The organism is Streptomyces sp. NPDC001108, from assembly GCF_053598535.1.
In genome coordinates this window covers 56,420-170,224 of the sequence record NZ_JBSFKL010000005.1, presented here as the reverse complement: position 1 = coordinate 170,224, position 113,805 = coordinate 56,420, and the positions used below count along the sequence as shown (strand labels likewise).

General features: G+C 72.8%; 106 protein-coding genes and 2 riboswitches (2 of these 108 only partly in view). Of the genes, 35 read left to right on the top strand and 71 right to left on the bottom strand.

Annotated elements, in window-relative coordinates:
• The 4 genes from ACWC97_RS14185 to hisI all read right to left on the bottom strand — a co-directional run.
• Positions 1-2,561: the 5' portion of a helix-turn-helix transcriptional regulator gene (locus ACWC97_RS14185; protein WP_352275799.1), read on the bottom strand. The gene continues 163 nt to the left of window position 1, outside the view; 2,561 of the gene's 2,724 nt are visible here — the first part of the coding sequence; its start codon is at positions 2,559-2,561; its stop codon lies beyond the left edge, outside the window.
• A 252-nt stretch (positions 2,562-2,813) separates the two neighbouring features.
• Positions 2,814-3,464, bottom strand: coding sequence for a TIGR02234 family membrane protein (locus ACWC97_RS14180; protein WP_352274941.1), 651 nt, complete (start codon positions 3,462-3,464; stop codon positions 2,814-2,816).
• A 14-nt stretch (positions 3,465-3,478) separates the two neighbouring features.
• A complete protein-coding gene (locus ACWC97_RS14175; protein WP_352274940.1) occupies positions 3,479-4,972 on the bottom strand; it encodes an anthranilate synthase component I in 1,494 nt (497 codons plus the stop codon).
• A gap of 11 nt (positions 4,973-4,983) precedes the next feature.
• A complete protein-coding gene (hisI, locus tag ACWC97_RS14170) occupies positions 4,984-5,367 on the bottom strand; it encodes a phosphoribosyl-AMP cyclohydrolase (protein ID WP_352274939.1) in 384 nt (127 codons plus the stop codon).
• 84 nt (positions 5,368-5,451) lie between these two features.
• Between hisI and ACWC97_RS14165 the strand changes: the two genes are divergently transcribed.
• On the top strand, positions 5,452-6,084 hold the full coding sequence (locus tag ACWC97_RS14165; protein ID WP_450649387.1) for a TIGR03085 family metal-binding protein: 633 nt from the start codon (positions 5,452-5,454) through the stop codon (positions 6,082-6,084).
• A gap of 7 nt (positions 6,085-6,091) precedes the next feature.
• Here the strand turns inward: ACWC97_RS14165 and ACWC97_RS14160 are convergent, their stop codons facing one another.
• The 10 genes from ACWC97_RS14160 to hisD form a co-directional block, all read right to left on the bottom strand.
• Positions 6,092-7,345: an MFS transporter gene (locus ACWC97_RS14160; protein ID WP_450649386.1), complete on the bottom strand. Its 1,254-nt coding sequence runs from the start codon at positions 7,343-7,345 to the stop codon at positions 6,092-6,094.
• 25 nt (positions 7,346-7,370) lie between these two features.
• Positions 7,371-7,958 carry an ArsR/SmtB family transcription factor gene (locus ACWC97_RS14155; protein WP_450649384.1) on the bottom strand — a complete coding sequence of 196 codons (588 nt, stop codon included), beginning with the start codon at positions 7,956-7,958 and terminating at the stop codon, positions 7,371-7,373.
• Between the two features lie 152 nt (positions 7,959-8,110).
• Complete coding sequence (gene hisF / locus ACWC97_RS14150; RefSeq protein WP_352274935.1) at positions 8,111-8,866, bottom strand: imidazole glycerol phosphate synthase subunit HisF; 756 nt, start codon at positions 8,864-8,866, stop codon at positions 8,111-8,113.
• Positions 8,863-9,261, bottom strand: coding sequence for a RidA family protein (locus tag ACWC97_RS14145; protein WP_352274934.1), 399 nt, complete (start codon positions 9,259-9,261; stop codon positions 8,863-8,865). Before ACWC97_RS14145 ends, hisF begins: the two co-directional genes overlap by 4 nt.
• A complete protein-coding gene (gene priA / locus ACWC97_RS14140; protein ID WP_352274933.1) occupies positions 9,258-9,983 on the bottom strand; it encodes a bifunctional 1-(5-phosphoribosyl)-5-((5-phosphoribosylamino)methylideneamino)imidazole-4-carboxamide isomerase/phosphoribosylanthranilate isomerase PriA in 726 nt (241 codons plus the stop codon). Before priA ends, ACWC97_RS14145 begins: the two co-directional genes overlap by 4 nt.
• The gene (hisH, locus tag ACWC97_RS14135; protein WP_352274932.1) at positions 9,983-10,624 is read right to left on the bottom strand and encodes an imidazole glycerol phosphate synthase subunit HisH; all 642 of its coding nucleotides are present in this window, start codon (positions 10,622-10,624) and stop codon (positions 9,983-9,985) included. Before hisH ends, priA begins: the two co-directional genes overlap by 1 nt.
• Positions 10,625-10,634: 10 nt before the next feature.
• Positions 10,635-10,802: a hypothetical protein gene (locus ACWC97_RS14130; RefSeq protein WP_352274931.1), complete on the bottom strand. Its 168-nt coding sequence runs from the start codon at positions 10,800-10,802 to the stop codon at positions 10,635-10,637.
• On the bottom strand, positions 10,799-11,392 hold the full coding sequence (gene hisB, locus ACWC97_RS14125; protein ID WP_352274930.1) for an imidazoleglycerol-phosphate dehydratase HisB: 594 nt from the start codon (positions 11,390-11,392) through the stop codon (positions 10,799-10,801). Before hisB ends, ACWC97_RS14130 begins: the two co-directional genes overlap by 4 nt.
• Positions 11,389-12,510, bottom strand: coding sequence for a histidinol-phosphate transaminase (locus ACWC97_RS14120; RefSeq protein ID WP_352274929.1), 1,122 nt, complete (start codon positions 12,508-12,510; stop codon positions 11,389-11,391). Before ACWC97_RS14120 ends, hisB begins: the two co-directional genes overlap by 4 nt.
• Complete coding sequence (gene hisD, locus ACWC97_RS14115; RefSeq protein ID WP_352274928.1) at positions 12,507-13,829, bottom strand: histidinol dehydrogenase; 1,323 nt, start codon at positions 13,827-13,829, stop codon at positions 12,507-12,509. Before hisD ends, ACWC97_RS14120 begins: the two co-directional genes overlap by 4 nt.
• 138 nt (positions 13,830-13,967) lie before the next feature.
• Here hisD and ACWC97_RS14110 point away from each other — a divergent pair, with 138 nt between their 5' ends.
• The 4 genes from ACWC97_RS14110 to ybaK all read left to right on the top strand — a co-directional run bounded on the left by ACWC97_RS14110 (position 13,968) and on the right by ybaK (position 18,117).
• Positions 13,968-15,569 (top strand): oxidoreductase, encoded by a 1,602-nt coding sequence (locus ACWC97_RS14110; RefSeq protein WP_352274927.1) that lies wholly within the window; start codon positions 13,968-13,970, stop codon positions 15,567-15,569.
• A 233-nt stretch (positions 15,570-15,802) separates the two neighbouring features.
• Positions 15,803-16,843, top strand: a complete 1,041-nt coding sequence (locus tag ACWC97_RS14105; protein WP_352274926.1) for a hypothetical protein — start codon at positions 15,803-15,805, stop codon at positions 16,841-16,843.
• A gap of 5 nt (positions 16,844-16,848) precedes the next feature.
• A complete protein-coding gene (locus ACWC97_RS14100) occupies positions 16,849-17,592 on the top strand; it encodes an LON peptidase substrate-binding domain-containing protein (protein ID WP_352274925.1) in 744 nt (247 codons plus the stop codon).
• Positions 17,593-17,610: 18 nt separating this feature from the next.
• Positions 17,611-18,117, top strand: coding sequence for a Cys-tRNA(Pro) deacylase (gene ybaK / locus ACWC97_RS14095; protein ID WP_352274924.1), 507 nt, complete (start codon positions 17,611-17,613; stop codon positions 18,115-18,117).
• Between the two features lie 183 nt (positions 18,118-18,300).
• Here the strand turns inward: ybaK and ACWC97_RS14090 are convergent, their stop codons facing one another.
• The 4 genes from ACWC97_RS14090 to ACWC97_RS14075 form a co-directional block, all read right to left on the bottom strand.
• Complete coding sequence (locus tag ACWC97_RS14090; protein ID WP_352274923.1) at positions 18,301-19,035, bottom strand: ABC transporter permease; 735 nt, start codon at positions 19,033-19,035, stop codon at positions 18,301-18,303.
• 34 nt (positions 19,036-19,069) lie between these two features.
• Positions 19,070-19,906 carry an ABC transporter permease gene (locus ACWC97_RS14085; protein WP_450649378.1) on the bottom strand — a complete coding sequence of 279 codons (837 nt, stop codon included), beginning with the start codon at positions 19,904-19,906 and terminating at the stop codon, positions 19,070-19,072.
• Positions 19,907-19,967: 61 nt separating this feature from the next.
• Complete coding sequence (locus ACWC97_RS14080; protein ID WP_352275100.1) at positions 19,968-20,942, bottom strand: ABC transporter ATP-binding protein; 975 nt, start codon at positions 20,940-20,942, stop codon at positions 19,968-19,970.
• Between the two features lie 141 nt (positions 20,943-21,083).
• A complete protein-coding gene (locus ACWC97_RS14075; RefSeq protein ID WP_450649376.1) occupies positions 21,084-22,370 on the bottom strand; it encodes an NYN domain-containing protein in 1,287 nt (428 codons plus the stop codon).
• A gap of 224 nt (positions 22,371-22,594) precedes the next feature.
• Between ACWC97_RS14075 and ACWC97_RS14070 the strand changes: the two genes are divergently transcribed.
• Positions 22,595-22,774: a hypothetical protein gene (locus tag ACWC97_RS14070; protein ID WP_385211302.1), complete on the top strand. Its 180-nt coding sequence runs from the start codon at positions 22,595-22,597 to the stop codon at positions 22,772-22,774.
• A gap of 90 nt (positions 22,775-22,864) precedes the next feature.
• Here ACWC97_RS14070 and dnaE read toward each other — a convergent pair whose 3' ends face one another.
• Positions 22,865-26,404: a DNA polymerase III subunit alpha gene (dnaE, locus tag ACWC97_RS14065; protein WP_352274920.1), complete on the bottom strand. Its 3,540-nt coding sequence runs from the start codon at positions 26,402-26,404 to the stop codon at positions 22,865-22,867.
• 284 nt (positions 26,405-26,688) lie between these two features.
• On the opposite strand from dnaE, the gene ACWC97_RS14060 reads away from it, so the two are divergent.
• From ACWC97_RS14060 to ACWC97_RS14040, 5 genes are all read left to right on the top strand, one after another.
• A complete protein-coding gene (locus ACWC97_RS14060) occupies positions 26,689-27,042 on the top strand; it encodes a hypothetical protein (protein ID WP_352274919.1) in 354 nt (117 codons plus the stop codon).
• A gap of 246 nt (positions 27,043-27,288) precedes the next feature.
• Entirely contained in the window at positions 27,289-27,948 is a 660-nt protein-coding gene (locus tag ACWC97_RS14055) for a hypothetical protein (RefSeq protein WP_450649373.1), read from the top strand.
• A gap of 55 nt (positions 27,949-28,003) precedes the next feature.
• Complete coding sequence (locus ACWC97_RS14050) at positions 28,004-28,822, top strand: thioredoxin domain-containing protein (protein WP_352274917.1); 819 nt, start codon at positions 28,004-28,006, stop codon at positions 28,820-28,822.
• Between the two features lie 98 nt (positions 28,823-28,920).
• On the top strand, positions 28,921-30,594 hold the full coding sequence (locus ACWC97_RS14045; protein ID WP_450649371.1) for an alkaline phosphatase D family protein: 1,674 nt from the start codon (positions 28,921-28,923) through the stop codon (positions 30,592-30,594).
• A 325-nt stretch (positions 30,595-30,919) separates the two neighbouring features.
• Positions 30,920-31,882, top strand: coding sequence for a zinc metalloprotease (locus tag ACWC97_RS14040; RefSeq protein ID WP_352275099.1), 963 nt, complete (start codon positions 30,920-30,922; stop codon positions 31,880-31,882).
• A gap of 60 nt (positions 31,883-31,942) precedes the next feature.
• Here ACWC97_RS14040 and ACWC97_RS14035 read toward each other — a convergent pair whose 3' ends face one another.
• The 6 genes from ACWC97_RS14035 to ACWC97_RS14010 all read right to left on the bottom strand — a co-directional run bounded on the left by ACWC97_RS14035 (position 31,943) and on the right by ACWC97_RS14010 (position 37,120).
• Positions 31,943-32,521, bottom strand: a complete 579-nt coding sequence (locus tag ACWC97_RS14035) for a dienelactone hydrolase family protein (RefSeq protein WP_352274915.1) — start codon at positions 32,519-32,521, stop codon at positions 31,943-31,945.
• Between the two features lie 17 nt (positions 32,522-32,538).
• On the bottom strand, positions 32,539-34,125 hold the full coding sequence (locus ACWC97_RS14030; protein WP_352274914.1) for a Na+/H+ antiporter: 1,587 nt from the start codon (positions 34,123-34,125) through the stop codon (positions 32,539-32,541).
• A gap of 179 nt (positions 34,126-34,304) precedes the next feature.
• Positions 34,305-34,787, bottom strand: a complete 483-nt coding sequence (locus ACWC97_RS14025) for a GNAT family N-acetyltransferase (protein ID WP_352274913.1) — start codon at positions 34,785-34,787, stop codon at positions 34,305-34,307.
• On the bottom strand, positions 34,784-35,725 hold the full coding sequence (locus tag ACWC97_RS14020; RefSeq protein WP_352274912.1) for an RluA family pseudouridine synthase: 942 nt from the start codon (positions 35,723-35,725) through the stop codon (positions 34,784-34,786). The genes ACWC97_RS14025 and ACWC97_RS14020 overlap by 4 nt, the downstream gene beginning before the upstream one ends.
• A gap of 23 nt (positions 35,726-35,748) precedes the next feature.
• The gene (gene lspA, locus ACWC97_RS14015) at positions 35,749-36,351 is read right to left on the bottom strand and encodes a signal peptidase II (RefSeq protein WP_450649368.1); all 603 of its coding nucleotides are present in this window, start codon (positions 36,349-36,351) and stop codon (positions 35,749-35,751) included.
• A 58-nt stretch (positions 36,352-36,409) separates the two neighbouring features.
• Complete coding sequence (locus ACWC97_RS14010) at positions 36,410-37,120, bottom strand: TraR/DksA family transcriptional regulator (RefSeq protein ID WP_352274910.1); 711 nt, start codon at positions 37,118-37,120, stop codon at positions 36,410-36,412.
• A 528-nt stretch (positions 37,121-37,648) separates the two neighbouring features.
• Here ACWC97_RS14010 and ileS point away from each other — a divergent pair.
• Positions 37,649-40,798, top strand: a complete 3,150-nt coding sequence (gene ileS / locus ACWC97_RS14005) for an isoleucine--tRNA ligase (protein WP_450649365.1) — start codon at positions 37,649-37,651, stop codon at positions 40,796-40,798.
• Between the two features lie 175 nt (positions 40,799-40,973).
• Here ileS and ACWC97_RS14000 read toward each other — a convergent pair whose 3' ends face one another.
• The 16 genes from ACWC97_RS14000 to rsmH all read right to left on the bottom strand — a co-directional run bounded on the left by ACWC97_RS14000 (position 40,974) and on the right by rsmH (position 58,887).
• Positions 40,974-42,104, bottom strand: a complete 1,131-nt coding sequence (locus ACWC97_RS14000; RefSeq protein ID WP_352274908.1) for a DivIVA domain-containing protein — start codon at positions 42,102-42,104, stop codon at positions 40,974-40,976.
• Between the two features lie 49 nt (positions 42,105-42,153).
• Positions 42,154-42,438 carry a YggT family protein gene (locus tag ACWC97_RS13995; RefSeq protein ID WP_352274907.1) on the bottom strand — a complete coding sequence of 95 codons (285 nt, stop codon included), beginning with the start codon at positions 42,436-42,438 and terminating at the stop codon, positions 42,154-42,156.
• Positions 42,439-42,509: 71 nt separating this feature from the next.
• A complete protein-coding gene (locus ACWC97_RS13990; protein WP_352274906.1) occupies positions 42,510-43,115 on the bottom strand; it encodes a cell division protein SepF in 606 nt (201 codons plus the stop codon).
• A gap of 126 nt (positions 43,116-43,241) precedes the next feature.
• Complete coding sequence (locus ACWC97_RS13985) at positions 43,242-43,961, bottom strand: YggS family pyridoxal phosphate-dependent enzyme (RefSeq protein ID WP_352274905.1); 720 nt, start codon at positions 43,959-43,961, stop codon at positions 43,242-43,244.
• Positions 43,962-43,964: 3 nt separating this feature from the next.
• Complete coding sequence (gene pgeF, locus ACWC97_RS13980) at positions 43,965-44,708, bottom strand: peptidoglycan editing factor PgeF (RefSeq protein WP_450649362.1); 744 nt, start codon at positions 44,706-44,708, stop codon at positions 43,965-43,967.
• Positions 44,705-45,922 carry a cell division protein FtsZ gene (ftsZ, locus tag ACWC97_RS13975; protein ID WP_392278775.1) on the bottom strand — a complete coding sequence of 406 codons (1,218 nt, stop codon included), beginning with the start codon at positions 45,920-45,922 and terminating at the stop codon, positions 44,705-44,707. The genes pgeF and ftsZ overlap by 4 nt, the downstream gene beginning before the upstream one ends.
• Before the next feature lie 277 nt (positions 45,923-46,199).
• Positions 46,200-46,991, bottom strand: coding sequence for a cell division protein FtsQ/DivIB (locus ACWC97_RS13970; RefSeq protein ID WP_450649360.1), 792 nt, complete (start codon positions 46,989-46,991; stop codon positions 46,200-46,202).
• Between the two features lie 59 nt (positions 46,992-47,050).
• Positions 47,051-48,136 (bottom strand): undecaprenyldiphospho-muramoylpentapeptide beta-N-acetylglucosaminyltransferase, encoded by a 1,086-nt coding sequence (murG, locus tag ACWC97_RS13965; protein ID WP_352274901.1) that lies wholly within the window; start codon positions 48,134-48,136, stop codon positions 47,051-47,053.
• Between the two features lie 6 nt (positions 48,137-48,142).
• Positions 48,143-49,606 (bottom strand): putative lipid II flippase FtsW, encoded by a 1,464-nt coding sequence (gene ftsW, locus ACWC97_RS13960; protein WP_450649358.1) that lies wholly within the window; start codon positions 49,604-49,606, stop codon positions 48,143-48,145.
• 83 nt (positions 49,607-49,689) lie between these two features.
• Complete coding sequence (gene murD / locus ACWC97_RS13955; RefSeq protein ID WP_392278863.1) at positions 49,690-51,108, bottom strand: UDP-N-acetylmuramoyl-L-alanine--D-glutamate ligase; 1,419 nt, start codon at positions 51,106-51,108, stop codon at positions 49,690-49,692.
• Positions 51,105-52,175, bottom strand: coding sequence for a phospho-N-acetylmuramoyl-pentapeptide-transferase (mraY, locus tag ACWC97_RS13950; RefSeq protein ID WP_352274899.1), 1,071 nt, complete (start codon positions 52,173-52,175; stop codon positions 51,105-51,107). Before mraY ends, murD begins: the two co-directional genes overlap by 4 nt.
• On the bottom strand, positions 52,172-53,578 hold the full coding sequence (locus ACWC97_RS13945; protein ID WP_450649355.1) for a UDP-N-acetylmuramoyl-tripeptide--D-alanyl-D-alanine ligase: 1,407 nt from the start codon (positions 53,576-53,578) through the stop codon (positions 52,172-52,174). Before ACWC97_RS13945 ends, mraY begins: the two co-directional genes overlap by 4 nt.
• Positions 53,579-53,582: 4 nt before the next feature.
• Positions 53,583-55,163, bottom strand: coding sequence for a UDP-N-acetylmuramoyl-L-alanyl-D-glutamate--2,6-diaminopimelate ligase (locus ACWC97_RS13940; RefSeq protein WP_352274897.1), 1,581 nt, complete (start codon positions 55,161-55,163; stop codon positions 53,583-53,585).
• A 164-nt stretch (positions 55,164-55,327) separates the two neighbouring features.
• Positions 55,328-57,307, bottom strand: coding sequence for a penicillin-binding transpeptidase domain-containing protein (locus ACWC97_RS13935; RefSeq protein ID WP_450649354.1), 1,980 nt, complete (start codon positions 57,305-57,307; stop codon positions 55,328-55,330).
• 4 nt (positions 57,308-57,311) lie between these two features.
• Positions 57,312-57,887: a septum formation initiator family protein gene (locus ACWC97_RS13930; RefSeq protein ID WP_450649352.1), complete on the bottom strand. Its 576-nt coding sequence runs from the start codon at positions 57,885-57,887 to the stop codon at positions 57,312-57,314.
• A 34-nt stretch (positions 57,888-57,921) separates the two neighbouring features.
• The gene (gene rsmH, locus ACWC97_RS13925) at positions 57,922-58,887 is read right to left on the bottom strand and encodes a 16S rRNA (cytosine(1402)-N(4))-methyltransferase RsmH (protein ID WP_352274894.1); all 966 of its coding nucleotides are present in this window, start codon (positions 58,885-58,887) and stop codon (positions 57,922-57,924) included.
• Between the two features lie 381 nt (positions 58,888-59,268).
• Between rsmH and ACWC97_RS13920 the strand changes: the two genes are divergently transcribed.
• The 4 genes from ACWC97_RS13920 to ACWC97_RS13905 all read left to right on the top strand — a co-directional run bounded on the left by ACWC97_RS13920 (position 59,269) and on the right by ACWC97_RS13905 (position 64,963).
• Positions 59,269-59,808, top strand: a complete 540-nt coding sequence (locus tag ACWC97_RS13920; RefSeq protein WP_352274893.1) for a beta-class carbonic anhydrase — start codon at positions 59,269-59,271, stop codon at positions 59,806-59,808.
• A gap of 240 nt (positions 59,809-60,048) precedes the next feature.
• On the top strand, positions 60,049-61,098 hold the full coding sequence (locus ACWC97_RS13915) for an AAA family ATPase (RefSeq protein WP_352274892.1): 1,050 nt from the start codon (positions 60,049-60,051) through the stop codon (positions 61,096-61,098).
• Positions 61,098-62,474: a DUF58 domain-containing protein gene (locus ACWC97_RS13910; RefSeq protein ID WP_450649349.1), complete on the top strand. Its 1,377-nt coding sequence runs from the start codon at positions 61,098-61,100 to the stop codon at positions 62,472-62,474. The genes ACWC97_RS13915 and ACWC97_RS13910 overlap by 1 nt, the downstream gene beginning before the upstream one ends.
• Complete coding sequence (locus ACWC97_RS13905; RefSeq protein WP_352274890.1) at positions 62,471-64,963, top strand: transglutaminase TgpA family protein; 2,493 nt, start codon at positions 62,471-62,473, stop codon at positions 64,961-64,963. Before ACWC97_RS13910 ends, ACWC97_RS13905 begins: the two co-directional genes overlap by 4 nt.
• A 158-nt stretch (positions 64,964-65,121) precedes the next feature.
• Here the strand turns inward: ACWC97_RS13905 and ACWC97_RS13900 are convergent, their stop codons facing one another.
• The 3 genes from ACWC97_RS13900 to ACWC97_RS13890 form a co-directional block, all read right to left on the bottom strand.
• Positions 65,122-65,511 (bottom strand): DUF3040 domain-containing protein, encoded by a 390-nt coding sequence (locus tag ACWC97_RS13900; protein ID WP_352274889.1) that lies wholly within the window; start codon positions 65,509-65,511, stop codon positions 65,122-65,124.
• 291 nt (positions 65,512-65,802) lie between these two features.
• Entirely contained in the window at positions 65,803-66,561 is a 759-nt protein-coding gene (locus ACWC97_RS13895) for a class I SAM-dependent methyltransferase (protein WP_352274888.1), read from the bottom strand.
• 101 nt (positions 66,562-66,662) lie between these two features.
• Entirely contained in the window at positions 66,663-67,190 is a 528-nt protein-coding gene (locus ACWC97_RS13890; RefSeq protein WP_450649346.1) for an SAV_6107 family HEPN domain-containing protein, read from the bottom strand.
• A 167-nt stretch (positions 67,191-67,357) separates the two neighbouring features.
• Between ACWC97_RS13890 and ACWC97_RS13885 the strand changes: the two genes are divergently transcribed.
• The 5 genes from ACWC97_RS13885 (at position 67,358) to ACWC97_RS13865 (ending at position 73,419) form a co-directional block, all read left to right on the top strand.
• A complete protein-coding gene (locus tag ACWC97_RS13885; protein ID WP_450649344.1) occupies positions 67,358-68,185 on the top strand; it encodes an ATP-binding cassette domain-containing protein in 828 nt (275 codons plus the stop codon).
• On the top strand, positions 68,157-70,244 hold the full coding sequence (locus tag ACWC97_RS13880) for a YhgE/Pip family protein (protein WP_450649343.1): 2,088 nt from the start codon (positions 68,157-68,159) through the stop codon (positions 70,242-70,244). Before ACWC97_RS13885 ends, ACWC97_RS13880 begins: the two co-directional genes overlap by 29 nt.
• Before the next feature lie 29 nt (positions 70,245-70,273).
• On the top strand, positions 70,274-70,885 hold the full coding sequence (locus ACWC97_RS13875; protein WP_352274884.1) for a TetR/AcrR family transcriptional regulator: 612 nt from the start codon (positions 70,274-70,276) through the stop codon (positions 70,883-70,885).
• A 365-nt stretch (positions 70,886-71,250) separates the two neighbouring features.
• Positions 71,251-71,871, top strand: coding sequence for a DUF4126 domain-containing protein (locus ACWC97_RS13870; RefSeq protein WP_352274883.1), 621 nt, complete (start codon positions 71,251-71,253; stop codon positions 71,869-71,871).
• A 30-nt stretch (positions 71,872-71,901) separates the two neighbouring features.
• Positions 71,902-73,419: a phytoene desaturase family protein gene (locus ACWC97_RS13865; protein WP_450649340.1), complete on the top strand. Its 1,518-nt coding sequence runs from the start codon at positions 71,902-71,904 to the stop codon at positions 73,417-73,419.
• 13 nt (positions 73,420-73,432) lie between these two features.
• On the opposite strand, the gene ACWC97_RS13860 is transcribed toward ACWC97_RS13865, so the two are convergent.
• From ACWC97_RS13860 to ACWC97_RS13840, 5 genes are all read right to left on the bottom strand, one after another.
• Positions 73,433-74,344: a hypothetical protein gene (locus tag ACWC97_RS13860; protein WP_450649338.1), complete on the bottom strand. Its 912-nt coding sequence runs from the start codon at positions 74,342-74,344 to the stop codon at positions 73,433-73,435.
• 50 nt (positions 74,345-74,394) lie between these two features.
• Positions 74,395-75,312: a methylenetetrahydrofolate reductase [NAD(P)H] gene (metF, locus tag ACWC97_RS13855; protein WP_352274880.1), complete on the bottom strand. Its 918-nt coding sequence runs from the start codon at positions 75,310-75,312 to the stop codon at positions 74,395-74,397.
• Between the two features lie 100 nt (positions 75,313-75,412).
• The gene (gene thiE, locus ACWC97_RS13850) at positions 75,413-76,066 is read right to left on the bottom strand and encodes a thiamine phosphate synthase (protein ID WP_352274879.1); all 654 of its coding nucleotides are present in this window, start codon (positions 76,064-76,066) and stop codon (positions 75,413-75,415) included.
• Between the two features lie 104 nt (positions 76,067-76,170).
• Positions 76,171-76,536: an Rv2175c family DNA-binding protein gene (locus ACWC97_RS13845; RefSeq protein WP_352274878.1), complete on the bottom strand. Its 366-nt coding sequence runs from the start codon at positions 76,534-76,536 to the stop codon at positions 76,171-76,173.
• A 62-nt stretch (positions 76,537-76,598) separates the two neighbouring features.
• Entirely contained in the window at positions 76,599-77,867 is a 1,269-nt protein-coding gene (locus ACWC97_RS13840) for an NAD(P)/FAD-dependent oxidoreductase (RefSeq protein WP_450649335.1), read from the bottom strand.
• 83 nt (positions 77,868-77,950) lie between these two features.
• Positions 77,951-78,063: riboswitch (TPP riboswitch) on the top strand.
• Here ACWC97_RS13840 and thiO point away from each other — a divergent pair.
• The 5 genes from thiO (at position 78,061) to ACWC97_RS13815 (ending at position 83,190) form a co-directional block, all read left to right on the top strand.
• On the top strand, positions 78,061-79,275 hold the full coding sequence (gene thiO / locus ACWC97_RS13835; protein WP_450649333.1) for a glycine oxidase ThiO: 1,215 nt from the start codon (positions 78,061-78,063) through the stop codon (positions 79,273-79,275). It overlaps the preceding riboswitch by 3 nt.
• Entirely contained in the window at positions 79,272-79,502 is a 231-nt protein-coding gene (gene thiS / locus ACWC97_RS13830; protein ID WP_352274876.1) for a sulfur carrier protein ThiS, read from the top strand. Before thiO ends, thiS begins: the two co-directional genes overlap by 4 nt.
• A 2-nt stretch (positions 79,503-79,504) precedes the next feature.
• Positions 79,505-80,299 carry a thiazole synthase gene (locus ACWC97_RS13825; protein WP_352274875.1) on the top strand — a complete coding sequence of 265 codons (795 nt, stop codon included), beginning with the start codon at positions 79,505-79,507 and terminating at the stop codon, positions 80,297-80,299.
• 107 nt (positions 80,300-80,406) lie between these two features.
• Positions 80,407-82,323: a Stk1 family PASTA domain-containing Ser/Thr kinase gene (gene pknB, locus ACWC97_RS13820; protein WP_450649331.1), complete on the top strand. Its 1,917-nt coding sequence runs from the start codon at positions 80,407-80,409 to the stop codon at positions 82,321-82,323.
• A gap of 6 nt (positions 82,324-82,329) precedes the next feature.
• A complete protein-coding gene (locus ACWC97_RS13815; RefSeq protein WP_450649329.1) occupies positions 82,330-83,190 on the top strand; it encodes a deoxyribonuclease IV in 861 nt (286 codons plus the stop codon).
• 28 nt (positions 83,191-83,218) lie between these two features.
• Here ACWC97_RS13815 and ACWC97_RS13810 read toward each other — a convergent pair whose 3' ends face one another.
• On the bottom strand, positions 83,219-83,851 hold the full coding sequence (locus ACWC97_RS13810; RefSeq protein ID WP_352274872.1) for a sulfite oxidase-like oxidoreductase: 633 nt from the start codon (positions 83,849-83,851) through the stop codon (positions 83,219-83,221).
• 154 nt (positions 83,852-84,005) lie between these two features.
• Here ACWC97_RS13810 and bfr point away from each other — a divergent pair, with 154 nt between their 5' ends.
• The gene (bfr, locus tag ACWC97_RS13805; RefSeq protein WP_352274871.1) at positions 84,006-84,485 is read left to right on the top strand and encodes a bacterioferritin; all 480 of its coding nucleotides are present in this window, start codon (positions 84,006-84,008) and stop codon (positions 84,483-84,485) included.
• A 22-nt stretch (positions 84,486-84,507) separates the two neighbouring features.
• Here bfr and ACWC97_RS13800 read toward each other — a convergent pair whose 3' ends face one another.
• Both ACWC97_RS13800 and ACWC97_RS13795 read right to left on the bottom strand, forming a co-directional pair.
• Positions 84,508-84,729, bottom strand: a complete 222-nt coding sequence (locus ACWC97_RS13800) for a (2Fe-2S)-binding protein (protein WP_385211185.1) — start codon at positions 84,727-84,729, stop codon at positions 84,508-84,510.
• Positions 84,730-84,895: 166 nt separating this feature from the next.
• A complete protein-coding gene (locus ACWC97_RS13795; RefSeq protein ID WP_352274869.1) occupies positions 84,896-86,248 on the bottom strand; it encodes a class II 3-deoxy-7-phosphoheptulonate synthase in 1,353 nt (450 codons plus the stop codon).
• Positions 86,249-86,346: 98 nt separating this feature from the next.
• On the opposite strand from ACWC97_RS13795, the gene ACWC97_RS13790 reads away from it, so the two are divergent.
• Both ACWC97_RS13790 and ACWC97_RS13785 read left to right on the top strand, forming a co-directional pair.
• Positions 86,347-86,403 carry a trp operon leader peptide gene (locus ACWC97_RS13790; protein WP_078513512.1) on the top strand — a complete coding sequence of 19 codons (57 nt, stop codon included), beginning with the start codon at positions 86,347-86,349 and terminating at the stop codon, positions 86,401-86,403.
• 93 nt (positions 86,404-86,496) lie between these two features.
• Entirely contained in the window at positions 86,497-88,401 is a 1,905-nt protein-coding gene (locus ACWC97_RS13785) for an anthranilate synthase family protein (protein ID WP_450649326.1), read from the top strand.
• A 20-nt stretch (positions 88,402-88,421) separates the two neighbouring features.
• Here ACWC97_RS13785 and ACWC97_RS13780 read toward each other — a convergent pair whose 3' ends face one another.
• The 4 genes from ACWC97_RS13780 to ACWC97_RS13765 all read right to left on the bottom strand — a co-directional run bounded on the left by ACWC97_RS13780 (position 88,422) and on the right by ACWC97_RS13765 (position 92,280).
• Positions 88,422-89,426 (bottom strand): 2-hydroxyacid dehydrogenase, encoded by a 1,005-nt coding sequence (locus tag ACWC97_RS13780; RefSeq protein WP_352274867.1) that lies wholly within the window; start codon positions 89,424-89,426, stop codon positions 88,422-88,424.
• A gap of 145 nt (positions 89,427-89,571) precedes the next feature.
• A complete protein-coding gene (locus ACWC97_RS13775) occupies positions 89,572-90,264 on the bottom strand; it encodes a response regulator transcription factor (RefSeq protein WP_352274866.1) in 693 nt (230 codons plus the stop codon).
• Entirely contained in the window at positions 90,261-91,484 is a 1,224-nt protein-coding gene (gene macS, locus ACWC97_RS13770; protein ID WP_352274865.1) for a MacS family sensor histidine kinase, read from the bottom strand. The genes ACWC97_RS13775 and macS overlap by 4 nt, the downstream gene beginning before the upstream one ends.
• A 52-nt stretch (positions 91,485-91,536) precedes the next feature.
• Complete coding sequence (locus ACWC97_RS13765; protein ID WP_352274864.1) at positions 91,537-92,280, bottom strand: lysophospholipid acyltransferase family protein; 744 nt, start codon at positions 92,278-92,280, stop codon at positions 91,537-91,539.
• 213 nt (positions 92,281-92,493) lie between these two features.
• Between ACWC97_RS13765 and ACWC97_RS13760 the strand changes: the two genes are divergently transcribed.
• Positions 92,494-93,273 (top strand): alpha/beta hydrolase, encoded by a 780-nt coding sequence (locus ACWC97_RS13760; protein ID WP_385211168.1) that lies wholly within the window; start codon positions 92,494-92,496, stop codon positions 93,271-93,273.
• Positions 93,266-93,946, top strand: coding sequence for a hypothetical protein (locus ACWC97_RS13755; protein WP_450649322.1), 681 nt, complete (start codon positions 93,266-93,268; stop codon positions 93,944-93,946). Before ACWC97_RS13760 ends, ACWC97_RS13755 begins: the two co-directional genes overlap by 8 nt.
• Positions 93,947-93,959: 13 nt before the next feature.
• On the opposite strand, the gene ACWC97_RS13750 is transcribed toward ACWC97_RS13755, so the two are convergent.
• The 6 genes from ACWC97_RS13750 to ACWC97_RS13725 form a co-directional block, all read right to left on the bottom strand.
• A complete protein-coding gene (locus ACWC97_RS13750; protein ID WP_352274861.1) occupies positions 93,960-94,718 on the bottom strand; it encodes an endonuclease/exonuclease/phosphatase family protein in 759 nt (252 codons plus the stop codon).
• An 80-nt stretch (positions 94,719-94,798) separates the two neighbouring features.
• Positions 94,799-95,740 (bottom strand): ROK family glucokinase, encoded by a 942-nt coding sequence (locus ACWC97_RS13745; protein ID WP_352274860.1) that lies wholly within the window; start codon positions 95,738-95,740, stop codon positions 94,799-94,801.
• 72 nt (positions 95,741-95,812) lie between these two features.
• Entirely contained in the window at positions 95,813-96,298 is a 486-nt protein-coding gene (locus tag ACWC97_RS13740; RefSeq protein WP_352274859.1) for a DUF5304 domain-containing protein, read from the bottom strand.
• Between the two features lie 82 nt (positions 96,299-96,380).
• Positions 96,381-97,649, bottom strand: coding sequence for an ArsA family ATPase (locus ACWC97_RS13735; protein WP_450649320.1), 1,269 nt, complete (start codon positions 97,647-97,649; stop codon positions 96,381-96,383).
• A gap of 5 nt (positions 97,650-97,654) precedes the next feature.
• Positions 97,655-98,101, bottom strand: a complete 447-nt coding sequence (locus ACWC97_RS13730; RefSeq protein ID WP_352274857.1) for an SRPBCC family protein — start codon at positions 98,099-98,101, stop codon at positions 97,655-97,657.
• Between the two features lie 109 nt (positions 98,102-98,210).
• Positions 98,211-99,014 carry a metallophosphoesterase family protein gene (locus tag ACWC97_RS13725; protein ID WP_352274856.1) on the bottom strand — a complete coding sequence of 268 codons (804 nt, stop codon included), beginning with the start codon at positions 99,012-99,014 and terminating at the stop codon, positions 98,211-98,213.
• A 458-nt stretch (positions 99,015-99,472) separates the two neighbouring features.
• Between ACWC97_RS13725 and ACWC97_RS13720 the strand changes: the two genes are divergently transcribed.
• Positions 99,473-101,269, top strand: coding sequence for an AMP-dependent synthetase/ligase (locus ACWC97_RS13720; protein ID WP_385211154.1), 1,797 nt, complete (start codon positions 99,473-99,475; stop codon positions 101,267-101,269).
• A gap of 62 nt (positions 101,270-101,331) precedes the next feature.
• Here ACWC97_RS13720 and ACWC97_RS13715 read toward each other — a convergent pair whose 3' ends face one another.
• The gene (locus ACWC97_RS13715; protein ID WP_450649317.1) at positions 101,332-102,474 is read right to left on the bottom strand and encodes a glycosyltransferase family 4 protein; all 1,143 of its coding nucleotides are present in this window, start codon (positions 102,472-102,474) and stop codon (positions 101,332-101,334) included.
• Between the two features lie 109 nt (positions 102,475-102,583).
• Between ACWC97_RS13715 and ACWC97_RS13710 the strand changes: the two genes are divergently transcribed.
• Positions 102,584-103,816 carry a glycosyltransferase 87 family protein gene (locus ACWC97_RS13710; RefSeq protein WP_352274853.1) on the top strand — a complete coding sequence of 411 codons (1,233 nt, stop codon included), beginning with the start codon at positions 102,584-102,586 and terminating at the stop codon, positions 103,814-103,816.
• 7 nt (positions 103,817-103,823) lie between these two features.
• On the opposite strand, the gene ACWC97_RS13705 is transcribed toward ACWC97_RS13710, so the two are convergent.
• The 5 genes from ACWC97_RS13705 to ACWC97_RS13685 all read right to left on the bottom strand — a co-directional run bounded on the left by ACWC97_RS13705 (position 103,824) and on the right by ACWC97_RS13685 (position 109,362).
• Complete coding sequence (locus tag ACWC97_RS13705; RefSeq protein ID WP_450649315.1) at positions 103,824-105,071, bottom strand: hypothetical protein; 1,248 nt, start codon at positions 105,069-105,071, stop codon at positions 103,824-103,826.
• A 52-nt stretch (positions 105,072-105,123) separates the two neighbouring features.
• Entirely contained in the window at positions 105,124-106,155 is a 1,032-nt protein-coding gene (locus ACWC97_RS13700) for an NlpC/P60 family protein (RefSeq protein ID WP_450649313.1), read from the bottom strand.
• 239 nt (positions 106,156-106,394) lie between these two features.
• Positions 106,395-107,423, bottom strand: a complete 1,029-nt coding sequence (locus tag ACWC97_RS13695) for a C40 family peptidase (RefSeq protein ID WP_352274850.1) — start codon at positions 107,421-107,423, stop codon at positions 106,395-106,397.
• 294 nt (positions 107,424-107,717) lie between these two features.
• Entirely contained in the window at positions 107,718-109,082 is a 1,365-nt protein-coding gene (locus ACWC97_RS13690; protein WP_352275096.1) for an NYN domain-containing protein, read from the bottom strand.
• A gap of 37 nt (positions 109,083-109,119) precedes the next feature.
• On the bottom strand, positions 109,120-109,362 hold the full coding sequence (locus ACWC97_RS13685) for a hypothetical protein (protein WP_030933560.1): 243 nt from the start codon (positions 109,360-109,362) through the stop codon (positions 109,120-109,122).
• A gap of 162 nt (positions 109,363-109,524) precedes the next feature.
• Here ACWC97_RS13685 and ACWC97_RS13680 point away from each other — a divergent pair, with 162 nt between their 5' ends.
• On the top strand, positions 109,525-110,277 hold the full coding sequence (locus ACWC97_RS13680) for a rhomboid family intramembrane serine protease (protein WP_352274849.1): 753 nt from the start codon (positions 109,525-109,527) through the stop codon (positions 110,275-110,277).
• A complete protein-coding gene (locus ACWC97_RS13675; RefSeq protein ID WP_352274848.1) occupies positions 110,274-110,555 on the top strand; it encodes an Lrp/AsnC family transcriptional regulator in 282 nt (93 codons plus the stop codon). Before ACWC97_RS13680 ends, ACWC97_RS13675 begins: the two co-directional genes overlap by 4 nt.
• Positions 110,556-110,621: 66 nt before the next feature.
• Here ACWC97_RS13675 and ACWC97_RS13670 read toward each other — a convergent pair whose 3' ends face one another.
• From ACWC97_RS13670 to qcrB, 3 genes are all read right to left on the bottom strand, one after another.
• Positions 110,622-111,998 carry an aminotransferase class V-fold PLP-dependent enzyme gene (locus ACWC97_RS13670; RefSeq protein ID WP_450649310.1) on the bottom strand — a complete coding sequence of 459 codons (1,377 nt, stop codon included), beginning with the start codon at positions 111,996-111,998 and terminating at the stop codon, positions 110,622-110,624.
• A 176-nt stretch (positions 111,999-112,174) separates the two neighbouring features.
• A riboswitch (SAM riboswitch) is annotated at positions 112,175-112,292 on the bottom strand.
• Positions 112,293-112,375: 83 nt separating this feature from the next.
• A complete protein-coding gene (gene trpD / locus ACWC97_RS13665) occupies positions 112,376-113,440 on the bottom strand; it encodes an anthranilate phosphoribosyltransferase (RefSeq protein ID WP_352274846.1) in 1,065 nt (354 codons plus the stop codon).
• A gap of 122 nt (positions 113,441-113,562) precedes the next feature.
• On the bottom strand, positions 113,563-113,805 hold the 3' portion of the coding sequence (qcrB, locus tag ACWC97_RS13660) for a cytochrome bc1 complex cytochrome b subunit (protein WP_352274845.1). Its footprint extends 1,383 nt past the window's final position; 243 of the gene's 1,626 nt are visible here — the last part of the coding sequence; its start codon lies off the right edge, out of view; it ends in the stop codon at positions 113,563-113,565.

The window sequence follows — 113,805 nt, the reverse complement described above, 5'->3', positions numbered from 1 at the left end:
CGCCGTTCGGCCTGGGTGAGGAGCGGGCGGGCGCCGTTGTCCGACGCGTTGTGCTCCAGCCGGTGGAGAGCGCGCGCGGCGGTTTCGGCCCAGGGGCGCGCCCCGTGGGCGGTGAAGAGGTCGGCGGCGCTCTGGGCTGCCGCGCGGGCGCTCGCGCGTCGGCGGCCGCGTCGTTCGGTGTGGCTGAGCGCCAGCAGTGTCCGGCCCCGCTCGACTGGGAGGTGGACGAGGAGTTCGGCCGCGTCGGTGAGTCGACGGGCGGCCGTGTCGTAGTCGCCGCGTGCGGCGTCGAGGAGGGCTTGGACGCGTTCGAGGGACGGGAGGACGGTGTGTCTGCCGAGATCGGTCGCGGTGCGCCGGGTGCCGGTCAGCAGGTCGTGGGCCTGTTCGAGGCGGCCCAGCGTGACGAGGGCTTCGGCCAGGTCGGCGTGCCAGCGCAGGACGGACGGGTCGTGGACCTGCTGGATCTCCTCCAGGTCGCGTACCTCGTCCAGTGCCTCCACGGCTTCCTTGGAGCGGCCGGTGACCAGAAGGAGGTGTCCGAGGGCGAAGAGGTTGCGGGAGAGGAAGACCTTGTTGTCCTCCTGCCGGGCCGCTTCGACTCCGCGGTGTGCGAGGCCGAGGGCGAGGTCGGTGCGTCCGGCGGTGCCCTCGACGAGGGCGGAGGTGTAGCACGCCGGTGCGGGTGACAGGGCGGTCGCGTCGGTCAGCGCCTGGGCGCGATGGGCGTGGTCGAGCGCCCTGGCGCACCGTCCGGCGCGGAGTTCGGCCTCGGCGAGGCTGCGCAGGATGTCCACGGTCGCCTCGGCGTCCCCCGTCCGCTCGGCTTCGACCAGCAGGGGGAGCAGCGCGGTGCGGGCCTCGTCGGGACGGTCGTCGAAGAGGGCGTGCCGGGCGGCGAGGTGCTGGGGCGTGCCGTTGAGGGGAACGGCGTCGGCGCGGGGCAGGGCCAGGGCGCGGCCGAGCGTGGTCCCGGCGTCGGGGTGGCCGAGGATGCGCTGGACGCGGGCCTGCATCGTGAGGGCCATGACGGTGGTGGCGGTGTCGCCGTGGGCCTCGGCGAGGGCGGCGGCCCGGCCGGCCAGGGCACACGCCAGCTGGGGGTCGCCTCCGCCGACGTTGGCCCAGAGGGACTGGCGGATGAGGATCCGTGCGGTGAGGTCGGCTCGTCCGGCCGCCGCGTGGAGGGCGTGGGCGAACAGCTCGTCCGCGCTGTGCAGGTGCTGGCCGCTCGCGTCGATCAGGGCGATGAGGATGTCGACGCGTTGGTCCGGGGTGGTGTCGTGGCCCAGGACGAGGCGCGCGGCAGCCCGGCCGCGAGGGAGGTCGCCGTAGTGCGCGGCGTCACGCACGGCGGTCAGCGCCCGTTCGACCAGCAGACCGCTGTCGTCGTGCGGGGTGCGCCGGGCGGCGAGGAGGGAGAGCTCGGCCGCGAGCGCGTGCTCGCCGCGCAGTCGGGCGCGGGCGGCGGCGCGGGCGGCGTACCGGGCGGACCGCGGGTCGGCCGCATCGGCTGCCAGCGCGGTGTGCCGGTCGCGGCGGACACTGTCGCGCGTGGTCCCTGCCAGACGGGCGTGCAGGAGCCTGCGGGCGGGGCCGGGGAGCCGTGCCACGAGTTCGACGCCGATCGCGGAGGCGGTGAACCGCACCGTGCCGCCGGGCTGTCCGAGGTCGACGAGTCCGGCCGCCTCGGCCTCGGCCAGCATGCCCTCGGCCGCCGGACCGGCGAGATCGCTCAGCAGGTCGAGGTCGAACCGGTCGTCGAGCGCGGCGGACGTCAGCAGTTCCTGGACGTCGTCCGACACCGTTCCCAGCCATTCGCCCACCAGCCGACGGGCCGGGGGAGGGAGAACCGGATCGTCTCCCACATCGGTCGCGACGGGCGCGGCGGAGTGGCTGCGGGCCTGCGCCAACGCGAGGGCCAGCGCCGGGTTCCCGCCGCTGTGGGCGTGGATGCGCGTGACCTCGCGGGGGGCGATCCGGTACGGGGAGAGCAGGGCCGCGATCTGGGGGGCCGTCAGGGGCGGAACGCGCACGGCGCGGGCGTCCTCTCCGCACCAGTGGCCCGCGGCCCCCGGGCGCCAGGTGCGCTCGGCCGCGATGACGGGGAGGTCCGGTGCCAGGCGCAGCGCCCAGCCGAGGACGGCGGCGCTGGCCGGGTCCAGCCACTGGGCGTTGTCCACCACCAGCGTCATGGGTGGTAGTTCCCGCAGCACGGCGGCGGTCTGCCGGCGCAGCCGCAGGGCCGAACCGGCGTCTTCCAGGCAGCCCGGCTGGACGGCGGCCCCGTCGACACCCGCCGCCAGCTCCCGGGCTGCGGGAAGTGCGGGGAGGGCCAGGGCGAGTTCGAGCAGCCCGGCGTAGGGGACCTGTGCGTCCTGCGGATGCGGAGCCAGCCGCAGCACGGGCAGGCCGAGCTGGCGCCCCAGGGCCCCGATCGCGGTGGTCCTGCCACTTCCAGGGGGCCCGAACAGGACGACCCGCCGAGTGCCGTGCACGTCGTCCGGCAGCACGGGACCGGTCTCGGGGAACGCGTTCACCCACGTCGCGGAGTCTCGCATCGGGCCATGGTGCGCTCGCCGGGCCGCCCGGTCCAGGTCAAGGGGTTTCCCTGATGTCGGCCGTCCCCCGCGTCCCTAGGACCTGTCTTCAAACTGCCGTCGTCCGGCCGGAGGCCGGGCCGTGCGGTGTCCGGTGCGTGCGATCGCAAGGCGGAGGGTCGCTCCGATACTGGATGTATCGGGGTGACCCCGACAACGCGGCGAGCGTGCGTGCCGGGCGCCGCACGGCAGGCGGTAGTTTGAAGACAGGTCCTAGCGCGTCGGGTCCTCACCGCGGTCGAGGGCCTTCCAGAGGTCCTCGGGGCGGTCCGGGTCCAGGGGGCGGGCGGTCTTGCGGGGGCGGGGGGTGCCGTCCCGCTCGTACCGGCCCGACATGGTGGGCCAGCGCCCGCCGTACCGCAGGGCGAGCAGGCCGGCGAGGAGGATCAGCAGGCCGCCGGTCGCGGTGACGTAGGGCCAGGCGGTGTGGGCCAGCGCGCCGATGGTCGCGGAGGTGTCGCCGGTGGTCTCGGCGGCCTTCGCGTCGAGCGCCGCGCTGTCGAGGGCGCCGAGGCAGGCGCTCAGTCCGGCGCCGAGGCCGCTGAGGGCGAGGAGCCCGGCGACGGCCGTCCGGGAGGCCCCGCGGACGGCGAAGACGGCGACCAGGGCGGCGAGGCCGACGATCGCCAGCGCCGCCGGGACGCCCGTGACGTCGCGGCCGTCGGCGCTCAGCGGCAGCGAGCCGCCGCCGACGGCCGCCACGCCCTCGGCCCAGGTCTGGCCGGAGGCGAGCAGGACGACGGCGGCGCCGGCCGCTCCGAGGAGCAGACCGGAGGCCAGGGTGCGGCGGCTTGCCGGGGCGTCGGGGGCGGTGACGGCTCGGGCACGGGGCGGGGGTACGGGGACAGCGCTCACGTACTCCACTATCCCCTACCGCCTCACGCGCGGCCGAGCCGGTTGGCGGTATGGACCGCGCGGAGGACCGCGGCGGCCTTGTTGCGGCATTCGGTGTCCTCGGCGACCGGGTCGGAGTCGGCGACGACCCCCGCCCCGGCCTGGACGTACGCGGTGCCGTCGCGGAGCAGGGCGGTGCGGATGGCGATGGCGGTGTCGGAGTCCCCGGCGAAGTCGAGGTAGCCGACGCAGCCGCCGTACAGGCCGCGGCGGGTCGGCTCCAGCTCCTCGATGATCTGCATCGCGCGGGGCTTGGGGGCGCCGGAGAGGGTGCCCGCCGGGAAGCACGCGGTGAGGACGTCGAAGGCGGTGCGGCCCTCGGCGACCCGGCCGGTGACGGTGGAGACGATGTGCATCACGTGGGAGTAGCGCTCGATCGACATGAAGTCGACGACCTCGACGGTGCCCGGGGCGCAGACCCGTCCCAGGTCGTTGCGGCCGAGGTCGACGAGCATCAGGTGCTCGGCGCGTTCCTTCGGGTCGGCGAGGAGTTCGTCGGCGAGGGCCTGGTCCTCCTGCGGGGTGGCGCCGCGGTGCCGGGTTCCGGCGATCGGGTGGACCATGGCCCGCCCGTCCTCGACCTTGACCAGGGCCTCCGGGCTGGAGCCCGCGATGTCGAAGCCGTCGAACCGGAGGAGGTACATGTACGGCGACGGGTTGGTGGCGCGCAGGACCCGGTAGACGTCCAGCGCGCTCGCGGTGCAGGGGGTCTCGAAGCGCTGGGAGGGGACGACCTGGAAGGCCTCGCCGGCCCGGATCCGCTCCTTCACGTCCTCGACGGCGTCCTGGTACGCCGGTCCGCCCCAGCGCACGGTGTACGGGGGGAGCTCGGAGTCCGGGAGGGCGGCGGGGGCGTTCTCGACGGGGCGGGAGAGGTCGCGTTCCATGGCGTCGAGGCGGGCGACGGCGTCCGCGTACGCCTCGTCGACGCCGGTGGCCAGGTCGTTGTGGTTGATCGCGTTGGCGATCAGCAGGACGGTGCCGTTCCGGTGGTCGAGGACGGCCAGGTCGGAGGTGAGCAGCATGGTCAGCTCGGGGAGGCCGAGTTCGTCCTCGGTGCTGTCGCCGATCTTCTCCAGGTGGCGCACGACGTCGTAGCCGAGGTAGCCGACCATGCCGCCGGTGAAGGGGGGCAGACCGTCGTCGGCGACCAGGTCGCGGGGGGTGTGCAGGATCTCGACGGTGGCGCGCAGGACCTCCAGCGGGTCCCCGTCGAGGGGGACGCCGACCGGCGGGACGCCCAGCCAGTGGGCCCGGCCGTCGCGGGCGGTGAGGGTGGCTGCGCTGCGTACGCCGATGAAGGAGTAGCGCGACCAGGTGCGGCCGTTCTCCGCCGATTCCAGGAGGAAGGTGCCGCTGCGTTCGCCCGCGAGCTTGCGGTAGAGGCCCACCGGCGTGTCGCCGTCCGCGAGGAGCCTGCGGCTGACGGGGATGACGCGCCGGTCGACGGCCAGCTTGCGGAAGGTTTCGAGATCCATGGCGGCAGACCCTACTGCCCCAGCGGGAGGACGTCGGCGTCGAAGCAGGTGCGGTCGCCGGTGTGGCAGGCGGCACCCGTCTGGTCGACCTTGACGAGGACGGTGTCGGCGTCGCAGTCCAGGGCGACGGACTTGACCTCCTGGGTGTGGCCGGAGGTGTCGCCCTTGACCCAGTACTCCTGGCGGCTGCGGGACCAGTAGGTGCAGCGGCCGGTGGTGAGGGTGCGGTGCAGGGCCTCGTCGTCCATCCAGCCGAGCATCAGGACCTCGCCGGTGTCGTACTGCTGGGCGATGGCCGGGAAGAGCCCGTCGGCCCCGCGCTTGAGGCGGGCGGCGATCGCCGGGTCGAGGCGGTCGGACGGCGGCGGGGTGCTGGGGGTGGTCGCGCTGGTCATGGGGCCATTGTGCCGTGGCCGGGGCGCCGGTCCGGTGCGCCGTCCACTGGGCGGACCGGGGGCGGCGGTCGTACGCTGGCGACCATGTCGACCCATGCGAAGCGCGAACGACTTCTGCTCGCCGACCTGTTGGAGGCCGTGGGCCCGGAGGCCCAGACCCTGTGCGCCGGCTGGACCGCCCGGGACCTGGCCGCCCACGTGGTGGTCCGGGAGCGGCGGCCGGACGCGGCGGGCGGGCTCCTGGTGGGCGCGTTGAAGAACCGGTTGGAACGGGTGCAGGGCGAGTTCGCCGCGAAGCCGTACGAGGAGCTGATCCAGCTGATCCGTACCGGGCCGCCGAGGTTCTCCCCGTACGCGGTGAAGCAGGTGGACGAGGCCGCCAACACCGTGGAGTTCTACATCCACACGGAGGACGTGCGGCGGGCCCAGCCGGAGTGGACGCGGCGCGAGCTGGACCCGGTCTTCGCCGATCTGCTCTGGTCGCGGACCGAGCGGACGGCGCGGCTGCTGGGGCGGAAGTCCCCGGTGGGGCTGGTGCTGCGCCGCCCGGACGGCCGTACGGTCGTGGCGCACAAGGGCGCCCCGGTGGTGACGGTGACCGGTGAGCCGGGCGAGCTGCTGCTCTTCGCGTTCGGCCGGCAGTCGGCGGCGACGGTGGGGCTGGAGGGCGACAAGGAGGCGGTGGACCGGCTGGGGACGGCGGCGCTGGGGATGTAGCGCGTGCTCAGGCCGGGAGTTCCGCGCGGCGCAGCCGGGTGAAGGCCAGGCCGGTCAGGGCCCCGAGGACGCAGACGGCGGCGCTGGTGGCGAAGACCGGTCCGGTGCCCCAGAGGGCGACGGCCGCTCCGGTGACCGGGTAGCTGAGCGGGGCGATGGCGTGGGTGAAGAGCGTCGAGACCGAGGTGACCCGGCCGAGGTAGGCGGGTTCGGTGACGGTCTGGATCAGGGCGCCGCACAGGGAGCCGCCGAGCCCGGCGAACAGGCCGACGCAGGCCGCGGCGGTGGCGGCCAGGGCCACCGAGGGCAGCTGGGCCAGGGCGCCGACGGCGAGGGCGCCGATCAGCACGGTCAGGCACATGACCAGTCCGGCGCGGGGCACCCGGCCGCGTACCGCGAGCACCAGCGCCGAGGCGGCGGCGCCGAGGCCGAAGGCGGCGATGATCCAGCCCATGCCGGAGGCGCCCCAGTGGCGTTCCTCGGCGAGCAGGACCAGCCCGAGGTTGAGCGGGCCGACGAAGCCGAGCTCGCTGACGGCGACGACGATCATCAGCGGGCCGAGCAGCGGGTGGCGGCGGATGTGGCGCAGCCCGTCGGCCAGGTCGCCCCAGGCGGTCCTGGAGGCCGTCGCGCCCTCCTGCGCGGGCACCGGGCGCATCCGGAGCGACATCAGCAGCGGCAGCGACACCGCGAAGAGGATCCCGGCCGCGGCGAAGGCGAGCCCCGGCCCGCCGAGCGCCACGGCGAGGCCGCCGAGCGGGGCGCCGACGACGCCGGCGGCCCGGACGGACAGGCCGCGCATGCCCTGGACCCGGGCCAGCTGGCCGGGGGCGGTGACCCGGGGCGGCAGGGCGCCGACGGCGGGCAGGAAGAGGGCGTCGACCACGCCGAAGACCAGGGCGACGGCGATCAGCATCCACAGCGCGGGCGAGGAGACCAGCAGGGCCCCGGCCAGGCCGAGGACGACCAGGCAGCGGACGGCGTCGCTGCCGATGACGACCCGGCGCGGCCCCATCCGGTCGGCGAGCACTCCCCCGCCGAGCATCAGGACGGCCCGGGGTATCGAGCCGACGGCGAGGACGATCCCGGTCTGCGCGCCGCCGCCGGTGCGGGCCGCGGCCCAGGCGAGCGCCATGTAGTAGACGCTGTCGCCGATCATCGAGGCGGTGTAGGCGCCGAGCCAGCGCAGTACGTTGCCGTCGCGGTGGGCGGGGCGTTCGAGGGCCGGTGCGGGCTCGACGGCGGGTTCGGTGAGGGTCATCGGTTCGGCCTTCCGTGGCGGCGGGTCAGGGGCGGAACGGGAAGGTGTACAGGTGCACCGCGACGTTCTCGCGGCCCTCGGTGTCCCCGGCCGCCTCGCGGGCGCGGCCGATGCCCTCGTACCGGTCGATCAGCCGGTGCAGCTCGCGGCCGAGTTCGGCGAGCTCCTCGGCGGTGAGGCGGGCCAGGTACTCGGAGCTGGCGGCGGCGGTGCGCCACTCGGTCGGCCAGCTGGCGGCCGAGTCGAGGTAGCGGCGGTACATCTCGACGTGCTGGTCGAAGGAGAGGCGGCCGACGGCGGCGTGGGTGGCGGCCAGCTCGGGGGCGTCCTGGAAGTCCTCCTCGTGGAAGCTGATCCCCTTCGAGGCGGGCCGCCACCAACGCTCGCGGCCGTCCCTGCCCTGCTGGTCGGCCTCCTCGATCAGGCCGTGGTCGGCGAGCTTGCGCAGGTGGTAGCTGACCAGGGAGACCGCTTCGTCGACCTGGTCGGCCAGCTGGGAGGCGGTGGCCTCGCGGGCGATGTAGAGCGCCCGGTACAGCCGCATCCGCAGCGGGTGTCCGAACGCCTTGAGGGTCTCCAGGTCCGAGACCCGGCGCGATTCGTTGCTTGCCATGCCCTCACCGTAAACAGGAAAGGAAAGTTGCGCAATCTTTGTTGCGCAATAAAAGCTGCGGATTCCGCCGGGGTGGTCACGGGAAAAGCCCGTCGCCGGGCGGGGCCGACGGTGCGGCTCCGCCCGGCGACGGGCTTCGGGGTACGGCTTCGCTAGCGGACCGGGTGGCCGGCCTCCCGCAGGGCGCCCTTGACCTCGGAGATCCGCAGATCGCCGAAGTGGAAGACGGACGCGGCGAGCACCGCGTCGGCCCCCGCCGTGATGGCGGGCGCGAAGTCGGCGAGCCGGCCGGCGCCGCCGGAGGCGATCACGGGGACGGTCACGTGCTCGCGGACCGCCGCGATCATCTCCGTGTCGTAGCCGTCCTTGGTGCCGTCCGCGTCCATCGAGTTGAGCAGGATCTCGCCCGCGCCCAGCTCGGCGGCGCGGTGCGCCCACTCGACGGCGTCGATGCCGGTGCCCCGGCGGCCGCCGTGCGTGGTGACCTCGAAGGTGCCTCCGGGGGTGCGCCGGGCGTCCACCGAGAGCACCAGGACCTGGCGGCCGAAGCGCTCGGCGATCTCCCGGATCAGCTCCGGGCGGGCGATGGCCGCGGTGTTGACGCCGACCTTGTCCGCCCCGGCCCGCAGCAGCTTGTCGACGTCCTCGGCGGTGCGGACGCCGCCGCCGACCGTGAGCGGGATGAAGACCTGCTCGGCGGTGCGGCGCACCACGTCGTAGGTGGTCTCCCGGTCGCCGCTGGAGGCGGTGATGTCCAGGAAGGTCAGTTCGTCGGCGCCCTCGGCGTCGTACAGCTTCGCCATCTCGACGGGGTCGCCGGCGTCGCGCAGGTTCTGGAAGTTGACGCCCTTGACGACCCGGCCGTTGTCGACGTCCAGGCAGGGGATCACCCGTACCGCGAGGCTCATCGGGCTCCTCCCCGGTACGCCTCGACCTCGACCTCGACGACCAGGCTCGGGTCCACCAGACCGGCGACGACGACCATCGTCGCGACCGGACGGACCTCGCCGAAGAGCTCCTTGTGGGCGCGGCCGACCTCGTCGGTGTCCCGCACGTGCGTGACGTACATCCGGGTGCGGACGACGTCCTCGCGGCCCAGGCCGACCTGCTCCAGCGCGCGCAGGGCGACCTTGAAGGAGGTGACGGCCTGGTCGTACGGGCCGCCCGCGGCGATCTGCCCGTTCTCCACGGAGGTGCAGCCGGCCACCAGGACCAGCCCGTTCGGCAGCTCCACCGCGCGGGAGTAGCCGAACTTCTCCTCCCAGGGGGCGCCGGAGGAGACGCGCCGGACCGCCTCGCTCATCCGGACACCGCCAGGAGCGCCTCTTCGAGGGTGAACGCCTCGGCGTAGAGCGCCTTGCCGACGATCGCGCCCTCCACGCCGTCCGGGACGAGGGCGGCGATGGCCCGCAGGTCGTCCAGCGAGGAGACGCCGCCGGAGGCGACGACGGGCTTGTCGGTGGCGGCGCAGACGTTCTTCAGGAGCTCCAGGTTGGGGCCCTGGAGCGTGCCGTCCTTGGCGATGTCGGTGACGACGTAGCGGGCGCAGCCCTCGGAGTCGAGCCGGGCCAGCGTCTCGTAGAGGTCGCCGCCGTCGCGGGTCCAGCCGCGGCCGCGCAGCGTGGTGCCGCGGACGTCCAGGCCGACGGCGATCTTGTCTCCGTGCTCGGCGATGACCTTGGCGACCCACTCGGGGGTCTCCAGGGCGGCGGTGCCGAGGTTGACCCGGCGGCAGCCGGTGGCGAGGGCGGCCTCCAGCGAGGCGTCGTCGCGGATGCCGCCGGAGAGCTCGACCTTGATGTCCATGGCGGCGGCGACCTCGGCGATCAGCGCGCGGTTGTCCCCGGTGCCGAAGGCGGCGTCCAGGTCGACCAGGTGCAGCCACTCGGCGCCGGAGCGCTGCCAGGCGAGGGCGGCCTCCAGCGGGGAGCCGTAGGAGGTCTCGGAGCCGGACTCGCCGTGGACGAGGCGGACGGCCTGGCCGTCGCGGACGTCGACGGCGGGGAGCAGTTCAAGCTTCGGCATTACAGCGTCTCGATCCAGTTGGTCAGCAGCTGGGCACCGGCGTCGCCGGACTTCTCGGGGTGGAACTGGGTGGCCCACAGGGCGCCGTTCTCCACCGCGGCGACGAACGGTTCGCCATGGGTGGCCCAGGTGACCCGGGGGGCGCGGATCTTGGGGTTGGTGACCTCCAGGCTCCAGTCGTGCACCGCGTAGGAGTGCACGAAATAGAACCGCGCGTCGGCGTCGAGACCCGCGAAGAGCTGGGAGTCCTCCGGGGCCCGTACCGTGTTCCAGCCCATGTGCGGGACGACCGGGGCCTGGAGCGGGGAGACCGTGCCGGGCCATTCGTCCAGCCCTTCGGTCTCCACGCCGTGCTCGATGCCGCGCTCGAAGAGGATCTGCATCCCGACGCAGATGCCCATGACGGGGCGGCCGCCGGAGAGCCTGCGGCCGATGATCCATTCGCCGCGGGCCTTCTTCAGCCCCTCCATGCAGGCGGAGAAGGCGCCGACGCCGGGGACCAGCAGCCCGTCGGCGTTCATCGCCTTCTCGTAGTCGCGGGTGATCTCCACGTCGGCGCCGACGTGGGCGAGGGCCCGCTCGGCGGACCGTACGTTCCCGAAGCCGTAGTCGAAGACCACGACCTTCTTCTGCTCGCTCATTCCCCGCCCCTCAGTCCCAGAGTCCCTGGATGCGCAGCACGCCCGCGAGCAGGCACATCACGGACGCCAGTCCGAGCAGCACGATGACCCCCTTGGGCATCTTCTGCTTGGAGAAGGAGTAGACACCGCCGGCCAGGAAGAGGCCGAGAACGATGAGTATGGTGTTGAGGCCGGTCACAGCGCGCCCTTCGTGGAGGGGATGGTCCCGGCGGCGCGCGGGTCGTGCTCGCTGGCGTAGCGCAGGGCGCGGGCGAGCGCCTTGAACTGGCACTCCACGATGTGGTGGGCGTTGCGCCCGTAGGGCACGTGGACGTGCAGGGCGATCTGCGCCTGGGCGACGAAGGACTCCAGGATGTGCCGGGTCATCGTCGTGTCGTAGGAGCCGATCATCGGCGCCATGTTCTCCGGCTCGGTGTGCACCAGGTAGGGGCGGCCGGAGAGGTCGACGGTGACCTGGGCGAGCGATTCGTCCAGCGGGACCGTGCAGTTGCCGAAGCGGTAGATGCCGGTCTTGTCGCCGAGTGCCTGCTTGAAGGCGGCGCCGAGCGCGAGGGCGGTGTCCTCGATGGTGTGGTGCGTGTCGATGTGCAGGTCGCCGTCGGTCTTGACGGTGAGGTCGAAGAGCCCGTGCCGGCCGAGCTGGTCGAGCATGTGGTCGTAGAAACCGACTCCGGTCGACACGTCGACCTCTCCGGTGCCGTCGAGATTGATCTCGACGAGCACCGAGGTTTCCTTGGTGGTGCGTTCCACCCGGCCTACGCGGGTCATGCGTCCAGCTCCTTCTTGAGTTCGCGTACCGCATCGAGGAACGCGTCGTTCTCCGCCGGGGTGCCCGCGGAGACCCGCAGCCATCCCGGTACGCCGTTGTCCCGGACCAGGACGCCCCGGTCGAGGATGCGCTGCCAGACGGTGTGGCTGTCGGGGAAGCGGCCGAACTGGACGAAGTTCGCGTCCGATTCGGTCACCTCGTAGCCGAGGGCGCGCAGTTCGGTGACGATCCGGTCGCGCTCGCTCTTGAGCTGCGCGACGTATCCGAGCAGCGTATCGGTGTGCTCCAGGGCGGCGAGCGCGGTCGCCTGGGTGATCGAGGAGAGGTGGTACGGCAGCCGCACCAGCTGCACGGCGTCCACCACGGCCGGGTCGGCGGCCAGGTAGCCCAGGCGGAGCCCGGCGGCGCCGAACGCCTTGGACATGGTGCGCGAGAGCACCAGGTTCGGGCGGCCCTCGATCAGCGGGAGCAGCGAGGGGTGGTGGCTGAACTCGCCGTACGCCTCGTCGACGACGACCATCGACGGGCCGGCCGCCTGGGCGGCCTCGTACAGCGCGAGGACGGTCTCCGCGTCGACGGCGGTGCCGGTGGGGTTGTTGGGGGAGGTGATGAAGACGACGTCGGGGCGGCGCTCGGCGACGACCGCGCGGGCGGCTCCGACGTCGATGGTGAAGTCCTCGTTGCGCGGCCCGGAGATCCAGCCGGTGCCGGTGCCCCGGGCGATGAGGGCGTGCATCGAGTACGAGGGCTCGAAGCCGATCGCGGTGCGGCCGGGGCCGCCGAAGGTCTGCAGCAGTTGCTGGAGGACCTCGTTGGAGCCGTTGGCCGCCCAGACGTTGGCGAGGGAGACCTCGTGGCCGGCGGTGCGGCTGAGGTAGCGGGCGAGCTCGGTGCGGAGCTCGACGGCGTCCCGGTCGGGGTAGCGGTTGAGGTCGCGGGCGGCCTCGCGGACCCGCTCGGCGATCCGGTCGACCAGCGCCTCGGGCAGCGGGTAGGGGTTCTCGTTGGTGTTCAGCCGCACCGGTACGTCGAGCTGGGGCGCCCCGTACGGGGACTTGCCGCGCAGTTCGTCGCGGACGGGGAGGTCGTCGATGCGGGTGGGGCGGGCGTGCGTCACTGCTGCGGTACCTTCCAGCCGAACCTGGCCTTGAGCGCGGCACCGTGGGCGGGCAGGTCCTCCGCCTCGGCGAGGGTCACGACGTGGTGGGCGACCTCGGCGAGCGCGTCGCGCGTGTAGTCGACGATGTGGATGCCGCGCAGGAAGGACTGCACCGACAGGCCCGAGGAGTGGCAGGCGCAGCCGCCGGTGGGCAGCACGTGGTTGGAGCCCGCGCAGTAGTCGCCGAGCGAGACCGGGGACCAGGGGCCGACGAAGATCGCGCCGGCGTTGCGGACCCGGGCGGCGACGGCGGAGGCGTCGGCGGTCTGGATCTCCAGGTGCTCGGCGGCGTAGGCGTCGACGACCTTGAGGCCGGCCGCCAGGTCGTCGACGACGACGATCGCGGACTGGCGTCCGGCCAGCGCGGGCTCGATCCGGTCGGTGACGTGCTTGGTCGCGGCGATCTGCGGCGCCAGCTCGGCCTCGGTGGCCGCGGCCAGCTCCGCGGAGTCGGTGACCAGGACGGCGGCGGCCATCGGGTCGTGCTCGGCCTGGCTGATCAGGTCGGCGGCGACGTGCACCGGGTCGGCGGTGGCGTCGGCGAGGATCGCGATCTCGGTGGGGCCCGCCTCGGCGTCGATGCCGATGCGGCCCTTGAGGAGGCGCTTGGCGGCGGCGACGTAGATGTTTCCGGGGCCGGTGACCAGGTTGACCGACGGGCAGTCGGCCGTGCCGTACGCGAACATCGCGACCGCCTGGGCGCCGCCGGCCGCGTACACCTCGTCGACGCCGAGCAGGGCGCAGGCGGCGAGGATCGTGGGGTGCGGCAGGCCGCCGAACTCCTTCTGCGGCGGGGAGGCGACGGCGATGCCCTCGACGCCCGCCTCCTGGGCCGGTACGACGTTCATGACCACGGACGAGGGGTAGACGGAGCGCCCGCCCGGGACGTACAGCCCGACGCGCTCGACCGGCACCCACTTCTCGGTGACGGTGCCGCCGGGGACGACCTGGGTGGTGTGCGTGGTGCGGCGCTGCTCGCGGTGGACGAGCCGGGCGCGGCGGATCGACTCCTCCAGGGCGGCCCGGACGGCGGGATCCAGCCGCTCGGCGGCGTCGGCGATCGCGGCGGCCGGGACACGCACGGACCCGACCCGTACGCCGTCGAACTTCTCGCCCCACTCGATCACTGCCTCGGAGCCTCGATGGCGTACGTCCTCGCAGATGGGCCGCACCGTCTCCAGAGCGGCTTCCACGTCGAACTCGGCACGGGGCAGCAGGTCGCGCAGGGCTCCACCCTCGGGAAGGGCGGTGCCGCGCAGATCGATTCGAGAGATCACACCGCAATTCTCGCAGACCGCCCGCGCCGCCCGAGCGCCCGTATCACTGGCTGATACATGCCTTGGGTGTCACTGGTGACCAATAGCTTTCACCAGGTCACTCAGAGGGAAGAACAGCTCCGAGCGGAAGGGGCACCCGTGACCGAGCCGCACGATGGCGATTTTCCGGACGGTCTGAGCGCTGCCGAGCTGGGCATGTGGCAGAGCTTCCGGAACGGCAGTACCTACGATCTGCGCGCCCGCGACCCCGCGCAGGACGACCCGTTCGCCCCGGTGGTCTGGGGACCGGAGCGCAGCGTGGACGGGCGTGTCGTCGCCCGGCTGCTGCTGTCCGGTCCGCCGCCGAGGCCCGGCCGAGTCGCGGCGCTGAAGCTCCGGGGCGTGCGGATCACCGGAACGCTCGACCTCGCGGGCGGGCGGGTCGCGCCGTACGTGGAGATGACCGGCTGCCGCTTCGAGCGCGAGGTGGTGCTGCCGGAGTGCCACTTCACGACGTTGCGGATCGTCGGCTGCGCGATGCCGAGGCTGGAGGCGGCGCGGCTGCGCACCGAGGGCGATCTGCATCTGCCGCGCTGCCGCATCCCGTACGGCCTCCGGCTCACCGACGCCCAGATCGGCACCGATCTGCTGCTCAGCCAGATCGAGCTGGGCCCCGACCGCACCGGGCGCGCCCTGGCCGCGGACGGGATGTCGGTCGCCCAGGACCTCCAGGCGGAGCTGGTCGAGGCGCGCGGCGAGCTGAGTCTGCGCGGGGCGAAGGTCGGCGGTTCGCTGAGCCTGCGCGGCAGCCGGCTGCGGAGCACCGAGGGGCGGCGCGCGCTGAACGCCCCGCAGCTCTCCGTGGAGCGCACGCTGTACATGAGCGAGGCGTGGGTGAGCGTCGACACCGGCGTCCAGGGCACCACTCCCCCGTACGGCACGCTCATGGCGTCGACGCCGGCGAGCGGGACGCGTTCGCAGATCCTGGAGTGCCGGGGCGGGGTGCGGCTGGACGACGGGCGGTTCGGCGACGCGGTCGACCTGCACCGGGCGCGGTTCGTGCTGGGCCGGCACGAGGAGCTGTCGCTGCGCAGGATCGTCACGCCGGAGCTGCGGTTCAACGCGGAGCGGCCGGAGGAGGGCCGGGTCGTGCTGAACGGCGCCCGGGTGGTCACGCTGATCGACGTGTCGACCAGCTGGCCGGGGCCGGGCGGGCTGGCCATGGGCGGCTTCGTCTACGAGAACCTCGTCCCGTACGGTCACTTCCCGCTCTCCCGGCGCCTGGAGTGGGTGGCGGCGGCGACCCCGGAGTACGTGCCGGAGCCGTACGAGCGGCTGGCGACGGTGCTCCGCAGCTGCGGGGAGGACGCGGACGCCCGGGAGGTGCAGCTGGCCAAGCAGCGGCGGAGACGCGAGACGCTGCCGCTCGCCGCGAAGCTGTGGGGCTACCTCCAGGACTGGACGGTGGCGTACGGCTACCGGCCGGGGCGGGCCGCTTTGTGGATGGCGCTGCTGTGGGCGGCGGGGACGCTGGCCTTCATGCAGCAGGTGCCGGAGGCGATCAAGCAGGACGAGCATCCGGACTGGAACCCCGCCCTGTACGCGCTCGATCTGCTGATCCCGGTGATCAATCTGGGCCAGGACGGGTACTGGCGGATGGAGGGCGGCTGGCAGTGGGGTTCGGCGGTGCTCATCCTGCTCGGCTGGATACTCGCCACGACCGTCGCGACGGGCGCCTCGCGGCTGCTCCGCCGGGGCTGACGTGATCCGGCCATTCCGGGGCGGGTGGTGGCCGCACCGCCCGTTCCGGGAACACCGTCGAACGGCCGCCCGAGCCGCGCCAGGGCGGTCGGGCGCCCTTGGCCCGAGCAATGACATCCAGCCATATTCCGCGTATTCCTTTACCTCTTCTTGACTCACGCGGATGCAACCCCTCCACTCGGCACCAAAGCTTCACAGCGCCCCTCTGGCGCCGTCCCCACCAGCGCTTTTCAATGGTCTGCACCATGCCAATCCTTCGTGCTCTGCTCCGCGCCGCGGGTACGGCCCGGCGCCCTCCGCGGGAGACGTCCACCGGACTGCCCGCGGACGACGAGGTGCTGCTCGACGCACCCGACGAACGCCTCTCCCCGGCGCTGGTCGCCGCGGCCCTCGGTGAATACGGCCCGGCCGCCGCTCTTCTCGCCGCCACCCGGGACCGCGCCGAGTGGGAGAACCGCGACCGCTATCTCGGCCGGCTCGTCACCTTCGCCCGCAGCCGCGACGACTGGCTGGCCGCCTGGCTCACCGACGCCCCGCACGACCCGGACGCGGCGCTGGTCAAGGCCGAGCTGTCGGTCCGCCGGGCCTGGGAGTCGCCCGCCCGCGCCGAGCAGCTGCGCGAGGTCGGGCCGCTGATCACGGCGGCGGCCGAGGGCGACCCGCGCGATCCGGTGCCCTGGCGCCTGGCCCTCGACCACGCGCGCGGCACCCACGCCACGCACACCGTGTTCGAAGCCTTGTGGGAGCAGGCGGTGCGCCGCTCCTCGCACCACTACGGCTGCCATGTGTCGGCGCTGCGCTACCTCTCCGCCGCCTGGTACGGCTCGCACCGCGAGTGCTTCGACTTCGCCGAGCGGGCCGCCGAGGACGCGCTGCCCGGCTCGCTGGTGCAGGCGCTGCCGCTGCGGGCCGCCTTCGCCCTGCTGGCCGACGGGCCGAGGGCGCGGCCCAACTCGGTGCAGGAGGCCCGGATCGACACGGCGGCGGACCTGGGCATCGCCCTGTCCGGCGGGTACCCGCCGGGCGGGCCCTGGCTCGCCGAGGCGCGCAATCTCCTGGCGTTCGTGCTGATCGCCCGGGGCCGTTGGGCGGAGGCGCTGGAGCAGTTCCGGCGGATCGGGCCGCACGCCGCCTCGTTCCCGTGGTCGTCGGTGGCCGAGGATCCGCTCGGCGGCTTCCTCGCGGCACGGGACGACACCCGGCTCCGGGCGGCCTGTACCGCACCGTTCCCGGGACGGACCGGCCGGGGACGGCCCGGCGGCCATTACGCTTGACCGCTGTGACCACCGCCCGACTGCCCCTGTTCCCGCTGAACGCGGTGCTGTTCCCCGGCCTCGTGCTGCCGCTGAACGTCTTCGAGGAGCGATATCGCGCCATGATGCGCGAGCTGCTGAAGACCGACGAGGACGAACCCCGCCGCTTCGCCGTCGTCGCGATCCGCGACGGCCACGAGACCGCCCGCACCGGGACCGGGATGCCCGACGCCCTGAACGGCCCCGCCGAGCGGGGCCCGGCGGAGGGGTTCGGCGCCGATCCGGCGCGGACCTTCCACGAGATCGGCTGCATCGCCGACGCGGCGAAGATCCGGGAGCGGCCGGACGGCACCTTCGAGGTCCTGGCGACCGGCACCACCCGGATCAGGCTGCTCTCCGTCGAGACCGGCGGCCCCTTCCTGACGGCCGAGGTCGAGGAACTGGCCGAGGAGAGCGGCGAGGAGGCGGGCGCGCTGGCCGAGGGCGTCCTGCGGGCCTTCCGCACGTATCAGAAGCGGCTGGCCGGGGCGAGCGAGCGGTCCCTGACGACCGGTGCGGAGCTGCCGGACGACCCGGCCGTCGTCTCGTACCTGGTCGCGGCGGCGGCCGTGCTCGGCGTACCGGCCAAGCAGCGGCTGCTCCAGGCGCCCGACACGGCGAGCCGGCTGCGCGAGGAGCTGACGCTGCTGCGTACCGAGACCGCCGTCATCCGCCATCTGCCGTCCCTGCCCGCGGTGGACCTGACCCGCGCGCCGACCCACCTCAACTGATCCGAGGACCTCTCCCCCGTGGCGAAGAAGTCGAAGAAGCAGCAGCAGTCCGGCGGCACCCCGGCGACGGTCGCCCTGACCGCGTCCGGCACCCCGTTCACCGTCCGCTCCTACGAGCACGACCCGGCCGCCGCCTCCTACGGCGAGGAGGCGGCCGAGGCCCTGGGCGTCTCCCCCGACCGGGTCTTCAAGACGCTGGTCGCGGAGGTCGACGGCGCGCTGACCGTGGCGGTCGTCCCGGTGGCCGGCACGCTGGACCTGAAGGCGCTGGCCGCCGCGGTGGGCGGCAAGCGGGCCGCCATGGCCGACCCGGCCGCCGCCGAGCGCACCACCGGCTACGTACGGGGCGGCATCTCCCCGCTGGGCCAGCGCAAGCGGCTGCGCACGGTGCTGGACGCCTCGGCGCGCGACCACGGGACGATCTGCGTCTCGGCGGGCCGCCGCGGGCTGGAGGTCGAGCTCGCCCCCGAGGACCTGGCGGCGCTGACGGGGGCGGTGTTCGCGGAGATCGGCCGGGGGGACTGAGCCGCAGGGCCTGTCCGGCGGATCGGGGCGGGCAGGGCGCCGTGCCCGGTGCGGTGCGTCGCGGGGCACAGGAGCGTTCTCCCCGGGGTCTTTTCCTGCTCGAACGGGGTGGAGGGCCCGGGGAAGGAGCCGCGAGGCGCCGTGCCGGAGCCGCGACCCCGGCCGTGATGCGGCGGACCCGCCCTACGGCTGCGCGGGGCCCTGCGGCGTCCGGCCGTCCACGGGCGCGCCGGGCGGCGCGGGCGTCCCGGGCGCCGGGGGCCACGGCGCGGGCCCGCCCGGGAACACGCCCCACTCCGGCTCCGGGTCGCGCGGCCCGAACAGCCCGGTCAGCCCGAGGTGGACCGCCATCGCGCCCACCGGCGCCGCCAGCAGCGCCACCTTCGACCGCAGTTCGAGCGGCGCGTCGAAGACCACGCCCTTGCCGACCGCCCGCGCGTGCGCGACCACGTCCGAGGTCGGCCCGAGAGCCACCCCCAGCCACCAGGCCACCAGCGAACCGAGCAGACCGCCCACCGCGAGCGCCACCACCAGCGCGATGCCGCCGCTGCGCCGGAACCAGAAGACCAGGGCCGCGGAGACCGCCCCGAAGGCCAGCCCCAGCAGCACGAACGTGCCGTCGGCGCCGATCGCCTCCTCGCCCTCGCTGTCGTTCAGGAAGACGGCGGTGCTGTCCGAGATCAGCGGCACCCGGGGCGCCAGCCACAGCCAGAGCAGCCCGAACACCACGCCGAGGACGGTGACGAGCAGGGCGACGACCGCCGCCTGCGCCAGCTCCTGGGCGAGCCCCTTCTCCCCGGGCGCTTTCGGGTCACCCGTCCCGGCCAGGTGGGATCCCCCGGGGCCGCCCCCGTCCGGCGGGGTCTGCCAGGGGTCGTTCGGCGAGGGCTGGTGAGGCGGCGTCAGGGGTGCGGTCACCGTGCCATCGTGCCAGGCGCCACGCGGCCGCGCCTCACCGGACCGCCGCCCTGCGGTACGCCCAGGTCGCCACGGCCAGCGAGAGGACCCCGACGACGGCGCAGACGGCGAGGTCCAGCACGACGACCGCCCAGTCGGGCCGGGCGTCGAAGGACCGCGCGAGCGCCTCCACCCCGTACGTCGAGGGCAGCAGGTCGCGCGCCCAGCCGACCGGTGCGGGCAGCCGGTCCGCCGGGAGCACCCCGAGCAGCAGCGCCGCCGACATGCCCAGCTGGCCCAGGAGCGTGGCCAGCTCCTGCCGGGGCGCGAGCAGCCCCAGCGCCGCGCCCAGCCCGGCCAGCGCCGCCCCGGCGAGCGGGATCACGGCGACCAGCACCCACAGATGGGCCAGCGGCAGCCCGAAGAGAACGCTGCCGGCGACCGCCGTGACGACCGTGCCCGGCACCGTGAAGGAGGCGTACGCCCCGGCCGCCCCGAGCACCACCGCGGCCGGCGGCACCGGCAGGGTCGCGTAGTGGTCGAGCCCGCCGCCGGCCCGCAGCTGCCCGAAGTACTGGGCGAGGAGGTTGAGCGCGACGAAGGCGACCACCAGCACCGCCGATCCGGCCACGACGGCCCGGGACTCGGCCTCCCCGTCGACCACCCCGCGCATCAGGACCATGATCCCGACCGACTGGAACGTCGCGACGAAGAGCAGCGGGATCCGGGCGACCCTGGCCCGGGAGAGCTGGGCGCGGTAGACGGCCGCGAGCGCGGGGAACAGCCGGGCCCGGGGCGCGAGCGGCGCGGGCTCCCCGCCATGGGCCGGGCGGTCGTCCGGGCCGGTCCGGACCGGCCCGGTCACCGCGTCCGCGGGCACGATGCTCGTCACCTGGTGCTGCTCCTGTTCGTTCGCTCCCCGGTCGCGCGGACGCGCCCGGTGGTCCCGCCGGTCATGCCTTCACCAGCCCCGCGGTGGTGTCCCCGCCGAGCGCGAGGTAGACGTCCTCCAGGCTGGGCGTGGCCACGGCGAAGTCGTCGAGCGCGGCGAAGGCGGTGGAGCCGGTCACCGCGGCGACCGCCGCCCGCGCCCGGTCGGGGCCGAGCCGGAGCACCCAGCGCCGCCCGGACTCCTCGGCGAGGGGGCGCAGCGCGGCGACCTCGGGCACGTCCAGCGGCGCCCGCTCCCGCCACACCAGCTCGACGCGGACCTCGCCCGCGACGCGTTCCTTCAGCCCGGCCGGGGTGTCGCAGGCGATGACCCGGCCGTGGTCGATCACGGCGACCCGGTCGAGGACCGTCTCGGCCTCGATGACGTTGTGGGTGACGAGCAGCACCGTGGCGCCGCGCTCGGCCCGGCGCCGGTCCACCGCCGCCCAGACGGCGCGCCGCGCCACCGGGTCCATGCCGGTCGTCGGCTCGTCCAGCACCAGGACGGGGCGCTCGCCGACCAGGGCCGCGGCGAAGCAGGCGAGCCGCCGCTGCCCGCCGGAGAGCTTCTTCAGGGGGCGTCCCGCGATCCCGGTGAGCCCCAGTTCGTCGAGGACGGCGTCGCGCTCGGCGCGGGCGTCCGCCGCCGCGAGGCCGCGCAGCCGCCCGGTGGTCTCGGCGGCGAGCGCGACGGTCAGCTCGTCCAGCGCGGTGGACTCCTGCCCGAGGTAGCCGATCAGCCGGGCGGCCCGGTCGGGGTGGCGGACCAGGTCGTGGCCCAGCACCGTCACGGTGCCGGAATCGGGGCGCATCAGTCCGGTGAGCTGGCGTACCAGGGTTGACTTGCCGGCGCCGTTGGGGCCGAGGAGGCCGAAGATCTCACCGCGCCGGATGTCCAGGCTGATCCCGTCGGTGGCCCGCACCTCGGGGGTGGCCGGTGTGTCCCGGCGGCCGCGTGCGGCGGGATAGGTCTTGACCAGATCACGCACCGCGCACACGGTTCCGGCCGCCTGCTGCGCCTGTGCTGTGCCCGTACTCACGAGGTACGAGGGTACGGGGTCGGACACCCCCGGCCGCGCCCGGGGCCGGGCCGGGCGGGTGCCGGGGAGCGGGTCCGCGGCGGTCGGGCGGGACGGCCGTCAGCCCGCCGACGGGCCGGTCCGCTCGGCGGCGGGGGTGTGCTCGGCGGCGGCGCGCACGTCGATCTCCCGCCAGAACCCCGCCCGGATCGCGTACCGGTCGTGCTCGTCGATCTGGTCGTCCTTGTGGGCGAGCAGACCGAACCGGGCCGCGTACCGCAGCAGCTCGCCGTCGATGCGGTGCGGAATGCGCGGGTACATGGTGGAGAGCTGCTGGAGGTGGGCGTTCTCCGGGAGCCGTTCCAGCCAGCGGCGGGCGAAGACCTGGCCGACCTCGAAGGGGTCGCCGCCGACGGTGGTGATGTCCTCCTCACGGTCCGCCCAGCGCTGCTCGGCGCTGGTGAGCTGGGCGAGCGTGGGCAGCGAGGCGGTCTCGGCTGGCTCGCCCAGGGGGCCGCCGCGGTCCGTCCAGCTCTTGTCGGAGGACCAGCGCAGGGTGGCACCGGCCTGGGCGGGCTGCGGGAGGTGCCGCTCGGGCGGGGCGGCGGGAACGGGGCCGCGCAGACTGCCCGCCAGGTCCTTGGGGGTGGGTACGGCGCGGCCGCCGGGCACCGGCCGGTCGGGGGCGGTGGTCCCCTCGGGCGGGGCGGCGGTGCCGTTGGCCGCGGCGGCGCGGGCCTCGGAGGCCCGCTCGGCGGAGGCGGCGAGGGCGGCCTCCGGGAGCGGCGCGGAGAGGATCGCGGCGATCTCCGGGCGGGGGGCGGGCGGCGGGGCGCAGACGCCACCGGTCTCCTTGGCGCGTACGGCCTGGGTGATCCAGGCCCGGTCGAGGACCCGGCGTTCGTCGGCCTCGGCCACCAGGTCCTCGGACTGGTTGTAGTCGCCGTCGGCGGCCTGGACGGCCCACAGGTGGACGGCGACGCCGTGCTCCTTGGCGGACATCAGGCCGGGCAGCAGGTCCCCGTCGCCGGTCACCAGCACCACGTCGGAGCAGGCCCGGTTCCGGGCCAGCTCGGTGAGCTCGGCGTGCATCGCGGCGTCGACGCCCTTCTGCGCCCAGCGCCCGTCGCTGCGGGTCAGTGCGCCGAGCCGGACGGTCACCCGGGGCATCACGCGCAGTCTGCGGTGCTCGGGCTGGGGCACCCGGTCGGGGGCGCCGTCGAACCAGTAGATCCGCAGCAGCGGCTGCTCCGTGTCGGCCTCGGCCCGCTCGCGCAGCCCCCGGACGAGGGCCGTGTGGTCGACCGTGATGCGGGACCGGGCGGGTTCCCCGGCCAGCAGGCTCGCGGCCGCGCCCAGCAGATAACCGGCGTCCACCAGGACGACGCAACGGTCCACGCGATCCACCCTCTTCCAGAAGTTCGGGTGCGGTCCTTGCCATGGGTTTGCTCCGAGTCTGCCCGACCCTGCGGGGCTTGACGTCCGGAACTCGATCATCGGCGTGGCGGAACGGAAGAACGACGCGTCTCCTACCCCCGCTACGCACGGTAATGATCCAACATGCACGGTTTATACCGTCATGTGAATCTGAACGCGGTCCTGGCCCCGAGAGTCCCCACAGGAGGAAGACCATGGCCAAGAACAAGAACCGCAAGCAGGGCGGCCAGCAGAACCGCGCGGCGGGTCCGCAGCGCGGTGCGGAAGAGACGCGTTCGACCGGATACGAGTCGCAGATACAGCCTCAGTCGCAGGCCCAGGGCAGCCCTGCCGATGTTGCGCGTAAGCACCAGCGGCGGTTCGGGCACAACTGACCCGGGCGCCGTCGGCCCGGTGACGGGCCGGTTGGCACGAGGGGGCGCACCGCTTTCGCGGGGCGCCCCCTCGTCGTGTCCGAGCTCGGGTCAGCCGGCCAGGCAGGACGGGCCGAGCAGCACCTTCAGGTCACCGTAGAGGGCCGGGTCGGCCTTGACCCGGTGGCGGTCGAGCCGGAGCACGGTGGTCTTGCGAGGGCCCTGGAGCCTGATCCGTACCTCGGTGTCGCCCCGGTGGCTGGCGAGGACCTCGCCGAGGCGGCTGACCATGGGCGGGGTGATCTTGACGGTGGGGATGGTCAGCACCACGGGGGCGTTGGTGCCCGCGTTGGAGATGTCGGGGACCTGCATCTCCATGGCGACGAGCCGGGGCACGTCCTCCCGCTTGTCCAGCCGGCCCTTGACGAAGACGACGGTGTCCTCGACGAGCTGGGTGGAGACCAGCTGGTAGGTGGCCGGGAAGAACATGCACTCGATGGAGCCGGCCAGGTCCTCGACGGTGGCGATGGCCCAGGCGTTGCCCTGCTTGGTCATCTTGCGCTGGAGACCGGAGATGATGCCGCCGACGGTGACGACCGCGCCGTCGCTGTGCTCGCCGCCGGTCAGCTGGGAGATCGAGGCGTCGGCCTTGTCCGAGAGCACGTGCTCCAGGCCGAAGAGCGGGTGGTCCGAGACGTACAGGCCGAGCATCTCGCGCTCCTGGGCGAGCAGGTAGGCCTTCTCCCACTCGACGTCGGAGAACTCCACGTCCAGCCCGAAGCCCGGCTCGTCGCTCTCCTCGTCGCCCATGCCGCCGAAGAGGTCGAACTGCCCCTCGGCCTCCTTGCGCTTGACCTGCACCACGTTGTCGATCATCGGCTCGTGGTGGGCGACCAGGCCCTTGCGGGTGTGGCCCATCTCGTCGAAGGCGCCGGCCTTGATCAGGGACTCGACGGTGCGCTTGTTGCAGACGACCGCCTCGACCTTGTCCAGGAAGTCGGGGAAGGAGCTGTACTTCCCCTTCGCCTTGCGGCACCGGATGATCGAGTCGACGACGTTCTGGCCGACGTTGCGCACGGCGGTGAGGCCGAAGAGGATCACGTCGTCGCCCTGGGCAGCGAAGTTCGACAGCGACTCGTTGACGTTGGGCGGGAGCACCTTGATGCCCATGCGCCGGCACTCGTTGAGGTAGACGGCCGACTTGTCCTTGTCGTCCTTGACCGAGGTGAGCAGCGCCGCCATGTACTCGGCGGGGTAGTTCGCCTTGAGGTACGCGGTCCAGTAGGTGACCAGGCCGTACGCGGAGGAGTGCGCCTTGTTGAAGGCGTACCCGGCGAACGGCACCAGCACGTCCCACAGGGCCTTGATCGCCTCGTCGGAGAAGCCCTTCTTCTTGGCGCCCGCCTCGAAGAGGACGAAGTTCTTCGCCAGTTCCTCGGGCTTCTTCTTGCCCATCACGCGGCGGAGGATGTCGGCCTCGCCGAGGGAGTACCCCGCGACGATCTGGGCGGCCTTCTGCACCTGCTCCTGGTACACGATCAGGCCGTAGGTGAGGCCGAGGACCTCCTTGAGGGGCTCCTCCAGCTCCGGGTGGATCGGGGTGATCTCCTGGCGGCCGTTCTTGCGCTCGGCGTAGTTCGTGTGCGAGTTCATGCCCATCGGGCCCGGCCGGTAGAGGGCCGAGACGGCGGAGATGTCCTCGAAGTTGTCGGGCTGCATCTGGCGCAGCAGGGAGCGCATCGGCCCGCCGTCGAACTGGAACACGCCGAGCGTGTCGCCGCGGCAGAGCATCTCGTAGGTCTTGGGGTCGTCCAGCGGGAGGGCCAGCAGGTCCAGCTTGACGTGTTTGTTGGACTCCACCATCTTCACGGCGTCGTCCATGATCGTGAGGTTGCGCAGGCCCAGGAAGTCCATCTTCAGCAGGCCGAGCGACTCGCACTGCGGGTAGTCCCACTGGGTGATGGTGACGCCGTCGGTGTGCCGCACCCAGATCGGGGCGTGGTCGACGATCGGCTCGCTGGACATGATGACGCCGGCGGCGTGCACGCCCATCTGGCGGACCAGGCCCTCGACGCCCTTGGCGGTGTCGATGACCTTCTTGACGTCCGGCTCGTTCTCGTACATCCCCCGGATCTCGCCCGCCTCGCTGTAGCGCGGGTGCTTGGGGTCGGTGATGCCGTTGAGGTCGATGCCCTTGCCGAGGACGTCGGCGGGCATGGCCTTGGTGAGCCGGTCGCCCATCGCGTACGGGTAGCCGAGGACGCGGGCGGAGTCCTTGATGGCGTTCTTCGCCTTGATCTTTCCGTACGTGCCGATCATGGCGACCTTGTCGGCGCCGTACTTCTCCGTCACGTACCTGATCACCTCGACGCGCCGACGCTCGTCGAAGTCGATGTCGACGTCGGGCATGGAGACGCGCTCGGGGTTGAGGAACCGCTCGAAGATCAGCCCGTGCTCGATCGGGTCGAGGTCGGTGATGCCCATCGCGTACGCCACGATCGAACCGGCCGCGGAGCCACGGCCGGGGCCGACGGCGATGCCGTTGTTCTTGGCCCACATGATGAAGTCGGCGACGACCAGGAAGTACCCCGGGAACCCCATCTGGATGATGATGTCCATCTCGTACTCGACCTGCTTCTGCCGGTCCTCGGGGACGCCGCCCGGGAAGCGGCGCTCCATGCCGGCCCGGACCTCCTCCTGGAACCAGGTGATCTCGGTGTAGCCGTCCGGGATGTCGAACTTCGGCATCAGGTCGCGCTTCTCGAACATCCCGGTGGTGTCGATCTGCTCGGCGACCAGCAGGGTGTTGCGGCATCCCTCCTGCCAGGCGTCGGAGGAGTCGACGGCGTACATCTCGTCGGCGGACTTGATGTAGTAGCCGGTGCCGTCGAAGCGGAAGCGGTCCGGGTCGGAGAGGTTCTTGCCGGTCTGGATGCAGAGCAGGGCGTCGTGCGCGGTGGCCTCGTGCGCGTAGGTGTAGTGCGAGTCGTTGGTCACCAGCGGCGGGATGCCGAGCTTCTTGCCGATCTCCAGCAGTCCGTCGCGGACCCGGCGCTCGATCTCGATGCCGTGGTCCATCAGCTCCAGGAAGTACCTGCCCTCGCCGAAGATGTCCTTGTAGTCGGAGGCCGCCTGGACCGCCTCGTCGAACTGGCCGAGCCGCAGCCGGGTCTGGACCTCGCCGGAGGGGCAGCCGGTGGAGGCGATCAGCCCCTCGGACCACTGGGCGATGGTCTCCTTGTCCATCCGGGGCCACTTCTGGAGCCAGCCCTCGGCGTACGCGTCCGAGGACAGCTTGAAGAGGTTGTGCAGCCCGGTCGCGTTCGACGCCCAGATCGTCTTGTGGGTGTAACCACCCGAACCGGAGACGTCGTCGCGCTTCTGGTGCGGCTGGCCCCACTGGATCTTCCGCTTGTGCTTGCGGGACTCGGGGGCGACGTACGCCTCGATGCCGATGATGGGCGTCACGCCCGCCTTCTGCGCCGAGTGGAAGAAGTCGTAGGCCCCGTGCAGGTTGCCGTGGTCCGTCATCGCGATGTGGGACATGCCCATCTCGTTGCAGGCGGCGAACATGTCCTTGAGCCGCGCCGCACCGTCCAGCAGCGAGTACTGGGTGTGGACGTGCAGGTGCGTGAAGGGCGGCTTGGTCACGGCGCTGTTCCTCCGGAAGAACGGACGACGGCTGGGTGGGGGGACAGCGTGGAAGTCTACGTCTCCGGGCGGCCGGACGAGGGGGCTCGCCGACCACGGTCACACACGGTCGCCGTGATGGACGTCACCGCGACAAAACACGACACCCCGCACCATCCCCCTCGGGAATATGGCGATTTTCCTGAATCCTCATTCCCGCCCGCATCCGTTAACCCATTGCCCCGCCTCCCGACAGGCGTTAGCATCCCCTCGTTCCGAAATAGTGAAGGAAATCGGTGGGGGATATGAACGTCAAGAAGGCTCTGGTTTCGATAGCCGCCACGACCGCGGTCCTGGGGGGCTTCACCATCGGTACCGCGTCGTCCGCGAGCGCCGCCGGCTACGGCTGCGGGAGCGTCGGCCACAACAACTCCGACGCCGTCCACAAGGTCGTGGTCGGCCACCTGCGCAACGGACCTGCCGAAACGTGCGCCCAGACCCTTTCGGTGGCGCCCGGCACCACGTTCTACGCCTGGTGCGGCGTCTACAACAAGTACGGGAACCTCTGGGTGTACGGACGCCTGGCCGGGGGCGAGACGAAGGGCTGGATCTACTCCAAGAACCTGACCCTGGAATCCGGTTCCGTAAAGATTTGCTGACCCGCCCCCGGAAAAGGCCCGCCCGAATAAGGGCGGGCCTTTTCCAATTCCGCATCCTTGATTCACGCCGTAATGCACACGGGTTTCGATCCGCGTCTCCCGCGCATCGGCGCCACCCCGGACGCGACACGACTTCACACCTCCCAGACATCGGTAATTTCGGCGATTTCAGCCACGATCCGGGCAACCGAATCCCTACCGCCGGGCCCTCTGTCCTCCGGGAACCGGCATGGCAGAATTACCGCGATGGACACGCAGACGACCGGCCTCCGGGCGGCACGGGCAGCGCTCTTCACCGCGCTGTGCCTCACGCTGTCCACGGGCGCCCACGTCCTGCTCTCCTCGGTACCGCTGCCCCTGTCGCTGATCGCGCCGATCGGCGTGGCCGTCTTCGTACTGGCCTTCGCCCTGGCGGGTGGGCGCGAGCGGGGCTTCTGGCCCATCGCCGCGCTGCTCGTCCCGCTCGAACTCGCGGCGGACACGGTGTTCACCAGCGGCCAGCACGCCTGCTACGGCCCGGAGGGCGGGCCCGTGGCGGGGTCGTTGCGGTCCATGGGCTGGGACCTGATCTGCGGCGGCGAACCGCTCGGTACGCCGTTGACGCATGTCGCCGCGCCCGGCGCCGGTTCCGCGTCGGCGACCCCCTGGCTGCTGCTCGCCGCCCACGTCTCGGTCGGGCTCCTCGCGGCGGCCTGGTTGTGGCGCGGCGAGGTGGCGCTCGCCCGGCTGCTGCGCGCGGTGGCCGCCGCCACGTTCCGGCCGCTGCTGATCGCCGTCGCCGCGGTCACGGCCCGCCGGGAGCCCGCCCGGCTCCGCCCGCGCCCGGCACCGCGCGCGCCCGTCCTGCGCGGCCGCCTCCTCGCGTACTCCGTCGGTCTGCGCGGACCGCCCTGCCGGGTCCGCTGACCCCCGAGCACGGCAGTCCCACCCCTTCACCAGATCCACGGAGAGTCGATCCATCATGAGCAAGCGCAACACTCAGCAGGCGAAGACCGCGGCCCGTGAGCGGCTGCGTGCCGAACGCGAGCGCCAGGCCAAGCGGGACAAGACGCGGCGGCAGGCCATAGTCGCCGGTTCGGTCGTCGCCGTCCTGGCGATAGCCGGCGGCGCGGGCTACCTGGTGATGCAGAGCCTCAAGCCCTCCCAGTGGGAGGCCGCGAAGGACAAGGCGCTGGTCGCCCCCAAGAACACCACCGGCAAGAACCACACGACGGTCACCCTCGGCGAGGAGACCGCCAAGAAGACGATCATCGCGTACGAGGACCCGCGCTGCCCCATCTGCGCCACGTTCGAGCAGACGATCGGCCCGACGATCACGAAGGACCTGAAGGACGGCAAGTACAAGGTCCAGTACGTGGGTGCCACCTTCCTCGACAACAACCTCCCCGGCGAGGGCTCCCGCAACGCGCTCAGCGCGCTCGGCGCCGCCCTCAACGTCTCCAAGGACGCCTTCTCCTCCTACAAGGAGGCCCTCTACTCGGCGAAGTACCACCCCGAGGAGACGGACGACAAGTTCAAGGACGACTCGTACCTCATCGAGATCGCGGACACCGTCTCCGAGCTCAAGAACAACAAGACGTTCCAGAAGGACGTGAAGGACGGCACCTTCGATCGCTGGGCGATCGAGATGTCGAAGAACTTCAACGACAACAAGTACGACGTCCAAGGCACCCCGTCCTTCGTCATGGACGGCAAGAAGATCACCGGTCCGGACGGCAAGAACGCGCCGATGACCGTCGAGGACTGGAACACCGCCGTCGACAAGGCCCTGAAGGGCTGACACGGCACGCGGGAGCGTAAGGACGCGACGCGAAAGAGCGGGTGAACTCTTCGGATTCACCCGCTCTTTGAGCGTACTAGTCAGTAGTCTGATCGCCTGTGACCAGTCGCATACCTTCAGACGCCAGGCCGGACCGCTCCGGCCCCCACGCCCCGCGCCGTCGCACGGTCGTCAAGGCCGCCGCGGTCGGCGCCGTGCTCGCCGCCCCGCTCCTCTCGGCGGCCACCGCGCACGCCTCCGACGACGACCCCGCCTTCCTGCACGGCGTCGCCTCCGGCGACCCGCTGCCCGACGGCATCCTGCTCTGGACCCGGGTGACGCCGGACGCGACGGCGGTCCCCGGCTCGGGCAACGGCCCCGACGTGCGGGTGGACTGGGAGATCGCCCAGGACAAGGAGTTCCGTACGGTCGTGGCCCGCGGGACGGCCACCGCGAGCGCCGCCCACGACCACACCGTGAAGGCGGACGTGCGGGGGCTCGCCCCGGCGAGCACGTACTACTACCGCTTCGCGGCGGGCACCGTCCTCTCCCCCGTGGGCCGCACCCGGACGGCCCCGGCGGCCGGCGCCGCGACGCCCGGGGTGCGGTTCGGCGTGGTCTCCTGCGCCAACTGGGAGGCCGGTTACTTCTCCCCCTACCGCCACCTCGCCGCCCGCGCGGACCTCGACGCGGTCCTCCACCTCGGCGACTACATCTACGAGTACGCCTCCGGCGGCTACCCGGCGGCGAAGTACACCGTGCGGCCGCACGAGCCGAGGCACGAGATCCTCACCCTCGCCGACTACCGGCTCCGGCACGCCACGTACAAGACGGACGCCGATCTCCAGGAGCTGCACGCGGTCCACCCGGTCATCGCGATCTGGGACGACCACGAGTTCGCCAACGACGCCTGGTCGGGCGGGGCCGAGAACCACACCCCGGGGACGGAGGGCGCCTGGGCGGACCGGGTGGCCGCCGCCAAGCAGGCGTACTTCGAGTGGATGCCGGTCCGCGCCTCCACCGAGGGCACCGTCTACCGGCGGCTGCGCTTCGGCAGGCTCGCCGAGCTGCATCTCCTGGACCTGCGCAGCTTCCGCTCCCAGCAGGCGTCGATCGGCAGCGGCGCGGTCGACGACCCGGAGCGCACCATCACCGGCCGGGCGCAGCTCGACTGGCTGAAGTCGGGGCTGGCCGCGTCGGACGCGGCCTGGAAGCTGGTCGGCACCTCGGTGATGATCTCGCCGGTCGCCTTCGGCTCCCTGCCCGCCGAGCTGCTGGCACCGCTGGCCAAACTGCTCGGCCTGCCCCAGGAGGGGCTGGCCGTCAACGTCGACCAGTGGGACGGCTACACCGACGACCGCAAGGAGCTGATCGCCCACCTGCGGGACCGGTCGATCACCAACACGGTCTTCCTGACCGGTGACATCCACATGGCGTGGGCCAACGACGTGCCGGTGAAGGCGGCGACGTATCCGCTCTCCGCCTCGGCCGCCACGGAGTTCGTGGTGACGTCGGTGACCTCGGACAACATCGACGACATCCTGCACGTGGCCCCGCAGACCGTCTCGCTGGTCGCGGCCGCGGCGGTCAAGGCCGCCAACCGCCACGTGAAGTGGGTCGACATGGACTCGCACGGCTACGGGGTCCTCGACGTGACCGCCGAGCGCTCGCAGATGGACTACTACGCCGTCTCCGACCGGACGAAGCGGGACGCCACCGCCACGTGGATGCGCTCGTACCGGACGCTCAACGGAACGCAGAAGGTCGAGCGGGTGAACAGCCCGGTGCTCTGAGGAATCACTTTCGGCCACCCCGTCATTCACTGACGGTTCATCACATCACTACGGCGGGTGGCGTGTTCCGGGCCCCAAAGGGGACACACCACCCGCCGGGGTGACTCCCGCGCACGCACCGCCGCCCCAAACTCCTGGACCGCCGAAAAGATTCGTCCTGGTTCCACCCCTTTGACACGTGCCGGATCGGGCTTGATCATTCCTCTTCCAGGAATGACATGCACACGTAATCTCCTGGTGGCGGGCGAGGGCCCGCCTCACCCTCACACCCGGAGGAGTCCCCGTGCGCGCTCTCGGCCGTATATCGCCGCGTCTGCGAAACCGGATGCTCGGCACCGCCGCCCTGGCCGGAACCCTGGCCCTGGCACCGCTCACCGCCCCGTCCGGCGCCTCCGCCTCGGCGGCTCCGACGGCCGCCCGGACGTCCGCCGCCCAGAAGTGCGCGGACGGTACGAGCGCGGGCACGAGCGCCACGGCGCGCGAGGCCCGCCCCTCGGGCAAGGCGCACGCCGCCGACCCCAACGAGGTGACGCCGGCCCGTGCCAAGGCCATGGAGGAGCAGCTGAAGCAGAGACTCGCGGAGCGCCGGACGAGCGGCCCCGCGCTCGCCGCGGGCGCGACCATCCCGGTCTACTTCCACGTCATCCACTCCGGGACGACCGGAAAGCTCAGCGCGTCCGCGATCAGCAACCAGATGAACGTGCTGAACGCCGCCTACGCCGGACAGGGCTCGGGCAACACCAGCACCGGCTTCCAGTTCACGCTGGCCGGCACGGACTACACGGACAACAGCACCTGGTACAACGTCTCCCCGGACACCACCACCGAGAAGACCATGAAGTCCGCGCTGCGCAAGGGCGGGGCGAACGCGCTCAACATCTACACCGCCAACCTCGGCGGCGGGCTGCTGGGCTGGGCCACCTTCCCCAGCTCCTACAAGTCCAGCCCCTCGAACGACGGGGTGGTCATCCTCGACGCCTCGCTGCCCGGCGGCTCCGCCACCAACTACAACCAGGGCGACACCGCCACCCACGAGGTCGGCCACTGGATGGGTCTGTACCACACCTTCCAGGGCGGCTGTAACGGCAACGGCGACTACGTGGCCGACACCCCGGCCGAGGCGAGCCCCGCGTACGAGTGCCCCACCGGCCGCGACTCCTGCACCACCAAGACCGGGCTCGACCCGATCCACAACTTCATGGACTACACCTACGACTCGTGCATGACCCAGTTCACCCCGGGCCAGGTCCAGCGGATGAGCGACAGCTGGACCGCCTACCGCGGCTGACCCCGCGCGGCGTACGGCACGAAGGGCCCCGCGGCCGACACCGCGGGGCCCTTCCGCCGTCTACAGGGTGGCGAGGAAGCCGAGCCCGACCTTCCAGGCCAGCTCGGCCGACGCCTGGTCGAAGTCCGGGAGTTCGGGATCGGTGAAGAGGTGGCCGGCGCCCGGGTAGCGGTAGATCTCGACGTCGGCGCCGGTCCGCTGCATCCCGAGGTACCAGGAGTTCAGCCAGTCGTGCGTCTCGAACGGGTCCGGGTCCGCGACGTGCAGCTGTACGGGCAGCTCGTCCACCGAGGCGTTCTCGGCGATGTCCGAGGTGCCGTGGAACATCAGCAGGCCGCGCGCCTTCTCGTCGCCGAGCGCCAGGGTCTGCGCGGTCGAGGCGCCGAAGGAGAAGCCCGCGTAGACCAGGCCGCGGTCCGAGTAGGGCGCGGCGGCCAGCACGGCCCGCCTCAGCAACTCGTCCTTGCCCACCTCTTCCTTGAAGGCCAGCCCCTTCTCGGCGGTGTCGAAGGTGCGCCCCTCGAACAGGTCGGGCACCTGCACCTCGTGTCCGGCGGCGCGCAGCCGGTCGGCCGCCGCGTGCACCGCGGGGCGCAGCCCGTACGTCGAGTGGAAAAGGATGATGTTCATGAGGTCCATGGTGCCAGCCGGCCGGCTCAGCGCAGGCTGCGGACGTCCAGCTGCCGCAGGACCCGGTCGACGATCTCCGGGTCCGATCCCGCTTCGTTGCGGGCCGACAGCACCGCGTGGCGGGCGGCCGACATCATCTCCCGCTGGACCCGGCTGATCGCCCGGAAGCGCTCGGCCCGCTGGGCGTAGGCCTCGCGCCGCTCGTCGTCGACCATGTCGGGGCTGATCCGCGCCCCCATGTCGTAAGCGAGCCGCTGGAGCCGCTCGGTGACCTCGTCCGGGAACTCCTCGACCTCCTGGATCTCCTTCAGGCGCTGCTTGGCGGCCCTGGCGGCGCGGATCGCGAGCTCCTTCTCCAGCGCCTCCTCGGCGTCGGTGTCGGCCTTGACCCGGAGCTTGCGGACCAGCCAGGGCAGGCTGAGCCCCTGGACGACGAGGGTGGCCATGATCACGGCGAAGGCGATGAAGACGATCTCGTCCCGGCCCGGGAAGGGCTTCCCGTCGTCGGTCGTCAGCGGGATCGCCAGCGCCAGCGCGACCGAGGCCACCCCGCGCATCCCGGACCACCACATGACGACGGTCTCCCGCCAGCTGGTGGGGATCTCCTCGCTGACGTCGCGCCGGGTGTGCAGCCGCTTGGCCAGCCAGGTGGCGGGCAGCAGGTACAGCAGCCGTACGCCGACGACCACCACGACCACGGCGAGCCCCCAGCCCAGCATCTCCAGCTCGCGGCCGTCGGCCGTCCCGAAGACGTTGTGCAGTTCGAGACCGATCAGCCCGAAGGCGATCCCGGTGACCAGGGTGTCGACGATCTCCCAGAAGGTACGGCCGGTGAGCCGCCCGAGGACGTCGTCGGCGTCGGCGGTGTGCTCGGCGAGGAAGAGCGCGGTGGTGAGGACGGCGAGCACGCCCGAGCCCATCAGCTCCTCGGCGAGGACGTAGCTGACGAACGGCACCAGCAGCGTGAGGCCGACCTGGAGCGTGGCATCGCCCAGCATCCCCATCAGCTTGATGGTCAGCCAGCCGAGCACCAGCCCCACCACCACGGCCACCACGGCGGAGAGGATCAGCAGCCCGAAGGCCTCCGGCAGCGAGAAGCTCCCGCTCACCGCCGCGGCGATCGCCACGTGGTAGAGCACGATCGCGGTGACGTCGTTGAACAGCCCCTCGCCCTCCAGGATGGAGACGAGCCGGCGCGGCAGCCCGACCGAACCGGCGACGGCCGTCGCGGCGATCGGGTCGGGCGGGGCGACGAGCGCGCCGAGCGCCACGGCGGCCGCGATGGGCAGCCCGGGGACTATCGCGTTGGCGACGGCGGCGACAGCCGCGGTGGTGACGAAGACCAGCGCCACGGCCAGCAGAAAGATCGGGCGTTTATTGGCGGCGAACTGCCGCCAGGAGGTCCGCTGCACCGAGGCGTAGAGCAGCGGTGGCAGCAGCGCCGGAAGAATGATCTCCGGCGGGATGTCCACGTTCGGCACGAAGCTGAGGAAGGCCAGCCCGACCCCGAAGAGCGTCATCAGCACCGGCGCGGGAAGCCCGAGGCGCTGGCCCAGGGGGACCGTGACCACAGCCCCGAGCAAGAGCAGGAGGAGCAGCGCCATTTGGTCCACGGGATGCCTTCCGGAGCGCGGCGCGCCGATCCGGGTGATCGACGGACGGGGACCACAGCCTGTCACGCAAGCTGGGCAATCCAGACAACACCCCCCTCGTCCCCACCCCGCGACCGTCACTCCTCCGATGTCCGCGGGGTCGGTGACGCCGCCACGGGAAGAGCCGGGCCGGCGCCCGGTCAGTCCCGCAGGGTGCGGCGCATCGCCCGGTGCGGCATGCCCGCGTCCGGGAACTCGGGGCCGTACGCCACGTAGCCGAGGCGCTCGTAGAAGCCGAGGGCATGGGTCTGGGCGTGCAGGTCCACGGCGTCCAGACCCAGCCCGCGGGCCGCGTCCTCGATCGCCCGCACCAGCGCCGCGCCGACCCCGAGGCCGCGCGCGGCCCTGATCACCGCGAGCCTGCCGAGCGAGCCGACCCCGGCGTCGCCGCCGGTCCTCGCCGCGGCCGCGGGGCCGTGCAGCAGCCGGCCGGTGCCCAGCGGACCGCCGTCCGCCGCGACGGCCAGCACATGCAGGGCGCCCGCGTCGTACGCGTCGTACTCGATCTCCTCCGGCACCTCCTGCTCGCCGACGAAGACCTCCTTGCGGACCTGGAAGCAGGCCGCCAGATCCTGCTCCCCGACGGCGGTACGGGTGGTGAACGGCTCCGGACCGGTGGTCACCGGCTCTCCGCCGCGATGGTGTCCAGGGCGTGCTGGAGGTCGGCGGGGTAGTCGCTGCCGAACTCCACCCAGCTCCCGTCGGACGGGTGCTCGAAGCCGAGCCGGACGGCGTGCAGCCACTGCCGGGTCAGGCCGAGGCGCTTGGCCATCGTCGGGTCGGCGCCGTAGGTGAGGTCACCGACGCAGGGGTGCCGGTGGGCGGCCATGTGCACCCGGATCTGGTGGGTGCGGCCGGTCTCCAGCTTGATGTCCAGGAGGCTGGCGGAGCGGTACGCCTCGATGAGGTCGTAGTGGGTCACGGAGGGCTTGCCCTCGGCCGTGACGGCCCACTTGTAGTCGTGGTTGGGGTGGCGCCCGATGGGGGCGTCGATGGTGCCGCTCATCGGGTCGGGATGGCCCTGCACCAGCGCGTTGTACTTCTTCTCCACGACCCGGTCGCGGAACTGCGCCTTCAGCAGCGTGTAGGCCCGCTCGGACTTGGCGACGACCATCAGGCCGGAGGTGCCGACGTCCAGGCGGTGGACGATGCCCTGGCGCTCGGCGGCGCCGGAGGTGGAGATCCGGTACCCGGCGGCGGCCAGACCCCCGATGACGGTCGTGCCCGTCCAGCCGGGGCTGGGATGGGCCGCGACGCCGACCGGCTTCACGATCACGACGATGTCGTCGTCGTCGTGGACGATCTCCATGCCCTCGACGGGCTCGGCGACGATCTGCACCGGAGCGGCGGCCTGCGGCATCTCGACCTCCAGCCAGGCACCGCCCCGCACCCGCTCGGACTTCCCGACCACCGAGCCGTCCACCTGCACCTTCCCCGAGGCCGCCAGTTCGGCGGCCTTGGTGCGGGAGAAGCCGAACATGCGGGAGATGGCGGCGTCGACGCGCTCGCCCTCCAGGCCGTCGGGTACGGGCAGCGTGCGGACCTCGGGATACGTACTCACCTGTCGAGTATGCCTTGGACCGCTCAGTCCTTGTGCACGGTCCCGTCGGGGTCCAGGCCCTTGAAGGAGAGGATCACGATCAGGACGCCGCCGCAGCAGATCGCGGAGTCGGCGAGGTTGAACACGGCGAAGTGCGCCGGCGCGATGAAGTCCACCACCGCGCCCCGGAAGACGCCCGGCGACCGGAAGATCCGGTCGGTGAGGTTGCCGAGCGCGCCGCCGAGCAGCAGCCCGAGCGCGATGGCCCAGGGCAGGCTGTAGAGCTTGCGGGCGAGCCGGGAGATCACGACGATCACCACCGCCGCGATGCAGGTGAAGATGACCGTGTACGCCTCGCCCATGCTGAACGCGGCACCGGAGTTGCGGATCGCGGTGAACTGGAGCCAGTCGCCGATGACCTTCACCGGCTCGTGGTGCTCCAGCTTGGCGACCACGATCATCTTGCTGATCAGGTCGAGGAGGTAGGCGAGGACGGCCACGACGGCCAGCGCCATGATCTTCCGCCGGCCCCGGGCCGGAGCGGCCTCACCGGCCCGTGCCTCGGACCGCTCCGCGTCCCCGTCCCCCTCGGTCCCCGCAGCATCGGGGATGTCCGGCGTACCGATGATGCGCTCCGCCTCTGCCACGTGAGCCCCTCGACCTAGGTTCCTGACTGAGGACGAGGGTACGGCACACCGCCGCGGATCAGCCGCGTCGCTCCTGCTTCTGCTTGTCCTCGACACAGAGCGTGGCACGCGGGAACGCCTGCATCCGCGCCTTGCCGATCGGCTTGCCGCAGATCTCGCAGAGCCCGTACGTCCCGGCGTCGAGCCGGGCCAGGGCCCGCTCGGTCTGGTCCAGCATCTCCCGGGCGTTGGCGGCGAGCGACATCTCGTGCTCGCGGGTGATGTTCTTGGTGCCGGTGTCCGCCTCGTCGTCGCCCGCCCCGTCGCCGGAGTCGCGCATCAGGCCGGCGAGGGCGGCACCGGCGGCCTCCAGCTCGCTGCGCAGCCGCAGGGCCTCGCTGCTGAGCACGGCACGCGCCTCGGCGACCTCCTCCGGGGTCCAGGGATCCTCGCCGGGCCGGACCGCCAGCTCGCCGGGGACGACCCCGCGGGCCGGGGGGACGGGCGCCGTGTCCGTACCGGCCGTACGGGTCCGGGCCGCGCTCTTCTTGGCTGCCACCGTGTGGTCTCCCGTCTTTCCGGCGGCTGCGGCCGCCTCCTCGGCCGCGGGCGCGGCCTTCTTCGACGCCTTCCCCGGCGTGCTCTTCCTCGCGGCCGCCTTCTTCGCCGACGCCTTGCGGGCCGTCGGTTCCCCGGCCGCGGACCGCTTCGCCGCGCTCTTGCTCCCGGCCGCCGCGCCCGTGGACCCGGTCGACGCCGTCTTCTCTGCGGCGGTCTTCTTCGCCACCATGGCCGCGGCCCCTTCACATATTGTGATCTTGCACGCGAATCGTGCTGGGACGATAAATCGGCCCCAGCGCCGCGGCAACGGGGCACGCCGCCGAACCACCCCTCCCCACGCCCTCGGTCCGCCCCGCCCCCATCCGTTGTGCCCAGCTCACCGGCGGGTAATCCGCCCTCCGGACCCCGCGCCCCGGCACCGGACCATTCGGGTCATGTCCGGGCCCCCGGAAAATCCGGTCGGCCCCCGCCCGCACGGGCCCGTACACTGGGGCCAGCGAGAGGCGTGGATGGGACGAGTAGCGTCGTACGCAGCCAGGAGCGACCCGGGGACGGTGGAAGCCCGGGGGCGAGCGCGTCGTGAAGATCACCCGGAGCCGCCGGAAGAACGCCGCACGGCAAGTAGAACCGGCCTCGCGACCCCAATGAGGGGGCAACGGGCGCATGCCCGGGGCCAAGGAGGGTGGTACCGCGGGAGCCGACGAGGCCCTCGTCCCTCCGACGGAAGTGGAAAACGTCCGCCGGAGGAAGTCCGCCCATGACATCGCCGCAGTACCGCCAGGTACCCGCCCAGGTCGACCTGCCCGCGCTGGAGCACACCGTGCTCGATTTCTGGCGCGACAACAAGGTCTTCGCCAAGAGCCTCGAACAGTCCGAGGGCCGCCCCGAGTGGGTCTTCTACGAGGGCCCGCCCACCGCCAACGGCATGCCGGGCGCCCACCACATCGAGGCCCGCGTCTTCAAGGACGTCTTCCCCCGCTTCCGCACCATGCAGGGCTACCACGTGGCCCGCAAGGCCGGCTGGGACTGCCACGGCCTGCCGGTCGAGCTCGCGGTCGAGAAGGAACTGGGCTTCAACGGCAAGAAGGACATCGAGGCGTACGGCATCGCCGAGTTCAACGCCAAGTGCCGCGAGTCCGTGACCCGGCACACCGACGCGTTCACCGAGCTCACGACCCGGATGGGCTACTGGGTCGACCTCGACGACGCGTACCGCACGATGGACCCCGAGTACGTCGAGTCGGTGTGGTGGTCGCTGAAGGAGATCTTCAACAAGGGCCTGCTGGTCCAGGACCACCGGGTCGCCCCCTGGTGCCCCCGCTGCGGCACCGGCCTCTCCGACCACGAGCTGGCCCAGGGCTACGAGACGGTCGTCGACCCCTCGGTCTTCGTCCGCTTCCCGCTCACCTCCGGCCCGCTCGCCGGCACCGCCTCGCTGCTGGTCTGGACGACCACCCCCTGGACGCTGGTCTCCAACACCGCCGTGGCCGCCCACCCCGAGGTCACCTACGTCGTCGCGACCAACGGCGAGGAGAAGCTGGTCGTCGCCCAGCCGCTCGTCGAGAAGGCCCTGGGCGAGGGGTGGGAGACCACCGGCGAGACCTTCACCGGCCGCGAGATGGAGCGCTGGAACTACGAGCGCCCCTTCGAGCTGGTCGACTTCCCCGCCGAGGCGCACTACGTCGTCAACGCCGAGTACGTGACCACCGAGGACGGCACGGGTCTGGTCCACCAGTCCCCCGCCTTCGGCGCCGACGACCTCCTGGTCTGCAAGGCGTACGGCCTCCCGGTGGTGAACCCGGTCCGCCCCGACGGCACCTTCGAGGAGGCGCTGCCGCTGGTCGGCGGGGTCTTCTTCAAGAAGGCCGACGAGATCCTCACCGAGGACCTGGACGCCCGGGGCAGGCTCTTCCGGCACGTCCCGTACGAGCACAGCTACCCGCACTGCTGGCGCTGCCACACCGCGCTGCTCTACTACGCGCAGCCGTCCTGGTACATCCGCACGACCGCGGTCAAGGAGCGGCTGCTCCAGGAGAACGAGAAGACCAACTGGTTCCCGGACTCGGTCAAGCACGGCCGCTTCGGCGACTGGCTGACCAACAACGTCGACTGGGCCCTGTCCCGCAACCGCTACTGGGGCACCCCGCTGCCCATCTGGCGCTGCGAGGACGGCCACCTGACGTGCGTGGGCTCCCGCGCCGAGCTGGGCGAGCTGACCGGCACCGACCTCTCGGGGCTGGACCCGCACCGCCCGTTCATCGACGAGGTCACGTTCACCTGCTCCCACGAGAACTGCCAACTGGAGGCGTACCGCGTCCCCGAGGTCATCGACGCCTGGTACGACTCGGGCTCGATGCCGTTCGCGCAGTGGGGCTACCCGTACAAGAACAAGGAGCTCTTCGAGTCCCGCTACCCGGCGCAGTTCATCTCGGAGGCGATCGACCAGACCCGCGGCTGGTTCTACACGCTGATGGCGGTCGGCACCCTGGTCTTCGACAAGTCCAGTTACGAGAACGTGGTGTGCCTGGGCCACATCCTCGCCGAGGACGGCCGCAAGATGTCCAAGCACCTGGGCAACATCCTCCAGCCCATCCCGCTCATGGACCAGCACGGCGCCGACGCGGTGCGCTGGTTCATGGCCGCCGGCGGCTCCCCCTGGGCGGCCCGCCGCGTCGGCCACGGCACCATCCAGGAAGTCGTTCGCAAGACGCTCCTCACCTACTGGAACACGGTCGCCTTCCAGGCCCTTTACGCCCGCACGTCCGACTGGGCGCCGTCCGCGGCCGACCCGGCCCCGGCGGACCGCACGGTCCTGGACCGCTGGCTGCTGAGCGAGCTGAACACCCTGGTCGACCAGGTCACGCAGGCCCTGGAGGGATACGACACCCAGCGCGCCGGCAAGCTGCTGTCCGCCTTCGTCGACGACCTCTCCAACTGGTACGTGCGCCGCTCGCGCCGCCGCTTCTGGCAGGGCGACAAGGCCGCGCTGCGCACCCTGCACGAGGTCGTCGAGACGGTGACCCGGCTGATGGCCCCGCTCACCCCGTTCATCACCGAGCGGGTCTGGCAGGACCTCGTCGTCCCGGTCACCCCGGACGCCCCCGAGTCGGTGCACCTGGCCGGCTGGCCGAAGGCCGACCCGGCGGCGAGCGACCCGGCGCTCTCCGCGCAGATGGCGCTGGTCCGCCGCCTGGTCGAGCTGGGCCGGGCCACCCGCGCCGAGTCCGGCGTCAAGACCCGCCAGCCGCTGTCGCGGGCCCTGGTGGCGGCGAGCGGTTTCGAGGCGCTCTCCCCCGAACTGCGCGCCCAGATCACCGAGGAGCTGAACGTCTCCTCGCTGGCCTCCCTCTCCGAGGTCGGCGGTTCGCTGGTCGACACGGTGGCGAAGGCCAACTTCCGGGCGCTCGGCAAGCGCTTCGGCAAGGGCGTCCAGGCGGTCGCCAAGGCGGTCGCGAACGCGGACGCGGCGGCCCTCTCGCTCGCGCTGCGCGAAGGCACGGCCTCGGTCGAGGTGGACGGGGAGACGGTCACCCTCGCCCCCGACGAGGTCATCATCACCGAGACCCCGCGCGAGGGTTGGTCGGTCGCCTCCGACCCGGGCGCCACCGTCGCCCTGGACCTGGAGATCACGCCGGAGCTGCGGCGCGCGGGCCTGGCCCGTGACGCGATCCGGCTGATCCAGGAGGCCCGCAAGAACAGCGGCCTGGACGTCGCCGACCGCATCGCCGTCCGCTGGTCGTCCTCCTCCGAGGCCACGGCCGAGGCGCTGACCGAGCACGCGACCCTGATCGCGGACGAGGTGCTGGCCCTGGACTACGCGCAGGGCGAGGCGGACGGGACGTACGGCGAGCCGTTCGAGGACGAGGGCCTGGCCCTGACGTTCCGGCTGCGGAAGACGGAGCGGTAAGCCGCCCCACCCGCATCGCGAGGGGCCCGTCCGGATCGCTTCCGGGCGGGCCCCTCGCCGTACCCGGCCCCCGTCGGCCCCGCCACGGCGCATGCGAAAGGGCCGGGCCCCGGGGAATCCCCGGGGCCCGGCCCTCAGCCTGCCGACGGCTACGCGCTCAGCGCGCGCACCGGGCTCAGTTGTCGTCCTCGTCGATCAGGAAGCCGCGCATCGGCGAAGGGGCCTGCTGCATCGGCTGCGGCGCCTGCGGCCGCACCGGTGCCATCGGCTGGGTCATCGCCGGGGCCATCTGCTGCTGACCACCGTAGGAGGGAGCTCCGCCCATGGACGGGGCGCCGCCCATCGGCTGGCTGCCGTGGTTGCCACCCATGGAGTGGCCCATGGCACCCGCACCGGCCGGAGCCAGCGAGGGCGACGGCGGCAGCGAAGCGGCCGCCGGGGTCCGCGGCGGGGCCAGCGAGTCGTCCGCCTGGGTCTCCAGCTGACGCAGCTGGCTCTCCAGGTAGGACTTCAGGCGGGTCCGGTACTCGCGCTCGAAGCCGCGCAGGTCCTCGACCTTGCGCTCCAGCGTCGCGCGGGCCGACTCCAGCGAGCCCATCGCCACGCGGTGCTTCTCCTGCGCGTCCCGCTCCAGGGCGTCGGCCTTGGCACGGGCGTCCCGCTCCAGACCCTCGGCGCGGCTGCGGGCCTCGCCGACGATCTTGTTGGCCTCGGAACGGGCCTCCGCGATCGCCTGGTCGGCGGTCTGCTGCGCGAGCGAGAGGACACGGGCGGCGCTGTCGCCACCGGGGCCCTGACCGGGCTGCTGCATCTGCGGCGGCTGCATCTGCTGCATCTGCTGCTGCGGGGCGTGACCGCCCATGGGGCCGCCCATCGGGCCACCCATGGGGCCGCCCTGCATCGGGCCGGGGCCGTGCGGGCCCTGCGGACCGGGGCCGTGCGGGCCCTGGGGACCAGGACCGTGACCACTGGGACCGGCGGGCAGCTGCGGAGCACCACCGGGCAGCTGGGGCGGACCCATCTGCGGCGGCTGCTGCTGGACCGGCGGACCCGATATGGCGGCGGGCACAGGCGCCCCGGGCCGGTCCTGCGGCTCCGGCTTGCGCATGCCCTGCTGCTGGTTCTGCGCGGCGGCACGCGTGGCGGCGGCCAGCTTCGCGCGCAGGTCCTCGTTCTCACGGAGCAGGCGGGTCAGCTCGGACTCGACCTCGTCGAGGAAGGCATCGACCTCGTCCTCGTCATAGCCTTCTCGGAGGCGGACGGTCGTGAACTGCTTGTTCCGCACGTCCTCGGGAGTCAGCGGCATCTCTTCTTCACCTCTACGTAGTCGTCGGCAGTCGGCAAGACCGTATCGCTCACAGCCTGGTCACAAGGTTGATCAGGATGTAGACGATGATCATCAGAACGAAGAAGGACAGGTCGAGTGCCACGCCCCCGAGACGCAACGGCGGGATGAGCCGCCGAAGGAGCTTGAGCGGTGGATCGGTGACAGTGTAAGTGGCCTCGAGTATGACCACCATCGGCTTGCCTGGCTGCCATGAACGCGCGAACTGGAAGACGTAGTCCATGACCAGCCGGAAGATCAGCACGATGAGGAAGCACATCAGCGCGACATAGACAATCTGCACTGCGACGCCCATTTCGTGCTTCCCTCTCCCCTGGCTCTCGTAGCTCCGGCCTCGCGGCCGGGGTTGTTCCCGGTGTCGTGTTCTCAGCTCTGGTTGAAGAATCCGCCCTCAGCGATGCGGGCCTTGTCCTCCGCCGTGACATCGACGTTAGCAGGCGACAACAGGAACACCTTCTGCGTCACACGCTCAATGCTGCCATGGAGTCCGAAGACGAGTCCCGCGGCAAAGTCGACAAGTCGCTTTGCGTCCGTGTCGTCCATCTCCGTGAGATTCATGATCACCGGAGTGCCCTCACGGAAGTGTTCCCCGATGGTACGGGCCTCGTTGTAGGTCCTCGGGTGCAGCGTGGTGATGCGGTAGGGCTCCCGCTCGGACACGACCTTGGGCATGATCACCGGTGCGTTCTTCTCCATGTTCGGGCGTTCAGGTGTGATGGATGCCACGGGTGCGATCCGGGCGGGTCGCTCTCGTTCCGCCGGGATCTGCACCGGCTCCCGCTGCGCGGGCGGCTGCACCGCCCGCACCGGCTCCTCGCGCTCCCGCTCCTGATGCGCGGGCTGCCGCCGCCGGTCGCGCTCGGGCTCCGGCTCGGGTTCGAATTCGTCGTCGGGGTCGAACCCCGGACCGTCGTACCCATCGTCCTCCACGAGGCCGAGGTAGACCGCCATCTTGCGCATCGCGCCGGCCATGCTCCGAGTCCTCCGCTCTGTGGTGGATCGGCGTCTGTCACCAAGTGCCCCGCGATCCACTGAGGTCTGCCCGCCGTGAGCGGGAATGACCATATTTTCTGCTGTGGTCCGACCTGCTTGGCGACGTTACCCGAGCCCGGGTCGGACTCCGAGTACCGCCGTACCGACGCGCACATGTGTCGCCCCGGCCGCAACCGCGTCCTCCAGATCCGCGCTCATCCCCGCCGAGACCATGTTCGCAGCCGGATGGTCCCGGCGCAGGCGGGATGAGAATTCCATCAGCCGGTCGAAGGCCGCCCGTTGCCGTCCGGCATACGGCCCGGCCAGCGGTGCGACGGTCATCAGGCCGTCGATCCGCAGCCCGGGCGCGTCGGCCACCGCGGCGGCCAACTCCCCGATCCCGTCCGGGGCGACCCCGCCGCGCTCGCCCCGCGCGCCACTCTCCGCGTCCAGCGCGACCTGGACGAGACAGCCCAGCTCGCGCCCCTGCCGCACGGCGGCCGACGAGAGCGCCGTGACGAGTCGGAGCCGGTCCACCGACTGCACGACGTCGGCATAACCGGCCACGGAACGAACCTTGTTCGTCTGCAATTGACCGACAAAATGCCATGTGAGCGACAGATCCGCACATTCCGCAGCCTTGGGCGAAGCATCCTGATCGCGGTTCTCCGCGACATGACGTACACCCAGTTCATGCAGAATCCGCACATCGCTCGCGGGATACGTCTTGGTGACGACGATGAGCGTCACCTCTTCCCGCGCGCGGCCGGCGGCGGTACAGGCGGAAGAGATACGTTCCTCCACCCGGGCCAGGTTTTCGGCGAGTTGAGCCTTACGGTCCGTCATGCCCTATCCGTCCAACCAGACATATCCGGCGAGCCGCCCGGTGACGCGGTCGCGGCGGTACGAGAAATGATCGCCCGATTCGAGGGTGCAGACCGGCGAGGCCCGCCGGTCCACGACGCCGAGCGCCTCCAACTGGGCATGGACCCCGGCGGTGACATCGACGGCCGAGGTGCCCCAGCTGGTCTCGGACCAGGCCGCCGGGACGGTCCGCGCGACATCCGCGCGCATCCCGGCCGGGACTTCGTAGCACCGCCCGCAGACGGCCGGGCCGGTACGGGCGACGATCCGGGATGCCTCGGCGCCGAGCCCCGCCATGGCCTCGACCACGGCGGGGACGACCCCGGCGACCAGGCCGGGCCGGCCCGCGTGCGCCGCCGCCACGATCCCGGCGACCGGGTCGGCCAGCAGGACGGGGGTGCAGTCGGCGGTGAGCACGGCGAGCGGAAGTCCGCGGCGCGCGGTCACCACCGCGTCCACCGCGGGGATCTCCGCCGCGTCGCCCCACGGGCCGTCGACGACCGCGACGTCCCGCCCGTGCACCTGGTTCATCCAGACGACCCGGGCCGGGTCCAGGCCCAGGGCGCGGGCGGCGCGCTCGCGGTTGGTGAGAACGGCGGCGGAATCGTCGCCGACCGCACCGCCGAGGTTGAGCTCATCGTACGGAGCGGCGCTCACCCCTCCCCACCGGTCGGTGAAGGAGAAGTGGGCGCCGCCCGCCGAAGACCGTTCGTGGTGCTGGACTATCACTTCAAGAAGTCCGGAACGTCCAGCTCTTCGGCCTGCGAGTCCTGGTAGGGACGGGTCGGCTGCGGGACGTGCGGCGTCACGATCGGCGGCAGGTGGGTCTCACTCACCGCCGGTGCGGGCTCCGCCGGGGCCGACGGCTCCTCACGGGTGGGCACCGAGCCCAGTCCGCCGCTCTGCCGCACGGGCTCGGGGGTCCGGACCGGAGCGGCCGGCTCCTCGCGCTTGACGGAGCTGGTGCCCAGGACGTTCTCCCGGCGGGCCGGCGGCTGTCCACCGTCGAAGCCCGCGGCGATCACGGTGACCCGGACCTCGTCGCCCAGCGCGTCGTCGATGACCGCGCCGAAGATGATGTTCGCCTCCGGGTGCGCCGCCTCGCTCACCAGCTGGGCGGCCTCGTTGATCTCGAAGAGACCGAGGTCGCTGCCGCCGGAGATGGAGAGCAGGACCCCGCGGGCGCCGTCGATGGAGGCCTCCAGGAGCGGCGAGGAGATCGCCATCTCCGCGGCGGCCACCGCGCGGTCGTCGCCGCGCGCCGAACCGATGCCCATGAGCGCCGATCCGGCCTCGGACATGACCGACTTGACGTCGGCGAAGTCGAGGTTGATCAGACCCGGGGTGGTGATCAGGTCGGTGATGCCCTGGACGCCGGAGAGCAGGACCTGGTCCGCCGACTTGAAGGCGTCGAGGACGCTGACCTGACGGTCCGAGATGGACAGCAGGCGGTCGTTGGGGATGACGATGAGGGTGTCGACCTCTTCGCGGAGCTCGGCGATGCCGTCCTCCGCCTGGTTCGCGCGCCGACGGCCCTCGAAGGTGAACGGCCGGGTGACCACACCGATCGTCAGGGCGCCCAGCGAGCGCGCGATGTTGGCGACGACGGGCGCGCCGCCGGTGCCGGTGCCGCCGCCTTCGCCGGCGGTGACGAAGACCATGTCGGCCCCCTTGAGGACCTCCTCGATCTCCTCACGGTGGTCCTCTGCCGCCTTGCGACCGACTGCCGGGTTGGCGCCGGCGCCGAGTCCGCGGGTGAGTTCGCGGCCGACGTCGAGCTTGACGTCGGCGTCGCTCATCAACAGGGCTTGCGCATCCGTGTTGATCGCGATGAACTCGACGCCCTTGAGGCCGACCTCGATCATTCGGTTGATGGCATTGACACCACCGCCGCCGACACCGATGACCTTGATGACTGCGAGGTAGTTCTGCGGTGCTGCCACGTCGAAGGCCTCTCGCCTCGAGTTACGTGTCGTCGCTTCGCGGATGTACCGCCGCGACGACGGATGCCGATGGGGACGGTCCGGAACGCCGACCCAAACCCTAACGTTCAAGTTTAGGGTTACCAGTGTGTCTGTTTCATGGACTCTTCCGAACAGGACACTAAGTCGACAAGTGGCGCGTGTTCAACGAACACGCCGAACCTCCCGTTTTTCTTTTCACCCTATGTGATCACCCGTAGCGATGACCAACCAGGGTCCTGGCCAGGCCCGATGAGCGTCAACTGCCGGACACGGCCGGGGCGGTGGGAGCACTCACGTCGAAGTGTCCCGCTTTGGGGGCGGATTTCATGAGGGCGGTGAGGACCTTGGTCTTCACCGGACCTCCTTCACCACTGCCCCAGAAAACCGTGCGCCCCCGGGTGAGCTCCAGGGAGATCGAGTCGTACGAGACGACCCGTACGACCCGGGTCTCCCCGGCGACACCGCGCGGCAGTTCACCCGCCACCCGGACCGCCTCCCGCACCAGCCGGTCGCCGCCGAAGCGGCGCAGGCTGGCGGAGCGTTCGGGCTTGAGCTCCAGCAGCGGCACCTGCCCGGGCGCGCGGTCCACCGTGGCGAAACGCACGCCTTTCGCGTCCACTTCGATGAACTTCGTGCCCTTTTTGATGAGCAGAACCGGCTGCCGTTCCGTCACCTTAAGTCCGATTCCGTGCGGCCATGACCGAACGACATCCACGGAGTCGATACGAGGCAACTTTTGGCGCAACCGGGCGGCGATGGCGTCGGTGTCCACGGAGATCAGCGGGGACCCGACCGGAACCGCGGCGGCGGCCTCCACCTCGGCCCGGCTCAGCACGTCGACGCCGGTGGTCCTGACCTTCTCCACCCGCAGCCAGTTCGAGCCGTAGAGCGCCCAGACGGTGCCGGAGACGAGCAGCACGACCAGTACGCCGACCACGATCAGCGTGCGACGGCCGGGCAGTACGCGCCGACGCGGTTGCGGCGGGCGGGCCGGGGATTCCTGCTGCTGCTGTGCTGATCCGCGCTGGGCGGTCGTCGGTCCGGCCACGCTCGCTCCTTATGCCGGGTCCGGGGGCACCGCCCCCGGACCCGTCGGCCGTACGCGTCTCAGCGTGCGGCGATCGCCTCGTACACCATGCCGACGAGCAGGTCGTCGGCGTCCCGGCGGCCGAACTCGGCGGCGGCGCGGGACATCTCGTACAGCCGGTGCGGATCCGCGAGCACCGGGAGGACGTTGCCCTGCACCCACTCGGGGGTGAGCGCCGCGTCGTCCACCAGCAGACCGCCGCCGGCGTTGACCACCGGCTGGGCGTTGAGCCGCTGTTCACCGTTGCCGATCGGCAGCGGGACGTAGGCGGCGGGGAGCCCGACGGCGGAGAGTTCGGCGACGGTCATCGCGCCGGCCCGGCAGAGCATCATGTCGGCCGCGGCGTACGCGAGATCCATCCGGTCCACGTACGGTACCGGGATGTAGGGCGGCATCCCGGGCATGTTGTCGACGCGCGGCAATTCGTTCTTCGGGCCGACCACGTGCAGGATCTGGATGCCGGAGCGCTGGAGCAGCGGGGCGACCCGCTGGACCACCTCGTTGAGATGGCGGGCGCCCTGCGAGCCGCCGGAGACCAGCAGCGTCGGCAGGTTGGGGTCGAGGCCGAAGGCGGCGCGCGCCTCGGGGCGGACCCGGGCCCGGTCCAGGGTGGCGATGGTGCGGCGCAGCGGGATGCCGATGTAGCGGGCGCCGCGCAGCTTGCTGTCCGGGGTCGAGACGGCGACGCCGTGCGCGTACCGCGAACCGATCTTGTTGGCCAGCCCGGGGCGGGCGTTGGCCTCGTGGACGACGATGGGCACCCCGGCCCGCTTGGCGGCGAGGTAGCCGGGCAGGGCGACGTAGCCGCCGAAGCCGACGACACAGTCCGCCCTGGTGCGTTCCAGGACCTGCTCGGCGGCCTTGATGGTGCCGCGCAGCCGGCCCGGGACGGTGATCAGCTCCGGGGTGGGCTTGCGCGGCAGTGGTACGGCCGGGATGAGGGCGAGTTCGTACCCCCGCTCGGGTACGAGCCTGGTCTCCAGTCCGCGCTCCGTGCCGAGGGCGGTGATGCCCACGGTCGGGTCCTGCCTGCGCAGGGCGTCCGCGAGGGCAAGCGCGGGCTCGATGTGGCCGGCGGTCCCCCCACCGGCGAGTACGACATGCACCGAAATTCACCGCTCTCCGGACGGACGCTTCTTGACGCGCCGTCTCATCGTCTTCCAACTCACCCCGGGCCTCCGCACGGCCAGGGCCGCCTTCGCCGCGGGTTCGTCCCGCGCGAACGCGATCAGCAGCCCGACGGCGAACATGGTCGGCAGCAGGGCCGATCCTCCGTAGGAGAACAGCGGGAGCGGGACACCGGCGATCGGCAGCAGGCCGAGCACCGCACCGATGTTGATCACGGCCTGCGCCATGATCCAGGTGGTCACACCTCCCGCGGCGTACCTCACGAAGGGGTCCTCCGTGCGTCCGGCCACGCGGATACCCGCATAGCCTAGAGCCGCGAAGAGGGCGAGCACCGACAGCGTCCCCGCCAGCCCCAGTTCCTCCCCGGTGATGGCGAAAATGAAGTCGGTGTGCGGTTCAGGCAGTTGACCCCATTTTTCCACACTTGCACCAAGTCCGGAACCGAACCATCCGCCGGACGCCAGAGCATAGATGCCGTGCACCGCCTGCCAGCAGGAGTCCCCCGGTCCGGGTTCGCTGGCGCCGAGGCATCCGAGCCGGGACATCCGGTTCGGGCTGGTCTTGATCAGTACGAAGGCGAGGAGGGCGGCGACGCCGAGCACCCCGGCGAAGAGCCGGGTGGGCGCCCCGGCCAGCCAGAGCAGCCCGAACAGGATCGCGGTGAGGATGATCGCGGTGCCCATGTCGCCGCCGAGCATGATCAGTCCGAGCAGCATGAAGGCGCCCGGGACCAGCGGCACGAGCAGGTGCTTCCACTGCGCCAGCAGCCGCTTCTCCTGTTTGCGGGCGAGCAGATCGGCTCCCCACAGGATCAGGGCGAGCTTGCCGAACTCGCTGGGCTGGAGCTGGAAGGGGCCGCCCAGGGAGAGCCAGTTCTGGTTGCCGTTGACCGACATCCCGATGCCGGGCACCTGGACCAGCGCCATCAGGAAGACGGTGCCCATGAGCAGCGGGTAGGCGCACGCCCGGTGCAGTTTGGTGGGCATCCGGGTGGCGAGCGCCATCAGCCCGGCCCCGATGACGGCGGCGAGGAACTGTTTGCGGAAGAAGAAGCTGCCCGGCTTGTCCAGCTCCAGCGCCTTGATCATCGAGGCGGAGTAGACCATCACCAGGCCGAGCACGGTGATCAGCAGCCCTGCGCCCAGGATCAGGTAGTACGCGGTCAGCGGCCGGTCCCAGGCCCGGCACAGCCGCTCGTACGCGCCCCGGAGGCCGCCCCGGGGCGTGCGCGGGGGCCGTGGGCCTCCGGTGGAGCGCCCCTTGGTGCGGGACGCCGAGGGGCGCCGGGGGCCGGTGGCCGAGCGGACCCTCAGAGCGGGCCCGGGCGGGGCCCAGGCAGCCGCTCCGGCCCCCGCGAGCAGGGGCCGGGCGGCGGAGGCCCGACGGGTCGCCGACGGTCCCCGTGGGCAGCCCTCACGGGGTCCTGCGGAGCTTTCTTCGGCCGGCATGGTCGCTGTCCCCTCCACTGCTCGTGCCCGAGACGGCCGCCGGGGCCGGCGGCCGCACCGGTACGGCGCGGGGTCCGGGCCCGTCAGTCGGTCTCGGCGGCGAGCGCGCGGACCGCGTCCGCGAACGCCTCGCCCCGCTTGTTGTAGTTGGCGAACATGTCCATCGAGGCGCAGGCCGGGGCCATCAGTACGGTGTCTCCCGGCCGGGCGAGCCGTGCCGCCTCGCGGACCGCCTCGGACATCGCCCCAGTGTCGGTCCGGTCGAGGTCGACCACCGGGACCTCGGGGGCGTGTCGCGCGAGGGCTTCGCGGATCAGCTCCCGGTCCCGGCCCATCAGGACGGCGCCCCGCAGCCGCCCGGCGGCCGCGCGCACCAGCTCGTCGAAGGTCGCGCCCTTGGCGAGGCCGCCGGCGATCCAGACGATCGGGTCGTAGGCGGCCAGGGACGCCTCGGCGGCGTGGGTGTTGGTGGCCTTGGAATCGTCCACGTACGCCACCCCGGCGACGTCCGCGACGTGCTCGATGCGGTGCGGGTCGGGGCGGAAGGCGCGCAGCCCGTCGCGGACCGCCCGGGGCTCGACGCCGAAGGCGCGGGCCAGGGCGGCCGCCGCGAGGGCGTTGGCGATGTTGTGCGGGGCGGGCGGGTCGACGTCCTTGACCTCGGCGAGCTCCTGGGCCTGCTTCTGCCGGTTCGCCACGAAGGCGCGGTCGACGAGGATGCCGTCGACGACACCGAGCTGGGAGGGGCCGGGGGTGCCCAGGGTGAAGCCGATGGCCCGGCAGCCCTCCTCGACGTCGGCCTCGCGGACCAGGTCCTCGGTCGCCGGGTCGGCCGCGTTGTAGACGCAGGCGACCTGGTTGCCCTCGTAGACGCGGCCCTTGTCGGCGGCGTACGCCGCCATGGAGCCGTGCCAGTCGAGGTGGTCGGGGGCCAGGTTGAGAACGGCGGCGGAGTGGGCGCGCAGCGAGGGCGCCCAGTGCAGCTGGTAGCTGGAGAGCTCGACGGCGAGCACGTCGTACTCCTGGTCGCCGACGACGGCGTCCAGGAGGGAGACGCCGATGTTGCCGACGGCCGCGGTGCGCAGCCCGGCCGCCTCCAGGATGGAGGCGAGCATCCGTACCGTCGTGGTCTTGCCGTTGGTGCCGGTGACCGCGAGCCACGGGGCCGCCCCGGGGCCCCGCAGCCGCCAGGCGAGCTCGACGTCGCCCCAGACCGGGACGCCCGCCCCGGCGGCCGCGGCGAAGAGCGGCTTGTCGGGCCGCCAGCCCGGGGCGGTGACGACGAGCTCGGTGGACTCGGGCAGGGTCGCCCCGTCGCCGAGGCGCACGGCGATGCCGAGCGCCTCCAGCTCCGCGGCCTGCGTACGGGAGCCTTCGTCGTCCCCGTCGTTGACCACCGTGACGACGGCCCCGAGGCCGTGCAGCACCTTGGCCGCCGGAATGCCGGAGACGCCGAGTCCCGCGACGGTGACGCGCTTGCCCTGCCAGTCCTGATCGGTCACTTGTCGGCTGCCCATCCCGCGTAGAAGAGTCCGAGTCCGACGATCACGCACATGCCCTGGATGATCCAGAAGCGGACCACGACAAGGACTTCGGACCACCCCTTGAGTTCGAAGTGGTGCTGGAGCGGTGCCATCCGGAAGACCCGCTTGCCGGTCATCTTGAACGAACCGACCTGGATGACCACGGACATGGTGATCATCACGAAGAGGCCGCCGAGGATGGCGAGCAGGAACTCCGTGCGGGAGCAGATCGCCAGACCGGCGAGCGCGCCGCCGAGGGCCAGCGAGCCGGTGTCGCCCATGAAGATCTTGGCGGGCGAGGTGTTCCACCACAGGAAGCCGAAGCAGGCGCCCATCAGGGCGGAGGCGACGACCGCGAGGTCGAGCGGATCTCGTACCTGGAAACAGGCGTTGGGATTGGTCAGGGCCTCCGCGTTGACGCAGGACTCCTGGAACTGCCACAGCCCGATGAAGGTGTACGCGCCGAAGACCATCACCGACGCGCCGGTGGCCAGGCCGTCCAGACCGTCCGTCAGGTTCACGCCGTTGGACATGGCGAGGATCATGAAGAGCGCCCAGACGACGAAGAGCACCGGGCCGAGCGCCCAGCCGAAGTCCGCGACGAACGAGAGCTTGGTGGACGCCGGGGTGTTGCCCTGGGCGTCGGCGAACTGGAGCGAGAGCACCGCGAAGGCGATGCCGACGATCAGCTGGCCTGCCATCTTCGCCTTGGCCCGCAGGCCGAGCGAGCGCTGCTTGACGATCTTGATGTAGTCGTCGAGGAAGCCGACGAGCCCCATCCCGGCCATCAGGAAGAGCACCAGCACACCGGAGAAGCGCATCTCCTCGCCGGTGATCAGCTTCGCCGCGATGTACGCGACGATCGTGGCCAGGATGAAGGCGATGCCGCCCATGGTGGGCGTGCCCTTCTTGGACCCGTGGGTCCGCGGGCCGTCGTCCCGGATGAACTGCCCGTATCCCTTGCGGGCCAGCAGCTTGATCAGCAGCGGAGTTCCGACCAGGGTCAGAAAGAGCCCGATGGCCCCCGCGAAGAGGATCTGCCTCATCGGCCGGCGACCTCGCCCTCGGACGCGTTCTCCAGCAGTGCCATGGCGACCTGCTCCAGGCCGACCGACCGGGACGCCTTCACCAGCACGACGTCTCCCGGGCGCAGTTCACTGCGCAACAGGTCGACCGCAGCCTGTGCGTCGGACACGTGCACCGACTCCTCACCCCACGAACCCTCGTTGTATGCGCCCAGTTGCAGCCAGGAGGCCTCTCTGCCCCCCACCGCGACGAGCTTGCTGACGTTGAGTCGGACGGCGAGCCGCCCGACCGCGTCGTGCTCGGCGAGCGAGGCGTCGCCGAGCTCGGCCATCTGGCCGAGCACCGCCCACGTACGGCGCCCCTTCCCCATGGCGACCAGCGCGCGCAGCGCGGCCTTCATGGATTCGGGGTTCGCGTTGTAGGCGTCATTGACGAACGTCACGCCGTCCGGTCGCTCGGTGACCTCCATGCGCCAGCGGGAGAGGGTGCCCGCCTCGGAGAGCCCTTCGGCGATCTCGTCTGCGGACAGGCCCGACTCATGGGCGACGGCGGCCGCGGCGAGCGCGTTCGACACGTGGTGCTCACCGTACAGGCGCATGGTCACATCGCTGCACCCGGTGGGTGTGTGGAGCGTGAAGGCGGGGCGTCCGTCGTCGGTGAGACGTACGTTCTCGCCCCGTACGTCCGCTTCTTCGGACTCGCCGAAGTACAGCACGCGGGCCTTCGTGCGGGAGGACATGGCGCGGACCAGCGGGTCGTCGGCGTTGAGCACGGCGACGCCGTCCTCGGGCAGCGACTCGACCATCTCGCCCTTGGCCTGGGCGATCTGCTCGCGGCCGCCGAACTCGCCGATGTGGGCGGTGCCGACGTTGAGGACGAGGCCGATGCGGGGCGGGACGAGGCCGGTGAGGTAGCGGATGTCACCGATGTAGCGGGCGCCCATCTCCAGGACGAGGTGGCGGGTCTCCTCGGTGGCGCGCAGCGCGGTGAGGGGCAGCCCGATCTCGTTGTTGAGGTTGCCGGCCGGGTAGACGGTCGGCCCCTCGCGTTCGAGGAGCTGGGCGATGAGGTCCTTGGTGGACGTCTTGCCCGCGGAGCCGGTGAGCGCGACGACGTTGGTGCCCAGGCGGCGCACGACGGCGCGGGCGAGCGCCCCGAGCGCCGCCACGACGTCGTCGACGACGATCGCGGGAACGCCGACGGGGCGGGCGGCCAGAACGGCTGCCGCGCCCGCCTCGACGGCGCGCTGCGCGTAGTCGTGGCCGTCGACCCGTTCGCCCGCGAAGGCGGCGAACAGGCTTCCCGGCTCCACCTTCCGGGAGTCGATGACGACCAATCCGCTGACGGTTGCTGCCGGATCGGGTATGTCGTGCGACTGCCCGCCGACGATTTCGGCGATCTCGGCGAGGGAAAGGGTGATCACTTGGTCATCCCTGACTGTTGTTCTCGTGGGTGTGGGCGCGGTGGCCGGCGCTCTCGGTGCGCCCGTGCCCCGGGGAACGTTCGATGGCCGCGCGCAGGACCACGCGGTCGTCGAAGGGGCGTACCACGCCATGGATGTCCTGGCCCTGCTCGTGGCCCTTGCCGGCGACGAGCACCGTGTCACCGGGCTCGGCGCGGGCGACGGCGGCGGCGATGGCGGCGGCCCGGTCGGCTTCGACCAGGACGTCTCCCCGCTCGTCGGCGGACACCTCGGCGGCGCCCGCGAGCATGGCCGCGAGGATCTTGAGGGGGTCCTCGGAACGGGGGTTGTCGGAGGTCAGTACGGCGGTGTCGGCGAGCCGGGCCGCGGCGGCGCCCATCGGGCCGCGCTTGGTCGTGTCGCGGTCGCCGCCGCAGCCGAGGACGATGTGCAGCCGGCCCTTGGTGACCTTCCGCAGGGAGCGCAGCACGGACTCGACGGCGTCGGTCTTGTGCGCATAGTCGACGACCGCCAGGTACGGCTGTCCGGCGTCGACCCGCTCCAGCCGGCCGGGCACGCCGGGCACGGCGGCGACGCCGTCGGCGGCGGTCCGCGGGTCGACCCCCGCGACGGCGAGCGTGGCGATCGCGGCGAGGGTGTTGGCGACGTTGAACGGGCCGGGCAGGGGCGCCCTGGCAGCGATCCGCTCGCCCCCGGGGCCGACGGCGGTGAACGTGGAGTCGCCGGGCCCCGTCTCGACGTCCTCGGCGCGCCAGTCGGCCTCCGGGCGGCCCTCGGCGGAGAAGGTGACGACCGGGACGGTCGCCTCGGTGGCGAGCCGGCGGCCGTACGCGTCGTCGATGTTGACGACGCCCCGGCGGCTGCGCCGGGGGGTGAAGAGCTGCGCCTTGGCCTGGAAGTAGTCCTCCATCCCGGAGTGGAACTCCATGTGCTCCGGGCTGAGGTTGTTGAAGACCGCGACGTCGAAGACGCAGCCGTCGACCCGGCCGAGGACCAGGGCGTGGCTGGAGACCTCCATGGTCACCGCGGAGACGCCGCGCTCGCGCATGACGGCGAACAGGGCCTGCAGGTCGGTGGCTTCCGGGGTGGTGCGCTCGGACTTGATGCGCTCCTCGCCGATCCGCATCTCCACCGTGCCGATCAGGCCGGTGGCGCGCCCGGCGCCGCGGAACCCGCCCTCGACGAGGTAGGCGGTGGTGGTCTTGCCGGAGGTCCCGGTGATGCCGATCTGGAGGAGGCCGTCGCCGGGGCGTCCGTAGATCTCGGCGGCGAGTTCGCCCATCCGGCCGCGCGGGTCCTCGGTGACCAGCACCGGGAGTCCGGTGGCGGCGGCCCGGTCGGCGCCGGCGGGGTCGGTGAGGACCGCCGTCGCGCCGAGTCCGGCCGCCTGGGCCGCGAAGTCGGCACCGTGGAGGTGGGCGCCGGGCAGGGCCGCGTAGAGGTCTCCGGGGCGTACCGCCCGCGAGTCGTGGGTGATGCCGGTGACTTCGCCGTCTCCCGGCGGCTCGGCTCCCAGCCGGGCCGCCAGTTCACCGAGCGCGATCGGCCCGGTCCGGTCCGGGCGGGGTGCTCCCGGGTAATTCATCGGGGCGGCCTTCTGAGTGGTTTGGAACTGATCAGCGTGGGGCACGGCGGTGAGCGTACCGGTCGCACCCGGCCTCTCGCGAAGCGAGGGGCCGGGGCCCCGGTGGTCTCCGGCGCGGTTCCCGGGATCGGGCGTGATGGTTGTCACTGGTGGTTTCCCCGAGTTCACTCGCCGGGTTTGAAGGACACCGGCAGCCGGGCTGGGGCGCTGCCGGAGGGCGGGGTCTGGAGCGTCTTGAGCGCGAACTCCATGACCTGCTTGTAGATCGGGCCGCAGATCTGGCCGCCGAAGTAGCTGCCGCTGGTCGGGTTCTGGATGGCGCAGTAGACGGTGATCTGCGGGTCGTCGGCGGGGGCGAAGCCGGCGAAGGACGCGGTGTAGCCGTGGTAGCCGCCGCGTACCGGATCGACCCGGTTGGCCGTACCGGTCTTGCCGGCCACCCGGTAGCCCGGGATCTTGGCCTTCGTCCCGGTGCCCTCCTCGTCGCCGACCACCGACTCCAGCATGGTGGCGAGCGTGCGGGCGGTCTTCGCGCTGACCACCCGGGTGCGCTCGGGCGGTGCGGCGGGCTCGAAGGTGCCGTCGGCGCTCCGGGTGCCGCGTACGAGGGTGGGGGCGACGCGGACCCCGCCGTTGGCGATGGTCGAGTAGATCGAGGCGGCCTGCATGGCGTTGAGCGAGAGGCCCTGGCCGAACGGGATCGTGTACTGCTGCGAGGTCGACCAGTCCTGGGGCTTGGCGAGAATGCCGGAGGTCTCCCCCGGGTAGCCGAGCCCGGTCGGTGAGCCGATCCCGAACTTGCGCAGGTAGGAGTAGAGCACCTTGTTGGCCTGCGGTTGCGTCCTGCCGAGCTCGCCGGTGGCCAGGATGGTGCCGATGTTGCTGGACTTGGCGAGTACGCCGTTGAGCGTCAGGTACCAGGTGGGGTGGTCGATGTCGTCCTTGAAGAGCCGGTCGCCGCGGTGCAGCCGGTTGGGGACGGTGACATGGGTGCCGGGGGTCGCGACGCCCTCCTCCAGGACGGCGGCCATGGACATGACCTTGCTGGTGGAGCCGGGCTCGTAGGCGTCCTGGAGGGCGGCGTTGCCGAGCGAGGCGGCGTCGGCCCGCGCGAGGTCATTGGGGTCGAAGCCGGGCGCGTTGGCCATGGCCAGGACCTCGCCGGTACGGGCGTTCTGGACGATCACGTAGCCGCGGTCGGCCTTGGACTGGGCCACCTGCTTGCTGATGGCCTGCTGGGCGGCCCACTGGATGTCGCGGTCGATGGTCAGCTCGATGTCGGAGCCGGGGACGGCCGGGACCTCCTTGGTGCCCGCGGTGGGCACCCGGCGGCCGCCCGACTGGGCGTAGCTGATCTTGCCGTCCTCGCCCGCGAGCTCCTTCTCCAGCTGGGATTCGAGGCCGCCCGCGCCCTTGCCGTCGGCGTTGACGTAGCCCAGTATCCCGGCGGCGAGCTGTCCGTTGGGGTAGACCCGTCGGGTGGTCTTCTCCTGGAAGACCCCGGCCAGCACGTTGGTGCCGGGGCCGCCGCGCGCCCGGTCCTTCTCCGCCTTCTCGGCGAAGGCGGACCTGAGGTCCTTGATCTGGTTCCAGACCTGCGGGGTCTGGAACCGGGCCAGGACGACGTAGCGGCCCTTCGCGGACAGCTTGCGGGTCAGCCCGGCGGCGTCGGTGCGCAGGATCGGGGCGAGCAGGGCGGCCGCCTGCGCGGGCGCGTCGGGCGCCTTGCTGAAGGCGGGGGTGAACATCGAGGGGTCGGCGGTGATGTTGTACGCGTCGACGCTGGTGGCCAGGGCGGTCCCGCCGCGGTCGGTGATCTCGCCGCGCTCGGCGGAGATCGTGTAGCTGAGGTAGCGGTTCTCCTGGGCCTTGGCGGCGTACGCGTCGGCGTCGACGGCCTGGACCTGGAGCAGCCGGACCACGAACACGAGCATGACCAGCGTCAGGCCGAGGCCGACCAGGCGGAGCCGGGGGCGCGGGCTGCCGAGCCGCAGGGCACTCCCGCTCTGCGCGCGCGGCCTGCCGGGGCGCGGGGCCGGGGCGGACGGACGACGCGCTGCGGAGCGGGGCCGCCCTTCCCCGGCCGGGCCGCGTCGGCGTACGGGGCCGGGAATCCGGCGGCGCGGTGGTTCCTTGGACGGCACAGCGTCACCTGCCGGTGCTGGTCGGGGTCTGGTCTGCCGGGGTGAGCGTCCCGGTGGGCGGGGTGGCGGCCGGGGCGCCGGTGGCCGTCGCCGGGGAGGGCTGGACCGGGGCGGTGGCCGGGGACGGGGCGCCGGTGGCGGGGGTGCCCGCGGGCGGTGTCGTGGCCGGGGCGCCGGTCCCCGGCGGCTGGGCGGCCGGCGGGGTGGGATCGGCGGTGGCCTCGGCGGGTACGCCGCGGACCGTACCGTCCGGGTTCAGGAAGACGGGGCTGCCGCCGGGCACCATGCCCAGCTCGCGGGCGCGCCGCTCCAGCGCGTCCGGCCGGGAGAAGTTGTCGACGTCGCGCTGGAGGGCCTGCTGCTCGTCGGTCAGCTCCGTGGTCCGCTTCTTCAGCTCGCTCAGCCGGAACGAGCCCTCGTTGAGGGCCGAATTGAGCACCAGGAGGGTGATCAGGCCGCCGCCGAGCAGCACCACGACCAGCAGGACGAAGGGGGTGCGGGCGGCGTTGTGGGCCCCGGACGGCATCAGCCGGGCGAGCCGGGCGGCCCGCCCCTTCAGCTGCCCGGCCGGTCCGCTCACCGCGCCGCTCCGGAGGTCCGGGCTCCCCGGCCGTTCATCGCTCCTCCTCGCGGATGCGCTCGGCGCCGCGCAGCCGGGCGGGGGCGGCGCGCCGGTTCTCGGCGACCTCCTCCTCCGTGGGCAGCTCCGCGCCGCGGGTCAGCAGTTTCAGCCGGGGCTGGTAGCGCTCGGGCACGACCGGCAGTCCGGGCGGGGCCGTGGTGGCCGCCCCCGCCGCGAAGACCTGCTTGACCAGCCGGTCCTCCAGCGAGTGGTACGAGAGGACGGCGATCCGGCCACCGACCGCGAGGGCCCCCACCGCGGCCGGGATGGCCCGCTCCAGGACGGTGAGCTCGCCGTTGACCTCGATGCGCAGCGCCTGGAAGGTGCGCTTGGCGGGGTTGCCGCCGGTGCGCTTGGCGGCCTGGGGCAGGGCGTCGCGGATCAGCTCGACCAGCCGGGCGCTGTTGCTGAACGGTTCCTTCTCGCGCTCGCGGACGATCGCGGAGACGATCCGTTTGGCCTGCTTCTCCTCGCCGTACGCGCGCAGGATGCGGACCAGTTCGCCCGGCGGGTAGGTGTTGAGCACCTCGGCCGCGCCCATGCCGGTCGTCTGGTCCATCCGCATGTCGAGCGGGGCGTCCTGGGCGTAAGCGAAGCCGCGGTCGGCCTCGTCCAGTTGCATGGAGGAGACACCGAGGTCGAAGAGGACGCCCTGGACCTTGGGGACGCCGAGGCGGTCGAGCACCTCGGGCAGCTCGTCGTAGACGGCGTGCACCAGGGTGGCCCGGTCGCCGTACGGGGCGAGCCGCTCCCCGGAGAGCCGCAGCGCCTCCTTGTCCCGGTCCAGCGCGATCAGCCGGGCGGCCGGGAAGGCGGAGAGCAGCGCCTCGCTGTGCCCGCCGAGGCCGAGGGTGCAGTCGACGACCACGGGCGCCTGTGGTCCGGGCGCCTCCAGAGCCGGGGCCAACAGGTCCAGGCACCGCTGGAGCATCACCGGGACGTGACGGGTCTGGCTCATGCGCCCTCTCAGGCTCAGGTCCCGTGGGGCCGCACGTACGGCCTGGTCCCCGCCCGCTCGGAAGGGGAGGTCGACGGGCGCCGGGGAAGGGGCGTCAGCCGACCGGCGAGCGGGAGAGGGCCGGGCCCGTACGTACGCCGCGCACACAGGGGAAATCTACGGAATGTGCAGGGTGTCGGTAACTTCCCGTCACTTTAGTCCACCCTGCCATTCGATCGATTCCCGATCAATGAACCCGGCTGCGAGTCGCCCCTCCCCCGGTTCACCCGCCCGGCGCAACGGCCGGGCGACTTGTGGGTTACCTCACAACAAGGCTCGTTGACGTTCTTTGTCCCTTCCCGCAGCACGCCGGGGACGGGTGCGGGAGCTAACGTCGTAGCCATGTCGACTTCCGCGCACTCCCCCGCCGCCCCCGCCGCCACCGGGTCGGTCACCGACCGCCTCGTCGAGGCGAACGCCCGTTACGCCACCGGTTTCGAAGACCCGGGCATGGACGCCAAGCCGGTCCTGCGCGTCGCCGTGGTCGCCTGCATGGACGCCCGGCTCGACCTGCACGACGCGCTCGGCCTGTCGCTGGGCGACTGCCACACCATCCGCAACGCCGGCGGTGTGGTCACCGACGACGTGATCCGCTCGCTGACCATCAGCCAGCGGGCCCTGGGCACCCGCAGCATCATCCTGATCCACCACACCAACTGCGGCCTGGAGTCGATCACCGAGGAGTTCCGCCAGGAGCTGGAGGCCGAGGTCGGCCAGCGCCCGGTCTGGGCGGTCGAGGCGTACAAGGACGCCGACCAGGACGTACGGCAGTCGATGCAGCGCGTGCGCACCTCGCCGTTCCTGCTGCACACCGACGACGTCCGCGGCTTCGTCTTCGACGTGACCACCGGCCTGCTGCGGGAGATCCTCCCCGCCTCCTGACCCCGGCACCGCCCGCCAAGGAGTCGAAAACCCCACCGAAACCGGCATATCGCCCCGGGTTGTCCCCGGGCGAGTGACACGAAGCCGTGACGGCAACAAGAATGCCCGTGTGGCATCCCGCCGGGCGTTCCCGGCGGGACGCCCGTTTTCGGGGTGGGTCCGGCCGCCGTGCGCGCCGGCCCGTGATTTGGGGAATCCCCGGGCTCCTTCGTGGGCGCGGGGCAGGGCCGAGGAGGGCCGGTGACGACCTATGACGATCGAGCGAGCCTCACAGATCTGACCACGACCGCGGAGCGGGTACGCAGGTCGATGGAGAGCGTGATCGAGGGCAAGCCCGAGGTCGTTCGGCTTTCGCTGACCGTGCTGCTGGCGGAGGGGCACCTCCTCATCGAGGACGTGCCCGGGGTCGGCAAGACCATGCTGGCCAAGGCGTTGGCGCGGTCGATCGACTGCTCGGTGCGGCGCATCCAGTTCACGCCGGACCTGCTGCCTTCGGACATCACCGGCGTGTCCATATTCGACCAGCAGCGGCGTGAGTTCGAGTTCAAGCCGGGTGCGATCTTCGCCCAGATCGTGATCGGCGACGAGATCAACCGCGCCTCGCCGAAGACGCAGTCGGCGCTCCTGGAGTCGATGGAGGAGCGCCAGGTCACCATCGACGGGCACAGCTACGAGCTGCCCGACCCGTTCATGGTGGTCGCCACCCAGAACCCGGTGGAGATGGAGGGCACCTATCCGCTGCCCGAGGCCCAGCGCGACCGGTTCATGGCCCGGGTGTCGATCGGCTATCCGAGCGCGGACGCCGAGTTCCGGATGCTCGACGTGCACGGCGGGCTCCCGCCGCTCGCCGACCTCCAGCCGGTGGCCCACGCCCACGACATCGTGAAGCTGATCGACGCGGTGCGCACGGTCCATGTGGCCGACGCCGTGCGGCGGTACGCGGTGGAACTCGTCGCGGCCACCCGTACCCACCCCGATCTCCGGCTCGGCGCCTCGCCCCGGGCCACCCTGCATCTGCTGCGCGCTGCGCGGGCCTCCGCCGCGCTGGGCGGCCGGGACTACTGCCTTCCGGACGACGTGCAGGCGCTGGCGGCCCCGGTCCTGGCGCACCGGCTGCTGCCCACGGCGCAGGCCCAGCTGAACCGCCGTACGGCCGAGCAGGTGGTGCTGGAGATCGTCCGGGCGACACCGGTGCCGACGGCGGACGGCGGCACCACCCGGGCCAGGACCCCGCAGCAGCCGGGCGGTCCGGCGTACGGCCGGCCGCAGTCCGGCGCGCGGCGGGTCTGATGGCCGCCGGGGGGCCGGCCGCGATGCACGACGGTGACGAGAAGGGCGGCCTGCGGGCCGCGCTGGGCGGGCTGACCACGCGGGGGCGGTCCTTCCTCGCGGCCGGGATCGCCGCGGCGGTCTGCGCCTATGTGCTCGGGCAGACGGACCTGCTGCGGGTCGGGCTGCTGCTGGCGGTGCTGCCGCTGGTCAGTGCGGTGGTGCTCGTCCGTACCCGCTACCGGGTCGCGGGCAGCCGGCGGCTCGCGCCGTCCCGGGTGCCGGCGGGCGCGGAGGCCCGGGTCCACCTGCGGGTGGAGAACGTGTCACGGGTCCCCACCGGTCTGCTGATGCTCCAGGACCGGGTGCCCTACGTGCTGGGGCCGCGCCCCCGGTTCGTACTGGACCGGGTGGAGGCGGGCGGCCACCGCGAGGTGTCCTACCGGGTCCGTTCCGATCTGCGCGGGCGCTATCCGCTGGGGCCGTTGCAGCTGCGGCTGAGCGATCCGTTCGGGATGTGCGAGCTGACCCGTTCGTTCAGCGCCCACGACACCCTGGTCGTCGTCCCGCGGACGGAGCCGCTGCCCGCGGTCCGGCTGGCCGGCGAGGCCCCGGGGTACGGCGAGGGCCGGCAGCGCTCCCTGGCGCTGGCCGGGGACGACGACGTGATCCCGCGCGGCTACCGGCACGGCGACGATCTGCGCCGGGTCCACTGGCGGTCGACCGCGCGCTACGGCGAGCTGATGGTGCGGCGCGAGGAGCAGCCGCAGCGGGCCAGGTGCACGGTGCTGCTGGACACGCGGCGGCTCGCCTACAGGGGGGCGGGGCCCGATTCCGCCTTCGAATGGGCGGTTTCCGGGGCGGCCTCGGCGCTGACGCACATGCTGGAGCGCGGATTCTCCGTCCGGCTGCTGACCGACGACGGGGCCGCGGTCCCGGGCGAGGGGGCGGGCGGCTTCGCCGGGTCGTCGCAGGAGTCCGCCGAGCAGGCGGGGCTGATGCTGGACACCCTGGCGGTGGTCGACCACTCCGGGGGCGGCGGCCTGTCGCGCGCGTACGACGCGCTGCGCGGCGGCAACGAGGAGCTGCTGATCGCGTTCCTCGGTGATCTGGACGAGGAGCAGGCGGCGGTGGTGGCGCGGATGCGGCGGAGCAGCGGGGGCGCCGTGGCGTTCGTCCTGGACAGCTCGGACTGGGCGCAGGGCGACGTCCCGCCCGCGGGGGCCGGGGCCACCTTCGAGGAACGGTTGCGGCTGCTGCGGGCCGCGGGCTGGACGGCCCTGGCGGTCCGGCCCGGGACGGCGCTGGCCGACCACTGGCGGCAGGCGGGGCACCAGGGGGCGGCCCAGTCCGCCGCCGGGGGCGGGACGACGGATCTCTCCGGGGGATGGTCATGAGCGGTCGTGGTCGGCTGGCGCTGTGCGCCTTCGCGGCGACGCTGATGGCGGCGGCCTCGATGCTGCCGCTGGTGGAGCCGGCCGGATGGTTCGTGCAGGCGGTGTTCCTGCTGGCGGTGCAGAGCGGGGCCGGGGTGCTGATGCGCCGGGCGCCGGTGCCGCGCGCGGTGGCCGTCGCGGGGCAGGTGCTGGTCACTTTCGTCGTGGTGACCGTGGTGTTCGCCAGGGCGCAGGCGGTGGGCGGGCTGCTGCCGGGGCCGGAGGCGGTGCAGCGGCTCGCCCAGTTGCTGGCGTCGGGTGCGCAGGACGTCGGGCGGTACGCGGCCCCGGCGCCGGTGACGGACGGCATCCGGCTGATGCTGATCGGCGGTGTGCTGCTGGTCGGGCTGGCCGTGGACGCGCTCGCGGTGACGTTCCGCAGCGCGGCCCCGGCCGGGCTGCCGCTGCTGGCGCTCTACTCGGTGGCCGCCGGACTGTCCGGGGGCGGCGCGGGCTGGCTCTGGTTCCTGCTGGCGGCGGGAGGCTATCTGATGCTGCTGCTGGCCGAGGGGCGGGACCGGCTCTCGGCGTGGGGGCGGGTCTTCAGCGGTGCGGCCGGACGGCCCGCCGACGGGCCGGCGGTCGGCGCGGCGCTGTCGAGCGGCCGGCCGACGGCCCCGGTCCGGACCGGGCGCCGTATCGGCACGCTGGCGCTGGGCGTCGCGCTGGTCGTCCCGGCGGCGCTGCCCGCGCTCGACGGCGGGCTGCTGTTCGGCCCGGGCGGCGGCGGGAGCGGCAAGGGGGGCGGCGGCACCATCTCCGCGGTGAATCCGCTGGTCTCGTTGCAGGACGACCTGAACCAGCCGGAGAACCGCGAGGTGATCACCTACCGCACCAACGCGGAGTCGTCCCCGGCCTTCTACCTCCGGATCCTCGCCCTGGACCAGTTCACCGGCGGCGAGTGGCGGCCCTCCACCCGAAGGCTCCAGGACGTGCCGAAGCGGCTCCCGGACCCGGCGGGCCTCTCCCCGGACGTGGCGGTCACGGAGATCAGGACCAACTTCTCCGCGTCCCGTTCCTACCGGCAGACCTATCTGCCGCTTCCCTACCCCGCGACCGAGGTCCGGATCGACGGGCGCTGGCGGTACGAGCCGGCGGGCCGGACGCTCGTCGGCGACCGCAAGCAGACGACCGGCGGCGAGCAGTACCAGGTCACCAGCCTGGAGGTGGAGCCGACCGCCGGGCAGCTCGCCGCGGCGGGCCCGGCCCCGGCGGCCCTGCTCCGTGAGTACACCCGGGTGCCCGGCTCGCTGCCGGCGGAGGTCGCGGCGCTCGCGAAGCAGAAGACCAGGGGCGCCGCCAACGACTACGAGCGGGCGGTGAAGCTCCAGGACTACTTCGCCTCGACCGGCGACTTCACGTACGACACCTCGGTGGACTCGGGCACCGGGCCCACGGCGATCAGCCGGTTCCTCAAGGACAGGAAGGGCTTCTGCGTCCACTTCTCCTTCACCATGGCCGCGATGGCCCGGACCCTGGGCATACCGGCCCGGGTCGCGGTGGGCTTCGCCCCCGGCACGGTGCAGCCGGACGGTTCGGTCTCGGTGGGGCTGCGCGACGCGCACGCCTGGCCCGAGCTGTACTTCGAGGGCGTCGGCTGGACCCGGTTCGAGCCGACGCCGACGCGGGGCGACACCCCCGCGTACACCCGGCCGGACGTCGCCCCGGGGGACGCGGAGGCCCCGCCCCGGCCCGAGCAGGGTGCCTCGGCCGTTCCCTCGGCCGCGCCGTCCACCTCCGACGACTGCCCGGCGCAGCTGCGCAAGCAGGGCGAGTGCGGGCAGACCGCGGCGCCGGGGGCGGCTGCTCCGACCGACTCCGGGACGCCGACGGGCACCGTCGTCGGACTCGTCCTGCTCGGTGCGATGCTGCTCGTGCTGCCGCTGCTGCCGTCGCTGTGGCGGCTGCGGGCCCGCCGACGCCGACTGGGCACCGGCGCCCGGCGCCCGGCGCCCGGTGGGCCGGGCGCTCCGGACGCGGAGCCGGGGCCCGGCGGCGGGCCGGGCCTCCGCGCACCGTCGGCGGCGACGGGCGGGACGCTCGCGGCCTGGCAGGAGGTCACCGACAGCGCCTGGGACCACGGCATCGAGCCGGACGAGTCCCTCACCCCGCGCAAGGCGGCGGTCCGGATGGAGCTGCTGGGGCGGCTGGGGCCCGAGGCGAGGGACGCGGTGCACCGGCTCGCCGGTGCGGTGGAGCAGACGCTCTATGCCCCGCACCCCCCGGCGGCCACCGGTCTGGCCCAGGACGTGGCGGCGGTACGGAGTGGTCTGCGCGCCTCCGTCGGACGGCGGGCCCGGATCCGGGCGGTCGTCGCGCCCCGCTCGGCCGTTCGGGTGGTGTGGGCGGCTTCGGACCGCTGGACGGCGGCCACCGGCCGGTGGCGGGCACGGTGGGAGCGGGTCCGGTGGACGGGGTGGCCGCGCCGCCCCTCACGCCAGGAGGGCTGACCCCCGGGTGGGCCGCCCCGCCCCGGGGGCGGCCGCCGGGGTCGTCCCACCGGCGCCGGTGGACGGCGTGTCGGGGGGTACGGGTACGGCCCCGGGCATGCGTGAGGGGCGGCCGCGTCGCCCGCGGCCGCCCCTCACCCGAAGTTTTCGTCCGGGGCCTAATGCCCCTGCTCGTCGCGGCGGCGCTGCCACCGCTGCTCGATGCGGTTCATCACCGTACGGCGCTGCCTGGTCCGGGCGGGCCCGGACGCCGCGGCGGCCGGTTGCTCACCCGGCTTGGGCGCCTTGCGCCAGCCGGTGACCGCGAGGACCGCACAGCCCAGCATGACGAGGAACCCGACCACGCTGATCCAGATCACCGTGGTGACCATTCCCGCCATGAGGAGCGCGATACCCACCAGGAAGCCTGCGACCGCCTGGTAGACCCGTCGCCGGGTGTACGTACGCAGCCCGTTTCCCTCAAGCGCTGTCGCGAACTTGGGATCTTCGGCGTACAGCGCTCGCTCCATTTGCTCGAGCATTCGCTGCTCGTGCTCCGAGAGCGGCACGGAGTCCTCCTCGTCGTCGGCCGCGGGGGCGACCGGTATGCGGCCCTTCCAGGATAGGCAGGGATTCGCCCCCGTGAAACCCGCCTTCGTGCCCATCAGTCAGTCCGGGCCACCACGACGGCTCGGCTGTCGAAGCGTTGATTCCCCGACCTCCGATCCGTCATGCCGGATGGTGTCCCCCGATCATACGGGCAGAAGCCCCCGATCGGGGGGCCCGGTGCGTACTCCGTCTGCTGCTGCGCCGCTGATCAGCCGCGCCGGGGCCGGTCAACCCGCCGAAGCGGACCACGGTCAGGCGCGCTTGGTGCCCAGGACGTGCAGCTGTGTCGCGACCGCGTGGAAGGCGGGCAGCTCGGCCACCGCGGCCTCCAGCTTGAGCAGCGCGTCCATGGCCCCGGGCTCCGTGTCGACCAGGACCCCCGGTACGAGATCGGCGAAGACCCGTACGCCGTGGACCGCGCCGACCTCGACGTCGGCCCCGGCGACGAGTTCGACGAGCTGCTCCGCGGTGTAGCGGTGGGGCACCGGGTCGCCCTCGCCCCAGCGGCCCGCCGGGTCGTCGAGCGCCTGCCGGGCCTCGGTGAAGTGGCCGGCGAGCGCCCGCGCCAGGACCGCGCCGCCGAGCCCGGCGGCGAGCAGGCTGAGCGCGCCGGAGGGGCGGAGCGCCGCCACGGCGTTGCGCACCCCCTCGGCGGGGTCGTCCACGTACTCCAGGACCCCGTGGCACAGGACCGCGTCGTACCCGCCGCGCTCCACCACCTCGAACAGACCGTGGATGTCGCCCTGCACACCGCTGACCCGGTCGGCGACCCCGGCCTCCGCCGCGCGGCGCTCCAGCGCGAAGAGCGCGTTGGGGCTGGGGTCGACGACGGTGACGCGGTGGCCGAGCCGGGCGACCGGCACCGCGAAGTTCCCGGTGCCGCCGCCGGTGTCCAGGACGTCCAGGGCCTCCCTGCCGGTCGCCTTCACCCGGCGGTCGAGGGCGTCCTTGAGGACCTCCCAGACCACGGCGGTACGGAGGGAGGCGCGGGGGCGCAGCTGGTCCGTCACGGCAGATGACTCCTCGACACGGCGCCGCCGGGGCGGCGGAGCGTGAACAGTGCAGGTGGTAAGAGCGCTTCCCACCCTATTGCCTCGCGCCGCCGCTGCCCTCATCCCGCCTCCGACCGCCCGCCGTCCGGCTGCGGGGGCACCGGGCGCAGCGCCAGCATCCGCTCGACCAGCCGCAGGAACATCGCCGCGTCACGGAGCAGGTCGTCCGCGTCCCGCCGGGTGGCGGCGCCGGGGATACCGGCTTCCGCCCGGGCTCTGCGGCGGGCGCCCGAGGCGAACAGCGCGCTCCATTCGGTCAGCTCGGGGGCGGTCTCGGGCAGCACCTCCCAGGCGCTGCGGATGCGCTCCCGGCGCTGCCGGGACGCCTCCGGGCGGCCCCGGACGGCGAGCACGGCGGCGGCGGTGCGCAGCGCCGCGAGGTGGGCGGTGGCGTACCGCTCGTTCGGCACGTCGAGAACGGCGGCCTCCGCCAGGCCCGCACGGGCCTTGGCGAGGAGGTCGAGGGCGGCGGGCGGCGCCGGGGCGCGGCGCGGGACGGGGTGGACATCGCTTGCCGGACCGGTCAGTGAGGGGACAGGGCCGGTGGCGCGGCGCCGGGGTGCGGCGGCTGCGGACGAGTGGGCCATGACGAAACCTCCTGTCTCGTGTGACGACTCCGTGGCCGTATGTGTCCATCGTGAGGGGCACCACTGACAATCACCCCCGAATCCGGCACTGACCTGGGGCTTTGCTTCATTGGCAAGCTCGGGCTATCTTTTGAACTGACTGGTCAGTTCAAAACAAGGGGGGACCTGTGGACAGCCCGCACGGGGCATCCGTCATCGCCGAGAACCTCGGCCTCAAGGGACCGCGCGGCTGGGCCTTCCGCGGTGTGGACGTCGATGCCGCCCCCGGCTCGCTGGTGGCGATCGAGGGCCCGTCCGGCTCGGGCCGCACCTGCCTGCTGCTCGCCCTCACCGGCCGGATGCGCCCCACCGAGGGGCAGGCCCGGGTCGGCGGTCTGCGGCTGCCCCGCAAGATGGCCGCCGTGCGCCGCATCGCCGCTCTGGGCCAGGTCCCCGGGGTGAGCGAACTCGACCCGGCCTTCACCGTGGCCGAGCACCTGCGCGAGCGGGCCCTGCTCCAGCGCCGCTTCGACGGCGCGCTGCGCGCCCTGCTGCGTCCGCGCGCCGAACGGGTCGCCACCGCCCAGGGGCGGATCGACGCGGCGCTGAAGGCCGCCGGTCTCGACCCGGAGACGCTGCCCAAGGGCGGCAGGACCTCCGTACGGGACCTGGAACGGCTGGAGGCGCTCCGGCTCTCCCTCGCCCTCGCGCTGATCGGCGACCCCCGGCTGCTCGCGGTGGACGACACCGACCTCAAGCTCTCCGACACCGAGCGCGCCGCGGCCTGGGACCTGCTGCGGTCCGTCGCGGACAGCGGTACGACCGTCCTCGCCGTCTGCAGCCAGGCGCCCGCGGACGCGATCACCCTGCGCACCGACGCCGTCGGCACCGCGAGCACCGCGAGCACCGCGACCAGCACCAGCACCAGCACCAGCACCAGCACCAGCACCAGCACCGACGGGACCACGACCGAGAAGGGAACGGCCGATGCGTTCGCCGAGACTGGCCGCGCTTGAGCTCAAGCGTTTCGGCAGGGGGAAGCTGCCGCGCGCCGCGCTGGTCGCCCTGCTGCTCCTGCCCCTGCTGTACGGCGCGCTGTACCTGTGGTCCTTCTGGGACCCCTACAGCCGCCTCGACAGGATCCCGGTGGCCCTGGTCAACAACGACAAGGGCACCTCCCTGAAGGGCGAGCGCATCGCGGCCGGTGACGAGATCACCGGCAAGCTGCTGGACTCCCAGGTCTTCGACTGGCACGAGGTGAGCTCCGCCGAGGCCGACCAGGGCGTCGAGGACGGTACGTACTACCTCTCGCTCACCATGCCCTCGGACTTCAGCAAGCGGATCGCGTCCAGTTCGGGCGACTCCCCCGAGACCGGCGCCCTCCAGGTGCGGACCAACGACGCCAACAACTACATCGTCGGGCAGATCTCCCGGACCGTCTTCTCCGAGGTGCGCACCGCCGCCTCGACCAACGCCTCACGCGGCTTCTACGACCGGATCTTCATCAACTTCTCCGATCTCCACAACGCGACGGAGAAGGCCGCCAAGGGCGCCGACGACCTCAAGGGCGGCATCGGCAAGGCCAAGAAGGGCTCGCAGGACCTCGCGGACGGGCTGAAGGACGCCAAGGACGGCAGCGACCGGCTGGCCGGCGGGATCGTCCGGCTCAACAAGGGCGCGAGCGACCTGGAGACCGGCTCCCGGCAGGTGGCCGACGGCACCCAGCAGCTCGCCGACAAGGTGAACGGCGTGGCGGCCGACGTCCGCCCGTTCCTGAAGGACAACGGCAAGTCGATCGGCGACACCGCCCGGCTGGTCTCCGACACCGCCCGGACCGTGCGGGACAACCTCGACCTGCTGGTGAAGTCGGCACCCACCGCCGCCACCGCCGCCCGCACGGCCTCCGACGACCTGGCCGACCTCTACCGCACCAGCTGCGTGGACGAGCCGGACCCGGACGCCGCCCTCTGCCCGCCCCTGAAGCGCGCCAAGACCACCGCGGCCGATGTCGCCGCCGTCGCCGCCGACGTGAACGTGCTGGTCACCAACCAGAACGGCGACCTGAAGAAGCTGGGCACCCAACTCAGCACCCTTCAGCGGCAGGCCGACGACCTGACCGAGCACGCCCCCAAGCTCGACGAGGACCTGGAGTCCGCCGTCAAGAAGATCAACGCGCTCAACACCGGCGCCCACAAGGTCGCCAAGGGCGCCGGCGACCTGCACACCGGCCTGGTCACCGCCCGGACCGGCTCCGCCGACCTGGACTCCGGCGTGGGCAACCTCAAGAAGGGCGCGACCAACCTGGACGGCGGGCTGATCCGCCTCGCCGACGGCTCGACCACCCTCGCCGAGGGGCTCAACGACGGCGTCGGCAAGATCCCCGACTACGGCAAGAAGGACCGTGACGCCCGCACCGCGGTGATGGCCGACCCGGTCAAGCTGGCCTCGCAGTCGCTCCACGCGGCCCCCAACTACGGCACCGGCTTCGCGCCCTACTTCATCCCGCTCTCCCTCTGGGTCGGCGCGATGGTGGCGTACATGCTGATCCAGCCGCTCAACCGGCGCGCGCTCGCCGCCGGGGCCTCCGCCTGGCGGATCGCCCTCGCGGGCTGGCTGCCGGTGGCCGCCATCGGACTGCTCCAGGTGGGTGCCCTGATGGCCGTACTGCACTGGGCACTCGGGCTCGAAATGGCGCGGGCCGCCGGGACGGTGGGCTTCCTGGCCCTGGTGACCTGCTGCTTCTCGGCGATCGTGCAGTGGCTGAACGCCCGGTTCGGAGCCGCGGGCCGCATCCTCGTCCTGGCGGTGCTGATGCTCCAGCTGACCTCGGCCGGAGGCACCTACCCCGTCCAGACCAGCCCCGGGTTCTTCAACGCGATCCACCCCTACCTGCCGATGAGCTACATCGTCGAGGGGCTGCGCCGGCTGATCACGGGCGGCGGGCTGGGCCCGGTCTGGCAGGGCAGCGCCGTGCTGCTGGCCTTCACCGTCGGGGCGCTCGCCCTCACCGCCGTGGCCGCGCGCCGCAAGCAGGTGTGGACGCTGGACCGGCTCCACCCGGAACTGAGCCTGTGAGCATGCCGGAACCTGTGAGAATCGTCGCCATGGAAAGCAGCAGCACCACGCGTCGCCAAGCCACCCGGCAGAAGCTCTACGAAGCAGCCGTGACCCTCATCGCCGAGAAGGGGTTCTCGGCGACCACGGTGGACGAGATCGCCGAGCGCGCCGGGGTGGCCAAGGGCACGGTCTACTACAACTTCAAGAGCAAGACCGAGCTCTTCGAGGAGCTGCTGCGGCACGGCGTCGGACTGCTCACCGCCTCACTGCGCTCCGCGGCCGAGGAGACCGCGGAGCGGGGCGGCACCCGGGTCGAGGGCCTGGACGCGATGATCCGGGCCGGCCTGGTCTTCATCGACCGCTACCCGGCCTTCACCCAGCTGTACGTCGCGGAGCTGTGGCGCACCAACCGGGCCTGGCAGGGCACCCTCCTGGTGGTGCGTCAGGAGGCCGTCGCGGTGGTGGAGGGAGTGCTGCGCGAGGGGGTGGCCGCGGGCGAGCTGAGCGAGGAGATCGACGTCCAGCTGACGGCCGCCGCCCTGGTCGGCATGGTGCTGGTGGCCGCACTGGACTGGCAGGCGTTCCAGCCGGAGCGGTCGATCGACGACGTCCACTCGGCGCTGTCGCTGCTGCTGCACGGCCGGGTCAGCGGGCACTGAACCGCCGGGTGCCGCGACAGCACCCGGCGGAAACACAAGGGCGCCGGTCCGGTGAGGCTCGATCCCCCCGAGCCTGCGCCGGACCGGCGCCCTTCGTACTGCCGGAGAGCTTCCCCCGTGGCCTCGTTCCCCCGTGGCCCCGCGCTCCCCGTCGTGCTCCCCCGTTCCGGAAGGAGCGCCGCGGCCGTTCCGCCGCCCCGTGCCGGCGGTGCCGGAGCCGCGCTCTCTCCGTGGGCTCCACTCTTCCGTCCGGACGGGCCGGAGCCCATCCGCGCACCTACTCATCTCTCCGCCTAGGTACGGATACTCAGCACCGCGCACGAACCCCTCCCCGGTTGTCACACCCTCTGGCTACCATCGCGTCCGTGTCCGTACTTCCTCTGGTCTTCACAAGCGGCTGGGCCAGCGGGATCAACGCCTACGCGGTGGTCCTGCTCCTCGGCGTCTTCGGCGCGACCGGTCTGAGCGACGAGGTGCCCGGGGCACTTCAGCGCACCGACGTCCTGGTGGTGGCCGCCGTGCTCTTCCTCTGCGAGGTGGTCGCGGACAAGATCCCGTACGTGGACTCGGTCTGGGACACGGTGCACACCGTGGTCCGGCCGGTCGCCGGGGCGGTCGTGGCCGCGCTGCTGGCGGGCGAGAGCGGTTCGCTGCCCGAGATCGCGGCCGCGGCGGTGGGCGGTTCCACGGCGCTCATGAGCCATCTGGTGAAGGCCGGGACCAGAATGGCGGTCAACTCCTCCCCCGAGCCGTTCAGCAACGTCCTGGTGAGCATCGCCGAGGACCTGGGTGTCGCCGGGATCGTCACCTTCGCGATATTCCATCCCGTGGTGGCCGCCGTGCTCGCAGGGGCGCTGCTGCTGGCGGGCATCGTGGTCGTGGCCTTCCTGGCCTCCCGGATCCGCCGCTTCCGGCGCCGCAGGGCCCAGCGGCGGGAGGAGAGACGGCTGGCCGGGACGGCGGGGTCGCGGTGGCCGGCGGAGTGACTGCCGGTGGCGGCCGTTAAGGTCGCTGGCATGGCACGTATTGCGGTGATCGGCGCCGGGATGGGCGCGATGGCGGCGGCCGCCCGGCTCGCCGTGGCAGGCCACCGGGTGACGGTGTACGAACGGTCGGAGAGCTACGGCGGTTCGGTGGGCCGCTATGCCCGCGAGGGCTTCGCCTTCGACACGGGGCCGACGCTGCTCCACCTGCCCGCCGTCTACCGCGACCTCTTCGTGAAGACCGGCAAGGAGCCGCTGGAGCGGTGCGTCGAGATGGCCCAGGTCGATCCGGCGAGCCGTCATCTCTTCGCGGACGGCACGGCGGTCTCGCTGCCGAACGCCTCGCGGGCCGGGGTCGTCGCCGCGCTCGACGGTGCGCTCGGTTCCGGGGCGGGCGCGGCCTGGGGGGCGTTCCTGGACCGGGCGCGCGAGGCCTGGGACCGCTCCCGCCGCCCGCTCCTGGAGGAGCCGCTGCGCCCGGACTGGCAGGTCCTCGGCCGTGATCCCTACCCCGCGCTCCGCCGACGCCGGCTGCTGCGCCCGGCCCGGCAGGCGGACACGGTCGCCGGGATCGGCGCCCTGGAGCTGGCCGACCCCCGGCTGGCCGCCCTCCTCGACGGCTACGCCCTGTCGTACGGGCTGGACCCGGCGCACGCCCCGGCCGCGGCCGCCCTGCTGCCGTACATGGAGGAGACGTTCGGCAGCTGGTACGTGTCCGGCGGCATGCGGGCCCTGGCACGGGCGGTGTACGAGCGGTGCCTGGCCCGGAAGGTGGAGTTCGTCCTCGGTGCCGAGGTGGTCCGGGTCGTCGAGAAGGACGGCCGGGCGGCGGGCGTCGAGCTGGCGGACGGGACGGTCGCCGAGGCCGACCGGGTGGTGCTGGGGGCCCGGCCGTGGGCCGGTCTGGTGCCCGGTCAGGAGCTGTGGCCAAAGGGCGGGGTGGCGCCCCTGCCCCGGCCCGGGCAGGGGGTGGTGCCGGGCCGGTTCCTGGTGCTGCTCTCGCTGCGGGGGGCCCGGCCGGCGGACGCCGCGCACCGGACGCTGGTGCATCCGGCGGACGGTGCGGCGGAGCGCGCGGCGGTCTTCGGCGGGCGGCTCGCCGAGCGGCCCACGGTGACGGTGGTCCGCCCCGACGACCCGTCGACCCGCCCCGACGACGCGCACGAGGCGGTGACGCTGACGGCGACGGTCGCCCCGCACGGCGCGGTGGACTGGACGGACCCGGCGGTGCGCGAGCGGTACGCCGACGTGCTGATCGACACGGCCGCGGCGACCGTCCCGGGGATACGGGAGCGGCTGCTCCACGCCGAGGTGCGCACGCCCGCGGAGACCGCCGCCGAGACCGGAGCCGAGGGCGGCGGTGTCCCCGCGCCCGCGCTGGCCGGGGCGGACGGCCGGTATCTGCACGCCGCGAACCTCACCGGGCTGCCGGGGCTGTACGCCGCGGGCGGCTGGTCGCACCCGGGCGGCGGGCTCGCCCACGCGGGCATGTCGGGGGCGCTGGTCGCCGGGCTGATCGTGGAGGGCGACGGCTTCCGGGGCTCGCGGTGAGCGCCGGGGCCCGTCAGTAGCGGTACTGCTGTTCGTCGTAGCCGCTGCCGTTGTTGTAGCCGTTGGGGAACGGGGCGGGCGGCTGCTCCGGCGGCGGGGGCGGGTAGGGCTCGCCCTCGCGCTGCTGGGGCACCCACACACCGCCCGGCGGCGTCTCGGGGGCGTACTGCTGGGCGTACGGGTCGGGGGCGTGGGCCGGGGAGCCGAAGCTGTCGTATCCGTTGCCGAAGCTGTCGTACGCGTCGTACGGGGCGCCGGTGGTGGCTCCGGTGCCCACGTACGGGTCGGAGTAGGCGGCGTACTGCTGGGGCGTGCCGTAGTCGTACTGGCCGGTGAGCGGGTCCTGGCCGGCGAAGGCGCCCTGGCCCTCGTAGCCGCCCTGGCCGGTCCCGTCGAACGCGGAGGGGGCGGCGTACGGTTCGTACCCGGCGAACTGCTGCTCGGGCTGCGGCTCCTGGGCGCCGGGCGCGCGGTGCTGGTCGGAGTAGACGCCGTACTGCCCGGTGTCGTCCGGCATGGGCTCGGGTTCGTAGACCGCCGCCATCGTCGCCGTGGCGTCCGTGTGGAGGGCGTCCGGGGCCTCCCCGACCGCCTCCAGCTCCGAGACCTGGAGGGCGGGGCCGCGTTCCTCGCGCGGGCCGCCGCCCCGGCGGCGCCGGCTCGCACCGGGCTTGCCCCCGAGGGCCCAGCCGGTGGAGAAGCCGCGCCGGAAGGAGAGCGTGACGTACGTCTGGCCGACCGCGAAGGCGATCGCCCCGAGGACGATGACGAGGATCGACGGAATCAACACGCCCACCACCACGAGGCTGAAGCCGCCGAAGGCGAGCAGTCGCCAGCGCAGGCGTGCCTTGTACTGCAGCAGTACCTCGCCGAGCAGCCACAGCGCGACGATTCCGAACGCGATGTAGAGGACCGTCCAGCCCATGCCCGCCCCCTCCTACGGCCACCGCCCCGGGTCACGGCGGGTGCGGCCGGTCACGACTGCCTGTGCAGTCCGAGATTCTCGTAGATTTCGAGCGTCGCCGTCGAGTTGTTGAGCGTGATGAAGTGCAGTCCGGGCACACCCTCGGATCGCAGCCTCGCGCAGAACCGCGTTGCGAAGTCGATACCAATGGAGCGTACAGCGGCGGGGTCGTCCTTGACCGCGAGGATGCTCTCTTTCAGCTCGGGAGGGAATGACGCGTTGCTGAGCTGAGCGAATCTCTCCAGCTGTTTGACGCTGGTCAGTGGCATGACCTCGGGAATGATCGGGGTTTCGCAACCCGCAGCGACCACGCGGTCACGCATACGCAGATAATCCTCCGGATTGAAGAACATCTGAGTGATCGCATAATCGGCTCCGGCACGGCACTTGTCCACGAAATGCCGGATGTCGGTGTCCCAGTCGGTCGAGCGCGGGTGCATCTCGGGAAATGCCGCGACGCCGACGCAGAAATCGCCGGATTCCTTGATGAGCCGGACGAGATCGGCCGCGTACCGCACTCCCTGCGGATGCTTGACCCACTCGCCCATCGGGTCGCCCGGCGGGTCTCCGCGCACGGCGAGGATGTTCCTGATCCCGGCGTCCGCGTACTGACCGACCATGTTGCGCAGCTCGGCGACGGAGTGGTCGACCGCCGTCAGGTGGGCGACCGGGGTGAGGGTCGAGTCGGCCGCGATCTGCTCGGTGGCGCGCACCGTCCCGGCACGGGTGGAGCCGCCCGCGCCGTAGGTCACGGAGACGAAGCTCGGCCGTACGGCCTCGACCCGGCGCAGCGCGTTCCAGAGGTTCCGCTCGCCCTTCTCGGTCTTGGGCGCCCAGAACTCGAACGAGTACGAAGGCTTGCCGGTCGCGAGGAGTTCACGCACCGTACGCGCGTGATCTGTCCTGGTGGATGGTGTGCCAAGGGCCATACCGGCAGGTTAACCAGGCCGCGCCCCCCAATGGACCGGACCAGGGTGAATTGCCGGAATTGACCGGTACTTTGTCCATCCTTCGGACACCCGGCCGACCTCACTCCGTGGCGCGCGCCCTGATCCGCGCGGCCAGCTCGGCGGTGGCCGCGGCGGGGTCGGCGGCCTCGGTGATCGCCCGGACGACGACCACCCGGCGGGCCCCGGCGTCCAGCACCTCGTCGAGGTTGCCGGCGTCGATGCCGCCGATGGCGAACCAGGGGCGCGGCCGGCCGAGGGAGGCGGCGTACCGCACCAGGTCCAGGCCGGGGGCGTGGCGTCCGGGCTTGGTCGGGGTGGGCCAGCAGGGGCCGGTGCAGAAGTAGTCCACACCCGGCTGGGCCACGGCCGCGTCGACCTCGGACCGGGCGTGCGTGGAGCGGCCGATCAGCACGGTGTCGCCGAGGACGGCGCGGGCGGCGGGCACCGGCAGGTCGCCCTGGCCCAGGTGGAGCACGTCGGAGCCGCTCGCATGGGCGACGTCGGCGCGGTCGTTGACCGCGAGGAGCTTGCCGTGGCGGCGGCAGGCGTCGGCGAGGACGGCCAGGTGGTCGAGCTCCTCGGCCGCCTCCATGCCCTTGTCGCGGAGCTGGACGATGTCCACCCCGGCGGCGAGGACGGCGTCGAGGAACTCGGGCAGGTCGCCCTGGCGGCGCCGGGCGTCCGTGCAGAGGTAGAGCCGGGCGTCGGACAGCTGCGCGCGGGCCGTGGACATGGTGCGGTTCCCCCCGGGGAGTACGTGGCGGAGCGGGCGCCGACGGGCTGTGAGGGGGCGGGCCGCGGGGCCCGCCCCCTCACCCGCTCACGCGGGGCCCGCGGTCAGACGGCGAGCGCCTGGGCGCGGCGCTTCACCTCCGTACCGCGATTCTCGCTCAGTGCCTGGGCCGGGGTGCCCGGCAGGGTCGGGTCGGGGGTGAAGAGCCACTCCAGCATCTCTTCGTCGTTGTAGCCGTCGTCCTTCAGGAGCGTCAGGGTGCCGGCGAGGCCCTTGACCACCTTGTCGCCGTCGATGAAGGCGGCGGGCACCTGGAGCGTCCGGTTCTCACCGCGGCGCACGGCGATCAGCTGGCCCTCCTTGACCAGCTGGCGCACGCGCGTCACCTCGACACCGAGCATGTCGGCGATGTCGGGCAGGTGGAGCCAGGCGGGTACGAGAGCATCGGTCTTCGCGTCAATCTCGGTCACAGGGACAAGCCTGCCATCCCGCACCGACAGCCGACACCCGGACTCCGCCCTTCAGGGCCGCGCTACCGCAGCGCCGCCGACTTCAGCGGTACGGCGGGGTCGGCCACCGCCCCGGGATCAAGCCGCGTTCCCGCCTCGATGAGCTTGCGGCCCTGCGCCAGGTCGCGGGGGCGCCCCACGGCGAGCACCGCGACCAGCACGCCGTCGCGCAGCCAGCACACCGACCAGGCGGGGCCGGCCGGATCGCCGCGCCACAGCAGGGTGTCGGCGCTCCCGTGGTGGCCCGCGTACTGGACGAAGCGGTCGAACTGCTCGGACCAGAAGTACGGCACCGGGTCGTAGACCGGCGGCGCGGGGGCGTCGTCCGGGGCCCCCGGGGCCCCCGGGGCCAGGATGTGGGCGGCGGCCGTGCGCGGGCCCTGGAGGGCGTTGTCCCAGTGGTGGACGACCAGGCGCTCGCCGTAGCGGGCGGAGGGGAAGGAGGCGCAGTCGCCGACCGCGTACACATCGGGCAGGGAGGTGCGCAGCGCCTCGTCGGCGGTGACCGATCCGTCGGGGCCGAGCGCGATGCCGGAGCCGGCCAGCCAGCCGGTGGCCGGGCGGGCGCCGATGCCGACGACGACGGCTCCGGCCGGGATCGTCCGGCCGTCGGCGAGGACCACCCGGCCCGGCTCGACGCGGTCGACCCGGGTGCCGGTGAGGAGTTCGGCGCCGCTGTGCGCGTACCAGGCGGCCATCGGGGCGGCGACCTCGGCGGGCAGCGCGCCGGCGAGCGGGCGGTCGGCGGCCTCGACGACGGTGACCGCGCAGCCGGCGGCGCGGGCCGCGGTGGCGAACTCGGCGCCGATCCACCCCGCGCCGACGATCACCACGTCGTGCTGCTCGTGGAGAACCGGCCGCAGCCGGGCCGCGTCGTCCAGGGTGCGCAGCAGGTGGACGCCGGGGACGCCCTCGGTGCCGGGCAGGACGACCGGTTCGGCGCCGGTGGCGATCACCAGGACGTCGTAGGGGACGGCGCCCGCCCCGGTGTCCAGCTCGTGCGCGTCCGGGCGCACTCCGGTGACCTCGACGCCCAGGCGCAGTTCGATGTCCAGCGCCTCGAAGTCGATGTCGAACGCGGAGCTCTCGGCCGTGCCGAGCAGGACCGCCTTGGACAACGGGGGCCGGTCGTAGGGCTGGTGGGGCTCGGCTCCGATCAGCACGACCGGGCCGGTGAAGCCCTGCTCCCGCAGGGCCACCGCGGTCTGCACCCCGGCCATGCCCGCGCCGACGACCACGACGCGGCGCCCGGCCCGCCCGTCCGGCTGCTCTGACTGCTGCTGCTCGCTCACCCGTGACACCTTACGCATCTGATGATCAGTCAGGAAGGGGCGGGTTCTCGGCCCCGGCCGGGACGGGGTCTAGGCTGACCCCGTAGAGCACTCGCGGGAGCCCGGACGCACCGAGCTGAGAGGGAGGCTGGCCGGCCTCCGACCGTACGAACCTGATCCGGGTCATGCCGGCGAAGGGAGGGGCTGGAAGCCCATGCGTTCCCCTCGGAACGGAAGCGGTTACGACGTCCTCGTCATCGGGGGCGGGATCATCGGTCTGGTGACCGCCTGGCGGGCCGCGCAGCGTGGTCTGCGCACCGCGGTCGCCGACCCCGAGCCGGGCGGCGGGGCCGCCCGGGTGGCGGCCGGGATGCTGGCCGCCGTCACCGAGCTGCACTACGGCGAGGAACTGCTGCTCGGCCTCAACCTCGCCTCCGCCGCCCGCTATCCGGCCTTCGTGGCCGAGCTGGAGGCGGCGAGCGGGCGGGAGACCGGTTTCCGCGCCTGCGGCACCCTGGCCGTCGCGCTGGACTCCGACGACCGCGCCCATCTGCGGGACCTGCACGCCCTGCAACGGCGTTCGGGGCTGGAGTCGGAGTGGCTCACCGGCCGGGAGTGCCGTCGGCTGGAGCCGATGCTGGCCCCGGGGGTGCGGGGCGGTCTGCGGGTCGACGGCGACCACCAGATCGATCCGCGCCGGCTGGCCGCCGCCCTGCTGACCGCCTGCGAGCGGGCCGGGGTGGTCTTCCACCGCGAGCGGGCGGTGCGGCTGGCCGTCACGGGCGGCCGGGCCGCCGGGGCGGTGCTCTCCGGGGGTACGGAGCCTGCGGCCGACCAGGTCGTGCTGGCCGCGGGCAGCCTCAGCGGCCGGCTGCCGGGGGTGCCCGAGGAGGCCGTGCCGCCGGTCCGGCCGGTGAAGGGCCAGGTGCTGCGGCTGACCGTGCCCGCCCGGTACGCGCCGTTCCTGAGCCGGACGGTCCGGGCCGTGGTCCGGGGCAGCCACGTCTATCTCGTACCGCGCGAGAACGGCGAGCTGGTCGTCGGCGCCACCAGCGAGGAGCTGGGCTGGGACACCACCGTCACCGCGGGCGGCGTCTACGAGCTGCTGCGGGACGCCCACGAACTGGTCCCCGGCATCACCGAACTGCCGCTCACCGAGACCCTGGCCGGTCTGCGCCCCGGCTCCCCCGACAACGCCCCGCTGCTCGGCCCCACCACCCTGCCCGGCCTCCACCTCGCCACCGGCCACCACCGCAACGGGGTGCTGCTCACCCCGCTCACCGGGGACGTCATGGCCGAGTTCCTCACCGGCGGCGAGCCGCCCGAGCAGGCCCGCCCCTTCACCCCGCGCCGCTTTCCGCCCGCCGCCCCCGGGAGCCCCGCCGCGGCTCCCGGAGCCTCCTCCGTACGTCAGGAGCAGCCCGCATGACCGAGCCCGTACCCCCTTCCGCGCCGCTCTCCGTGTCGGTGAACGGCGCGCCCCGGCCCCTTGCCCCGGGCACCACCCTGGAGGCCCTGGTCGCCACGTTGACGGCGGCGTCCTCGGGGGTGGCCGCCGCCGTCAACGAGACCGTCGTCCCGCGAGGCCGGTGGGGCGCGACCGCGCTGGCCGACGGCGACCGGGTCGAGGTCCTGACCGCGGTCCAGGGGGGCTGACCGTGTCCGACGACGTCCTCACCCTCGGTTCCGCCGCCCTCGGCTCCCGGCTGATCATGGGGACGGGCGGGGCGCCCAGCCTCGACGTGCTGGAGCGCTCGCTGATCGCCTCCGGCACCGAGCTGACCACGGTCGCCATGCGCCGCCTCGACCCGACGGTGCGGGGCTCGGTGCTCTCCGTCCTGGAGCGGCTCTCGATCCGGGTGCTGCCGAACACGGCGGGCTGCTTCACGGCGGGCGAGGCCGTGCTGACCGCCCGGCTGGCCCGGGAGGCGCTGGGCACCGACTGGATCAAGCTGGAGGTGGTGGCCGACGAGCGGACCCTGCTGCCCGATCCCGTCGAGCTGCTGGACGCGGCGGAGATCCTGGTGGACGAGGGGTTCACCGTTCTGCCGTACACCAACGACGATCCGGTGCTGGCCCGCCGCCTCCAGGACGTGGGGTGCGCCGCGGTGATGCCGCTGGGCTCGCCCATCGGCTCCGGGCTCGGCATCCGCAACCCGCACAACTTCCAGCTGATCGTGGAGCAGGCCCGGGTGCCGGTGATCCTCGACGCGGGCGCCGGGACGGCCTCCGACGCGGCGTTCGCGATGGAGCTGGGGTGCGCGGCGGTGATGCTGGCGTCCGCCGTGACCAGGGCCCAGGAGCCCGAGCTGATGGCCTCGGCGATGCGGCACGCGGTGGCGGCCGGGCGGCTCGCGTACCGGGCGGGCCGGATTCCGCGCCGCCACTTCGCCGAGGCGTCCTCGCCGGTGGAGGGGCGGGCGGTGCTGGACCCGGAGCGCCCGGCGTTCTGAGCCCCGGCCCTCCGTATTCCATGTCCCTGTCACGGCTCGGCTGCAGTACGGCCCCGGGACGGCCCGGACCGTGAGGGGTGTCCGTGGCGGCTCGTAGACTCGGCGTCGTGGATACGACCCTCCAGGACCCGCTCGTCGGGCAGCTGCTCGACGGCCGCTACCGCGTCGATGCCCGCATCGCCGTGGGCGGCATGGCCACGGTCTACCGGGCCATGGACACCCGGCTCGACCGGGTGCTCGCGCTCAAGGTGATGCACCCGACGCTGGCGGCCGACGCCACGTTCGTCGAGCGCTTCATCCGCGAGGCCAAGTCCGTGGCCCGGCTCGCGCACCCCAACGTGGTCGCGGTCTTCGACCAGGGCGCCCAGGGCCAGTACGTGTACCTGGCGATGGAGTACGTCGCGGGGTGCACCCTGCGCGACGTCCTGCGCGACCGCGGCGCGCTCCAGCCGCGCGCCGCCCTGGACATCCTGGAGCCGGTCCTCGCCGCCCTAGGCGCGGCGCACCGGGCGGGCTTCGTGCACCGCGACATGAAGCCGGAGAACGTCCTGATAGGGGACGACGGCCGGGTCAAGGTCGCCGACTTCGGGCTGGTACGGGCGGTGGGCACCGCCACCGACACCACCGGGTCGGTCCTGGGCACGGTCTCCTACCTGGCCCCCGAGCAGATCGAGCACGGCACGGCCGACACCCGTGCCGACGTGTACGCCTGCGGCGTCGTCCTGTACGAGATGCTGACCGGGGCCAAGCCGCACGGCGGCGACACCCCCGCCCAGGTGCTCTACCAGCATCTCAACGAGGCCGTGCCGCCGCCCTCGGCCGCCGTGCCGGGGCTCCCGGCCGGGCTCGACGCCCTGGTGGCGGCCGCCACCGCGCGCGCCCCCGAGAGCCGCCCGTCGGACGCGGTGGAGCTGCTCGCGCGGACGCGCGAGGCCCGCGCCGGTCTCACCGACGCCCAGCTGGACGCCGTACCGCCGCAGGCCACGGCCGAGGCGCACGACGCCGCCGAGGACCGCACCAGCGTGATCCCCCGGCTGATCCCGGCCGGGCAGGGGGTCTCGCACCACACGAGCCGGCTGGAGACGCCGCCGCTGCCGCCCTCGGGCGGCGCCGCGCCGGGCCGGTCCCGGCGCGGGCCCAGGCGCTCCGTGCTCGCCCTGATCGCCGCCGTCCTGCTGGTGCTGGGCGTCGGCACCGGGGTCTGGTACATCAACTCGGGGCAGTTCTCCCAGGTGCCCTCGCTGCTCGGCAAGACGCAGAAGGAGGCCGAGAAGCGGCTCTCCGACGCCGGTCTGGAGCTGAAGGGCGTCCAGCGGTCCTACAGCGACACCGTGGAGCGCGGCCGGGTCATCGGCAGCGACCCGAAGTCCGGTGCCCGGGTCCGGGGCAACGACGCGGTGACGCTCGTCGTCTCGCGGGGGCCGGAGATCGTGCAGGTGCCCGACCTGCGGAACCTCTCGCTCGCCGACGCCAAGAAGGAACTGAAGAAGGTCGGACTGGTGCCGGGGATGGTCACCAGGGAGTTCGACGAGGAGACGGTACGGGGCGACGTGATCCGCACCGACCCGGCGGCGGGCACCGGGCGCCACCCGGACTCGGCGGTGGCCCTCGTCCTCAGCAAGGGCGCCCCGGTGGAGGTCCCCGACGTCACCGGGCTCTCCGTCGTGGACGCCACCGCCGCGCTGGCCGAGGAGGGGCTGAAGGCGAAGGTGCTGCCCGGCCGGGTGCACGCGCCGGAGGTGGCGGGGGACATCGCGCGCCAGTCGCCCGGCGAGGGCGCCGAGGCCGCCGAGGGCGACACCATCGAGCTCACGGTCTCCAAGGGGCCGCGCATGATCGACGTACCGGACGTCGTCGGCAAGGACCTCGACGATGCCACGGCCGAACTGGAGAAGGCGGGCTTCGAGGTCAAGGTCGACCGCCCGTTCCTGTCCTTCAGCGACACCATCGCGAGCCAGTCCGTCAAGGGCGGCGACCAGGCCGCCGAGGGCAGCACCATCACCATCAAGACCAAGGGACTCTAGATCCACATGCGCAACCCAGTCGGCGGCCACGTCCCGGTGGCCGGGGGGCTCGCCAAGATCGGCCTCCCCTACGCCCGCGAGATGGGGGCGGAGGCGGTCCAGGTCTTCGTCGCCAACCCGCGCGGCTGGGCCACGCCGACCGGTGACCCGGCCCAGGACGAGCGGTTCCGCGCCGAGTGCGCCGCCGAGTCGATCCCGGCGTACGTCCACGCCCCCTACCTGATCAACTTCGGCTCGCACACGGCGGCGACCGTCGAGAGATCCGTGGAGTCGCTGCGCCACTCGCTGCGCCGGGCCCGGGAGATCGGAGCCCTGGGCGTGGTGGTGCACACCGGCTCGGCGACCGGCGGGCGCCCGCGCGAGGAAGCGCTGGCCCAGGTGCGTACGTATCTGCGGCCGCTGCTGGACGAGCTGACCCACGACGACGACCCGGACCTGCTGCTGGAGTCGACCGCCGGGCAGGGCGCCTCGCTCTGCTCCCGGACCTGGGACTTCGGCCCGTACTTCGAGGCGCTGGACGCCCATCCCAAGCTCGGCGTCTGCCTGGACACCTGCCACATCTACGCGGCCGGGCACGACCTCGCCGGTCCGGCCGGCATGGCGCAGACCCTGGACCTGCTGGTGTCCACGGTCGGTGAAGGACGGCTGAAACTGATCCACGCCAATGACTCCAAGGACGTGGTCGGGGCCCACAAGGACCGGCACGAGAACATCGGTTCCGGCCATATCGGCGAGGAGCCGTTCCGCGAGCTGTTCGCGCATCCGGCGACCGCGGGCGTGCCGCTGGTCATCGAGACGCCGGGCGGCAAGGAGGGCCACGCGGCTGACGTGGCACGGCTGAAGGCACTGCGCGGCCCGCGCGGCTGAGACGTCCGGCCCCGGAGGCTCCGCCGGGTCAGAGCTCGGGGCCCTCGCCGGGCTTCTCCTGGTAGGAGTACCGCTGCTCCCGCCAGGGGTCGCCGATGTTGTGGTAGCCGCGCTCCTCCCAGAAGCCGCGGCGGTCGGCCGTCATGTACTCGACGCCCCGGACCCACTTGGGGCCCTTCCAGGCGTAGAGGTGCGGCACCACCAGGCGGAGCGGGAACCCGTGCTCGGCGGTGAGCAGTTCCCCGCCCTTGTGAGTGGCGAAAAGTGTTCGGTCCGCGGCGAAGTCGGAGAGCCTCAGGTTGGAGCTGAACCCGTATTCGGCCCAGACCATCACATGGGTCACCTCGGGGGCGGGCGGCGCGAGCTCCAGCACCGTACGGGCCAGGACCCCGCCCCATTCCGCCCCGATCATGCTGAATTTCGTGACGCAGTGCAGGTCGGCGATGACCGAGGCGAAGGGGAGCGCGGAGAACTCCTCATGCCCCCAGCAGTGCTTCTCGCCGTCTGCGGTGGCCCCGAAGACCCGGAACTCCCAGCGGTCGGGCTTGAACTTCGGAACGGGCCCGTAGTGGGTAACCGGCCAGCCGCGCTGCAGTCGCTGTCCCGGGGGAAGCCCGGACTCCTCTGACGCGCGGTGTTCCCGGCTTTCCGGCTGGCCCATGCCTCCATGGTGACAGACGGGCGGGGATGGTCCCGACCAACCACGGGGCAATTCGGGCAACTCATAGTAAGCATGTACTTACTGGACGCGTTTGGGCTGCGATGACAGGATGCGGCAAACCTGCCCAGTCCATCGGTCGGAAGGAGCCTCTGCGATGCAGGGCGACCCCGAGGTCATCGAGTACCTGAACGAGCAGCTCACGGGTGAGCTGACAGCCATCAACCAGTACTGGCTGCACTACCGGATTCAGGACAACAACGGCTGGACGAAACTCGCGAAGTACACGCGGTCGGAGTCCATCGACGAGATGAAGCACGCGGACCGGCTCACGGAACGCATCCTCTTCCTCGACGCGCTGCCGAACTACCAGCGGCTCTTCCACGTCCGGGTGGGCCAGACGGTCACCGAGATGTTCCAGGCCGACCGGCAGATCGAGGTCGAGGCCATCGACCGGCTGAAGCGCGGCATCGACGTCATGCGCGGGAAGGGCGACGTCACCTCGGCGAACATCTTCGAGGACATCCTGGAGGACGAGGAGCACCACATCGACTACCTCGACACCCAGCTGGAGCTGATCGAGAAGCTCGGGGAGCCGCTGTACCTGGCGCAGCAGATCGAGCAGCCCGACAGCTGACGGAACGGGGCGGTCCGGGCGGTCAGGCCGCTTCGGGGAGCGAGGGCTCCTGTTTCTTCCGGGCGAGCAGCTCACGGCGCGGACAGGCACCGCGGCCCAGCACCGCCTGGATGGCCCGGACGCAGCCACCGCAGTCGGTGCCCGCCTTGCAGACGGAGGCGATCTGCCGGGGGGTGCAGGCTCCGGCGTCCGCATGCTCCTTGACCTGCTTCTCCGTGATGCCGAAGCACGAGCAGACGTACACGCGGATTCACCTCCCGGGCGGGCCGGTCGTTCTCTGCCACCCCGACTCTCGGTGAGGCATACCTAACCTTACCCGGCGCCGAATGGTGCGGAAAGCCCCGGAACGCCCTGTGGGGCACGGATCACATCGATCCGTGCCCCACAGGCGTACGCCGGGTACGCGGCGCTCACTGGTCCCGGTACATCTCCGCGACCAGGAAGGCCAGGTCGAGGGACTGGCTGCGGTTGAGCCGCGGGTCGCAGGCCGTCTCGTAGCGCTGGTGCAGGTCGTCCACGAAGATCTCGTGGCCGCCGCCGACACACTCGGTGACGTCGTCGCCGGTGAGCTCGACGTGGATGCCGCCGGGGTGCGTGCCGAGGGCCTTGTGCACCTCGAAGAAGCCCTTGACCTCGTCCAGGACGTCGTCGAAGCGACGGGTCTTGTGGCCCGAGGTGGCCTCGAAGGTGTTGCCGTGCATCGGGTCGGTCACCCAGGCGACGATGGCGCCGGAGGCGGTGACCTTCTCGACCAGGGCCGGGAGCTTGTCACGGACCTTGTCGGCACCCATCCGGACGACGAAGGTCAGCCGGCCGGGCTCGCGGTCGGGGTCGAGGCGGTCGACGTAGCCGAGCGCCTCCTCGACCGTGGTCGTCGGGCCGAGCTTGATTCCGATGGGGTTGCGGATCCTCGACGCGAACTCGATGTGCGCGCCGTCCATCTGGCGGGTCCGCTCACCGATCCAGACCATGTGGGCCGAGGTGTCGTACAGCTCGCCGGTGCGCGAGTCGGTACGGGTCAGCGCCGACTCGTAGTCCAGCAGCAGCGCCTCGTGCGAGGCGTAGAACTCGACCGCCTTGAACTCGGCCGGGTCCGTGCCGCACGCCTTCATGAAGTTCAGCGCGTTGTCGATCTCGCGGGCGAGCGCCTCGTAGCGCTGGCCGGACGGGGACGACTTCACGAAGTCCTGGTTCCAGGCGTGCACCTGGCGCAGGTCGGCGTAACCGCCGGTGGTGAAGGCGCGGACCAGGTTCAGCGTGGAAGCGGAGGCGTGGTACATCCGCTTCAGCCGCTCCGGGTCCGGGACCCGGTCCGCCTCGGTGAAGGCGAAGCCGTTGACGGAGTCGCCGCGGTAGGTCGGCAGGGTGACGCCGTCGCGGGTCTCGGTCGACTTGGAGCGCGGCTTGGAGTACTGGCCGGCGATCCGGCCCACCTTGACGACGGGAACGGAGGCCGCGTACGTCAGCACGGCGCTCATCTGGAGCAGCGTCTTCAGCTTGGCGCGGATGTGGTCGGCGGACACGGCGTCGAAGGCCTCGGCGCAGTCGCCGCCCTGGAGCAGGAACGCCTCGCCCTTGGCGACGGCTCCCAGACGGGCACGCAGCTGGTCGCACTCGCCCGCGAAGACGAGCGGCGGATACGACGCGAGCTCCGCGAGTACATCGCGCAGAGCCTCGGCATCGGGGTACTCGGGCTGCTGCGCCGCGGGAAGGTCTCGCCAGGTGTTGCCACCGGCGACGGAGGTATTGGCGTTCACGGTCACGGGTCCCACACTACGGGGTCCGGCGGCGGCTCCCTTTCGAAAGCTCAATAGTTGAGACGGGTGCTCGTCCGGCGCGGGCGTCGGTTAAGGTTCCCTCCATGTTCGCGCAGACGACCCAGAACTGGTGGTGGACCGCTCATCCGGCGGCCCACTGACGATCGCGCGCACACAGACCACGCGAAGGCCGCCCGAGGGGCGGCCTTCTCCGCGTTCCGGGAGCCGTTCCTCCGTATCGGAAGGAACCTCCCATGCCCCACGTGTCCCCCACGCCCCACCGGACCGCCGCCGTCCTCGACCGGTTGCTGCGCGACGACTGCCCGCCGTTCGCGCTGCTGCGCAGGCGCACCCCCGGCCGCGACCACGACACCGTCGAGGTGCTGATCGGCCGGGTGCGGGAGGCCGAACGGCTCGCCGGTCTCCCGGTCGGCCCGCTGCCCTCGCTGGCGCTGGTCCCGTTCCGGCAGATCGCCGAGCGCGGCTTCGACGTCCGCGACGACGGCACGCCGCTGTCCGTGCTGGTCGCCGACGAGACGTACGAGCTGCCGCTCGCCGAGGTGCTGGAGCTGCTCCCGGTGTGGGACGTGCGGGTCGAGGGCGGCGCGTTCGACGTCGGGGACGCGGAGTACGCGGAGATCGTCCGGCGGGTCGTGGAGGACGAGATCGGGCGGGGCGAGGGGGCCAACTTCGTCGTCCGGCGGACCTTCCGGGGCGAGATCCCCGGCTTCGGCCGGGCGGACGCGCTGGCCCTCTTCCGGCGGCTGCTGGCCGGTGAGCGCGGGGCGTACTGGACCTTCGTGGTGCACACCGGGGCCAGGACGCTGGTCGGCGCCAGCCCGGAGGTGCACGTCCGGATGTCCGGCGGGACGGTGGTGATGAACCCGATCAGCGGGACGTACCGCTACCCCGCCGGCGGCCCGACCGCGGACGACCTGCTGGACTTCCTCGCCGACCGCAAGGAGACCGAGGAGCTCTCCATGGTCGTCGACGAGGAGCTCAAGATGATGTGCACCGTCGGCGACATGGGCGGGGTGGTGGTCGGGCCGCGGCTCAAGGAGATGGCCCATCTCGCCCACACGGAGTACGAGCTGCGCGGGCGGTCCTCGCTGGACGTGCGCGAGGTGCTGAAGGAGACCATGTTCGCGGCGACGGTCACCGGCTCCCCGGTGCAGAACGCCTGCCGGGTCATCGAGCGGTACGAGCCCGGCGGGCGCGGCTACTACGCGGGCGCCCTGGCGCTGCTGCGGCAGGAGCCGGGCGGGGCGCAGAGCCTGGACTCGCCGATCCTGATCCGTACCGCCGACATCTCGGCCGACGGGGAGCTGAAGGTGCCGGTCGGGGCGACGCTGGTGCGCCACTCCGACCCGGACGGCGAGGTCGCCGAGACCCATGCGAAGGCGGCCGGGGTGCTCGCCGCCCTCGGGGTGCGCCCCGGCCGGCCCGAGGCGGAGGCGTCGCGGCCCCGGCTGGCGGACGACCCCCGGGTGCGGGCGGCGCTGGACGCCCGGCGGGAGGGTCTCGCCCCGTTCTGGCTGCGGATGCAGGAGCGCGCCCGGGACCTGTCCGGCCGGGCCCTGGTGGTCGACGGCGAGGACACCTTCACCGCGATGCTGGCGCATCTGCTGCGCTCCTCGGGGCTGGAGGTGTCGGTGTGCCGCTTCGACGAGCCGGGGCTGCGGGAGCGGGTGCGGGCGCACCGGGGGCCGGTCGTGCTGGGGCCCGGTCCCGGCAACCCGGGCGACGGTGCCGATCCGAAGATGCGGCTGCTGCGCTCCCTGGCGGCGGAGCTGGTCCGCGACCACCGGCACGGGCTGCTGGGGGTCTGCCTCGGCCATGAGCTGATCGCGGCGGAGCTGGGGCTGGAGATCGTCCGCAAGACCGTGCCGTACCAGGGCGCGCAGACCCGGATCGAGCTGTTCGGGCGGGAGGAGACGGTCGGCTTCTACAACAGCTTCACCGCCCGCTGCGACGCGGACGTGGTCACGGAGCTGGCGGCGCACTCCATCGAGGCGAGTACGGACGCGGCCACCGGTGAGCTGCACGCGCTGCGCGGGCCCGGGTTCGCCTCTGTGCAGTTCCACCCCGAGTCGGTGCTGACGCTGCGCGGGTCGGGGATCGTGGCGGAGCTGCTGGCGGGGCTGCCGGTGGCGGGCTGACGGGTGCGCGGCCCCGGGGCTCAGCCCGCCGGGGCCGCCGGGACCAGGACGTTCTCGCTGCGGCGGCCGGCCAGGTAGTCGGCGATGTTCCGTACGGTGGCGTCGATGATCTGGCCCACCGCGTCCTCGGTGTAGTACGCCTGGTGGGAGGTGACGACGACGTTCGGGAAGGTGACGAGCCGGGCCAGGGTGTCGTCGTCGACGCCCTCCAGCGACTTGTCGAGGAAGAAGAGCCCGGCCTCCGCCTCGTAGACGTCGAGCCCGACGCCCAGGAAGCGGCCCGCGCGCAGTTGGGCGACGAGCGCGGTGCTGTCGATGAGGCCGCCCCGGCTGGAGTTGACCAGGATCGCGTCGTCCTTCATCAGGGCCAGGGCGTCCGCGTCGATGAGGTGGTGGGTGGCGGGCAGCAGCGGGACGTGCAGGCTGACCAGGTCGGCCTCGGCGAGCAGCCGTTCCTTGGGGACGTAGGTCATGCCGAGGCTCGTGCAGGCGGGGTTCTCCGCGACGTCCCAGCCGAGCAGCCGCATGCCGAAGCCGTGGGCGATCCGGGCGAACGCCTCGCCGATCCTGCCGGTGCCGATCACACCCGCGGTGCGGCCGTGCATGTCGCGGCCGAGGAGCCCGTCGAGCCGGAAGTCGAAGTCGCGGGTGCGGCTCGCGGCCCGGATGATCCGGCGGTTGACGGCCATCGCGAGGGTCCAGGCGAATTCGGCGACGGAGTACGGCGAGTAGAAGGAGACCCGGGCCACCCGCAGGGCCAGGCGCTCGGCGACATCGAGGTCGATGTTGTTGAAGCCGGTGGAGCGCTGGGCGATCATCTGGGTGCCGCCCGCCGCCAGGGTCTGCAGCACGCGGGCGCCCAGGTCGGCGTTGACGCTGGTGGAGATGGCCTCGTAGCCCGCCGCGATGGGGGCGGTGTCCCGGTTCAGGAAGACGTCCAGGCAGCGGACCTCGTGCTGCCCCGCGAAGGCCCGCTCGATCAGCGGCTTCTCGTCGGACTGCACACCGAAGGCCAGGATCTCCACGGCTTCTCCCGTTGGTCGCGCGGACCGGCTCCCGGGTGTCCCGGGACGGGGCCGGGGCCCTCTGGGTGCCGGTCCTCGCGAATATACGGTCCGCCGGGCCGGCCCGCCGCTCGGGCGGCGCGGCGGAAGGCCGGTCGGCGGGCTCTCAGGCGTCGTCGAGGCCGCGCTCGATGGCGTAGCGGACCAGCTCCACGCGGTTGTGCAGCTGGAGCTTGCCGAGGGTGTTCTGCACGTGGTTCTGCACGGTGCGGTGCGAGATGACCAGCCGCTCGGCGATCTGCTTGTACGAGAGCCCCTTGGCGACCAGCCGGAGCACCTCGGTCTCGCGGTCGGTGAGCCGGGGCGCGTCGGGCTCGTCGGGGGCGGCCGGCGCGGGGTCGGAGGCGAGTCTGCGGTACTCGCCGAGGACCAGTCCGGCCAGGCCCGGGGTGAAGACGGGGTCGCCGGCGGCGGTGGAGCGCACCGCGTCGGTCAGCTCCTGCGTACTGGCCGACTTGAGGAGGTAGCCGGTGGCACCGGACTTGACCGCCTCCAGCACGTCGGCGTGCTCGCCGCTCGCGGAGAGCACCAGCACCCGCAGCCCGGGGTGCGAGCCGACGAGTTCCTTGCAGACCTGGACGCCGGGCATTCCCGGCAGGTTGAGGTCGAGCACCAGGACGTCGGGGGCGGCGGCCTTGGCGCGGCGGACCGCCTGGGGCCCGTCACCGGCGGTCGCCACCACGTCGAAGCCGGACTCGGACAGGTCGCGGGCGACGGCGTCGCGCCACATCGGGTGGTCGTCCACCACCATCACCCGGACGGCGCGCTCCGGGCCGCCCCCGCTGGTCTCGGTACTCATCTCGCCGACTCCGCCTTCCCCCGTGAAACCTTCGGTACCTTCAGTTCGACCTCGGTGCCCTGGCCGGGAACCGAGAGCAGCTCGGCCGTGCCGCCCAGGTCGCGGAGCCGGCCGCGGATCGACAGGGCCACCCCCATCCGGCCCTCCCCCTCGGCCTGGGCGAGCCGCCCCTCCGGGATTCCGGGGCCGTCGTCGCGGACCGTCACGATCACCTCGTCCGGCCAGTCCTCGACGAGGATCCATGCCTGGGCATTGTCCCCCGCGTGCACCCTGACATTGTCCAGGGCGGCACCGACGGCGGCCGCCAGCTCCCGCGCGGCCGCCGGGGCGAGCAGCACCGGGGCGCCCGGCTCCGCGAAGCTGGTCCGGGAGCCGGCGTGCGGGGCGAGCAGCGAGCGCAGGTCGCAGGGGGCCCCGTCGGGCGGCTCCTCGTCGGCCTCCACCCGGCGGACCACGGCGCCCTCGGCGGCGTCCTCGGAGACCCGGTCGGCGGCGACCAGCCCGCTGGAGACCAGGGTGCGCAGGGCGATCTCCTGCTCCCCGGCGAGGCGGCCCAGCTCGGCCGCCTCGCCGCCGAGCGCGGTGCCCCGGCGCTGGACCATCGCGAGGACCTGGAGCACGCTGTCGTGGATGTCGCGGGCCAGCCGTTCCCGTTCGCGGGTGGCGGCCTCGATCTCCAGGGCGCGGGCGAGGGTGCGCTCACTGGCGCGGGCGACCTCGACGACGTAGCCGATCGCTATGGAGGCGACCCAGACCAGCAGCACGTTGTGGAAGGTGTCCCGGCTGGGGTCGCCGCGTTCGACGATGTTGGCGACGGCGACGAAGGTGGAGGCGACGGCCGCCCAGCGCCAGCCGCCCTTGATGGCGAAGGCCAGCACCGAACCCGCGGTCCAGATGGACGGCAGCGTCGGGCCGTCGACCTGCTGGGCCTCGAAGTCGGCGAGCGGGGTGAGCAGTATCCCGACGAGCGCGATCGTGAGGTCGGCGCCGAGGAACCGCTTGGTGCAGGCGGCGGCGCCCGCGACCTTCGGGAGGGTGGCGAGCGTCCAGACCACCATCACCGCCAGGAAGACGACGGCCACCCACGGCCGGTCGTACTTGGCCCGGCCGAAGACGGAGAGCAGCACCGCGTAGATCATCGTGAGAATGCGGTACGCGGTCAGCGCGCGCCACAGCGGCTGCTCGACCGACATCCGTACGACGCGCACGCGCCCGGCCACTTCCCCACACCCCCTGGACGGCACCGGCGCGCGCACGCGCCGTACCGTTCCTTCAGCCCTGTGCCCCGGTCTCGCCGTTCCCCTGCTTCTGCGCCTCGGCCCGGCGCTTCGCGTCCTCGGCCATCTGCCGCTTGGCGGCCGTCGCGTAGATGTCGACGTACTCCTGGCCGGACAGCTTCATGATCTCGTACATCACCTCGTCGGTGACCGAGCGCAGGATGAAGCGGTCCCCGTCCATGCCGTGGTAGCGGCTGAAGTCGAGCGGCTTGCCGATCCGGATGCCCGGGCGCATCAGCTTGGGCACCACCTGGCCGGGCGGCTGGATCTTCTCCGTGTCGATCATCGCGACGGGGATGACCGGGGCGCCGGTGGCCAGCGCCACCCGGGCCAGCCCGCCGGGCTTGCCCCGGTAGAGACGGCCGTCGGGCGAGCGGGTGCCCTCCGGGTAGATGCCGAACAGGCCGCCGCTCTCGATCACCTCGATACCCGCCTTGATGGCCGCCTCACCGGCGCCGCGGGTGCCCGAGCGGTCCACCGGGAGCTGGCCGACGCCCTTGAAGAAGGCCGCGGTCAGCTTGCCCTTCACCCCGGTGCCGGTGAAGTACTCGGACTTGGCGATGAAGGTGACCTTGCGGTCCAGGACGGCCGGGAGGAAGAAGGAGTCGGAGAACGACAGGTGGTTGCTCGCGAGGATCGCCGGTCCCTGCGCGGGGATGTTCTCCAGGCCCTCCACCCACGGCCGGAAGGCGAGCTTCAGCCCCCCGCCGATGGAGAACTTCATAGCGCCGTAGATCAACTCGGGTGCCTCCTGTGTGCTGTCGGACTGACCATATCCCGTGTGCGGCCCGGCATGGAGCCGTTGCGGCGGCCCGTGCCGGTGGCGGCCCTGGTCGGTGTCGGCCCGGGCCGGTGACGGCCCTGGTCGGTGTCAGCCCGGTCGCGTACGGTGAAGCAATCCTCTGCACTCCCCCCTGCGCTCCCCCGCGAGCCTCACGAACAGGAGACCTTGGTGCCGGTCCTTCCCGGAGCCGAGCCGTTCCGCCACGAGGGCGGAGAGGTCGGCGTCCTCCTCTGCCACGGATTCACCGGTTCTCCGCAGTCGCTGCGCCCCTGGGCCCGCTATCTGGCGGAGCGCGGCCTGACCGTCTCGCTGCCGCTGCTGCCGGGGCACGGCACCCGCTGGCAGGACATGCAGCTCACCGGCTGGCAGGACTGGTACGCGGAGGTGGACCGGGAGCTGCGCGCCCTGCTGGAGCGGTGCACGCAGGTCTTCGTCTTCGGACTGTCCATGGGCGGCGCGCTGACGCTGCGGCTGGCGGCCAAGCACGGCGACGCGATCAGCGGCCTGGTGCTCGTCAACCCGGCGAACAAGGTGCACGGCCTGGCGGCGCACGCGCTGCCGGTCGTCCGCCATCTGATGCCCACCACGAAGGGGCTGGTCAGCGACATCGCCCTGAAGGGGTCCGACGAGGTCGGGTACGACCGGGTCCCGCTGCACGCGGCGCACTCGCTGCGGAAGTTCTTCCGGCTCGTCGACGCCGAGCTGCCGCAGGTCACCCAGCCGATCGTGCTGCTGCACAGCCCGCAGGACCATGTGGTGCCGCCCGCCGACTCGGCGCGCATCCTGAGCCGGGTGTCGTCGACGGACGTCGAGGAGATCCTGCTGGAACAGAGCTACCACGTGGCGACGTTGGACCATGACGCGGAGCGGATCTTCGACGAGAGCCATCGGTTCATCGGCCGCCTCGCCCCGAGCGTCGGCAAGAAGGGGAGCACGTCAGGTGGCTGAGCACGACGCGGAGCGCGCGGGCAGCGAGGAGGAGCGCGAGCCCCTTCCCGCCGAGGGCGCGGCCGTGCCCGACGACGGCACGGGCCAGGAGGAGTCCGCTCCCCGGAAGGCGGCGCCGGGCGGCGAGGGCGGCCGGGAGGGTTCGCCGGTCGACGAGGACGCCGCGTGGCGGGCGATCGTCGCGGGGTACGGCGAGGAGCCGCCGGACCCGCCGGGCGCCAAGCCGTTCCGTTCGGTCGAGGACCTCGCTCTGCTGGAGGACGACGGGCCCGCGGGCCCCGAGGTGGACAAGGGGCTCGGCAAGAAGCTCCCGAGGCCGCCGGAGAAGCCGCTCGGCAGCTCGGTCGTCTTCGCCCCCGGGGTGATGGGGCCGCGCGACTACGGGCTCGCCGAGCCGAAGGACGACGACCTCGACGAGAGCGACGAGGGGCACTTCGTCCCCCCGGAGCCCCCGCCGCTGCCGGAGGCCGACGCCACGGCGAAGTTCGCCTGGCTCGGGGTGGTCGGCGGCCCGGTGCTGATGCTGCTCGCGGTGGTGCTGGGCTGGGAGATGACCTGGTGGTTCACCACGGTCTGCGTCGTCGGTTTCCTCGGCGGCTTCGTCACGCTGGTGGCCCGGATGAACGACGACGGGGAGGACGACGAGGACCCCGGGCGCGGCGCGGTGGTCTGACCGGGCACGGACGTCAGGGCTTCAGGGCGGGGACCCGCAGCGCGGCCAGCACCGGAAGGTGGTCGGTGGCCGCGCGCAGGTCCGCGTCGCCGACCCCCGGCAGCCCGGCGGGGACGCCGCAGCCGAGGACCTCGATCCCGGGCGTCGCGAAGACCGCGTCGATGCGGCGGTCCGGGCGGCCGGCCGGGTAGGTGTGCTCGCCGCCCCAGGGCCGTACCGTCCGGCAGTCCTGGAGCCGCCCGGCCAGCCGGCCGAAGGCGGCGCCGGACGGTACGTCGTTGAGGTCGCCGGCCGCGACGGCGTGCTCGACGCCCATCTCGTCCATCCGCTCCAGCACCGCCCCGGCCTGGGCGAGGCGCTCCTCGCGCTGGAGGCTCAGATGGAAGCTCACCAGCCCGATGCGGGTGCCCGCGATCCGTACCACCGAGGTGGCCAGGCCCCTGCGGTGCAGCCCGGGGGTGAGCGGGAGCAGGACGTCCTCCGTGCGCTCCACCGTGGCCCGCAGCGAGCAGAGCAGCAGCGGGCCGGCCGCCGTGGCGCCGCCGCCGAGGACGACGAGGCCGGTGCGGGCCGCGAGCCAGGCGGCGCGCTTGCGCCAGCGGAAGAAGCGCGGGGCCTCCTGGATGAAGACCAGGTCGGGGGCGCAGGCCCCGATGACGCGGGCCAGCGCCCCGGGGTCGTCGCGCATCGACCGGATGTTGTAGCTCAGCGCGCGGACGACGGCCGAACCATCCGGCTCGGTACGGGAGTCGGGCAGTGGCGTCAGGACCATGCGCCTCACGATACGACGGACGCCCGCCGCTCCCCCAGGGGGCGCGACGGGCGTCCGGCCGACTCGTGCCGGGGTGCGGTTCAGCCCTGGCGGGCCAGGTCCGCCGCGCCGACCAGCCCGGCCTCGCCGCCGAGGCGGGCCGCGAGGACCTGGGCGTGCGGGCGCCACTCGCCGCCGATCAGCCAGCGCCGGAAGGACTTGCGGATCGGGTCGAGGACCAGCTCACCCTCGTCCGAGACACCGCCGCCGACGATGAACGCGGACGGGTCGAAGAGCGAGGCGAGGTCGGCGAGTCCGGCACCGGCCCAGCGGGCCAGCTCGCGGAAGGAGTCGATCGCCACCGGGTCGCCCTGCCGGGCGGCCTGGCTGATGTGCTTGCCCTCGATGCCGTCCACCGTGCCGTCGCCGAGCGACAGCAGGACCGCGGCGTTCTCCGGAGTGGCGTTGGCGCGCTGCCGGGCGTAGCGGACCAGGGCCCGGCCGGAGGCGTACTGCTCCCAGCAGCCCTGGCTGCCGCAGCCGCAGAGGAGACCGTCCGGGACGACCCGGATGTGGCCGAACTCGGCGGCCACGCCGAAGCGTCCGCGGCGCAGCTTGTTGCCGATGATGATGCCGCCGCCGAGCCCGGTGCCGAGCGTGATGCAGATGACGTCGTCGTGGCCCTGGCCGGCGCCGAAGCGGTACTCGCCCCAGGCGGCGGCGTTGGCGTCGTTCTCCACGACGACCGGGAGGCCGACGCGCTGCTCGACCTTGTCCTTCAGCGGCTCGTGGCGCCAGTTGATGTTCGGGGCGAACAGCACGGTGGCGCGCTTGTCGTCGACGTATCCGGCGGCGCCGATGCCGACGGCCTCGATGCTCCGGCCCTCGCTCGCGCCGGACACGGCCGTCGCGATGGCGTCCACGATGCCTTCGGCGGTCGGCGGGGTCGGCACCTTGTGCGTGGAGAGGATGTGGCCCTCTTCGTCGACCACGCCAGCTGCGATCTTCGTGCCGCCGATATCGACGCCGATGGTGAGTCCCATGAATCCCTCAGTTCCGGTCGTGCCCCGCTGGGGCAACCGTACCCGAGCCGGGGGGCCGCCCAGCGGCGCCGGTCAGTCGAGGTCGATCTGCTCGCCCGCGGCGGGCGGCTCGTCGCGCGGGTCGCTCGGGTCCCCGGCCCGCTTCTCCGCACCGGTGCCGTCCGTACCGGTCTTCGCACCGGCCTCGTCGGCGGCGGTGCGGGTCCAGCGGCGCTCCTGGCCCTCGACGGCGGAGCGGTAGGCGGCGAGGAGTTCGCCGCCGGCCGCGGCGAGGTGGTCGAAGACCTCCGGGTTGCGCTCGATGACCGGCTCGACGGCGGACCTCGCCTGCTTGATGATCTGCTGCACCGTGCCCTGCGCCGTGGCGCCGAGCAGCGGTGCCTGGAAGGACGCGACCTTGTCGGCGACGGCGTCGACCAGCTTGCGCAGCTCCTCGGCGGCGGAGCCGGGCGGCGGGCCGTGCTGGGCGCGGCGGCGGGCCTTCTCCGCCTCCAGGTCCTCCGCGCAGGCGCTCGCCCACGCGTCGTCGTCGGCGGGACGATCGGTGGCATCGCTCATGGCGGACTCCTGCGACGTGGCGTACGGCGGCCCGGCGTCCCGGGCGCCCGCTTCCGACGTTACCCGAACGGCGGGGCGGGGTTCAGCCCGTCCGGGGCCAGAGGTCGGGGTCCGGGGTGAAGCGGACCCGGAGCAGCCCGTCGGTGAGCGAGGCGCCCGAGACGGTGCAGCGGCGCAGCCCGGACTCCAGCGGCACGGTCCGGTGGTACGGGCCCACCGTGAGCAGCAGTTCGTCGCCCCGGCGGACCAGCCGCAGATCCTTCTTCACGGCGCCGGGCAGCGGCAGGCACCAGACCAGGACCGGTACGCCGTCGCCGTCCCCGTCGGGTGCGGTGCGCACGATCGGGCTGCCGGGGAGCAGGGCGCCCAGGCCCTCCGGGGCGTCGGGCACCTCGATCCACCAGGGGTCCTCGGCCCGGCCGGGGCCGGGTACGCCGTGGTCCGGGGCGGGTGCGGTGTGCTCGGCGAGGCGGTCGAGGTCGTCCAGGCCGCGCGGGTCGCGGCCCAGGTGGGGCAGCTCGCGCAGGGCGGCGTGCGGCGCCCACTCGTCCCGCCAGCGGTCGACGGTCTTCTCCTGCTGCGCGGCGAGCGCGGCGAACCAGGGGTCGGCCGAGTGCCGGGGCAGCAGGCGGTTGACCGCGAGGGTGTCGACCCGCAGCCCGTGCAGGGCGAGGCCGGTACGGGCGGTCCGCAGGGCCTCCTCGGCGGCCGGGCCGGGCTCGGCGACCAGCCGGAGCGTGGTGCCGGCGTCCTCGATCAGGGCCTGGACGGCGGCCAGCTCGGCGTCCTTGCGGGCGGCCGCCTCGTACAGCCACTGGGCGGGCATCGGGACCCCGGCGAGCTGGGCGAGCATCGGGCGCAGGGCGCGGGCGGCCTGCCGCTCCGGGGGCAGCAGCCGGCGCAGGTAGCGGCGGAGCCGGGCGGGGAGGGAGAGCAGGTCGAGGGCCTCGCCCAGCGGCGGCAGGTCGACGACCAGGAGGTCGTGGCCGCGGCGCGACCAGTCGCCCTCGGCGGCCCGGCGCAGGCTGTGCAGCAGGGCGAGCTGGGTGCTGCCGGGGAGCTCGGTGATCTCCTCGCCGTCCAGCCGGGCCCCGCCGAGCAGGTCGAGGACGCCGGACGCCCGGTCCTGGAGGGCGAGGAACTCGCCCCGGAAGTGCTCGGCGGAGTCGATCCGGGCGGCCCACAGCCCGGCGGTGACCTCGGTGGGGCCGGTGTCCCGGGGGAAGCCGGGTATGGGGTCGGGGGTGAGGAGCAGGGCGCTGCCGCCGCGCCGGGCGGCGGCCAGCGCGGTGGCCGCCGCGACGGTGGTACGGCCCGCGCCGCCGGGTCCGGTGACGAGGACCGTACGCATCCGGGTCAGACCTTCGGGACGGATTCGACGCGCTTCTTCAGGCCGGCCAGGGCCCGGTCGATGATGACCTTCTCGGCCTTGCGCTTGATCATGCCGAGCATCGGGATCTTGACGTCGACGGTCAGCCGGTAGGTGACCTCGGTGCGGCCGCCGCCGAGGTCGGTCAGGGCGTAGGAGCCGTCGATGGCGCGCAGCATCTGGGACTTGACGAGCGTCCAGCTGACTTCGTTCGCACCGGTCCAGGTGTAGGCGAGGGTGTGGTCGTCCTTGATCGCCCCGGCGTCGAGGACGAGGCGGACCTGCTCGGCGCGGCCCTGCGCGTCGGTGGCGAGGACCTCGGCCTCCTTGACCTCGCCGGTCCACTCCGGGTAGCGGGCGAAGTCGGCGATCACGCCCATGACGTCGGCCGGTGCCGCCTCGATCGTGATGCTCGACCTGGTGTGTTCAGCCATCGCTGTGGCTCCTCCAGTGCGGTGTAACCGGTGCGTCGGCAGAGACCCTGCCGTCAGAAGGCTATCGCGTGCGCGGGACGGATCGTCCCGGGGTCCGGTGCCGGTGGGCTCACCACTCCAGGGCCCACGGCCTGCCGGTGGACGCGAAGTGACCGACGTTCACACACTCGGTGGCGCCGATCCGCATCCGGCGCACCAGGGGCTGGTGGACGTGGCCGAAAAGGGCGTACCGGGGGCGGGTCGCGCGGATGGCGTCCAGCAGCGCCCGGCTGCCGCGCTCGAAGCGGCGCGCCACGGTGTCGTAGGTCAACTCCGGGACCTCGGGCGGGATGTGGGTGCAGAGCACGTCGACCGGGCCGAGCGCCTCGATCTTCGCCGCGTACTCCTCGTCGTCGATCTCGTACGGGGTCCGCATCGGGGTCCGCAGCCCGCCGCCGACGAAGCCGAAGACCCGGCCGCCGATCTCGGTCCGCTGGCCGTCGAGGACGGTGGTGCCGGGGTGGGCGTACTCGGGCCAGAGGTCCGGGATGTCGACGTTGCCGTAGGTGGCGTACGTGGGCGCGGGGAAGGCGGCGAAGAGTTCGGCGTACTGCCTGCGCACCGCCGAGACGATGGCGGCGTCGCGGTCGACGCCCTCCCACAGGCTCCGGTTGAACGCGCGGGCCTCGTCGAAGCGGCGGGCGGTGCGCAGGGCGACGATCCGGTCGGCGTTCTCCACGCCGAAGAGGTCGGGGAAGATGCCGCGCGAGTGGTCGGCGTAGTCGAGGAAGAGCACCAGGTCGCCGAGGCAGACCAGCGCGTCGGCCCCGTCCCCGGCCCGGGCCAGCGCCTCGCTGTTGCCGTGCACATCGCTGACGACATGCACGCGCGTGCGCTTACCCGTGCCCGCCCCGGACCGCTCTTCCGCTGCCATGCCGATCACCCTAGGCCCTGCCTTCAAAGTGCCGCCGTCCGGCCGGAGGCCGGGCCGTGCGGTGTCCGGTGCGTGCGATCGCAAGGCGGAGGGTCGCCCCGATACTGGATGTATCGGGGCAGTCCCGACAACGCGGCGAGCGTGCGTGCCGGGCGCCGCACGGCAGGCGGCAGTTTGAAGGCAGGGCCTAGAACTCCCTCCGTCACCTGGGTAGGGCCCGCTGGACCTGCGGTTATCCCTGTCCGGTCACGGAGGTGGACTACTGTGCGCCCAAGGATCACCGTGATGTGTGACGCATAAGACATCTGGCCGGGACCCCCTATCCGGAACCATGTACTGGTGGGTAACGTCCGGGCGAGTCCAGTTGTGCTCACCCCACTGAGCACGAGCCAGTCCTGGACCGCAGCCGGTGCGTCACACAGAGCCGTGGCACCGGAGCCCGATGAGGAGCAGCAGTCTTGCGCGAGTTCAGCCTTCCGGCCCTGTACGAGGTCCCCTCGGACGGCAACCTGACGGATCTCATCCGCCGCAATGCCGCTCAGCATCCCGATGTCGCGGTGATGAGCCGCAAGGTGGCGGGCGTCTGGACCGATGTCGACGCCCGGCAGTTCCTGGCCGAGGTCAGAGGGGTCGCCAAGGGGCTGATCGCGGCGGGCGTCGAGGCCGGCGACCGGGTGGCCCTGCTCTCGCGGACCCGCTACGAGTGGGTGCTGTTCGACTTCGCCATCTGGAGCGCGGGCGCGGTCACCGTCCCGGTCTACGAGACCAGCTCGCCCGAGCAGATCCAGTGGATCCTCGGCGACTCCGGAGCCGTGCTGTGCGTGGTGGAGTCCGCCGGGCACGAGGCGTCCGTGGAGTCCGTCCGGGGCGGCCTGTCCGCGCTGAAGAGCATCTGGCAGATCGAGGGCGACGCGGTCCGCCGGCTCACCGAGAGCGGTGCGGACGTCTCCGACGAGACGCTGGACCGGCGGATGGCGACGGCCAAGGCGGACGACCCGGCCACCATCGTGTACACCTCGGGCACCACCGGCCGCCCCAAGGGCTGCGTGCTGACGCACCGCAGCTTCTTCGCCGAGTGCGGCAACGTGGTGGAGCGGCTGAAGCCGCTGTTCCGTACCGGCGAGTGCTCCGTACTGCTCTTCCTCCCCGCCGCGCACGTCTTCGGGCGGCTGGTCGAGGTGGCTGCGGTGATGGCGCCGATCCGGCTGGGCTGCGTACCGGACATCAAGCACCTGACCGAGGAGCTGGCGTCCTTCCGGCCGACGCTGATCCTGGGTGTGCCGCGGGTCTTCGAGAAGGTGTACAACGGGGCGCGCGCCAAGGCGCAGGCCGACGGCAAGGGCAAGATCTTCGACCGGGCCGCCGACACGGCGATCGCCTACAGCCACGCGCTGGACACCCCGCAGGGCCCCTCCTTCGGGCTGCGGGTGAAGCACCGGATCTTCGACAAGCTGGTCTACGGCAAGCTGCGCGCGGTGCTCGGCGGACGCGGCGAGCACGCGATCTCCGGCGGTGCCCCGCTGGGCGCGCGGCTCGGCCACTTCTACCGGGGCATCGGCTTCACCGTCCTGGAGGGCTACGGCCTGACGGAGTCCTGCGCGGCCACCGCCTTCACCCCGTGGGACCGGCAGAAGGTCGGCACGGTCGGCCAGCCGCTGCCCGGCTCCGTGGTGCGGATCGCCGACGACGGCGAGGTGCTGCTCCACGGCGAGCACCTGTTCACCGGTTACTGGAACAACCCGGCGGCGACCGCCGAGGCGCTGGCCGACGGCTGGTTCCACACCGGTGACATCGGCACGCTCGACGAGGACGGCTACCTCACGATCACCGGCCGCAAGAAGGAGATCATCGTGACGGCGGGCGGCAAGAACGTCGCCCCGGCGGTGATCGAGGACCGCATCCGCGGGCACGCCCTGGTCGCCGAGTGCATGGTGGTCGGCGACGGGCGGCCGTTCGTCGGCGCGCTGGTCACCCTGGACGAGGAGTTCCTGGACCGCTGGGCCCGCGAGCACGGCAAGCCGGCCGGTTCGACGGCCCGGTCGCTGCGCGAGGACCCGGAGCTGCTGGCCGAGGTGCAGCGGGCGGTGGACGACGGGAACGCGGCCGTGTCCAAGGCGGAGTCGGTCCGCAAGTTCCGCGTCCTGGACGCCCAGTTCACCGAGGAGGCGGGCCACATCACGCCCTCGCTGAAGCTGAAGCGCAATGTGGTGGCGAAGGACTTCGCGGACGAGATCGAGGCGATCTACCGGGGCTGATCCGCGACCGGTACGCGAGAGGGGCCCGCACGGCACGTGTGCGGGCCCCTCTCGCGTCCGGATCAGAGCAGGGTGCGCAGCCGTTCGGCCAGCAGGTCCCAGCGCCACTTCTCCTCGACCCAGGCCCGGCCGCGCTCGCCCATCCGCCGCCGCAGCTCCGGGTCCTGGAGCAGGGCGACGATCCGTTCGGCCGACTCCCGCGCGCTGTCGCCGCGCACCACCCATCCGGTCTCGCCGTCCAGCACCGCGTCGGGCGCGCCGCCCGAGTCGCCCGCCACCACCGGCAGCCCGGTCGCGGACGCCTCCAGGAAGACGATGCCCAGGCCCTCCACGTCGAGGCCGCCGCGCCGGGTGCGGCACGGCATGGCGAAGACGTCGCCGGCGCCGTAGTGCGCGGGCAGCTCCGCCCAGTCCACCGGCCCGGTGAACCGCACCGCGTCGGCGACCCCGGTCTCGACGGCCAGCCTCCGCAGGTCCTTCGCGTACGGGCCGCCGCCGACGATCAGCAGCACCGCGTCCGGGATCCGCGCCAGGACCCCGGGCATCGCGCGGATCAGGGTGTCCTGGCCCTTGCGCGGCACGAGCCGGGAGACGCAGACGACGACGGGCCGGTCCGTGAGGCCGAGCGCGGCCCGCACCCGCTGCCCGCCCGAGTCCGGGTGGAAGGTCTTCTCGTCGACGCCGGGCGGGAGCTGGACCATCCGCGCCGCGGCCCCGGGGGTGAGCGCGGGGGCGATCCGGGAGCGGGTGTACTCCCCCAGGTAGGTGATGGTGTCCGTGGACTCGCCGATCCGCCGCAGCAGGTGCCGGGCGGCGGGGAGCTGGGCCCAGCCCGCCTCGTGGCCGTGGGTGGTGGCGACCAGGCGGCGGGCACCGGCCCGGCGCAGCGCGGGGGCCATCAGCCCGAGCGGGGCGGCGGCGCCGAACCAGACGGAGGTGCAGCCGTGCTCGCGCAGCAGCCCCACCGCGCGCCGGGTGGTCCGGGGGGTCGGCAGCAGCATCGTGGTGGGGTCGCGCACGACGGTGAAGGGCTGTTCGGCGTCGAAGGCGGCGGTGGCCGCGACGCCCTCGGCGCTCAGCTTCCAGGTGGAGGCGTAGACGACGATCCGCCCGGGGTCCAGGCGCAGCGCCATGTTGTGCAGGAATGCCTGGATGCCGCCGGGGCGGGGCGGGAAGTCGTTGGTCACGATCAGGGTCTTGTCCATCCCGGCCGACAGTACCGGGACCGGTCCGATGGATCCGGCACCGGCCGGGCGGGCATCATGGCTGCTCGTACCCGCCGGCGGGTATTGCGGAACGGACGGACGGAGCGGCATGACGGGATCGACGGGTGCGCGGTTCGCCGTCGCGGTGTGGGCGCTGACCAGGGTGGCGCTGCTGCTCTGCGTCACCAAGGCGGTCACCCTGCCGGGACCGGACGTGACCAGCGACGTCTCGGCGATCTACCACGGCTGGTCCGAGGTCCTGAGGAGCGGGACGTACCCCCGGGAGGACGTCACCTGGCAGTACCCGCCGCTGGCCGCGCTCGCGGTCCTCTCCCCCGGGCTGCTGCCGATGCTGGACTACACCTCGGCGTTCTTCGTCCTCGTCTGCGGCTGCGATCTGCTGGTGCTGGGGCTGCTGCTGTACGCGGGCCGGGGCGGGGGCCGGTCGCGGGCGGGCGCCTGGGTGTGGGTGGCGGGGGTGCCGCTGCTCGGTACGACCGCGTACGCCCGGTACGACGTGATGGTGGTGGCGGTGGCGGTGGCGGCGCTGCTGGCGGGGGTGCGGCATCCCCGGGTGCTGGGGGTGCTGGCGGCCGTCGGCGCGCTGCTCAAGGTGTGGCCGGCGCTGCTGCTGGCGGGTACGGAGCCCGGTCGGCGGACGCGGCTGGCGTGGGGCGCCGCGGCGGTGGCGGCGGCCGGGCTGCTGGCGGGGTGCGTGCTGGCGGCGCCGGGGGCGCTGGCCTTCCTCGGCTTCCAGCGGGACCGGGGCACCGAGGTCGAGTCGCTGGGCGGGCTGGTCTTCCATGTGGCGCGGCAGTTCGGCTGGTCGGGCCGGGTGGAGCTGCACTACGGCTCGCTGGAGTTCCTGGGGCCGCACGTGGAGCTGGTGAGCACGCTGGCGCTCGGGCTCTCCGTCCTCGCGCTGGGCTGGCTGGTGCTGTGGCGGCTGCGGGCGCGGGACTTCTCGGTGAGCACCCCGGCGGACGCGGCGTTCGCGGCGGTGCTGCTGTTCACGACGACGAGCCGGGTGATCAGTCCGCAGTACCTGCTGTGGCTGGTCGGTCTGGCGGCGGTCTGCCTGGTGTTCCGGGGCGGCCGGATGGTGCTGCCCGCCGTGCTGGTGCTGGTGGCGACGGGGATCACCCAGTGGGAGTTCCCGTTCGGCTTCGTGCACGTGGTGTCCAGCGACGCGACCGGGGTGACGCTGATGTTCCTGCGCAACGGGCTGCTGGTCGCGGCGACGCTGACCGCCTGCCGGCGGCTGTGGCGGCAGACGGTGCCCCGGCCCGCGTCCGCGGTGCCCTCGGCGGCCGGCCGGACGGTGGAGCCGGTGGGTTCCTGAGCGGGGCTCAGCCGAGGTGGGCGCGGAGCCAGTCGTGCCAGAGCCCGGTGAACTCCGCCGGGGTGGTGCCGAGCACGTCCCGCAGGGCCTGCTCGACCGCGCCGTCCCGCTCCCGGTGCGCGCCGACGGCCCGGTAGAGGGCGAGCAGTTCCGGCTCGCCCCAGCGGTCGGCGATCATCCGGCAGGCCGCCCAGCCGCCTTCGTACGCCCTGGCCAGGCGCTCCGGATCGCCGGTGAAGCCGAAGTCGGTGTCGGCGGGGAGGGCGGCGGGGAGTTCGCCGCGCCGGACGGCGGCGGCCAGTTCGGGGGCGATGCGGTCGGGGGCACGGTCCTCGGCGCGGTAGGCCGCCCAGTCCGCGAAGCCCTCGGAGAGCCAGGTCGGGGTGGCGGCGGAGGTGCGGGCGCGGGTGGCGACGTGGGTGGTCTCGTGGGTGAGGACGACGCGCTGTCCGAAGGCGTCGAGCGTGTCGTACGCCTGCGGGTTGACGATCACCCGGTCCGCCGGGTTGGTGCCCGGTGCGCCGGTCCTGCCGGAGGTGACGGCGGCGACGCCCCGGTAGTCCGCCGAGGAGCCGAGCAGCGCCGCCAGGTCCGTCGTGCTCCGGGGCACCAGCACCACCACCCGCCCCGCCCAGTGCTCCGGCCACGCGCCGGAGACCGCGGGCACCGCGCGGTCCGTGGTCCGGGCGATCGCGCGCAGCTCCCGGCCGGTGCGGCCGACGCCGAGCACCAGGCTGTGCCCGCCGCGCACCACCCGTACCGCGCCCTGCTCCCAGAGCTGGCGGACGCTGTCGGCGCCGGGCCGGTCGCCGGTGACGTACCAGCGGCCGTCCGCCCGGTCCCGGCGCAGTTCGACGACCCGGTCCGCGGTGACCGGGGCGGGGTCGTAGGCGGTGATCCGGTAGCGCAGCTCGACATCGGCGGTGACCCGGTCGGCGCCCCGCGGGGTCGTCCGGACCAGGTGGTACTCCCAGGTGCTCAGCGGTACGTCGGCGAGGTTGCCGAGCTCGCGGCGCTGGGCGGCGCGCAGGGCGGCGGCCCCGGGGTCGGTGGTGGCGAGGTAGGCGGCCGGGTCGTGGTGGAGCACGGCGGCGGCCCGGCGGTCCAGGGTGGCGCGGACGGCCCGGTCGGCGCCCTTGGCCGGGACGTCGCCGTCGGGGGCCGAGCAGCCGGCGAGGAGCAGCGGCCCGGCGAGCAGCACAGCGACGCCGCCCCACGCCCGCCCCCGCCCGCCCCGTCCACGTCCGTCGTTCACCCGATCGAGGGTACGGGCTGTCCCGCGCTCCCCGGTGGAGCGGCGTGCGGCGTCAGACGCGGGTGACGGAGGAGACCGGCATCATGCCGACCGGGTCGTAGCGCACCGAGGCACCGGGGTACGGGGCGTGGATGACCTGGCCGTGGCCGACGTACATCGCGATGTGGCTGGCGTCCGCGCGGTAGGCGACCAGGTCGCCGGGGCGGGCCTCGGAGAGCGGCACCATGCGGCCCGCGTACCGCTGGGCCTGCGAGGTGCGCGGCAGACCGACCCCGGCCTGGGCGTACGCCCACTGCATCAGCCCGGAGCAGTCGAAGCCGGACGGCCCGTTGGCGCCCCAGACGTACGGGTGGCCCAGGGCCCGGCGGACGGCGATGACGGCGGCGGCCGCACGCGCGGAGCCGGCCGGCAGATCGGCCAGGTCCGGGAGGCCGATGTCCCGGCCGGAGCGGGAGGCCCGCTCGAACTCCGCCCGGTCGGTGCCGGTCAGGGTGGTCAGCAGCCGCTTCGCCTCGGCGAGTTTCCGGGTGACGATCCGTTTGTTGCGGGTGGCCGCCGCCCGTTCGCGCTCCAGCTCGGCCAGGGCGCGGGAGGCTTCCGCACGGGTCTGCGCCAGTCCGCGCCGGGCCTGCTGGAGCTGGTGGAGCCGGGCGGTCTGAAGGTCCGTCACCCGCTCCAGCGCGGCGGCCCGGTCCAGATAGCCGTCCGGGTCGGAGGAGAGCAGCAGGGCCAGCGAGGGGTCGATGCCGCCGGAGCGGTACTGGGCGCTCGCCGCCGCCCCGAGCTCCGTACGCATCCGGTTGACCCGCCCCTGCTCGCGGGCGGCCCGGTCCTGGGCGCGGGCGATCTCGCCGCGCAGCCGCTGGGCGTTCTCACCGGCCCGGTCGTAACTCTGGGTGGCCCGTTCCGCCTCGGTGTACAGCCGGTCCACGCGGGCCTGGGCGCTACGGGGGGCGCCCTGCGGGTCGGCGGAGGCGGCGGAGGCCCCGAGGGCGGCGGCCGCGGTCGCCGCGGCGGCCGTCAGAACGGTGGCCCGGACGGCCGGACCCGGACCGGGCTGTGTGGAACGGCGATGGGACACCACAGGACGCCGCACTCCCTTCCGCTGTACGCAGACGCACGCGGCCCCCTGCCGCCCGGGACGGGCGGACCGACGACCGGGAGCCGCACGGCAGACAGACAGTAGTGGGGTGATCACCCGTCGACCACGGGCCGCGCCGGTCGGGAGCGGGCCGGAAACGACGGCGTCCCGCCGGTGACCTTGCGGTCTCCGGCGGGACGGGGTGTCTGCGCGGGCGCGGGAATTCGCCCGTTCGGGCGTTCTCAGCCGACGCGTACGCCGAACTGGAAGCTGCCGATGGTGTTCATCGACTCGTAGCGGACGACCGTGCCCGGGTACGGGGCGTGCAGGACGGTGTTGTTGCCCGCGTAGAGCGCCACGTGCGAGGTGTTGTTGAAGAACACCAGGTCGCCCGGCTTCAGGGCGCTGCGGCCGATCCGGACGCCGTCGTTGACCTGGGTGTAGGTGACCCGGGAGATCTGGACGTTGGCCTGGGCGTAGGCCCACTGGGTCAGCCCGGAGCAGTCGAAGGTGCTGGGGCCGGTACCACCGCGGCCGTACGGCTTGCCGACCTGGGTGGAGGCGGCCTGGAGGGCGGCGGCGCCCCAGGCGGAGGCGGGGGCCTCGTTGCCGAGCTCGACGCGGGCTCCGGCGTCGCGGCTGGCGCGCTTCTCGTCCTCGCGCATCTTCGTGCGCTCGGCGGCGGTCAGCGAGTTGAGCATCTGCTGGGCCTTGGCCAGCTTGGTCTGGAGCTCCTTCTTCTTGACGCCGAGCGTCTTGCGGACGTCCTCCAGGTCACCGAGCTTGGCCTGGGCCTCCTTGCGCTGCTGCGCGAGGACCCGCTGCTTCTCCTGGATCTTGCCCAGGGCCTCGGTCTGCTTGGCCGTCAGCTGGTCGAGCGCCGACGCCTCGTCGAGGTAGGTGTCCGGGTTGGACGAGAGGAAGAGCTGCACCGAGGGGTCGATGCCGCCGGAGCGGTACTGCGCGGCGGCGAGCGAACCGAGGCCGTTGCGGAGCTTGTTGATCTCCGCCTGGCCGCGGGCCACCTTGTCCTGCAGCGCGCTGACTTCCTTCTCCAGCTTCTGCTGCTTCTCCTTGGCGCCGTAGTACTGCTCGTTGGCCTCGCCGGCGTCGTGGCTGAGCTTCTCGACCTTGGACTTGACCTCGTCCTTGGACGGCTTGGGGTCGGCCTGGGCCGCCTGGGAGGACAGAGCTACGGCAGCGGTGGCGGCCGCGGTGATCACGGTCACACGGGCTCGGCTCGGCTGCTTGGGACGACGGTGGGACGCCACGAAGGCGAGCTCCTTCTTCCTCCAGCCGCCTACCGGGCTGTGGGGGATGCGAATTCCCCGGCTCCGTGCACGTCACGGACTCGGCGGTTCCTTCGCCGTCACCCCGGATGGGTGATCAACCGAGCGAAGGTTCGAAGGCCGACCCTAGTGACCGAGTTGTGATCAGTTCAAATCCTCGCGCCAAAAATCTCGTCACACCGCGCACTTCTTTACCCGTGACGCACGGGGCGTAGCGGTGAATTGACGGTCCGTTCCCCGATTCCGTCCGAGAACCGGCAAGCGGAACGAGTGGGACTAGACACGCGAAAGGCGCTTCAGGAGCAAGACGGACGCGACGGGCCGGGCGCCCGCCTTGGCCACCCCGTCCGCGACCTCGCGGTCGGTGGAGACCACCACGACGGGCCGGCCCGGGGGTTCGGCCCGCGCGAGCTGGCGGATCAGTTCGTCGGCGGTCACCCCGGGCTTGCTGAACAGCACCCGGACCCCGCGCGGCGGCGCCAGCAGCACCGGGGCCGCCAGTTCGGCACCGTCGAAGACACAGGTCACCTCGGCACCGGTCTGCGCGGCGAGCATCGAGAGCCCACCCAGCAGCCTCAACCGCTGCTTCTCCAGGGGGAGTTGGGGATAGCCGGTCTTGGTGACGTTGTAGCCGTCGATGATCAGGTGCGCCTGCGGCAGCGCGAGCAGCTGGTCCAGCAGGGCCGGGTCGGTCTCCGAAAGGGCCCTGGCCGCGATGTCCTTGGGCGACATCCGGCCCGGCTCCACCGCGTCCACCCCGTCGGCCGGGCGCATCGTGGAGGGGGGCAGGGCCAGCTCCCGCCGGAGCCCGCTCGCCGCGTCGAGCACCGTGTCCAGCAGCAGCCGCAGCCGCATGTCCTCGACCGAACGGCCCTCCCGGGCGGCCCGGCGGCCCGCCTCCACGGCCGCCTCCGCCTCCGCGAGCCGCGCCTTGAGCCGACGCGTCTCGCTCTCGGCCGCCGAGACCTGGGCGGCCGCCTCGGACCGTACGGTGTCGGTCTCGGCCCGGCTGCGGCGGAGCGCCGCCTCACCGCGCTTGACCTCGTTGGCGGCGCTGCGCAGCTTGCGCTGGAGGGCGTCGGCCTCCTTGCGGGCCGCGTCCAGTTCGGCGCGGAGCCGCTCCGTCTCGTCCCTCGTGTGGGAACGAGCCCGTTCCAGCTCCTCGCGGAGCCGCTCCAGCTCGCGGCGGCCCTCCTCGTCGGCCCGCTCGGCGTCCGCCCGCTGGACCTCCTCGCCCGCGGCGGCGACCAGCTTCACCCAGCCCGCCGGGCGCAGCACATAGGCGGCCGCGGCCACGTCGACGGGGTCGGCCGCGGCGGGCGGCGCACCGGCCTCCAGCGCGGCGGCCAGCTCCGGCTGCCCGTCCCGGAGCCGCTCACCGATGCGCTGGCGGAACAGCGCGTCGCTCTCCAGCGCGGCCGCCATGGCGTTCCCGGCGAACTTGGCGCGCCGGGTCGGGGTGAAGCGGGCGTACTGGCGCAGCTGGGCCGGGAGTTCGGTGACCGTCAGACCGCCGAACGCGTCCGCCACCAGCGCGACGACCCGCCGCCGCACCCCTTCGGGCAGCGGGCGGTCGAGCACCTCGGCGGCGGCGTCGCCGGCCGGCTCGGCCGCGCCGGCGCCGCTCGCGGGCTGCTCCACCATCCGTCACCCCAAAAAGTCTGTGGGTGCGGCTCCGTCAGGAGTCGGCACCCGGCCTGTCCACCAGTTCGATCTGGTCCACCGCGTTGCACCAACGGCAACGCACCGACTCGATGGTCTCACTGACCACCTCGCGTTCCTCGACGGTGGCCTCACCGGCCAGGTCGAGATGGACGTACTCGACGACCTTCGAGGAGCGCGTCACGTCGAAGCGGGTCAGATTTCCGCAGAGCGTGCAGCGCCAGCGGGTCCCGTCGGTCGGCTGGGGAACCGTCGTCATCGTTGCGTCCTCTTTCGTCGAGCCTCGTGCCGCTTGCTTCAAGGATCTCGCGGTGCGCCGTCGAACTGCGGATGTCCTGCCGTAACCCTACGGCCTCGGTGCGTCCCCCCGACACGGCGAGGCGCTCTGTCCCGTTCCCTCCCTGTACGTCATGATCTGTTCATGATCGATCCGCGAGCCGTGGCGGGCCGGGTGACCGGCGGGGTGCTCCGTACGGTCACCTCCGGCGGACCGCTGGTGACCCATTCCCTGATCGCGGTCTGCGTCCTGGTCTTCGCGCTCAGCCCGCTCTCCGGGCTCCGCGCGGTCCACGGCACCGCCGACGCCGCCCTCGCCGCCCAGGCCGGGTACTTCGAACGCTGGGGCGTGATCCCCAGCGAGCTGTGGGAGGGGTCCGCCCACGCCCTGCTCACCCCGCTCACCGCCCTCTTCGTGCACGGAAGCTGGATCCACCTGCTCGGCAACATCCTCTTCCTGTACGTGTTCGGGGCGATGGCCGAGGAGCGGATGGGCCGGATCGGGTTCGCCGCCTTCTACGTCATCAGCGGCTACCTCGCCCTGATGGCCTACGCCGCCGCGCACGCCACCTCCGACCAGACGCTGGTCGGCGCCTCGGGATCGATCTCGGCGGTGCTCGGGGCCTTCCTCCACCTCTTCCCCCGCGCCCGGGTCACCAGCCTCTTCCCGTTCCTCTTCTTCCTGCCGCTGCGCTTCCCCGCCTGGATCGTGCTGGTCTTCTGGTTCGTCCTCCAGTGGCTGGCGGTGCGGGGCGCGGGGAACGGGGGCCCCGGCGTGGCCTACCTGGCCCATGTGGTGGGGTTCCTCCTGGGCTTCCTCTACGCATGGGGGCGCTTCCGGCGTACGGATAGAGTGAAGGAACCAGCCGCGGCCACCGAGGGAGAAAGCCAGCCGTGATCAGCGCGATCGTGCTCATCAAAACCAGCGTGGACCGGATCCCCGAGATCGCCGAGGCCATCGCCGCGCTGGACAGTGTCAGCGAGGTCTTCTCGGTCACCGGTACGTACGACCTGATCGCCATGGTCCGGGTGGCCCGGCACGACGATCTGGCCGACATCATCCCGGGCCGGATCAGCAAGATCCCCGGGGTCGAGGCCACCGACACGCACGTGGCCTTCCGCACCTACTCGCAGCACGACCTGGAGGCCGCGTTCGCCATCGGCCTGGACTCGTAGCCGCCCTCCCACAACAACACGTCGGCGGGGTACGGACACACGGTCCGCACCCCGCCGAAGCTCTGTTCAGAGCTGTGCCGCACCCCGGTCCGGGACGCAGCGGCCGCCCTCGGTCCGGTACTTCCACTGGGCGCCCTCGCTCACCAGCTCCTTGACCGCGCGGACGAAGCGCTCGATGTGCTCCTCGGGCGTACCGGCGCCGAAGCTCACCCGGATGGCGTTGAGCGACCTCTCGCCCGGCTCGGCCTCGGGCGCGCCGCACTCGCCGACCTGCTCCGGGTCGCTGCCCAGCAGGGTGCGGACCAGCGGGTGGGCGCAGAAGAGGCCGTCGCGGACGCCGATGCCGTACTCGGCGGAGAGCGCGGCGGCGAAGTGCGAGCTGTTCCAGCCCTCCACCACGAAGGAGATCACGCCGACCCGCGGGGCGTCGTCGCCGAACAGCGACAACACCTTGACCTGCGGAACCTCGGCGAGCCCGGCCCGCACGGCGGCCACCAGCGCCTGCTCCCGGACGACCAGGTTCTCGAAGCCCGCCTCGGTGAGCGCCTTGCAGGCGGAGGCGATGGAGTACACGCCGATCACATTGGGGGAACCGGCCTCGTGGCGGGCGGCGGTGGAGTGCCACTCGACGTCCACGCCGCCGTCGGCGCGACGGGCGACCTTGCGCGAGGCGCCGCCGCCCGCCAGGTAGGGCTCGGCCTCCCGGAGCCAGTCGGCCCGGCCGGCGAGGACGCCCGAGCCGAAGGGCGCGTACAGCTTGTGGCCGGAAAAAGCGACCCAGTCGACGTCCAGCTCCGCGATGTCCACCGGGTGGTGCGGGGCGAGCTGGGCGGCGTCCAGCACGATCCGGGCCCCGTGCGCGTGCGCGGCGGCGGCCAGCTCCTTCACCGGCCACAGCTCACCGGTGACGTTGGAGGCGCCGGTGACGCAGACCAGCGCCGGGCCGTAGGGTTCGCGGTCGGCGAGCGCCCGCTCCAGGGACTCGACCGCCTGGGCGGGGGTCCGCGGGGCGTTCAGGTACGTCACCCGGGCGTCGCGCCACGGCAGCAGCGAGGCGTGGTGCTCGGTCTCGTAGACGAAGACCTGGCAGTCGGCCGGGAGGACCGCGGCCAGCAGGTTCAGCGAGTCGGTGGTGGAGCGGGTGAAGACCACCTGGTCGTCGGCGCGGCAGCCGAGGAACTCCGCGACGGTGGCCCGGCTGTTCTCGAAGAGGTCGGTGGAGAGCTGCGAGAGGTACCCGGCCCCGCGGTGGACGCTGCCGTAGTACGGGGCGTACGCGGCGACGTCGTCCCAGACCCGCTGGAGGGCGGGGGCGCTGGCGGCGTAGTCGAGCGCGGCGTACGTGACCTCCCCACCGGTCACCAGCGGAACCCTGACATCCTCGCCCAGAACCGGCAGAGGGGCACAAAGCGACTGGTCGGCGACAGCGGTGAAGACGGACATGGCGAACTCCCGTAAGAGGCAGGCGAAATCCGTGCGCCGGCGGGTACGCGGCAGCGCAGCGGAGAGAAAGGAGAAAGGGGTGCGGAGAAGGGCCGACGGCCCTATCGCATTCGCGTGCTCACAAGAGGCTCCCTAGGGACCAGGACCCCGGGGGTTGGCATGCTCCGATGCCGAGGGGCCCGCGCTTGCCGCAGACCTCGCTGCCTACGGCCTGGTCTTCACCCGGGGCACCCCGCCACGGACGGAGGGTTGCCGGACAGCGGGCCGGGGCCGTAGTCGCTGTCACTCATGACCTGCCTGTATCTTGCCATACGCATGGGGACGCGCAAGGGCGCGGTCCACCATCCGGACCGCGCCCCGTGTCCGCACCCGCCTGCTCAGGCGTTGCTGACGGCCACCCAGCGTTCCAGCACCCGGGCCGCCGCGCCCGAGTCGATGGACTCGGCGGCGCGGGCCATCCCGGCCGCGAGCCGCTCGTTCAGCGTGCCGTCCGCCGGGTCCAGCGCCGTCAGCGCCGCCGCCGAGTTGAGCAGCACGGCGTCGCGCACCGGTCCCCGCTCACCCGCCAGCACCCGCCGGGCCACATCCGCGTTGTACGAGGCGTCCGCCCCGCGCAGCGCCTCCACGGGCACCAGCTCCAGGCCGACGTCGCGCGGGTCGAACGCCTCCTCGCGGACGGCCCCGTCGCGCACCACCCAGACCCGGGAGGTCGCGGTCGTCGTCAGCTCGTCCAGACCGTCGTCGCCGCGGAAGACCAGCGCGGAGTTGCCCCGTTCGGCCAGCACCCCGGCGACGATCGGCGCCATCTTCGGGTCGGCCACCCCGACGGCCTGGGAGCGCACCCGGGCCGGGTTGGTGAGCGGGCCGAGGATGTTGAACGTGGTCGGCGTCCCGAGCTCCTTGCGGGCCCTGGCCACATGGCGCAGGGCGGGGTGGAAGCGCACCGCGAAGCAGAAGGTGATGCCCGCTTCCTCGGCCACCTCGACGACCCGCTCCGCGGAGAGGTCCAGGTTGACGCCGAGCTTCTCCAGCACGTCGGAGGAGCCGGACGCCGAGGAGGAGGCGCGGTTGCCGTGCTTGACGACCTTGGCGCCGGTGCCGGCGATGACGATCGCCGACATGGTGGAGATGTTGACCGTCTTGGCGAGGTCGCCGCCGGTGCCGACGATGTCGACCGTGCGGCCGGGCACCTCGATGGTGCGGGCGTGCTCGTACATCGCCCGGACCAGGCCGGAGACCTCGTCGACGGTCTCGCCCTTGGCCCGCAGCGCCACCGTGAATCCGGCGATCTGCACATCGGTGGCCTCACCGCTCATGATGCGGTCCATCGCCCAGGCGGTGGCGTCGGCGCCGAGGTCCTCGCCACGCAGCAGGGCGTTCAGTACGGCGGGCCAGGAGTGGGCCGCCACGCTGTCGCCGCCGATCGGGGTCACAACGTTCATGGTCCGCTCCAGGGTCCACACTCGGTACAGGGGTCGATCCCACCCTATCGACCGCCGGGCACGGCAAAGAGCCCCGTCCATCGAATGGACGGGGCTCCTGCCGTGGCGATCAGTTCAGGCGATCAGTGGTGACCGTGGCCGCTGGTGATCTCCTTGTACTCCTCGGCGGTGGGCTTGGCGATCTGGTTGTCCTCGCCGTAGAGGCCCTTGCTCAGCCGGGCCCGCAGCTTCTGCAGGACCGAGACCTTGCGCTCGACACCGTTCTCGTCGACCGTCGGGCCGAGTTCGAGCGGCTTGTACTGCTCGTGCGCGGTGAGCGTGTGGAGCTGCTCGGGCTTGAGCGGCTCGTGGATCTCGACGAACTC

What these genes read in the sequence shown, in the direction of transcription:
- ACWC97_RS14000 (WP_352274908.1), bottom strand. Translation starts at nt 42,104, where the DNA reads ATGCCGCTGACTCCCGAGGACGTGCGGAACAAGCAGTTCACGACCGTC.
- ACWC97_RS14060 (WP_352274919.1), top strand. Translation starts at nt 26,689, where the DNA reads ATGAACGTCAAGAAGGCTCTGGTTTCGATAGCCGCCACGACCGCGGTC.
- ACWC97_RS13890 (WP_450649346.1), bottom strand. Translation starts at nt 67,190, where the DNA reads ATGGCCCACTCGTCCGCAGCCGCCGCACCCCGGCGCCGCGCCACCGGC.
- ACWC97_RS14070 (WP_385211302.1), top strand. Translation starts at nt 22,595, where the DNA reads ATGGCCAAGAACAAGAACCGCAAGCAGGGCGGCCAGCAGAACCGCGCG.
- ACWC97_RS13810 (WP_352274872.1), bottom strand. Translation starts at nt 83,851, where the DNA reads ATGGGCCAGCCGGAAAGCCGGGAACACCGCGCGTCAGAGGAGTCCGGG.
- ileS (WP_450649365.1), top strand. Translation starts at nt 37,649, where the DNA reads ATGACATCGCCGCAGTACCGCCAGGTACCCGCCCAGGTCGACCTGCCC.
- ACWC97_RS13735 (WP_450649320.1), bottom strand. Translation starts at nt 97,649, where the DNA reads ATGCGTACGGTCCTCGTCACCGGACCCGGCGGCGCGGGCCGTACCACC.
- ACWC97_RS13785 (WP_450649326.1), top strand. Translation starts at nt 86,497, where the DNA reads ATGCCCCACGTGTCCCCCACGCCCCACCGGACCGCCGCCGTCCTCGAC.
- ACWC97_RS13875 (WP_352274884.1), top strand. Translation starts at nt 70,274, where the DNA reads ATGGAAAGCAGCAGCACCACGCGTCGCCAAGCCACCCGGCAGAAGCTC.
- ACWC97_RS13860 (WP_450649338.1), bottom strand. Translation starts at nt 74,344, where the DNA reads ATGGGCTGGACGGTCCTCTACATCGCGTTCGGAATCGTCGCGCTGTGG.
- ACWC97_RS14160 (WP_450649386.1), bottom strand. Translation starts at nt 7,345, where the DNA reads ATGACCCTCACCGAACCCGCCGTCGAGCCCGCACCGGCCCTCGAACGC.
- ACWC97_RS13715 (WP_450649317.1), bottom strand. Translation starts at nt 102,474, where the DNA reads ATGGACAAGACCCTGATCGTGACCAACGACTTCCCGCCCCGCCCCGGC.
- ACWC97_RS13990 (WP_352274906.1), bottom strand. Translation starts at nt 43,115, where the DNA reads ATGGCCGGCGCGATGCGCAAGATGGCGGTCTACCTCGGCCTCGTGGAG.
- ACWC97_RS13680 (WP_352274849.1), top strand. Translation starts at nt 109,525, where the DNA reads ATGATCGATCCGCGAGCCGTGGCGGGCCGGGTGACCGGCGGGGTGCTC.
- ACWC97_RS13750 (WP_352274861.1), bottom strand. Translation starts at nt 94,718, where the DNA reads ATGGTCCTGACGCCACTGCCCGACTCCCGTACCGAGCCGGATGGTTCG.
- ACWC97_RS13725 (WP_352274856.1), bottom strand. Translation starts at nt 99,014, where the DNA reads ATGGCAGCGGAAGAGCGGTCCGGGGCGGGCACGGGTAAGCGCACGCGC.
- ACWC97_RS14055 (WP_450649373.1), top strand. Translation starts at nt 27,289, where the DNA reads ATGGACACGCAGACGACCGGCCTCCGGGCGGCACGGGCAGCGCTCTTC.
- ACWC97_RS13940 (WP_352274897.1), bottom strand. Translation starts at nt 55,163, where the DNA reads ATGAATTACCCGGGAGCACCCCGCCCGGACCGGACCGGGCCGATCGCG.
- ACWC97_RS13815 (WP_450649329.1), top strand. Translation starts at nt 82,330, where the DNA reads ATGCGCAACCCAGTCGGCGGCCACGTCCCGGTGGCCGGGGGGCTCGCC.
- ACWC97_RS13910 (WP_450649349.1), top strand. Translation starts at nt 61,098, where the DNA reads ATGGCCGCCGGGGGGCCGGCCGCGATGCACGACGGTGACGAGAAGGGC.
- ACWC97_RS13685 (WP_030933560.1), bottom strand. Translation starts at nt 109,362, where the DNA reads ATGACGACGGTTCCCCAGCCGACCGACGGGACCCGCTGGCGCTGCACG.
- ACWC97_RS13985 (WP_352274905.1), bottom strand. Translation starts at nt 43,961, where the DNA reads ATGACGGACCGTAAGGCTCAACTCGCCGAAAACCTGGCCCGGGTGGAG.
- ACWC97_RS14165 (WP_450649387.1), top strand. Translation starts at nt 5,452, where the DNA reads ATGTCGACCCATGCGAAGCGCGAACGACTTCTGCTCGCCGACCTGTTG.
- hisB (WP_352274930.1), bottom strand. Translation starts at nt 11,392, where the DNA reads ATGACCCGCGTAGGCCGGGTGGAACGCACCACCAAGGAAACCTCGGTG.
- ACWC97_RS13730 (WP_352274857.1), bottom strand. Translation starts at nt 98,101, where the DNA reads ATGGCTGAACACACCAGGTCGAGCATCACGATCGAGGCGGCACCGGCC.
- ACWC97_RS14105 (WP_352274926.1), top strand. Translation starts at nt 15,803, where the DNA reads ATGGTCTGCACCATGCCAATCCTTCGTGCTCTGCTCCGCGCCGCGGGT.
- ACWC97_RS14155 (WP_450649384.1), bottom strand. Translation starts at nt 7,958, where the DNA reads ATGGCAAGCAACGAATCGCGCCGGGTCTCGGACCTGGAGACCCTCAAG.
- hisF (WP_352274935.1), bottom strand. Translation starts at nt 8,866, where the DNA reads ATGAGCCTCGCGGTACGGGTGATCCCCTGCCTGGACGTCGACAACGGC.
- hisH (WP_352274932.1), bottom strand. Translation starts at nt 10,624, where the DNA reads ATGAGCGAGCAGAAGAAGGTCGTGGTCTTCGACTACGGCTTCGGGAAC.
- mraY (WP_352274899.1), bottom strand. Translation starts at nt 52,175, where the DNA reads ATGAGGCAGATCCTCTTCGCGGGGGCCATCGGGCTCTTTCTGACCCTG.
- ACWC97_RS13865 (WP_450649340.1), top strand. Translation starts at nt 71,902, where the DNA reads ATGGCACGTATTGCGGTGATCGGCGCCGGGATGGGCGCGATGGCGGCG.
- ACWC97_RS13995 (WP_352274907.1), bottom strand. Translation starts at nt 42,438, where the DNA reads ATGGGCGTCGCAGTGCAGATTGTCTATGTCGCGCTGATGTGCTTCCTC.
- ACWC97_RS14145 (WP_352274934.1), bottom strand. Translation starts at nt 9,261, where the DNA reads ATGAGCGAGGCGGTCCGGCGCGTCTCCTCCGGCGCCCCCTGGGAGGAG.
- ACWC97_RS13775 (WP_352274866.1), bottom strand. Translation starts at nt 90,264, where the DNA reads ATGAGTACCGAGACCAGCGGGGGCGGCCCGGAGCGCGCCGTCCGGGTG.
- priA (WP_352274933.1), bottom strand. Translation starts at nt 9,983, where the DNA reads ATGCCGAAGCTTGAACTGCTCCCCGCCGTCGACGTCCGCGACGGCCAG.
- hisI (WP_352274939.1), bottom strand. Translation starts at nt 5,367, where the DNA reads ATGACCAGCGCGACCACCCCCAGCACCCCGCCGCCGTCCGACCGCCTC.
- ACWC97_RS13920 (WP_352274893.1), top strand. Translation starts at nt 59,269, where the DNA reads ATGTCGACTTCCGCGCACTCCCCCGCCGCCCCCGCCGCCACCGGGTCG.
- thiE (WP_352274879.1), bottom strand. Translation starts at nt 76,066, where the DNA reads ATGTCCACGGCCCGCGCGCAGCTGTCCGACGCCCGGCTCTACCTCTGC.
- ACWC97_RS13880 (WP_450649343.1), top strand. Translation starts at nt 68,157, where the DNA reads ATGCGTTCGCCGAGACTGGCCGCGCTTGAGCTCAAGCGTTTCGGCAGG.
- ACWC97_RS13745 (WP_352274860.1), bottom strand. Translation starts at nt 95,740, where the DNA reads ATGGGACTCACCATCGGCGTCGATATCGGCGGCACGAAGATCGCAGCT.
- ACWC97_RS14050 (WP_352274917.1), top strand. Translation starts at nt 28,004, where the DNA reads ATGAGCAAGCGCAACACTCAGCAGGCGAAGACCGCGGCCCGTGAGCGG.
- ACWC97_RS13670 (WP_450649310.1), bottom strand. Translation starts at nt 111,998, where the DNA reads ATGTCCGTCTTCACCGCTGTCGCCGACCAGTCGCTTTGTGCCCCTCTG.
- ACWC97_RS14035 (WP_352274915.1), bottom strand. Translation starts at nt 32,521, where the DNA reads ATGGACCTCATGAACATCATCCTTTTCCACTCGACGTACGGGCTGCGC.
- rsmH (WP_352274894.1), bottom strand. Translation starts at nt 58,887, where the DNA reads ATGAGCCAGACCCGTCACGTCCCGGTGATGCTCCAGCGGTGCCTGGAC.
- thiO (WP_450649333.1), top strand. Translation starts at nt 78,061, where the DNA reads ATGCGTTCCCCTCGGAACGGAAGCGGTTACGACGTCCTCGTCATCGGG.
- metF (WP_352274880.1), bottom strand. Translation starts at nt 75,312, where the DNA reads ATGGCCCTTGGCACACCATCCACCAGGACAGATCACGCGCGTACGGTG.
- ftsW (WP_450649358.1), bottom strand. Translation starts at nt 49,606, where the DNA reads ATGCCGGCCGAAGAAAGCTCCGCAGGACCCCGTGAGGGCTGCCCACGG.
- ACWC97_RS13905 (WP_352274890.1), top strand. Translation starts at nt 62,471, where the DNA reads ATGAGCGGTCGTGGTCGGCTGGCGCTGTGCGCCTTCGCGGCGACGCTG.
- ACWC97_RS14175 (WP_352274940.1), bottom strand. Translation starts at nt 4,972, where the DNA reads ATGGATCTCGAAACCTTCCGCAAGCTGGCCGTCGACCGGCGCGTCATC.
- trpD (WP_352274846.1), bottom strand. Translation starts at nt 113,440, where the DNA reads ATGAACGTTGTGACCCCGATCGGCGGCGACAGCGTGGCGGCCCACTCC.
- bfr (WP_352274871.1), top strand. Translation starts at nt 84,006, where the DNA reads ATGCAGGGCGACCCCGAGGTCATCGAGTACCTGAACGAGCAGCTCACG.
- ACWC97_RS13710 (WP_352274853.1), top strand. Translation starts at nt 102,584, where the DNA reads ATGACGGGATCGACGGGTGCGCGGTTCGCCGTCGCGGTGTGGGCGCTG.
- ACWC97_RS14040 (WP_352275099.1), top strand. Translation starts at nt 30,920, where the DNA reads ATGCTCGGCACCGCCGCCCTGGCCGGAACCCTGGCCCTGGCACCGCTC.
- ACWC97_RS14010 (WP_352274910.1), bottom strand. Translation starts at nt 37,120, where the DNA reads ATGGTGGCGAAGAAGACCGCCGCAGAGAAGACGGCGTCGACCGGGTCC.
- ACWC97_RS13740 (WP_352274859.1), bottom strand. Translation starts at nt 96,298, where the DNA reads ATGAGCGATGCCACCGATCGTCCCGCCGACGACGACGCGTGGGCGAGC.
- thiS (WP_352274876.1), top strand. Translation starts at nt 79,272, where the DNA reads ATGACCGAGCCCGTACCCCCTTCCGCGCCGCTCTCCGTGTCGGTGAAC.